115 protein-coding genes, 1 tRNA gene and 1 pseudogene (1 of these 117 only partly in view) are annotated in these 111,848 nt (G+C 74.0%); 43 read left to right on the top strand and 74 right to left on the bottom strand.

Annotated elements, in window-relative coordinates; all coding sequences use genetic code 11:
- The 6 genes in view from glgX to glgB are tightly spaced (at most 42 nt apart) and all read left to right on the top strand, a layout consistent with a single transcriptional unit that may run on beyond the window.
- Nucleotides 1-1,337: the 3' portion of a glycogen debranching protein GlgX gene (gene glgX, locus INN71_RS04700; protein ID WP_277498563.1), read on the top strand. The gene continues 841 nt to the left of window position 1, outside the view; the window shows 1,337 of its 2,178 coding nt (coding positions 842-2,178); its start codon lies beyond the left edge, outside the window; the stop codon is at nucleotides 1,335-1,337.
- 25 nt (nucleotides 1,338-1,362) lie between these two features.
- On the top strand, nucleotides 1,363-2,076 hold the full coding sequence (locus INN71_RS04695) for an ion channel (protein ID WP_277498564.1): 714 nt from the start codon (nucleotides 1,363-1,365) through the stop codon (nucleotides 2,074-2,076).
- Between the two features lie 42 nt (nucleotides 2,077-2,118).
- Entirely contained in the window at nucleotides 2,119-4,107 is a 1,989-nt protein-coding gene (locus INN71_RS04690; RefSeq protein ID WP_277498565.1) for an alpha-1,4-glucan--maltose-1-phosphate maltosyltransferase, read from the top strand.
- Nucleotides 4,104-5,933, top strand: a complete 1,830-nt coding sequence (treS, locus tag INN71_RS04685) for a maltose alpha-D-glucosyltransferase (RefSeq protein WP_277498566.1) — start codon at nucleotides 4,104-4,106, stop codon at nucleotides 5,931-5,933. Before INN71_RS04690 ends, treS begins: the two co-directional genes overlap by 4 nt.
- Nucleotides 5,930-7,414, top strand: coding sequence for a hypothetical protein (locus tag INN71_RS04680; protein WP_301799769.1), 1,485 nt, complete (start codon nucleotides 5,930-5,932; stop codon nucleotides 7,412-7,414). The genes treS and INN71_RS04680 overlap by 4 nt, the downstream gene beginning before the upstream one ends.
- A complete protein-coding gene (gene glgB, locus INN71_RS04675; protein WP_301799768.1) occupies nucleotides 7,411-9,639 on the top strand; it encodes a 1,4-alpha-glucan branching protein GlgB in 2,229 nt (742 codons plus the stop codon). The genes INN71_RS04680 and glgB overlap by 4 nt, the downstream gene beginning before the upstream one ends.
- Before the next feature lie 53 nt (nucleotides 9,640-9,692).
- Here the strand turns inward: glgB and INN71_RS04670 are convergent, their stop codons facing one another.
- Nucleotides 9,693-10,322, bottom strand: coding sequence for a hypothetical protein (locus tag INN71_RS04670; RefSeq protein ID WP_301799767.1), 630 nt, complete (start codon nucleotides 10,320-10,322; stop codon nucleotides 9,693-9,695).
- Between the two features lie 44 nt (nucleotides 10,323-10,366).
- Between INN71_RS04670 and INN71_RS04665 the strand changes: the two genes are divergently transcribed.
- Nucleotides 10,367-11,155: an NUDIX hydrolase gene (locus INN71_RS04665; RefSeq protein ID WP_277498570.1), complete on the top strand. Its 789-nt coding sequence runs from the start codon at nucleotides 10,367-10,369 to the stop codon at nucleotides 11,153-11,155.
- Nucleotides 11,156-11,184: 29 nt separating this feature from the next.
- Here the strand turns inward: INN71_RS04665 and INN71_RS04660 are convergent.
- Nucleotides 11,185-12,006: pseudogene (locus INN71_RS04660) on the bottom strand (EamA family transporter); the annotation flags it as partial.
- Between the two features lie 74 nt (nucleotides 12,007-12,080).
- On the opposite strand from INN71_RS04660, the gene INN71_RS04655 reads away from it, so the two are divergent.
- Entirely contained in the window at nucleotides 12,081-12,983 is a 903-nt protein-coding gene (locus INN71_RS04655) for a LysR family transcriptional regulator (protein WP_301799766.1), read from the top strand.
- A 36-nt stretch (nucleotides 12,984-13,019) separates the two neighbouring features.
- Here INN71_RS04655 and INN71_RS04650 read toward each other — a convergent pair whose 3' ends face one another.
- The gene (locus tag INN71_RS04650; protein ID WP_301799765.1) at nucleotides 13,020-14,021 is read right to left on the bottom strand and encodes a co-chaperone YbbN; all 1,002 of its coding nucleotides are present in this window, start codon (nucleotides 14,019-14,021) and stop codon (nucleotides 13,020-13,022) included.
- Nucleotides 14,022-14,088: 67 nt separating this feature from the next.
- Here INN71_RS04650 and INN71_RS04645 point away from each other — a divergent pair, with 67 nt between their 5' ends.
- Nucleotides 14,089-15,165, top strand: coding sequence for a serine/threonine-protein kinase (locus INN71_RS04645; RefSeq protein ID WP_301799764.1), 1,077 nt, complete (start codon nucleotides 14,089-14,091; stop codon nucleotides 15,163-15,165).
- On the opposite strand, the gene INN71_RS04640 is transcribed toward INN71_RS04645, so the two are convergent.
- From INN71_RS04640 to INN71_RS04615, 6 genes are all read right to left on the bottom strand, one after another.
- Complete coding sequence (locus INN71_RS04640; RefSeq protein WP_301799763.1) at nucleotides 15,144-16,457, bottom strand: hypothetical protein; 1,314 nt, start codon at nucleotides 16,455-16,457, stop codon at nucleotides 15,144-15,146. The genes INN71_RS04645 and INN71_RS04640 overlap by 22 nt on opposite strands.
- Nucleotides 16,457-16,945, bottom strand: a complete 489-nt coding sequence (locus INN71_RS04635) for a MarR family winged helix-turn-helix transcriptional regulator (protein WP_277501463.1) — start codon at nucleotides 16,943-16,945, stop codon at nucleotides 16,457-16,459. Before INN71_RS04635 ends, INN71_RS04640 begins: the two co-directional genes overlap by 1 nt.
- A gap of 1 nt (nucleotide 16,946) precedes the next feature.
- Nucleotides 16,947-17,453, bottom strand: a complete 507-nt coding sequence (locus INN71_RS04630; RefSeq protein ID WP_277501464.1) for a PH domain-containing protein — start codon at nucleotides 17,451-17,453, stop codon at nucleotides 16,947-16,949.
- A 47-nt stretch (nucleotides 17,454-17,500) separates the two neighbouring features.
- Entirely contained in the window at nucleotides 17,501-17,671 is a 171-nt protein-coding gene (locus tag INN71_RS04625; protein WP_277501465.1) for a hypothetical protein, read from the bottom strand.
- A gap of 101 nt (nucleotides 17,672-17,772) precedes the next feature.
- A complete protein-coding gene (meaB, locus tag INN71_RS04620; protein WP_301799762.1) occupies nucleotides 17,773-18,855 on the bottom strand; it encodes a methylmalonyl Co-A mutase-associated GTPase MeaB in 1,083 nt (360 codons plus the stop codon).
- On the bottom strand, nucleotides 18,852-20,039 hold the full coding sequence (locus INN71_RS04615) for an acetyl-CoA C-acetyltransferase (protein WP_301799761.1): 1,188 nt from the start codon (nucleotides 20,037-20,039) through the stop codon (nucleotides 18,852-18,854). Before INN71_RS04615 ends, meaB begins: the two co-directional genes overlap by 4 nt.
- 160 nt (nucleotides 20,040-20,199) lie before the next feature.
- On the opposite strand from INN71_RS04615, the gene mce reads away from it, so the two are divergent.
- Complete coding sequence (gene mce / locus INN71_RS04610) at nucleotides 20,200-20,652, top strand: methylmalonyl-CoA epimerase (protein ID WP_301799760.1); 453 nt, start codon at nucleotides 20,200-20,202, stop codon at nucleotides 20,650-20,652.
- A 9-nt stretch (nucleotides 20,653-20,661) separates the two neighbouring features.
- On the opposite strand, the gene INN71_RS04605 is transcribed toward mce, so the two are convergent.
- Genes INN71_RS04605 through INN71_RS04585 form a run of 5 tightly spaced genes read right to left on the bottom strand, consistent with a single transcriptional unit; the run spans nucleotide 20,662 to nucleotide 25,085 of the window.
- Nucleotides 20,662-21,453, bottom strand: coding sequence for a putative hydro-lyase (locus INN71_RS04605; protein ID WP_301799759.1), 792 nt, complete (start codon nucleotides 21,451-21,453; stop codon nucleotides 20,662-20,664).
- Nucleotides 21,453-22,403, bottom strand: a complete 951-nt coding sequence (locus tag INN71_RS04600) for a biotin-dependent carboxyltransferase family protein (protein ID WP_301799758.1) — start codon at nucleotides 22,401-22,403, stop codon at nucleotides 21,453-21,455. Before INN71_RS04600 ends, INN71_RS04605 begins: the two co-directional genes overlap by 1 nt.
- The gene (gene pxpB / locus INN71_RS04595) at nucleotides 22,400-23,074 is read right to left on the bottom strand and encodes a 5-oxoprolinase subunit PxpB (protein ID WP_301799757.1); all 675 of its coding nucleotides are present in this window, start codon (nucleotides 23,072-23,074) and stop codon (nucleotides 22,400-22,402) included. The genes INN71_RS04600 and pxpB overlap by 4 nt, the downstream gene beginning before the upstream one ends.
- On the bottom strand, nucleotides 23,071-23,856 hold the full coding sequence (locus INN71_RS04590) for a LamB/YcsF family protein (RefSeq protein ID WP_277501474.1): 786 nt from the start codon (nucleotides 23,854-23,856) through the stop codon (nucleotides 23,071-23,073). Before INN71_RS04590 ends, pxpB begins: the two co-directional genes overlap by 4 nt.
- Before the next feature lie 14 nt (nucleotides 23,857-23,870).
- Complete coding sequence (locus INN71_RS04585) at nucleotides 23,871-25,085, bottom strand: NRAMP family divalent metal transporter (RefSeq protein ID WP_277501475.1); 1,215 nt, start codon at nucleotides 25,083-25,085, stop codon at nucleotides 23,871-23,873.
- Nucleotides 25,086-25,222: 137 nt separating this feature from the next.
- Here INN71_RS04585 and INN71_RS04580 point away from each other — a divergent pair, with 137 nt between their 5' ends.
- The 3 genes from INN71_RS04580 (at nucleotide 25,223) to INN71_RS04570 (ending at nucleotide 28,913) form a co-directional block, all read left to right on the top strand.
- Nucleotides 25,223-25,945, top strand: a complete 723-nt coding sequence (locus INN71_RS04580; RefSeq protein WP_277501476.1) for a GntR family transcriptional regulator — start codon at nucleotides 25,223-25,225, stop codon at nucleotides 25,943-25,945.
- A 134-nt stretch (nucleotides 25,946-26,079) separates the two neighbouring features.
- Complete coding sequence (gene ccrA, locus INN71_RS04575; protein WP_301799756.1) at nucleotides 26,080-27,420, top strand: crotonyl-CoA carboxylase/reductase; 1,341 nt, start codon at nucleotides 26,080-26,082, stop codon at nucleotides 27,418-27,420.
- 236 nt (nucleotides 27,421-27,656) lie between these two features.
- A complete protein-coding gene (locus tag INN71_RS04570; protein ID WP_301799755.1) occupies nucleotides 27,657-28,913 on the top strand; it encodes a DivIVA domain-containing protein in 1,257 nt (418 codons plus the stop codon).
- A 226-nt stretch (nucleotides 28,914-29,139) separates the two neighbouring features.
- Here the strand turns inward: INN71_RS04570 and INN71_RS04565 are convergent, their stop codons facing one another.
- On the bottom strand, nucleotides 29,140-30,150 hold the full coding sequence (locus INN71_RS04565; RefSeq protein WP_301799754.1) for a DMT family transporter: 1,011 nt from the start codon (nucleotides 30,148-30,150) through the stop codon (nucleotides 29,140-29,142).
- Between the two features lie 38 nt (nucleotides 30,151-30,188).
- Here INN71_RS04565 and INN71_RS04560 point away from each other — a divergent pair, with 38 nt between their 5' ends.
- Nucleotides 30,189-30,722, top strand: coding sequence for a CGNR zinc finger domain-containing protein (locus tag INN71_RS04560; protein WP_301799753.1), 534 nt, complete (start codon nucleotides 30,189-30,191; stop codon nucleotides 30,720-30,722).
- A gap of 34 nt (nucleotides 30,723-30,756) precedes the next feature.
- Here the strand turns inward: INN71_RS04560 and INN71_RS04555 are convergent, their stop codons facing one another.
- The 3 genes from INN71_RS04555 to INN71_RS04545 form a co-directional block, all read right to left on the bottom strand.
- Complete coding sequence (locus tag INN71_RS04555) at nucleotides 30,757-31,569, bottom strand: alpha/beta hydrolase (protein ID WP_301799752.1); 813 nt, start codon at nucleotides 31,567-31,569, stop codon at nucleotides 30,757-30,759.
- A 10-nt stretch (nucleotides 31,570-31,579) separates the two neighbouring features.
- Nucleotides 31,580-32,446, bottom strand: coding sequence for an endo alpha-1,4 polygalactosaminidase (locus tag INN71_RS04550; RefSeq protein ID WP_301799751.1), 867 nt, complete (start codon nucleotides 32,444-32,446; stop codon nucleotides 31,580-31,582).
- 118 nt (nucleotides 32,447-32,564) lie between these two features.
- A complete protein-coding gene (locus INN71_RS04545; protein ID WP_301799750.1) occupies nucleotides 32,565-33,785 on the bottom strand; it encodes a 3-hydroxyacyl-CoA dehydrogenase NAD-binding domain-containing protein in 1,221 nt (406 codons plus the stop codon).
- Nucleotides 33,786-33,900: 115 nt separating this feature from the next.
- Here INN71_RS04545 and nucS point away from each other — a divergent pair, with 115 nt between their 5' ends.
- From nucS to INN71_RS04530, 3 genes are read left to right on the top strand one after another with little or no spacing between them, the layout of a single operon-like run.
- Nucleotides 33,901-34,575, top strand: a complete 675-nt coding sequence (gene nucS, locus INN71_RS04540; RefSeq protein WP_277498462.1) for an endonuclease NucS — start codon at nucleotides 33,901-33,903, stop codon at nucleotides 34,573-34,575.
- Between the two features lie 10 nt (nucleotides 34,576-34,585).
- Complete coding sequence (locus tag INN71_RS04535; RefSeq protein ID WP_301799749.1) at nucleotides 34,586-35,026, top strand: hypothetical protein; 441 nt, start codon at nucleotides 34,586-34,588, stop codon at nucleotides 35,024-35,026.
- 2 nt (nucleotides 35,027-35,028) lie between these two features.
- Nucleotides 35,029-35,370 carry a DUF952 domain-containing protein gene (locus tag INN71_RS04530; protein ID WP_301799748.1) on the top strand — a complete coding sequence of 114 codons (342 nt, stop codon included), beginning with the start codon at nucleotides 35,029-35,031 and terminating at the stop codon, nucleotides 35,368-35,370.
- Here the strand turns inward: INN71_RS04530 and INN71_RS04525 are convergent.
- The 3 genes from INN71_RS04525 to INN71_RS04515 form a co-directional block, all read right to left on the bottom strand.
- Complete coding sequence (locus INN71_RS04525) at nucleotides 35,339-36,292, bottom strand: FAD-dependent oxidoreductase (RefSeq protein WP_301799747.1); 954 nt, start codon at nucleotides 36,290-36,292, stop codon at nucleotides 35,339-35,341. The two genes, INN71_RS04530 and INN71_RS04525, sit on opposite strands and share 32 nt — an antisense overlap.
- Before the next feature lie 13 nt (nucleotides 36,293-36,305).
- Nucleotides 36,306-36,830 carry a ferritin gene (locus INN71_RS04520; RefSeq protein ID WP_277498456.1) on the bottom strand — a complete coding sequence of 175 codons (525 nt, stop codon included), beginning with the start codon at nucleotides 36,828-36,830 and terminating at the stop codon, nucleotides 36,306-36,308.
- 65 nt (nucleotides 36,831-36,895) lie between these two features.
- Entirely contained in the window at nucleotides 36,896-37,084 is a 189-nt protein-coding gene (locus tag INN71_RS04515; protein WP_277498453.1) for a hypothetical protein, read from the bottom strand.
- A gap of 133 nt (nucleotides 37,085-37,217) precedes the next feature.
- On the opposite strand from INN71_RS04515, the gene INN71_RS04510 reads away from it, so the two are divergent.
- Nucleotides 37,218-37,553, top strand: coding sequence for a hypothetical protein (locus INN71_RS04510; RefSeq protein ID WP_277498452.1), 336 nt, complete (start codon nucleotides 37,218-37,220; stop codon nucleotides 37,551-37,553).
- Nucleotides 37,554-37,569: 16 nt separating this feature from the next.
- Here INN71_RS04510 and INN71_RS04505 read toward each other — a convergent pair whose 3' ends face one another.
- Both INN71_RS04505 and INN71_RS04500 read right to left on the bottom strand, forming a co-directional pair.
- A complete protein-coding gene (locus INN71_RS04505) occupies nucleotides 37,570-39,633 on the bottom strand; it encodes a protein meaA (RefSeq protein WP_277498451.1) in 2,064 nt (687 codons plus the stop codon).
- A 64-nt stretch (nucleotides 39,634-39,697) separates the two neighbouring features.
- Nucleotides 39,698-40,033: an STAS domain-containing protein gene (locus tag INN71_RS04500; RefSeq protein ID WP_277498449.1), complete on the bottom strand. Its 336-nt coding sequence runs from the start codon at nucleotides 40,031-40,033 to the stop codon at nucleotides 39,698-39,700.
- 135 nt (nucleotides 40,034-40,168) lie between these two features.
- Here INN71_RS04500 and INN71_RS04495 point away from each other — a divergent pair, with 135 nt between their 5' ends.
- Nucleotides 40,169-40,744 carry a cob(I)yrinic acid a,c-diamide adenosyltransferase gene (locus tag INN71_RS04495; RefSeq protein ID WP_277498447.1) on the top strand — a complete coding sequence of 192 codons (576 nt, stop codon included), beginning with the start codon at nucleotides 40,169-40,171 and terminating at the stop codon, nucleotides 40,742-40,744.
- Between the two features lie 34 nt (nucleotides 40,745-40,778).
- Here INN71_RS04495 and INN71_RS04490 read toward each other — a convergent pair whose 3' ends face one another.
- The 23 genes from INN71_RS04490 to argS form a co-directional block, all read right to left on the bottom strand.
- Nucleotides 40,779-41,075 (bottom strand): SelT/SelW/SelH family protein, encoded by a 297-nt coding sequence (locus INN71_RS04490; protein ID WP_277498445.1) that lies wholly within the window; start codon nucleotides 41,073-41,075, stop codon nucleotides 40,779-40,781.
- Between the two features lie 7 nt (nucleotides 41,076-41,082).
- Nucleotides 41,083-41,523, bottom strand: coding sequence for a DUF2550 domain-containing protein (locus INN71_RS04485; protein ID WP_277498444.1), 441 nt, complete (start codon nucleotides 41,521-41,523; stop codon nucleotides 41,083-41,085).
- Between the two features lie 139 nt (nucleotides 41,524-41,662).
- Nucleotides 41,663-42,055, bottom strand: a complete 393-nt coding sequence (locus INN71_RS04480) for a F0F1 ATP synthase subunit epsilon (RefSeq protein ID WP_277498443.1) — start codon at nucleotides 42,053-42,055, stop codon at nucleotides 41,663-41,665.
- Nucleotides 42,056-42,057: 2 nt separating this feature from the next.
- Nucleotides 42,058-43,515 carry a F0F1 ATP synthase subunit beta gene (gene atpD, locus INN71_RS04475; protein ID WP_277498478.1) on the bottom strand — a complete coding sequence of 486 codons (1,458 nt, stop codon included), beginning with the start codon at nucleotides 43,513-43,515 and terminating at the stop codon, nucleotides 42,058-42,060.
- 5 nt (nucleotides 43,516-43,520) lie between these two features.
- The gene (locus tag INN71_RS04470) at nucleotides 43,521-44,447 is read right to left on the bottom strand and encodes a F0F1 ATP synthase subunit gamma (RefSeq protein ID WP_277498441.1); all 927 of its coding nucleotides are present in this window, start codon (nucleotides 44,445-44,447) and stop codon (nucleotides 43,521-43,523) included.
- Nucleotides 44,448-44,449: 2 nt separating this feature from the next.
- Nucleotides 44,450-46,090 carry a F0F1 ATP synthase subunit alpha gene (atpA, locus tag INN71_RS04465; protein WP_277498440.1) on the bottom strand — a complete coding sequence of 547 codons (1,641 nt, stop codon included), beginning with the start codon at nucleotides 46,088-46,090 and terminating at the stop codon, nucleotides 44,450-44,452.
- A gap of 69 nt (nucleotides 46,091-46,159) precedes the next feature.
- Entirely contained in the window at nucleotides 46,160-46,966 is an 807-nt protein-coding gene (locus INN71_RS04460; protein ID WP_277498439.1) for a F0F1 ATP synthase subunit delta, read from the bottom strand.
- Nucleotides 46,966-47,505 carry a F0F1 ATP synthase subunit B gene (locus INN71_RS04455; protein ID WP_277498438.1) on the bottom strand — a complete coding sequence of 180 codons (540 nt, stop codon included), beginning with the start codon at nucleotides 47,503-47,505 and terminating at the stop codon, nucleotides 46,966-46,968. Before INN71_RS04455 ends, INN71_RS04460 begins: the two co-directional genes overlap by 1 nt.
- Before the next feature lie 38 nt (nucleotides 47,506-47,543).
- Complete coding sequence (gene atpE, locus INN71_RS04450; RefSeq protein WP_277498437.1) at nucleotides 47,544-47,747, bottom strand: ATP synthase F0 subunit C; 204 nt, start codon at nucleotides 47,745-47,747, stop codon at nucleotides 47,544-47,546.
- A gap of 63 nt (nucleotides 47,748-47,810) precedes the next feature.
- Nucleotides 47,811-48,632, bottom strand: coding sequence for a F0F1 ATP synthase subunit A (gene atpB / locus INN71_RS04445; RefSeq protein WP_277498436.1), 822 nt, complete (start codon nucleotides 48,630-48,632; stop codon nucleotides 47,811-47,813).
- 73 nt (nucleotides 48,633-48,705) lie between these two features.
- Nucleotides 48,706-48,966, bottom strand: coding sequence for a hypothetical protein (locus tag INN71_RS04440; protein ID WP_277498435.1), 261 nt, complete (start codon nucleotides 48,964-48,966; stop codon nucleotides 48,706-48,708).
- A gap of 33 nt (nucleotides 48,967-48,999) precedes the next feature.
- Nucleotides 49,000-49,509, bottom strand: coding sequence for a hypothetical protein (locus INN71_RS04435; protein ID WP_277498433.1), 510 nt, complete (start codon nucleotides 49,507-49,509; stop codon nucleotides 49,000-49,002).
- Nucleotides 49,510-49,624: 115 nt separating this feature from the next.
- Nucleotides 49,625-50,770: an MraY family glycosyltransferase gene (locus tag INN71_RS04430; protein WP_277498432.1), complete on the bottom strand. Its 1,146-nt coding sequence runs from the start codon at nucleotides 50,768-50,770 to the stop codon at nucleotides 49,625-49,627.
- A gap of 12 nt (nucleotides 50,771-50,782) precedes the next feature.
- Entirely contained in the window at nucleotides 50,783-51,535 is a 753-nt protein-coding gene (locus INN71_RS04425; RefSeq protein ID WP_346812801.1) for an L-threonylcarbamoyladenylate synthase, read from the bottom strand.
- 5 nt (nucleotides 51,536-51,540) lie between these two features.
- Complete coding sequence (prmC, locus tag INN71_RS04420) at nucleotides 51,541-52,419, bottom strand: peptide chain release factor N(5)-glutamine methyltransferase (RefSeq protein WP_277498431.1); 879 nt, start codon at nucleotides 52,417-52,419, stop codon at nucleotides 51,541-51,543.
- Nucleotides 52,416-53,492 (bottom strand): peptide chain release factor 1, encoded by a 1,077-nt coding sequence (gene prfA / locus INN71_RS04415; RefSeq protein ID WP_277498430.1) that lies wholly within the window; start codon nucleotides 53,490-53,492, stop codon nucleotides 52,416-52,418. The genes prmC and prfA overlap by 4 nt, the downstream gene beginning before the upstream one ends.
- 125 nt (nucleotides 53,493-53,617) lie before the next feature.
- A complete protein-coding gene (rpmE, locus tag INN71_RS04410) occupies nucleotides 53,618-53,842 on the bottom strand; it encodes a 50S ribosomal protein L31 (protein WP_277498429.1) in 225 nt (74 codons plus the stop codon).
- Between the two features lie 131 nt (nucleotides 53,843-53,973).
- Nucleotides 53,974-56,004 (bottom strand): transcription termination factor Rho, encoded by a 2,031-nt coding sequence (rho, locus tag INN71_RS04405; protein ID WP_277498428.1) that lies wholly within the window; start codon nucleotides 56,002-56,004, stop codon nucleotides 53,974-53,976.
- A 218-nt stretch (nucleotides 56,005-56,222) separates the two neighbouring features.
- Nucleotides 56,223-57,188, bottom strand: a complete 966-nt coding sequence (gene thrB / locus INN71_RS04400) for a homoserine kinase (protein WP_277498427.1) — start codon at nucleotides 57,186-57,188, stop codon at nucleotides 56,223-56,225.
- Nucleotide 57,189: 1 nt separating this feature from the next.
- Nucleotides 57,190-58,326: a threonine synthase gene (gene thrC, locus INN71_RS04395; RefSeq protein WP_277498426.1), complete on the bottom strand. Its 1,137-nt coding sequence runs from the start codon at nucleotides 58,324-58,326 to the stop codon at nucleotides 57,190-57,192.
- Nucleotides 58,323-59,633: a homoserine dehydrogenase gene (locus INN71_RS04390; protein ID WP_277498425.1), complete on the bottom strand. Its 1,311-nt coding sequence runs from the start codon at nucleotides 59,631-59,633 to the stop codon at nucleotides 58,323-58,325. The genes thrC and INN71_RS04390 overlap by 4 nt, the downstream gene beginning before the upstream one ends.
- A gap of 67 nt (nucleotides 59,634-59,700) precedes the next feature.
- Nucleotides 59,701-61,110 carry a diaminopimelate decarboxylase gene (lysA, locus tag INN71_RS04385; RefSeq protein WP_277498424.1) on the bottom strand — a complete coding sequence of 470 codons (1,410 nt, stop codon included), beginning with the start codon at nucleotides 61,108-61,110 and terminating at the stop codon, nucleotides 59,701-59,703.
- Between the two features lies 1 nt (nucleotide 61,111).
- Nucleotides 61,112-62,794, bottom strand: a complete 1,683-nt coding sequence (gene argS, locus INN71_RS04380; protein WP_277498423.1) for an arginine--tRNA ligase — start codon at nucleotides 62,792-62,794, stop codon at nucleotides 61,112-61,114.
- A gap of 148 nt (nucleotides 62,795-62,942) precedes the next feature.
- Between argS and INN71_RS04375 the strand changes: the two genes are divergently transcribed.
- Nucleotides 62,943-63,015 (top strand) — tRNA-Arg (locus tag INN71_RS04375).
- A gap of 82 nt (nucleotides 63,016-63,097) precedes the next feature.
- On the top strand, nucleotides 63,098-63,454 hold the full coding sequence (locus INN71_RS04370; protein ID WP_277498422.1) for a hypothetical protein: 357 nt from the start codon (nucleotides 63,098-63,100) through the stop codon (nucleotides 63,452-63,454).
- A gap of 68 nt (nucleotides 63,455-63,522) precedes the next feature.
- Here the strand turns inward: INN71_RS04370 and INN71_RS04365 are convergent, their stop codons facing one another.
- Complete coding sequence (locus INN71_RS04365) at nucleotides 63,523-64,014, bottom strand: septum formation family protein (protein WP_277498421.1); 492 nt, start codon at nucleotides 64,012-64,014, stop codon at nucleotides 63,523-63,525.
- Nucleotides 64,015-64,160: 146 nt separating this feature from the next.
- On the opposite strand from INN71_RS04365, the gene purT reads away from it, so the two are divergent.
- Both purT and INN71_RS04355 read left to right on the top strand, forming a co-directional pair.
- Complete coding sequence (gene purT, locus INN71_RS04360) at nucleotides 64,161-65,396, top strand: formate-dependent phosphoribosylglycinamide formyltransferase (protein WP_277498420.1); 1,236 nt, start codon at nucleotides 64,161-64,163, stop codon at nucleotides 65,394-65,396.
- A gap of 94 nt (nucleotides 65,397-65,490) precedes the next feature.
- Nucleotides 65,491-66,114 carry an ATP-binding protein gene (locus INN71_RS04355; RefSeq protein WP_277498419.1) on the top strand — a complete coding sequence of 208 codons (624 nt, stop codon included), beginning with the start codon at nucleotides 65,491-65,493 and terminating at the stop codon, nucleotides 66,112-66,114.
- A 3-nt stretch (nucleotides 66,115-66,117) separates the two neighbouring features.
- Here INN71_RS04355 and INN71_RS04350 read toward each other — a convergent pair whose 3' ends face one another.
- A complete protein-coding gene (locus INN71_RS04350; RefSeq protein ID WP_277498418.1) occupies nucleotides 66,118-66,612 on the bottom strand; it encodes a DUF427 domain-containing protein in 495 nt (164 codons plus the stop codon).
- 51 nt (nucleotides 66,613-66,663) lie between these two features.
- Between INN71_RS04350 and INN71_RS04345 the strand changes: the two genes are divergently transcribed.
- From INN71_RS04345 to INN71_RS04330, 4 genes are all read left to right on the top strand, one after another.
- A complete protein-coding gene (locus tag INN71_RS04345) occupies nucleotides 66,664-68,256 on the top strand; it encodes a phosphatidylserine/phosphatidylglycerophosphate/cardiolipin synthase family protein (protein ID WP_277498417.1) in 1,593 nt (530 codons plus the stop codon).
- Nucleotides 68,257-68,440: 184 nt separating this feature from the next.
- Nucleotides 68,441-72,187, top strand: coding sequence for a multifunctional oxoglutarate decarboxylase/oxoglutarate dehydrogenase thiamine pyrophosphate-binding subunit/dihydrolipoyllysine-residue succinyltransferase subunit (locus INN71_RS04340; protein WP_277498416.1), 3,747 nt, complete (start codon nucleotides 68,441-68,443; stop codon nucleotides 72,185-72,187).
- A 92-nt stretch (nucleotides 72,188-72,279) separates the two neighbouring features.
- Nucleotides 72,280-72,456, top strand: coding sequence for a DUF6104 family protein (locus tag INN71_RS04335; RefSeq protein ID WP_277498415.1), 177 nt, complete (start codon nucleotides 72,280-72,282; stop codon nucleotides 72,454-72,456).
- 80 nt (nucleotides 72,457-72,536) lie between these two features.
- Nucleotides 72,537-73,517 (top strand): LLM class flavin-dependent oxidoreductase, encoded by a 981-nt coding sequence (locus tag INN71_RS04330; RefSeq protein WP_277498414.1) that lies wholly within the window; start codon nucleotides 72,537-72,539, stop codon nucleotides 73,515-73,517.
- Nucleotides 73,518-73,535: 18 nt separating this feature from the next.
- Here the strand turns inward: INN71_RS04330 and INN71_RS04325 are convergent, their stop codons facing one another.
- The 4 genes from INN71_RS04325 to INN71_RS04310 form a co-directional block, all read right to left on the bottom strand.
- Entirely contained in the window at nucleotides 73,536-75,809 is a 2,274-nt protein-coding gene (locus INN71_RS04325) for a bifunctional serine/threonine-protein kinase/ABC transporter substrate-binding protein (protein WP_277498413.1), read from the bottom strand.
- 181 nt (nucleotides 75,810-75,990) lie between these two features.
- Nucleotides 75,991-76,221 (bottom strand): hypothetical protein, encoded by a 231-nt coding sequence (locus INN71_RS04320; protein WP_277498412.1) that lies wholly within the window; start codon nucleotides 76,219-76,221, stop codon nucleotides 75,991-75,993.
- 11 nt (nucleotides 76,222-76,232) lie between these two features.
- Nucleotides 76,233-77,435, bottom strand: a complete 1,203-nt coding sequence (locus INN71_RS04315) for an acyl-CoA desaturase (protein ID WP_277498411.1) — start codon at nucleotides 77,433-77,435, stop codon at nucleotides 76,233-76,235.
- 60 nt (nucleotides 77,436-77,495) lie between these two features.
- Nucleotides 77,496-78,590: a ferredoxin reductase gene (locus INN71_RS04310; RefSeq protein ID WP_277498410.1), complete on the bottom strand. Its 1,095-nt coding sequence runs from the start codon at nucleotides 78,588-78,590 to the stop codon at nucleotides 77,496-77,498.
- 146 nt (nucleotides 78,591-78,736) lie between these two features.
- Here INN71_RS04310 and INN71_RS04305 point away from each other — a divergent pair, with 146 nt between their 5' ends.
- A complete protein-coding gene (locus INN71_RS04305; RefSeq protein WP_277498408.1) occupies nucleotides 78,737-79,372 on the top strand; it encodes a TetR family transcriptional regulator in 636 nt (211 codons plus the stop codon).
- Between the two features lie 7 nt (nucleotides 79,373-79,379).
- On the opposite strand, the gene INN71_RS04300 is transcribed toward INN71_RS04305, so the two are convergent.
- The 4 genes from INN71_RS04300 to INN71_RS04285 all read right to left on the bottom strand — a co-directional run bounded on the left by INN71_RS04300 (nucleotide 79,380) and on the right by INN71_RS04285 (nucleotide 82,797).
- On the bottom strand, nucleotides 79,380-80,084 hold the full coding sequence (locus tag INN71_RS04300; protein WP_277498407.1) for an SDR family oxidoreductase: 705 nt from the start codon (nucleotides 80,082-80,084) through the stop codon (nucleotides 79,380-79,382).
- Complete coding sequence (locus INN71_RS04295; RefSeq protein ID WP_277498406.1) at nucleotides 80,081-81,049, bottom strand: zinc-binding dehydrogenase; 969 nt, start codon at nucleotides 81,047-81,049, stop codon at nucleotides 80,081-80,083. The genes INN71_RS04300 and INN71_RS04295 overlap by 4 nt, the downstream gene beginning before the upstream one ends.
- A 68-nt stretch (nucleotides 81,050-81,117) precedes the next feature.
- The gene (locus INN71_RS04290; RefSeq protein WP_277498405.1) at nucleotides 81,118-82,317 is read right to left on the bottom strand and encodes an NADP-dependent malic enzyme; all 1,200 of its coding nucleotides are present in this window, start codon (nucleotides 82,315-82,317) and stop codon (nucleotides 81,118-81,120) included.
- Between the two features lie 93 nt (nucleotides 82,318-82,410).
- A complete protein-coding gene (locus INN71_RS04285) occupies nucleotides 82,411-82,797 on the bottom strand; it encodes a S24/S26 family peptidase (protein WP_277498404.1) in 387 nt (128 codons plus the stop codon).
- 73 nt (nucleotides 82,798-82,870) lie between these two features.
- Between INN71_RS04285 and sodN the strand changes: the two genes are divergently transcribed.
- On the top strand, nucleotides 82,871-83,272 hold the full coding sequence (gene sodN / locus INN71_RS04280; protein ID WP_277498403.1) for a superoxide dismutase, Ni: 402 nt from the start codon (nucleotides 82,871-82,873) through the stop codon (nucleotides 83,270-83,272).
- Nucleotides 83,273-83,352: 80 nt separating this feature from the next.
- Here the strand turns inward: sodN and INN71_RS04275 are convergent, their stop codons facing one another.
- The gene (locus INN71_RS04275) at nucleotides 83,353-83,751 is read right to left on the bottom strand and encodes a hypothetical protein (RefSeq protein WP_277498402.1); all 399 of its coding nucleotides are present in this window, start codon (nucleotides 83,749-83,751) and stop codon (nucleotides 83,353-83,355) included.
- A gap of 109 nt (nucleotides 83,752-83,860) precedes the next feature.
- Here INN71_RS04275 and INN71_RS18105 point away from each other — a divergent pair, with 109 nt between their 5' ends.
- Both INN71_RS18105 and INN71_RS04265 read left to right on the top strand, forming a co-directional pair.
- Nucleotides 83,861-84,268, top strand: coding sequence for an anti-sigma factor (locus INN71_RS18105; RefSeq protein ID WP_277498401.1), 408 nt, complete (start codon nucleotides 83,861-83,863; stop codon nucleotides 84,266-84,268).
- Between the two features lies 1 nt (nucleotide 84,269).
- Complete coding sequence (locus INN71_RS04265) at nucleotides 84,270-85,148, top strand: RNA polymerase sigma factor SigF (RefSeq protein ID WP_277498400.1); 879 nt, start codon at nucleotides 84,270-84,272, stop codon at nucleotides 85,146-85,148.
- Between the two features lie 12 nt (nucleotides 85,149-85,160).
- On the opposite strand, the gene INN71_RS04260 is transcribed toward INN71_RS04265, so the two are convergent.
- Complete coding sequence (locus INN71_RS04260; RefSeq protein WP_277498399.1) at nucleotides 85,161-85,595, bottom strand: hypothetical protein; 435 nt, start codon at nucleotides 85,593-85,595, stop codon at nucleotides 85,161-85,163.
- A 203-nt stretch (nucleotides 85,596-85,798) separates the two neighbouring features.
- On the opposite strand from INN71_RS04260, the gene INN71_RS04255 reads away from it, so the two are divergent.
- Nucleotides 85,799-86,050, top strand: coding sequence for a WhiB family transcriptional regulator (locus tag INN71_RS04255; protein WP_277498398.1), 252 nt, complete (start codon nucleotides 85,799-85,801; stop codon nucleotides 86,048-86,050).
- Nucleotides 86,051-86,161: 111 nt separating this feature from the next.
- Here INN71_RS04255 and INN71_RS04250 read toward each other — a convergent pair whose 3' ends face one another.
- Nucleotides 86,162-87,631 carry a histidine kinase N-terminal domain-containing protein gene (locus INN71_RS04250; RefSeq protein ID WP_346812811.1) on the bottom strand — a complete coding sequence of 490 codons (1,470 nt, stop codon included), beginning with the start codon at nucleotides 87,629-87,631 and terminating at the stop codon, nucleotides 86,162-86,164.
- A 74-nt stretch (nucleotides 87,632-87,705) separates the two neighbouring features.
- On the opposite strand from INN71_RS04250, the gene INN71_RS04245 reads away from it, so the two are divergent.
- From INN71_RS04245 to INN71_RS04235, 3 genes are read left to right on the top strand one after another with little or no spacing between them, the layout of a single operon-like run.
- Nucleotides 87,706-88,545, top strand: a complete 840-nt coding sequence (locus INN71_RS04245; RefSeq protein WP_277498396.1) for a DUF2785 domain-containing protein — start codon at nucleotides 87,706-87,708, stop codon at nucleotides 88,543-88,545.
- A gap of 58 nt (nucleotides 88,546-88,603) precedes the next feature.
- Nucleotides 88,604-90,289, top strand: coding sequence for an acetolactate synthase (locus tag INN71_RS04240; RefSeq protein WP_277498394.1), 1,686 nt, complete (start codon nucleotides 88,604-88,606; stop codon nucleotides 90,287-90,289).
- Nucleotides 90,290-90,296: 7 nt separating this feature from the next.
- A complete protein-coding gene (locus INN71_RS04235; RefSeq protein ID WP_277498393.1) occupies nucleotides 90,297-90,803 on the top strand; it encodes a GNAT family N-acetyltransferase in 507 nt (168 codons plus the stop codon).
- A gap of 107 nt (nucleotides 90,804-90,910) precedes the next feature.
- Here the strand turns inward: INN71_RS04235 and INN71_RS04230 are convergent, their stop codons facing one another.
- The 10 genes from INN71_RS04230 to INN71_RS04185 all read right to left on the bottom strand — a co-directional run bounded on the left by INN71_RS04230 (nucleotide 90,911) and on the right by INN71_RS04185 (nucleotide 99,221).
- Entirely contained in the window at nucleotides 90,911-92,107 is a 1,197-nt protein-coding gene (locus tag INN71_RS04230; protein ID WP_277498392.1) for a hypothetical protein, read from the bottom strand.
- Nucleotides 92,108-92,123: 16 nt separating this feature from the next.
- A complete protein-coding gene (locus INN71_RS04225; RefSeq protein ID WP_277498391.1) occupies nucleotides 92,124-93,275 on the bottom strand; it encodes a PASTA domain-containing protein in 1,152 nt (383 codons plus the stop codon).
- Entirely contained in the window at nucleotides 93,272-94,291 is a 1,020-nt protein-coding gene (locus INN71_RS04220) for a hypothetical protein (protein ID WP_277498390.1), read from the bottom strand. Before INN71_RS04220 ends, INN71_RS04225 begins: the two co-directional genes overlap by 4 nt.
- 122 nt (nucleotides 94,292-94,413) lie before the next feature.
- Nucleotides 94,414-95,277, bottom strand: coding sequence for a PASTA domain-containing protein (locus INN71_RS04215; RefSeq protein WP_277498388.1), 864 nt, complete (start codon nucleotides 95,275-95,277; stop codon nucleotides 94,414-94,416).
- Nucleotides 95,274-95,810 carry a SigE family RNA polymerase sigma factor gene (locus tag INN71_RS04210; protein ID WP_277498387.1) on the bottom strand — a complete coding sequence of 179 codons (537 nt, stop codon included), beginning with the start codon at nucleotides 95,808-95,810 and terminating at the stop codon, nucleotides 95,274-95,276. Before INN71_RS04210 ends, INN71_RS04215 begins: the two co-directional genes overlap by 4 nt.
- A 116-nt stretch (nucleotides 95,811-95,926) precedes the next feature.
- Nucleotides 95,927-96,361, bottom strand: a complete 435-nt coding sequence (locus INN71_RS04205; RefSeq protein WP_277498386.1) for a thioesterase family protein — start codon at nucleotides 96,359-96,361, stop codon at nucleotides 95,927-95,929.
- 251 nt (nucleotides 96,362-96,612) lie between these two features.
- Nucleotides 96,613-96,918 (bottom strand): mycothiol system anti-sigma-R factor, encoded by a 306-nt coding sequence (gene rsrA, locus INN71_RS04200; RefSeq protein WP_277498384.1) that lies wholly within the window; start codon nucleotides 96,916-96,918, stop codon nucleotides 96,613-96,615.
- Entirely contained in the window at nucleotides 96,915-97,580 is a 666-nt protein-coding gene (locus INN71_RS04195) for a sigma-70 family RNA polymerase sigma factor (protein ID WP_277498383.1), read from the bottom strand. The genes rsrA and INN71_RS04195 overlap by 4 nt, the downstream gene beginning before the upstream one ends.
- 167 nt (nucleotides 97,581-97,747) lie before the next feature.
- Nucleotides 97,748-98,455 carry an alpha/beta family hydrolase gene (locus INN71_RS04190; RefSeq protein WP_277498382.1) on the bottom strand — a complete coding sequence of 236 codons (708 nt, stop codon included), beginning with the start codon at nucleotides 98,453-98,455 and terminating at the stop codon, nucleotides 97,748-97,750.
- Nucleotide 98,456: 1 nt separating this feature from the next.
- Entirely contained in the window at nucleotides 98,457-99,221 is a 765-nt protein-coding gene (locus INN71_RS04185; protein WP_277498381.1) for an SOS response-associated peptidase, read from the bottom strand.
- Nucleotides 99,222-99,270: 49 nt separating this feature from the next.
- Here INN71_RS04185 and INN71_RS04180 point away from each other — a divergent pair, with 49 nt between their 5' ends.
- The 6 genes from INN71_RS04180 (at nucleotide 99,271) to INN71_RS04155 (ending at nucleotide 104,075) form a co-directional block, all read left to right on the top strand.
- A complete protein-coding gene (locus INN71_RS04180) occupies nucleotides 99,271-99,795 on the top strand; it encodes a DoxX family protein (protein ID WP_277498380.1) in 525 nt (174 codons plus the stop codon).
- A gap of 81 nt (nucleotides 99,796-99,876) precedes the next feature.
- Nucleotides 99,877-101,199: a 3-phosphoshikimate 1-carboxyvinyltransferase gene (gene aroA / locus INN71_RS04175; RefSeq protein WP_277498379.1), complete on the top strand. Its 1,323-nt coding sequence runs from the start codon at nucleotides 99,877-99,879 to the stop codon at nucleotides 101,197-101,199.
- Nucleotide 101,200: 1 nt separating this feature from the next.
- Nucleotides 101,201-102,217 carry a ribosome small subunit-dependent GTPase A gene (gene rsgA / locus INN71_RS04170; protein WP_277498377.1) on the top strand — a complete coding sequence of 339 codons (1,017 nt, stop codon included), beginning with the start codon at nucleotides 101,201-101,203 and terminating at the stop codon, nucleotides 102,215-102,217.
- A 43-nt stretch (nucleotides 102,218-102,260) separates the two neighbouring features.
- Nucleotides 102,261-103,142, top strand: a complete 882-nt coding sequence (locus INN71_RS04165; RefSeq protein ID WP_277498376.1) for an inositol monophosphatase family protein — start codon at nucleotides 102,261-102,263, stop codon at nucleotides 103,140-103,142.
- Nucleotides 103,143-103,219: 77 nt separating this feature from the next.
- Nucleotides 103,220-103,657 (top strand): CBS domain-containing protein, encoded by a 438-nt coding sequence (locus tag INN71_RS04160; RefSeq protein ID WP_277498375.1) that lies wholly within the window; start codon nucleotides 103,220-103,222, stop codon nucleotides 103,655-103,657.
- Between the two features lie 49 nt (nucleotides 103,658-103,706).
- Entirely contained in the window at nucleotides 103,707-104,075 is a 369-nt protein-coding gene (locus INN71_RS04155; RefSeq protein WP_277498374.1) for an FKBP-type peptidyl-prolyl cis-trans isomerase, read from the top strand.
- Between the two features lie 60 nt (nucleotides 104,076-104,135).
- On the opposite strand, the gene INN71_RS04150 is transcribed toward INN71_RS04155, so the two are convergent.
- A complete protein-coding gene (locus INN71_RS04150; protein ID WP_277498373.1) occupies nucleotides 104,136-104,384 on the bottom strand; it encodes an RNA-binding S4 domain-containing protein in 249 nt (82 codons plus the stop codon).
- Nucleotides 104,385-104,450: 66 nt separating this feature from the next.
- The gene (locus INN71_RS04145; RefSeq protein WP_277498372.1) at nucleotides 104,451-105,716 is read right to left on the bottom strand and encodes a DUF445 domain-containing protein; all 1,266 of its coding nucleotides are present in this window, start codon (nucleotides 105,714-105,716) and stop codon (nucleotides 104,451-104,453) included.
- A 177-nt stretch (nucleotides 105,717-105,893) separates the two neighbouring features.
- On the opposite strand from INN71_RS04145, the gene INN71_RS04140 reads away from it, so the two are divergent.
- The gene (locus tag INN71_RS04140) at nucleotides 105,894-107,534 is read left to right on the top strand and encodes an MXAN_6640 family putative metalloprotease (protein WP_277498371.1); all 1,641 of its coding nucleotides are present in this window, start codon (nucleotides 105,894-105,896) and stop codon (nucleotides 107,532-107,534) included.
- A 116-nt stretch (nucleotides 107,535-107,650) separates the two neighbouring features.
- Here the strand turns inward: INN71_RS04140 and INN71_RS04135 are convergent, their stop codons facing one another.
- Together INN71_RS04135 and INN71_RS04130 are read right to left on the bottom strand one after the other, a co-directional pair.
- Entirely contained in the window at nucleotides 107,651-108,058 is a 408-nt protein-coding gene (locus tag INN71_RS04135) for a DUF5709 domain-containing protein (protein ID WP_277498370.1), read from the bottom strand.
- A 48-nt stretch (nucleotides 108,059-108,106) separates the two neighbouring features.
- Nucleotides 108,107-108,826 (bottom strand): M50 family metallopeptidase, encoded by a 720-nt coding sequence (locus tag INN71_RS04130; protein WP_277498369.1) that lies wholly within the window; start codon nucleotides 108,824-108,826, stop codon nucleotides 108,107-108,109.
- 91 nt (nucleotides 108,827-108,917) lie between these two features.
- Here INN71_RS04130 and INN71_RS04125 point away from each other — a divergent pair, with 91 nt between their 5' ends.
- Nucleotides 108,918-111,038 carry an alpha/beta fold hydrolase gene (locus INN71_RS04125; RefSeq protein WP_277498367.1) on the top strand — a complete coding sequence of 707 codons (2,121 nt, stop codon included), beginning with the start codon at nucleotides 108,918-108,920 and terminating at the stop codon, nucleotides 111,036-111,038.
- Nucleotides 111,039-111,308: 270 nt separating this feature from the next.
- On the opposite strand, the gene INN71_RS04120 is transcribed toward INN71_RS04125, so the two are convergent.
- On the bottom strand, nucleotides 111,309-111,548 hold the full coding sequence (locus INN71_RS04120; protein WP_277498366.1) for a DUF6458 family protein: 240 nt from the start codon (nucleotides 111,546-111,548) through the stop codon (nucleotides 111,309-111,311).
- Nucleotides 111,549-111,848 lie beyond the last annotated feature (300 nt).

Genomic DNA, 111,848 nt, shown 5'->3' with positions numbered 1-111,848 from the left:
ACAACCACACCGCCGAGGCCGGGCCGATGGGCCCGACGCTGTCCTTCCGCGGCCTCGACGACCGCGGCTTCTACCGGCGGGTGGCGCCCTCCGCCCCCACGAGCGACGCGGCGCCCGGCCCCCTCGGTCCCTTCGACGACACCTACTGGGACGTCACCGGCTGCGGCAACACGGTCAACAGCGAGGACCCCCTGGCCCTGCGGATGATCCTGGACTCGCTGCGCTACTGGGTCACCGAGATGCACGTGGACGGGTTCCGCTTCGACCTCATGTCGGCGCTGACCCGCACCGGCCACCGCGTCGACATGACGAGCGACCTGCTCGTCGCCATCGGCCAGGACCCGGTGCTGCGCCACGTGAAGCTGATCGCCGAGCCGTGGGACGCCTCGATGGACGGCTACCTCGTCGGCGCCATGCCGCCGCCGTGGGTGGAGTGGAACGACCAGTACCGCGACACGGTCCGCGACTTCTGGCGCGGCCAGACCCCGGGCCTGCACGCCGTCGCCACCCGCCTGGCCGGCAGCAGCGACCTGTACGCCGACGACGGCCGCTCGGCGTACAACTCGGTCAACTTCGTCACCGCCCACGACGGGTTCACGGTGCGCGACCTCGTCTCCTACGACCGCAAGCACAACGAGGCCAACGGCGAGGACAACCGGGACGGCACCGACGGCAACCGCTCCTGGAACCACGGCGTGGAGGGCGAGACCGACGACGAGCGGATCCTCGCCCGGCGGCGGCGCCAGGCCGCGAACCTGATGGCGACCCTGTGCCTGTCGAACGGGGTCCCGATGATCACCGCGGGCGACGAGCGGGGCCGCACCCAGGGCGGCAACAACAACGCCTACTGCCAGGACAACCCCACCTCGTGGATCGACTGGCGCCCCGACGACGCGTGGCTCGACGTGTACGACGTGGTCAAGACCGCGCTGCGGCTGCGGCGCGAGCACCCGGCGCTGCGGCAGCGGCACTGGTTCGAGGGCCGGCCCACCATCCGCGGCGGTCCGCGCGACCTCGCCTGGCTGCACCCCAGCGGTCGCGAGATGCGGGCCGAGGACTGGCACGACGGGGCGCAGCGTGCGGTCGGCATGTTCGTCTCGGGCGCCCCGCTGCGCTCCCCCGGCCCGCGGGGCGAGCAGCAGGTCGACTCGTCGTTCGTGCTGTGGTTCAACGCCGCGCACGAGTCCGTGAAGGTGCTGCTGCCGGAGAACGACTGGGTGCAGTCCGGCGAGGTGGTGCTGTCCACCAGCGACGAGATCGGGGTCGGGACGCCGCTGAAGGCCGGCGACGGGATCGACGTGCGCAGCCGCTCGGTCGTCGTCATCCGCGCCACCTGACGGCGGGGCGTGGCAGCATCGTCGCGTGTCGACCACGGACGATCCCTCGCTCTCCCGCACCTGGGCCTGGCTGCGGGCGCGGCCCTCCGCGGTCCTCATGCTCGTCCAGCTGGGCGGGATCCTCGCCTACCCGTTCCTCGGCGACTCCCCGACGGGGCGCGGGCTGTTCAGCACCATCGGCCTGCTCGTGCTCGTGCTCGCGGTCTTCGCGGTGCGGGCCACGCAGGCCCTGACGTGGGTGTCCGTGGTGCTGGGCGTGCCGGTGGTGGTGCTGACCGTGCTCGAGGCGGTGCGCCCCGAGGACGGCATCGTCGTGGCGTCCTCGGTGCTGCACGCCGCGTTCTACCTCTACACGGCGTACGCGCTGATCCGCTACATGTTCCACGACGACCACGTGACCACCGACGAGATCTGGGCGACGGGAGCCACCTTCACCGTCGTGGCGTGGGGCTTCGCCTACCTGTACGCCGCGGTCCAGGTCGTGTGGCCCGGCTCGTTCACCGCCGCGGTGGACCCCGAGGCCGACCGCACCTGGGTCGAGCTGCTCTTCCTGTCGGTCACCACGCTGACGAGCACGGGCCTGTCCGACGTCGTGCCCGTGCTGCCCCACGCCCGCTCGGTCGTGATGATCGAGCAGATCGCCGGGATGCTCTACATCGCGCTGGTGATCGCCCGGGTGATGGCGCTGCTCAGCGCCCGGGAGGCCCGCCGCGAGCTCGGCCGGGGCCCCGAGCTCTGAGCCGCTCGCGCGCACTTCCCGCCACCCCCTAGGGTCGGGCCCATGGTCGGACGCATCCCCGTCATGAACGTCGCGCCCGTCGTCGACCTCGGCCGTCAACCGGCCAAGGCGACCGTCGGCGAACCCTTCCCCGTGACCGCCACCGTGTTCCGCGAGGGGCACGACCGCCTCGGCGCCGAGGTGGTCCTCACCGACCCCGCGGGCGTGCGCAGGCCCCCGGTCCCGCTCGAGCCCCACCCCGTCGAGCCCAACGAGTACGCCGCGTGGGTCACCCCCGACACCGAGGGACCCTGGACGTTCACGATCCAGGCGTGGTCGCACCCGATCGCGACGTGGCAGCACGCCGCGGGGGTGAAGATCCCCGCCGAGGTGGACGTCGACCTGATGTTCACCGAGGGGCGGCTGCTCCTCGAGCGGGTGCTGGCCGAGGGCGGGCTCACGGCCGCGGAGACCGAGGTGCTGCAGGGCGCCCTCGCCGTCACCACCGACGACTCCTCCCCCGCCACCCAGCGCCTCTCCCAGCTCGAGGCGCCCGAGGTGCGGGCCGTGCTGGCCGCGCACCCGCTGCGCGAGCTCGTCACCCTCGAGGGGCCGTTCCCGTTCTTCGCCGACCGCACCCGCGCGCTGTTCGGCAGCTGGTACGAGTTCTTCCCGCGCTCCGAGGGCGCGTACGTCGACGACGACGGCAAGGTCGTGAGCGGGACGCTGCGCACCGCCGCGCAGCGGCTCGACGCCGTCGCCGCGGCCGGGTTCGACGTGATCTACCTGCCGCCGATCCACCCGATCGGCGAGGTCAACCGCAAGGGCCCGAACAACACGCTCACCCCCGGTCCGGACGACCCGGGCTCGCCGTGGGCCATCGGCTCGCGCCACGGCGGCCACGACGCGGTGCACCCCGACCTCGGGACGGTCGAGGACCTCGACGCGTTCGTCGCCCGGGCCCGCGAGCTGGGCCTGGAGGTCGCGCTCGACCTCGCCCTGCAGGCGGCGCCCGACCACCCCTGGGTGACGACCAACCCGGAGTTCTTCACCACGCGCGCCGACGGCACGATCGCGTACGCCGAGAACCCGCCGAAGAAGTACCAGGACATCTACCCGATCAACTTCGACAACGACCCGACGGGCATCTGCCGCGAGGTGCTCCGCGTCGTCAAGCACTGGATGCGCCACGGCGTGCGGATCTTCCGCGTCGACAACCCGCACACGAAGCCGGTGGCGTTCTGGGAGTGGCTGCTGGCCGAGGTGCGCCGCACCGATCCCGACGTGCTCTTCCTGGCGGAGGCGTTCACCAAGCCGGCCATGATGCGCGGGCTCGGCGCCGTGGGCTTCCACCAGTCGTACACGTACTTCACGTGGCGCACGGCGAAGTGGGAGATCGAGGACTACCTGCGCGAGCTCTCCACCGAGACCGACCACGTGATGCGGCCCAACTTCTTCGTCAACACCCCCGACATCCTCCACGCCTTCCTGCAGTACGGCGGACCCGCGGCCTTCAAGATCCGCGCGGCGCTGGCGGCGACCAGCTCGCCGACCTGGGGGGTGTACGCCGGCTACGAGCTCTTCGAGCACGTCGCGGTGAAGCCGGGCAGCGAGGAGTACCTGGACTCGGAGAAGTACCAGGTCCGCATCCGCGACTGGGACCGCGCGGAGGCCGAGGGGCGCACGCTCACGCCGTACCTGACGCGGCTCAACGAGCTGCGTCGCGACCACCGCGCGCTGCAGCTGCTGCGCAACATCACGATCCACCACAGCGACGACGAGAACGTCATCGTGTACTCCAAGCGGGCGCCCGGCGCGGGCCCGGACGGCACCGACGACGTCGTCATCGTGGTCATCAACCTGGACCCGCACGCCACCCGCGAGACCACCGTCCACCTCGACATGCCCTCCCTGGGCCTGGACTGGGCCGAGGCCTTCGAGGTCACCGACGCCTTCACCGGCGAGACGTGGACGTGGCGCGAGCACGACTACGTCCGTCTGGACCCCTCGCACGAGCCTGCGCACGTGCTGACCGTCAGGAGCCTGCGATGACCGCCACCGACCCCGTGGCCCACGGACCCCTGGTCGACGGAGGGCCCGGCGTGCCCGAGGTGCCCCCGACGCCCGAGGTCGAGCCGGCCGAGCCGATCGCGAAGATCGAGCCGGAGTGGTTCAAGACCGCGGTGTTCTACGAGGTGCTGGTCCGCTCGTTCCGCGACTCCAACGGGGACGGCACCGGCGACTTCCGCGGCCTGGTCGAGAAGCTCGACTACCTGCAGTGGCTCGGCGTCGACTGCCTGTGGATCCCGCCGTTCTTCCCCTCTCCGCTGCGCGACGGCGGGTACGACGTCGCCGACTACACCGGCGTGCACCCGGAGATCGGCACGATCGACGACTTCCGGCTCTTCCTCGACGAGGCCCACAAGCGCGGCATCCGCGTGATCATCGACTTCGTCATGAACCACACGAGCGACGCGCACCCGTGGTTCCAGGCGAGCCGGTCCGACCCCGAGGGCCCGTACGGCGACTTCTACGTGTGGTCGGACAACGACGACCTCTACGAGGACGCCCGCATCATCTTCGTCGACACCGAGCCGTCCAACTGGACGTGGGACCCGGTGCGCCAGCAGTACTTCTGGCACCGGTTCTTCAGCCACCAGCCGGACCTGAACTTCGACAACCCGAAGGTCCAGGAGGCGATGCTCGAGGCGATGGCGTTCTGGCTCGACATGGGCATGGACGGCTTCCGCCTCGACGCCGTCCCCTACCTCTACGAGCGCCCGGGCACCAACGGCGAGAACCTGCCCGAGACCCACGAGATGCTCAAGCGGGTCCGCAAGTTCGTCGACGACAACTACCCGGGCCGCGTCCTGCTGTGCGAGGCCAACCAGTGGCCCGCCGACGTGGTGGAGTACTTCGGCGACTTCGAGTCGGGCGGCGACGAGTGCCACATGGCGTTCCACTTCCCGGTGATGCCGCGCATCTTCATGGCGGTGCGCCGCGAGTCGCGCTTCCCGATCTCGGAGATCCTCGAGCAGACCCCCGAGATCCCGTCGAACTGCCAGTGGGGCATCTTCCTGCGCAACCACGACGAGCTGACGCTCGAGATGGTGACGGACGAGGACCGCGACTACATGTGGTCGGAGTACGCCCAGGACCCGCGGATGAAGGCCAACATCGGCATCCGCCGCCGGCTGGCGCCCCTGCTCGACAACGACATCAACCGCCTCGAGCTGTTCAACGCGCTGCTGCTCTCCCTGCCGGGCTCGCCGGTGCTCTACTACGGCGACGAGATCGGGATGGGCGACAACATCTGGCTCGGCGACCGCGACGGCGTCCGCACCCCGATGCAGTGGACGCCCGACCGCAACGCCGGGTTCTCGGTGGCCAACCCCGGCAAGCTCTACCTGCCGCTCGTGCAGGACCCGGTCTACGGCTACCAGAGCGTCAACGTGGAGTCGCAGCTGGAGAACTCCTCCTCGCTGCTGCACTGGACCCGGCGCCTGCTGCAGGTGCGCCGCGGCCACCACGCCTTCGGGCTCGGCACGTTCCACGACCTCGGCGGCTCGAACCCGAGCGTGCTGTCCTACGTGCGCGAGCACACGGACGAGAACGGCAAGCGGGACGTGATCCTCTGCGTCAACAACCTCTCGCGCTTCCCGCAGCCGGTCGAGCTGGACCTGCGCCGCTTCGAGGGACACGGGATGGTCGAGCTGCTGGGCGGCGTGCCGTTCCCCGCGATCGGCGAGCTGCCCTACCTACTGACCCTCGGGGGCTACGGCTTCTACTGGTTCCGCATCACCGCCCCCGCCGACGACACGGGCTCCGACACCGCCGTCGAGTCCTCCACGCAGTCCGCCCAGGGAGGTCCGTCGTGACCGACAACAGCGAGCACACCCCGGCCGAGCGCCTCACCGAGCACCTGGCGCACGCCCGGTGGTTCGGCGGCAAGGGCCGTCCCTTCCACGTGAGCGGCGTGCGCCGCGCCGGCGACCTGCGCGGCACCGGGAGCGACGACGACCCCTTCGTCGCGATCGAGTTCGTCGAGGTGAGCTACACCGACGCGGAGGCGGACGCGGCGGCGGGCGCGGAGGGCGCCACCGAGCTCTACCAGGTGCCGGTGGCCTGCTACCGCGACCGCCAGGAGCGCCTCGACCACGCCTTCGTCGGCTGGTGGGAGGTGCCGGGCCTGCCCCCGGCGGCGGACGACCCCGAGGGCACCGAGCACGGCTGGGCGCACGTGTACGACGCGGCGCACGACCGCGTCGCGATGCGTGCCTGGCTGGCCGCCTTCGAGCGCGCCCGGGACAACGCCGTGGACGCCTCGAGCAGCCTGGTCTTCCACCGCCTGCCGGGCCACGAGCTCGACGTGACGGCCAAGGGCAGCCTGTTCAGCGGCGAGCAGTCGAACTCGTCGGTGATGTTCGGCGAGGACGCCCTCATGAAGATCTTCCGCAAGGTGACGCCGGGCGTGAACCCGGACGTGCAGGTGCACGACGTGCTCACCCGCGCGGGCTCCGACCACGTCGCCGCCCTGTACGGCTGGCTCGACGTGGTCGACGAGACCTCCGACGCCGTCATCCAGCTCGCGATGCTGCAGCAGTTCCTCCGCACCGCCAGCGACGGGTGGGACCTCGCCCAGGCGTCGGTGCGCAACCTCTTCGCCGAGGCCGACCTGCACGCGGACGAGGTCGGCGGCGACTTCGCGGGCGAGTCCGCCCGCCTGGGCGTCGCGCTCGCCGAGACCCATGCCGTGCTCGCCGACCACTTCCCGGTCGAGCTGCGCCGCGGCGACGACGTGCGTGCGCTCGCCGACTCCATGCACCGCCGCCTCGACGCCGCCCTCGAGGTCGTGGCCGACCTCGCGCCGTACGCCGACGGGCTGCGCGCCCGCTTCGACCGCGTCGCCGAGCTCGACGAGGTGCCCGTGCAGCGGGTCCACGGCGACCTGCACCTGGGCCAGACCCTCCGCACGACGCGCGGCTGGAAGATCGTCGACTTCGAGGGCGAGCCGGCCAAGCCGCTGCACGAGCGGCTCGTGCCCGACACGGTGTGGCGCGACGTCGCCGGCATGCTGCGCTCCTTCGACTACGCCCCGCGGGTCGTCGCCCGCACGCTCGAGGCGCCCGACGAGGCGATCGCCGAGCAGCGTGGGTACCGGGCCGAGGAATGGGCGGCGCACAACCGGCGGGCCTTCCTGTCGGCGTACGCCGGCCGCGACCTGACCCCCGAGGAGGACGCCCTGCTCACCGCCTACGTGGCCGACAAGGCCGTCTACGAGACCGTCTACGAGACCCGCAACCGGCCCGGCTGGGTGGGCATCCCCCTGGCCGCGATCGCCAGGATCGGAGCCCGATGACCCCCGCCGACACCCCCGCCACGCCCGCTCCCGGCTCCTCCGGCCCGTCCGCCTCGCCGCAGCCGAGGCCGGTCGACACCGCCGAGCTCGACCTCCTCGTCGACGGCCGCCACGGCCAGCCGCACGCGGTGCTCGGCCCCCACCCCCACGACGGCGGGGTCACGGTGCGCGTCCTGCGCCACCTGGCCTCCTCCGTCGAGGTGGTGCACGGCGGCCGCCGCACGCCGCTGACCCACGAGCGCTCCGGCGTGTGGATGGGCGTCCTGCCGGTCGCCGAGGTGCCCGACTACCGGGTCCAGGTGCGCTACGGCGAGGGCGAGCCGGTGCTGCTCGACGACCCGTACCGCTACCTGCCGACCCTCGGCGAGACCGACCTGCACCTGGTCAACGAGGGCCGCCACGAGCAGCTGTGGACCGTGCTCGGCGCCCACGTGCGTCACTACGCCGGCGCCGACAGCCCCGTCAGCGGCACCTCGTTCGCCGTCTGGGCGCCCCGCGCCCGCGGCGTGCGGGTCAAGGGCGACTTCAGCTCGTGGGACGGTCGCGAGCTGCCGATGCGCCAGCTCGGCGTCTCCGGCGTCTGGGAGATCTTCCTGCCCGGCGTCGGTGCGGGCGCGCACTACAAGTTCGACGTGCTCGGCGCCGACGGCACGTGGCGAGAGAAGGCCGACCCGCTGGCGTTCCACACCGAGGTCGCGCCGCTGACCGCGTCCGTCGTCCACGAGTCCGCCCACCAGTGGGGCGACGACGCGTGGATGGCCGAGCGCGCGACGAAGCAGCCGGTCGCCGAGGCCATGAGCATCTACGAGCTGCACCTCGCCTCGTGGCGCCGCGGCCGGTCCTACGACGAGCTGGCCGACGAACTGGTCCCCTACCTCGCCGACCTCGGGTTCACCCACGTCGAGCTGATGCCGGTCATGCAGCACCCGTTCGGCGGCTCGTGGGGCTACCACGTCACGTCGTACTACGCGACGGACTCCCGCTTCGGTGACCCCGACGGCTTCAAGCGGCTCGTCGACCGCCTGCACCAGGCCGGCATCGGCGTCATCCTCGACTGGGTGCCCGGCCACTTCGCGACCGACGAGTGGGCGCTGGTGCGCTTCGACGGCACCGCGCTCTACGAGGACCCCAACCCCCAGCGTGGCTGGCACAAGGAGTGGGGCAGCCACATCTTCGACTTCGGCCGGCGGGAGGTGCGCAACTTCCTGGTCGCCAACGCGCTGTTCTGGCTGGAGGAGTTCCACGCCGACGGGCTGCGCGTCGACGGCGTCGCGTCGATGCTCTACCTCGACTACTCCCGCGAGGAGGGCGAGTGGACGCCGAACGTCCACGGCGGCCGCGAGAACCTCGAGGCGGTCAACTTCCTCCAGGAGATGAACGCGACCGTCTACAAGCGGGTGCCCGGCATCGTCACGATCGCCGAGGAGTCGACGTCGTGGCCCGGCGTCACCCGCCCCACCGACGTCGACGGCCTCGGGTTCGGGTTCAAGTGGAACATGGGCTGGATGCACGACTCGCTGGGCTACGTCGCGCACGACCCGGTGCACCGCGCGTACCACCACGGCGAGCTGACCTTCTCGCTCGTGTATGCGTTCTCGGAGAACTACGTGCTGCCGATCAGCCACGACGAGGTCGTGCACGGCAAGGGCTCCCTGCTGCGCAAGATGCCGGGCGACCGCTGGCGTCAGCTCGCGAACCTGCGCGCCTACCTGGCCTACATGTGGGCGCACCCCGGCAAGCAGCTGCTGTTCATGGGTTGCGAGTTCGGCCAGGAGTCGGAGTGGGCCGAGTCGCGCGAGCTCGACTGGTGGCTGCTGGACCACCCCGAGCACCGCGGGGTCCACGCGCTGGTGCGCGACCTCAACCGGGTGTACGTCGACAGCCCCGCCCTGCACGGCGCCGACGGCGACCCCGCCGGGTTCGCGTGGGTCGACGCCAACGACGCGACCCGCAACACCCTCTCCTTCGTGCGGCGCGCCCCCGGCGCCCCGGACGTGGTCTGCGTCGTCAACTTCGCCGCCACGCCCCACGAGGGCTACCGCCTCGGCCTGCCCGCGGCCGGCCGGTGGGACGAGGTGCTCAACACCGACGCGGAGGCCTACACGGGCTCGGGCGTCGGCAACCTCGGCTCGATCGAGGCCGTCGAGGGCGAGCACCTCGGCCAGCCGGCGCACGCCGACATCGTGGTGCCGCCGCTGGGCGCGGTCTGGTTCCGCCGGGCCTGAGGGCCCGGCGGGACCGGCGCCTCAGGGCGCGTCGGGGGCGCGTCAGGGGCGCGTCAGGCGCCGGCGGAGGAGAGCATCTCCTCGCAGGCCTCGGTGAACGTGCCGACCTGCTCACCCAGGTCGACGCTCGGCGTCGTCGTGCGGTCGAAGCCGGCGTGCAGGCGGCACAGCAGCGACTGCTCCCCGTCGACCGCGAGGACCTCGAGCTTCGCCAGCGGCGGGGCGGTCGCGTCCGCCGGGACGCAGGAGTGGCCGTGGTCGTAGCCCGCGACGCTCAGCTCGGTGCACGTCTCGCCGGGCACCGCCTCGGTGAAGAACGCGGTCGGCGGGTCGGACGGGTAGAGCTCGACGGCGAAGGACGTCAGGCCGCTGGCCTGGTCGGTCCAGCCGCACGCGACGTACTGCGTCTCGTCGGAGTCGGGGTCACCCAGGGTGAGCTGCTCCGGGGGCAGCACCTCGTAGGGGCCCACCAGCTCCTCCAGCACGGCGGGCGGCTCGTCGCAGACCGACGCCTCGAACGCGGCGTTGTCCGTGGCACTCGACAGGGCGTCGGGCCGGCCCTCCCCCGAGCCCCCGGTGTCGCCGGTGTCGTCGGAACCACCCCCGTCCCCGGAGCAGGCGGTCGCGGACAGGGTGAGGACCGCCGCGAGGACGGTCGTGCGGAGCAGGCGCGTCGTGGTCACGGCGCGAGAGCCTACGGTCCGCACCTGTCGGTAGGGTGAACAACGTGAGTGAGGACCGGGGACCCGTGCACGTCGCGACGCTGTCGCCCGGGGTGGCCCACGTGACCTGGGGCACGGAGGCGGTGACCGAGGGCTGGGCCGACGCCGTCGCCACCGTCCGCGCCGGGGTCGAGGAGGCGCTCGCCACCCACGCCCGCGTCGAGGCGCGGGTGCGCGCCGACGACGCGCTGGGCCAGCGGGTCGCCACCTGGTCGGGGATGCGCCGCGAGGGCGTGCTGCGCGGCCTGCCGTCGCCGGAGGGACCGGTGGACCACGTGCTCTACGCCCGCCTCGCCACCGACGCCCCGACCGACCAGCCCGAGGGCTTCCGGGCGCTGCTCAACTCGTTCCTGCCCCGCAAGCGCGCGATCGGCCAGATGCTGGTGCGGGACACGGCCGGGCGGGTGCTGCTGTGCCAGCTGACCTACAAGCGCGACTGGGACCTGCCCGGCGGGGTCGTGGAGGTCAATGAGTCGCCGCAGGTGGCCACGTCGCGCGAGGTGCTCGAGGAGCTGGCGCTCGACATCCCCGCGGGCCGGTTGCTGCTGACCGACTGGCTGCCGCCGTGGAGCGGCTGGGACGACGCCGTGACGCTCGTGTTCGACGGCGGCGTGCACGACGCCGACGCGCTGGTGTCCCGGGTGGTGCGCCAGGAGAAGGAGATCCGCGGCCTGGCCTTCTGCACCCCCGAGGAGGTCGCGGAGCGCTGCGCCGACTTCACGGCCCGCCGCGTGCGGGCCGCGCTGGTCAACGTCGCGGGCGACGGGCCGGCGTACACCGAGTCCGGCCGCTGACGCCGCGGGGCCAGCGCGATCCCGGCCCCGACGAGCAGCACGAGGCCCCCGAGCGCCTCCGCCCCGTTGGGCCGCTCCCCCAGCAAGACCCACGCGGACGCCATCGCGACGACCGGCACCAGCAGGATCCACGGCACGACCTGCGCGGCGGCGTACCGGCCGAGCAGCGAGTTGAAGATGCCGTATCCGACCAGCGAGGCGAGGCCCGCGGTGTAGAGCGTCGAGACGACCGCCTCCCACCCGAGCCCGGCCAGCGCGGAGCCGACGACGCCGGGCCCGTCGAGCACGAGGGCCAGGCCGAGGGCCGGGACGGGTACGACGAGCCCCGACCACACGGTGAGGCCCAGGCCCCCGGTGATGCCCGAGGCACGGGCCGCCACGTTGCCCAGCGCCCAGGACAGGGCGCCGCCGAGGCACAGCAGGAGCGCGAGCAGCGGCGTCGTCGCCTCCCGGCCCACCGCCACCACCCCCAGGCCGGCGCACCCCAGCAGGACGCCCCCGAGCTGCCGCACCCCGGGCCGCTCGCCGAGCACGCCCGCCGCGACGACGATGGTCAGCAGCACCTGCGCCTGCAGCACGAGGGCCGCGAGACCGGGCGGCATCCCCGCGTGCAGCGAGGCGTAGAGGAGGCCGAACTGGCCGAGCGACATGAGCGCCCCGATGAGGGCGACGGTCCGCCACGGCGCCGCCGGGCGCGGCACGAGGAGGACGGCGGGGAACGCGACCACCACGAAGCGCACGGCGAGGAACACCAGGGGCGGCACGCCGGCCATGCCCCACTCGATGACGACGAAGTTGACGCCCCACACCAGGGCGACGACGAGGGCGAGGAGGGTGTCACGGCGGCTCACGGGACCCAGCCTGCCGCCGCACGACCGTGAAGCACCAGCGAACGATCGACAGCTCGACCATGTAGCGTCGCTGCATGATCGATCTCGCCGCCCTGGCGTCGCTGCGCGCCGTGGACCACCACGGCTCGGTCGTCGCGGCCGCCGACGCCCTCGGCTACACCCCCAGCGCCGTGTCCCAGCAGGTCAAGCGGCTCGAGCGGCAGGCGGGCCTCGACCTCCTGGAGCGCGTCGGGCGGGGCGTGGTGCTCACCCGCGCCGGTCGCCAGCTCGTGAGCGACGGGGCGGCCCTGCTGGCCGAGCTGGAGCGCATCGAGGCCGACCTGCACGCCGGGTCGGGTGCGGTGGTCGGACGGCTGCGGGTCACGGCCTTCTCGACCGCGGTGCGGGGCCTCGTGGCGCCGGCGGCCCGGGCGCTGCTCGACGCCCACCCGGGCCTGGTCCTGGCGCTGACCGAGGAGGAGCCGTGGGACACCGTCGACCTCGTGGCCCGGGGCCAGGTGGACGTGGGCGTCGCCCACTCGTGGGGCGACGTGCCGCTCGCGGTGCCCGAGCACGTCGCCACCCACGAGGTGGGGCGCGACGCCGCCGACGTCGTGCTGCCGGTCGACCACCCGCTGGCGGGCCGCGGGTCCGTCACCGCCGCGGCGCTGGTCGGCGAGCCGTGGATCGCGACCCCGCCGGGCACCATCTGCCGCGAGTGGCTGGAGCGCATGCACGACGGCACCGGGGCCCGGCCCCGCATCGCCCACCAGTCGCGGGAGTTCGACTCGCACCTCGCCCTCGTGGCCGCCGGGCTCGGCATCGCGCTCGTCCCCCGGCTCGGCCGGGCGGCGCTCGGCCCGGGGCTCACCACCCTGGAGGTGAGCGATCCGGAGCCGACGCGCAGCGTGCTCGCGCTGCACCGGCGTACCCAGGGGTCGTCGCCGGCCGTGGCCGCCACCCTCGCCGCGCTCGACGCGGCGTGGGCGGCGCGCTGAGGTCGCCCGGGACCGCCGCGTGAGCGGGAGCCGGGGTCAGAACAGCGCGGAGGCCAGCTGCTGGCGGGCGCGGGCGACCCGCGGGTCGGCGTTGCCGACCACGCCGAACAGCTCGACGAGGTGCCGGCGCACCCGCTCCTTGTCGTCACCCGCGCTGCGGCGCACGACCTCGACGAGACGGGCGAAGGCGTCGTCCACGTGCCCGCCGAGCACGTCGAGGTCGGCCACGAGGATCTGCGCGTCCACGTCGTCGGCCCGCTCGGCGGCCGCGGCGCGGGCGGCCTGCAGGTCGGCGCTCGCGGTGCGGCGCAGCAGCTGGGCACGGGCCAGCCCGGTCGCCGCCTCGGCGTCCGCGGGGTTCGCGGCCAGGAGCTTCTCGTACTCGGCGATCGCCCCGTCGTTGTCCCCGGCCTCCAGCGCCTCCTGGGCGGGCAGGTAGCGGGGGTCGAGGGGCGGCTCGCCGCCGTCCTCGTCCCCGGCGCCCTCGCCCGGCGCCGCGGCGAGCGGCTGGTGGCGCTGCGTGATGCCCTGGGCGGCGAGCTGCTGCACGACCTGGGTGAGCGCGGCGCGCAGCTCCTCGAGCGGCAGCACGTCCTGGAACAGCGGCATGGGCCGGCCGTCGAGCACGGCGACCACCAGCGGGATCGACGGGATCTGCATGGCCTGGGCGATCTGCGGCGTCGCGTCGATGTCGACGAGGCCCACGAGGAAGCGGCCCTCGAACTCGGCCGACAGGGCCGCCACGTCGTCGGCGAGCTGTCCGCTCTCCGGCATCCGCGACCGCGAGAAGAAGACGAGGAGAACGGCCGCCGTGCGCGACGCCTCGAGCACCGCCTGGAAGCCCTGCTCGTCGACGAGCGTCGCGTACGGCGAGGGCGCGCCGGCGGGGCCGCCCGCCGTACCACCCTCGGGACCAGCGGATCCGGGGCCTCCGGGGGCGCCCGGCCCGCCCGGCCCGCCCGGGGCGGGAGCGCCGGCGGGCCGCTTCAGCACCGACAGGTCGATGGCACCGGGACGGGAGAACGGTCGCTGCGTCATGCCCGTCATTGTGGCGGATCCGGCGGCACGGCGGGGTCGGGGGTCCGGCACGCCCTAGGGTGGCCGGGTGGGTGAGGTCTTCGCGGGGCGCTACGAGCTGCTCGAGCCGATCGGCATGGGGGGCATGGGGGCCGTGTGGACCGTGCTCGACCGCGCGGACGGCCGGGTGAAGGCCGCCAAGATCCTGCGCCAGTCCGACGCCGCCTCGCTGCTGCGCTTCGTGCGCGAGCAGTCGGTGCGGATCGCGCACGACCACGTGGTGACGCCGCAGTCGTGGGCCGGGATGGACGACCGCGTCCTCTTCACGATGCCCCTGGTGGCCGGGGGCTCCCTGGCCGACCTGCTGCGGGAGCGCGGCGCCCTGCCCCTCCCCTTCGTCGGCACCCTCCTCGACCAGCTGCTGGCCGCGCTGGAGGCCGTGCACGCCGCCGGGGTCGTGCACCGCGACGTGAAGCCCGCCAACCTCCTGCTCGAGGCGACCGGCGCCGGGCGCCCCCACCTGCGCCTGACCGACTTCGGCGTCGCCGTGCCGGTCGACGAGCCCCGCCTCACCCGGGGTCCGATGGCCATCGGGTCGCCCGGCTACATGGCGCCCGAGCAGTGGCAGGGCGCCGACCCCGACCCCCGCCAGGACCTCTACGCGGTGGGCCGCGTGGGCCTCGAGATGCTGACCGGTCGGCGGCCCTCGGGCGAGCAGGGCGTCCTCGCCGGGGCGCCCGAGCCGCCGGGCCCGGCGACGGCGCTGCGCGCGCTCCTGGAGCGGGCGGCGGCGACCGAGCCCCACGAGCGACCCGCCACCGCGACGGCCCTGCGCGCCGACCTGGCGGCGCTGCGGCTCGAGCACCTGCCGGCGGCCGGTCCCCCGGTGGTGGTGCCGCGGCGCCTGACGACGGCTCCGCCGCACGCCGCTCCCCCGCAGCACCGGGGCACGACCGTCGCGGGAGCCACCCGGTGGTCGGGGCACGAGGCCCCGACCCACGTCGGGGTCGGTACGGCGCGGCTGGCCCCGGGCGCGCCCGCCCCGACCCGCGTCGACCGACCGGTGGCCGCGGCGCCGCGGCGTTCCGCCGTACCGGCCGTGGTGCTGCTCGTGCTGGGGCTGCTGGCGACGGTGGCCGGCGCCTACCTGCTCCTGACCGCCTGACGACGGCCCCGGCGGCGCAGCAGCACCACGCCCCCGGCGAGGCTGCCGAGGCCGAGCGCGAGCAGCGCGCCGCCGGTCACGAGGCGCGCCACCGACGCGCCTGCGCCGTCGCCGGAGAGCGTGACCTCGTCGGAGAGCTGGTCCTCGCCGAGCAGGAACGCGGGCTCGGTGGCGTACGGCGGCCCCGCGGCGTCCGCCGGGCCCGCGACCGCCACGCGGAGGGTCACGGGCACCGGGTACGCCGTGGCCTCGCCCTCGTAGCCGGGGTCCGAGGTCACGACCACCACGTGGTCCCCCGGCAGGGAGGGCCCACCGGCCTCGTGGCGCTGCAGGTAGCCGACGGCCGGCAGCTCCGCGTAGGCCGTGGTGACGTCCGAGCCGAGGGTGGAGTCGACCGTCGTGGCGCGCTGGGCCAGCATCGGGTCGAGGATGCGCACCCCGAGCCCCGCGCCCGCCCCGGCCTCGTCGAGCGCGTCCTCGTCCAGCCCGTCCGCCACGGCCTCCACCGCCACGGACTGGCCCCAGCCGAGACGCACCCGGTAGGCGGTCTGGCCCCCGACCCGGACCGTGGCGCGCCAGATGCCGGTCGTCAGCACGGGCGCGGTCGTCACGTCCGTCGAGCCCTCCTGCGCGCGCGCCGCGCCGTCGACGTCCACCGGGCCGGGGTCGGGGTCCTCGGCGGGGGCGGGCAGGTCGTCGGTGTCGCGCACCGGTGCCTCCTCCACCACCCGCAGCCAGACCGACGACGACGTGTCGACCACGGGGGCGGAGCGCTCGACCGTGACGCGGACGGAGGTGGTCTCGGCGCAGGGCGCGGCCGACGGGTCCTCCTCGCGCGGGTCGCCCGGCCCGGCCGCGAGACCCAGCGTCAGCAGGCCGACGCCACCGCCGTCGTAGCGGACGACCGAGTCCGACGCGCAGGAGTCCCCGTCGGGCGCGCTGATCTCGAGGCGGAACCCGTCCGCCGCCCCCGGCGCCGAACCCGGGGTGGTCGCGGCGACGTGCACGGTGCTGCCCTCGACCTGCCGGCGGTAGGACAGGTGGAGCGCCTCGCCCGGCCCGTCGCTCGGCCCGAGCTCGGCACGGCTCCACCCGGCGGGCAGCGCGGCCGGGGCGCCCGGGTCGTCGGCGTCCAGGCGTGGGGCGTCCTCGGGCAGGGACAGCTGGGGCGCGCTCTTCTCGTCGGCTGCTCCCGCGGGTACGGCGGACGCCACTCCCAGCGCCGCGGCGGGCACGAGCAGGGCGACGGACAGTGCACGGGCCGCGCGGGGCCGAGGGCCGGGGCGGGCCATCAGAAGTCGCCCGCGTCGCGCCGCACGGGCGCCAGGAGCGCGGACACCGCGGCGTGCTGCTCCGCGTCGAGCGCCCCGAGCGCGAAGTCGGCGGCGAGGAGGTCGGCGGTCGCCCGCTCCACGAGCTCGCGTCCCTGCGGGGTGATCTCGGCGAGGACGGCGCGGCCGTCGTCGGGGTGCGGGCGGCGCTCGACGAGGCCGGCGGCGGCGAGGCGGTTGACGATCGAGGTGACCGAGGTGGGGTGCACCTGCAGCCGCTCCCCCATCTTGCCCAGCGGGAGCGAGCCGCGGGAGGAGAAGACGAGCAGGACGAGCGCCTCGTAGCGGGCGAACGTCAGCCCGTGCGGCTTGAGCAGGGCGTCGAGGCGGGCGATGACGAGCTGCTGCACCCGCATCAGCGAGGTGACGGCGTGCATGACCGCGCCACCCTCCCAGCGCAGCTCCCACTGGCGGCGGGCCTCGTCGATGGGGTCGAACGGGAGCGCCACGTCAGTTGACCTGGGGCCGGCCGCGGACGCCCGAGCGCTGCACGACGCGTTGGATGGACAGGTCGCGCTGGTCGGGGCGTCCGACGTACCGGATCTCGCGCAGGCCCTGGGCCTGGGCCGCGGACTCGAACACGAAGTGGCCGTAGCCGAGGACGCGCCCGACGAGCGGCTTCTTGACGGTGATGTCGAGGATCCGGGTCAGCGGCACGGTGGCGAGCTGCTGGGAGAACACGCCGTGCACGCGGTAGACGCGCATGTTGGTGACGACGAAGCGGTCCATGTGCACGACGAGGACCTTGTAGACGCCCCACGCCGCGACCACCCCGGCCAGCAGGATCGGGAACCAGCCCCAGTCGAGCGGGAGGAACGGCACGCTCGCCAGCAGCGCGAGGGCGAGCAGGCAGATGAGGACGGGCACCACGAAGGTCACCCAGTGGTGGCGCACCTCGTCGACGATGACCTCGCCCTCGTCGCGCAGCAGGTGCCGGGCGATGTCCGGGTCGGTCACCGCGGCGATCAGGCCCACGACGACCTCACGACGGGCTCACAGCGGGCTCAGGAGAGCTCGCCGACGAAGCGGATGACCGCGCGGAAGAAGGACACGAGCAGGTCCCACGCCTCACCGCCGCCGTCGCGGGCCGTGGCCGCCAGGCCGCTCGGGTCGGTGAACATCCAGAAGCCGAGGAACACGACGACGAGGAGCAGCACCACCTTCTTCGCGCTCACGTCGTTCCTCCAAGCCATGGACGTCGTTCCCGGACACAGACCGGCATGTTTCTACCAAGAGCCCCGCCCGGTTCGGCGCAGGCGCGCCCGGGCGGAGCGACTCACCCGTCGGTGGGCGTGCCGCCGACGCCGTCGGTCGCGGCCAGGAGTGCGTCGGCCGCTCCGTACGGGTCGCGCCTGCCCGCCACGACGTCGTCGGCGAGCACGTCGAGGTCCGGGCCCCCGGACCCCCGGCCGCCGCCGGCGATGCCCGCCCACGTACGGCGCAGGTGGGTCAGCGCGATGGCCTCCACCTCCTCGCGGGCGCGCCGGCGGCGCCGTACGGCGAGGTGCCCCGTCGTCGCGAGCCACGCGCGGTGCTCCTCGAGCCGGTCGACGACTTCGCTCACGCCCTCACCGCTCTGCGCGGTGGTGGCGAGGATGGGGGGACGCCACGCGTCGGCGGGACGGTCGGCGAGGTTCAGCATGCCGCGCAGCTCTCGGCGCACCTGGTCGGCGCCCCCGCGGTCGGCCTTGTTCACGACGTACAGGTCGCCGACCTCGAGGATGCCGGCCTTGGCGGCCTGGATGCCGTCGCCCATCCCCGGCGCCAGCAGCACGACGGTGGTGTCGGCGAGGCCGGCGACCTCGACCTCGCTCTGCCCGACGCCGACGGTCTCGACCAGCACCACGTCGAACCCGGCCGCGTCGAGCACCCGCAGCGCCTGCGGGGTGCTCCACGACAGCCCACCGAGGTGGCCGCGGGACGCCATCGAGCGGATGTAGACGTCCGCGTCGGTCGCGTGGTCGCCCATCCGGATGCGGTCGCCCAGCAGGGCCCCGCCCGAGAACGGCGAGGACGGGTCGACGGCCAGCACGCCGACGCGGCGCCCACGGGCGCGCAGCTCGGTGACGAGCGCGTTGGTGGAGGTCGACTTGCCCACGCCCGGCGAGCCCGTCACGCCGACCACGTGGGCGTGACCGGTGTGCGGGGCCAGCAGGGCCATCGCCTCCCGCAGGCGGGCGGCGCGGGCGTCCTCCCCGTCGGCGCGGGGGGCGCCGCCGGCGTCCTCGACCAGGGAGACGAGCCGCCCGACGGCACGCGGGTCACCCCCGCGCGCCGCCGCGACCAGGTCGGGGACCGACGCCGTGCGGCGCCGCCCCCGGGCCGGGGTCGCGGCGGTGCGCGGGGGTGCCTCGCTCACGCGGGGACGCGGATGATCAGGGCGTCGCCCTGGCCGCCGCCGCCGCACAGCGCGGCGGCGCCGGTGCCACCACCGCGGCGCTTGAGCTCGAGCGCGAGGTGCAGCACGATCCGGGCGCCCGACATGCCGACCGGGTGGCCCAGCGCGATGGCGCCGCCGTTGACGTTGACCTTGTCCTCGGAGACGCCGAGCTTGCGGGCGCTGGCGATGCCGACGGCGGCGAAGGCCTCGTTCATCTCGAACAGGTCGATGTCCTCCACCGAGATGCCCTCCTTCTCCACCGCCTTGAGGATGGCGTTGGCGGGCTGCTCCTGCAGCGTGGAGTCGGGGCCGGCAACCTGGCCGGACGCACCGATCTCGGCGATCCAGCTCAGGCCCAGCTCCTCGGCCTTGGCCTTGCTCATCACCACGACCGCGGCGGCGCCGTCGGAGATCTGCGAGGCCGAGCCGGCCGTGACCGTGCCGTCCTTGCTGAACGCCGGGCGCAGCTTCGCGAGGCTCTCGGGGGTGGTGTCGGCGCGCACGCCCTCGTCGGTGGAGACGACGACCGGGTCGCCCTTCCGCTGCGGGATCTCGACCGGCACGATCTCGTCGTCGAAGACGCCGTTCTTCTGCGCGGCCGCCGCGAGCTGGTGGCTGCGCGCCGCGAACGCGTCCTGCTCCTCGCGGGTCAGCTTCTCGGCCTCGCTGTTGCGGTCCTCGGTCAGCCCGCCCATCGGCTGGTTCGTGAACTGGTCGTAGAGCGCGTCGTACGCCATCGAGTCCACCAGCGCGGTGTCGCCGTACTTGAAGCCCGCGCGCGACTTCGGCAGCAGGTGCGGCGCCTGCGTCATCGACTCCATGCCGCCGGCCACGACGATCTCGTGCTCGCCGGCCCGGATCAGCTGGTCGGCCAGGGCGATGGCGTTGATCCCCGACAAGCACACCTTGTTGATGGTCAGCGCCGGCACGTCCATCGGGATGCCGCCCTTGACGGCCGCCTGGCGGGCCGCGATCTGGCCGGCACCGGCCTGGATCACCTGGCCCATGATCACGTACTCGACCTGGTCGCCGGAGACGCCGGCGCGCTCGAGCGCGCCCTTGATGGCGACGCCGCCCAGGTCGGCGCCGCTCAGCGACGTGAGGCCGCCGAGCAGGCGACCGATCGGGGTGCGGGCACCGGCGACGATGACGGAAGTGGTCATGGGACATGCCTCCAAGTTGGGGTTCGCTGCGTGAGAGAACGTGCCGCGCGGAGCGGTCGGAGGTCAAGGCTACCGACGGGTCACTTCGCGACCGGTCGCGGTGTCGCCGTCGTCACACTCCCCGCCGGGGCCGCGGTGCGGCGTACGTACGATGCGCCCCATGTCCGCACCCCTGGAGATCCCCGCGCACCTGTTCACCGCCATCGACCACGTCGGCATCGCCGTGGCCGACCTCGACGAGGCCATCGCCTTCTACGAGGGCACCTTCGGCATGAGGGTCGCCCACCAGGAGACGAACGAGGAGCAGGGCGTCCGCGAGGCCATGGTCGCCGTCGGCGACTCCGGCTCCTTCATCCAGCTGCTCGCCCCGCTGACCCCCGAGTCGACCATCGCCAAGTTCCTCGACCGCTCCGGGCCCGGCCTGCAGCAGCTCGCCTACCGCGTCGTCGACGTCGAGCAGGTCTCCGCGATCCTGCGGGAGCGCGGCGTGCGCCTGCTGTACGACGCGCCCCGCCGCGGCACGTCGGACTCGCGCATCAACTTCGTGCACCCCAAGGACGCCGGCGGCGTGCTCGTCGAGCTGGTGCAGCCGGCCGCCGGCGCGCACCACTGACGGGTCCGCTCACGCCAGCAGCAGGTCGGTGTCGCGGGCGTCGGTGACGAGCATGTGGCCGGGCGCGTGCGTGAGCGCGAGGCCCGGGCGCGACTCGACCACCGCCGCCTGCGGCGTCACCCCGCACGCCCAGAACACGGGCACCTCGCCCGGGCGGACCGTCACCGCGTCGCCGTAGTCGGGCCGGTCGAGGTCGGTGATCCCGAGCGCGGCGGGGTCACCCACGTGCACCGGCGCGCCGTGCACGCCGGGGTAGCGCCCGGTCACCCGCACCGCGTCCGCGACGCGGTCCGCGGGTACGGGCCGCATCGACACCACGAGGGGGCCCGACAAGGCACCGGCCGGCCGGCAGCGCCGCGTGGTGCGGTACATGGGCACGTTGACCCCCTCGCTCTGGTGCCGCACCTCGATCCCCGCCACCTGCAGCGCGTCCTCGAAGGTGAACGAGCAGCCGATGAGGAAGCTGACGAGGTCGTCGCGCCACCACCCCAGCAGGTCGGTGGGCTCCTCGACGAGCTCGCCGTCGCGGAAGACCCGGTACGCCGGCAGGTCGGTGCGCACGTCCCCGTCGAGCAGCGCGCCCGCCACCGCGCCGGGCTCGAGCACCTCGAGCAGCGGGCACGCGCGCGGGTTGCGCTGCGCGAACACGAGGAAGTCGTAGGCCTCCTCGCGCGGCAGCACCAGCAGGTTGGCCTGCGCCCAGCCGCGGCTCCACCCCGCGGTCGGCGTCACCAGTCCGGCGCGGAACCGCCGGCGGGCCTCGTGGGGGGTCAGCGACCCTCGGGTGGTGGCGTCGTCCATCAGGATCCTCCGGTCTCGTCGGTGCCGGCCCGCACCCAGCGGAACCGGACGGTCTCCCCGGGGCGCACCTGGGCGGCGCGGTCGACGTCGGCGTCGACGACGACACCGACGACGGGGTACCCGCCGGTGACGGGGTGGTCGGCCAGGAACAGCACGGGCTCGCCCGACGGCGGCACCTGCAGCGCGCCGCGGGTCGCGCCCTCGCTGGGCAGCGAGGCGTCGTGGTCGGCCGCGCGCAGCAGCCCCGCCGGGGCCTCGGTGCCCGGCTCGCCGCGCTCGAGGCGCATGCCGACGCGGTCGGTGCGCGACGACGCCCGCCACGCGCCGGTGGTCAGCACGCCTGCGTCGGCGACCCAGTCGTCGCGGGGCCCCCGCACGACGCGCAGCACCACGTCGCCCGGGTCGCTCCCGGGGGCCGGCGGCACGCCGTCGACGACCGGCTGCCCGGCGACCTCGTCGCCCACGGGCAGCACCGTGCCGGGCCGCAGCGGCGCCGGCCCGATCCCGGCGAGCACGTCGTGGCTGCGGGAACCCAGCACGGCCGGCACGTCGATCCCCCCGCGCACGGCGAGGTACGAGCGGAGGCCGCGGGTCGGCGTACCCACCGCGACCCGGTCCCCGGTGCGGGCCGCGACGAGGGCGCCGGGGCCGACCTCGCGGCCGGCGACGACGAGCGGAGCCGGGGCTCCGGTGAGGCAGAGCCACACGACCGCGCCGGGCGCGCCGGTGACCTCGAGCTCGAGACCCCCGAGGGTGACCTCGAGCGCGGCGGCTCCCGGGGCGTTGCCGAGCAGCCGGTTGGCCAGGGCGTGGGCGGCGCGGTCCGCGGCGCCGGAGCGGCCCACCCCGATGCCCGCCTGCCCGGGGCGACCGGTGTCCTCGACGTACGCCGGTCCCCCGACGCGGTGGACGAGCAGCGCGGGCCGTGCGGGGCGCGCGGGCGTGCTCACGTCGCCTCCGTGAAGCGCACCGCGGCCCCCGGGCGGAGCAGGGCGGGCGGCTCGCGATCGAGGTCCCACAGCACGAGGTCGGTGCGGCCCAGCAGCTGCCAGCCGCCGGGCGAGCTGCGGGGGTAGACGCCCGAGAACTCCCCCGCCAGGCCGACCGCGCCGGCGGGCACGCTGGTGCGGGGCTCGGAGCGCCGCGGCACGTGCAGGCGCGGGTCGCCACCGACGAGGTAGGCGAACCCCGGCGCGAACCCGCCGAAGGCCACGCGCCACGGCCGGCCGGTGTGGGCGGCCACCACCTCGCGCTCGCTCAGGCCGGTCAGGGCGGCGACCTCGGCAAGGTCGGGGCCGTCGTACACGACGGGGATCTCGATCGTGCCGGCGTCGAGAGCCGCCTCAGGCGCCCCCGTAGAGGCCCCCGCCTCGTCTCCCGCGCGGTCGCCCTGCTCGGCCGCGGTGCGCTCCGCCGCGGCCCGCACGGCGGCGACCGGCACGCCGGGGCGCGCGACGAGCAGCACGGTGCGCGCGGCCGGGACCACCTCGGCGACCGGACCCTCGGGACCGGTCGCGCCCGCCACGGCGAGCGCGTCGACGAGCCGGACCACCGCCGGGGTGTCCTCCACCTCGACGAGGACCGCGCGGTCGCCGTACGGCAGGAGGCGGGCGGTGCTCACACGAAGGCCCCGAGCCGGACGCCGGCGTCCTCCAGGCCGGTGCGCACCGCACGGGCCATCGCGACGGCCCCGGGCGAGTCGCCGTGCACGCACACCGAGTCCGCGGTCACCGCGACGCTCGAGCCGTCCACCGCGACGAGCGTGCCCTCGGTGACGAGACGGACCATGCGGGCCGCGACCTCCGCGGGGTCGTGGAGGACGGCGCCGGGCTCGCGGCGGGACACGAGCGTGCCCTCGGGGGTGTAGGCGCGGTCCGCGAACGCCTCCCGCACGGTGCGCAGGCCGGCGGCGTCCGCGAGGCGGAGCAGGGCCGAGCTCGGCAGGCCGAGCACCGGCAGCGACGGATCGAGGTCCAGGACCGCGTCGACCACCGCCCGGGCCTGCTCCTCGTGGTGCACGACGGCGTTGTAGAGCGCGCCGTGCGGCTTGACGTAGGCGACGCGGCCGCCCTCCGCGCGGGCCAGCGCGTCGAGCGCCCCGGCCTGGTACAGCACGTCGTCGGCGAGGTGCCGCGGTTCGACGTCGATGAATCGGCGGCCGAAGCCGGCCAGGTCGCGGTAGCCGACCTGGGCGCCGATCGCGACGCCCCCGGCCACCGCCAGCCGGCACGTGGTGCGCAGCGTCGTCGGGTCCCCGGCGTGGAAGCCGCAGGCGACGTTGGCGCTCGTCACCAGGCCCAGGACGGCTTCGTCGTCGCCGAGCTCCCAGCGGCCGAAGGACTCGCCGACGTCGCTGTTGAGGTCGACCGTGGTCCCGTTCCCGATCGGGTCCGTCACTGCCATCCCGTGCTCCCGCCTCAGAGGTCCATCAGGGGCGTGAACGAGCGCCACGCCAGGAACAGGGTCAGCAGCCAGGCCAGCACGCCGATGGCCAGGAGCCAGCGCGGGTAGCGGTAGCCGTGCAGGAGGTCGCGGCGGCGCCAGGCGATCCACAGCAGCAGGCCGAAGCCGATCGGCAGGATCATGCCGTTGAACGCCCCGGCGAAGACCAGCAGCGTCACGGGCGCCTGCTCGATGACGAGGTAGACCACCGTCGTCGCCGCGATGAACCCGACGGTCAGCAGGTTGCGGGTGCGGGCCGGGGTCGCCGAGGTGGTGACGAACGAGATCGAGGTGTACGCCGCGCCGATCACCGACGTGAGGGCCGCCGCCCACAGGATGAGCCCGAAGACGCGCAGCCCGGCCTCGCCGGCGGCCGCCTCGAAGGCGCTGGCCGCCGGGTTCGACTCGTCGAGCGCCGTCCCCCCGGCGATGACGCCGAGGATGGCGAGGAAGAGCACGACGCGCATGAGGCCCGTGACGAGGATGCCGACGACAGAGCTGCGGGAGATGGCCCGCACCGCCTCCGGGCCGGTCGTCCCCGAGTCGAGCAGGCGGTGGGCGCCGGCGTACGTGATGTAGCCGCCGACCGTGCCGCCGATGATCGTGGTCACCGCGAGCACGTCGAACTCCGTCGGCGCCACGACGTTGCGCAGGGCGTCCCCGACCGGGGGGCCGGACGTGACGGCGATCGTGGCCGTCGCGACGATCATGACCATCCCGAGCACGACGACGACCCGGTCGAGGGCGACCCCGGCCCGGGCGCTGAGGAAGATCCCCGCCGCGACGACCGCGGACAGGGCGCCGCCCCAGCGGGGGTCGAGGCCGAGGAGCGCGTCGAGGCCGAGGCCGGCTCCCGCGACGTTGCCGATGTTGAAGACGAACCCGCCCACGACGACGAGGCCGGCGAGCAGCCACCCGGCCCCGGGGGCGACGTCGCCCGCCAGCTCGTGGGCCCGGCGACCGGCGACGCCGATCACCCGCCACACGTTCAGCTGCACGGCGACGTCGACGAGGATCGACAAGACGATGGCGCAGGCGAAGGCCGCGCCGAGCTGGACCGTGAAGGTCGCGGTCTGCGTGATGAAGCCGGGTCCGATGGCGCTCGTGGCCATCAGGAAGATCGCGCCGAGGAGCGCGGAGCGGCGGCTGGCCGAGCTCACGGCCTCCTTGAGCGGCGGGGTGTCACCCATCGCGGGGTCCCTTCGTGGTCCGGACTGGCGGGTGTCGATCACCGTAAGGACTGTTGAACAATCCCGCAATCCCCTCGCGTGGCCCGGGCCACGTGCTCGGCGACCGCCCGGTACCCCCGGCCGCTAGGGTCACGGCCGTGGCCGCCTCCGAGCTCGACCCCCTCCTCGCCTCCTTGGGCGAGGCGCGCCGGGCCCGCCGCACCGTCATGAGCACCTCCGCCGACCGCGCGGCCCGCCTGCTGCGGGAGCAGGTCGTCGAGGGCACGCTGCGCTCGGGCACCCGGTTGCCCGAGGTGCGGCTCGCCGACGCACTGGGCGTCTCGCGCAACACGCTGCGCGAGGCCCTGAGCCAGCTGGTGGCCGAGCGGATCCTCGTGCGCGAGGAGCACCGGGGCGTGCTGGTCGCGACCCCCGACACCACCGCGGTCCGCGACGTGTACGCCGCGCGCCTCGTGATCGAGCCCGCCGCCGTCCTCCACGGCCCGGCGCTCGACCCCGCGCACCTGGCGGCCCTCGACGCCGCCGTGCGCGAGGGCACGACGGCCGGTGACCGCGGCGACTGGCCCGCGGTGGCGAGCGCGAACCAGCACTTCCACCGCGCGGTCGTCGCCCTGTCCGGCAGCGAGCGCCTCGTCGCGCAGATGGAGCTGCTGCTGGCCGAGATGCGCCTGTTCTTCCACCAGATGGGCGACCCCGAGCCGTTCCACGCGCCGTACCTCGAGGAGAACGCGGTGATCGCGGGTCACCTGCGCGCCGGGCGGCGCGACGAGGCGGCGACGCGGCTCGCGGCGTACCTGCGGGCCGCGGAGCGGCAGCTCGTCGCCGCCTACGAGCAGCGCACGGTCGGTGGGGACGGTTGACCCGGCCGCCGGGCGCTGCCACGCTCCCGCACCAGGGTGCCGCGGTGAGACACCGGTCACTATGTGACCCACGCCCGGTTACTCGTGGGTATCTTCCGGCCAGCCCTGCTCTCGACCCCACAGGAGTGCACGACGTGCAGAACATCCTCGACGCCATCCAAGCCGGTGACACCACCAGCGAGGACTTCGCCCACCTCGAGCTGCCCGAGTCCTACCGGGCCGTCACGGTCCACAAGGACGAGGTCGACATGTTCGAGGGCATCGCGACCCGCGACAAGGACCCCCGCAAGTCGCTCCACGTCGAGGACGTCGCGCTGCCCGAGCTCGGCCCCGGCGAGGCGTACGTCGCGGTGATGGCCTCCGCGATCAACTACAACACCGTGTGGACCTCGATCTTCGAGCCCGTCTCGACCTTCGGGTTCCTCGAGCGCTACGGCCGCCTCTCCGAGCTGACCAAGCGCCACGACCTGCCCTACCACGTGGTCGGTTCCGACCTCGCCGGCGTCGTGCTCAAGACCGGTCCCGGCGTCACCAAGTGGCAGCCCGGCGCCGAGGTCGTGGCCCACTGCCTCTCGGTCGAGCTCGAGGACCCCGCCGGCCACGACGACACGATGATGGACCCCCAGCAGCGCATCTGGGGCTTCGAGACCAACTTCGGCGGCCTCGCGCACATCGCCCTGGTCAAGTCCAACCAGCTGCTCGCCAAGCCCGACCACCTCACCTGGGAGGAGGCCGCCTCCCCCGGCCTGGTCAACGCCACCGCGTACCGCCAGCTGGTCTCCAAGAACGCCGGTCAGATGAAGCAGGGCGACAACGTCCTCATCTGGGGCGCCTCCGGCGGCCTCGGTGGCTTCGCCACCCAGTACGCCCTCAACGGCGGCGCCAACCCGATCTGCGTGGTCTCCAACGAGGAGAAGGCGAAGATCGTGCGCTCCATGGGCGCCGAGCACGTCATCAACCGCTCCGAGGAGAACTGGAAGTTCTGGAACGAGGACGGCACCGAGCAGAACCCCCGGGAGTGGCAGCGCCTGGGCAAGCGGATCCGCGAGCTCACCGGCGGCGAGGACATCGACATCGTCTTCGAGCACCCGGGCCGCGAGACCTTCGGCGCCAGCGTCTACGTCACCCGCAAGGGCGGCACCATCACCACCTGCGCCTCGACCACGGGCTACATGCACGAGTACGACAACCGCTACCTGTGGATGAACCTCAAGCGCATCGTGTCCAGCCACTTCGCCAACTACCGCGAGGCGTTCGAGGCCAACCGCCTCATCGCGCAGGGCAAGATCCACCCCACCCTGTCGCGCACCTACAGCCTCGACGAGGTCGGCCAGGCGGCGCTCGACGTGCACCACAACAAGCACCAGGGCAAGGTCGGCGTGCTGTGCCTGGCCCCCGAGGAGGGCCTCGGCGTGCGCGACACCGAGCTGCGCGAGAAGCACCTCGACGCCATCAACCGCTTCCGCGGCGTCTGAGCGACCCGCACCACCGCCGCACGCCCGTCCCCGGTCCGCCGGGGGCGGGCGTGCGCACGTCCGGGCCCGTCCGGCGGCCCCGGCAGCGCCCGCCGCGGGACGCCACGCCGGGGCGGGCGTCGGGCTGTGATCCGTCCCCGCGATCCGCAACACTGGACCCCGCGTGCGTGCCACCCAGCACCCACGCACCCCGACGCGAACCGCGCGTCGAACCGCGCGTAGAGGAGTTCTCCAGCATGAGCGACAAGGGACTGTCGATCTTCGACGAGGAGCCGGAGACCGGCACCGCCAACCCCGACGACCAGTCGACCCAGGCGATCCCCGCCGTCAGCGGGGCCGGCCCCGCCGACACCGTCGCGCAGCCGGCGGTGCGTCCCTCGCGCGAGCCCGGGCGGGCCCCCGTGCCGCCCCGTCCCGGCACCCAGGTCCGGGCCGCCGTCCCCCCGCGGGGCGCCACCGCGGCCCCCGGTCCGGTCCCGACGCGCGGCACGGTGCCGGCCCTGCCGGTGGTGCGGCGCGGCGGCTACGACCAGGAGGCGGTCAACCGGGCGCTGCAGCAGGTCATCGACGAGAAGGCGGGCCTCGCCGCCGGGCTGAGCGGTGCCGAGCACCGCATCGCCGAGCTGGAGGCGGAGATCCACGCCCTCCACCAGCAGGTCGCCGAGTTCAAGAACCCGACGTACGCCGGCCTCGGCGGCCGCGCGAGCGAGATGCTGCGCCTGGCCGAGGAGGAGGCCAGCGACGTGCGCGAGACGGCCGCCCAGGAGGCGTCCGAGATCCTCGAGCAGGCCAACCGCGACGCCCGCGCCATCCGCGCCGACGCCGCGCGCGAGGCCGAGGACATGCGCGCCGTCCAGCTGCGCGACCTCGAGGACCAGCGCACGCGGATCATCGCGGACGCCGAGCAGGAGCGGACCCTGGCCCGTTCGGAGGCCTCCGACGTCGTCGCGTCCGCCAAGCGCGAGGCCGCCCAGCTGCGCCTGGCCGCCGAGCAGGAGGCCAACGACCTGCGCAGCAGCGCGACCCGCGAGGCCGAGAAGCTGCGCGCCGGCGCCGACCGCGAGGTCCAGGAGGCCCGCCGGGCCCTCGCCGTCGAGAAGGAGCGCCTCGCCCGCGAGGCCGCCGACCACCACGCGAGCGCGATGGCGCAGACCAACCAGATCGTGACCGAGGCCGAGGAGCGCGCCGCGGCCGCGGAGGAGCGGGCCCGCGAGGCGATCGCCCAGGGCTCCGCGCAGCGCGAGCAGGCGCAGCGGGAGGCCGAGGCCCTGCTCAGCCGCGCCCGCCGCGAGGCCGAGCAGATCGTCGCCTCGGCCCGCACGCAGAGCGAGTCGATCCAGGCCTCGGGCCACGCCGAGGCGGCGCGCGAGCTCGCCGCGCTCAAGTCGGAGGCCGAGCGCATGGCCCGGCGCCGCGACGCGATCGCCGCCCAGCTGGGCGCGCTGCGCGACGTCGTCGCCGGCTTCGCGGCCGACGAGGACGCCCAGGCCTGAGCCGCGAGTCGTCGCGGAACGTCACGCCCCGAACGCCGAGTCGTGGGGGGCGGGCCCGGGGGCCGCGGACGCCGCGACGGACGCGCGGTGTCGACGGGGGCGGGGGCCCGCCCCCCCCCCCCCCCCCCCCCCCCGCGGGGGCGCGCGCCCCGCGGGGCCCCCCCCCCCCCCCCCCCCGACTCGGCGTTCTCGCGTGTGCGGCTGCCGACGACTCGACGAGAGGCGCTCAGCCCGCCTCGGCGGCCTCGGCGCTCTCGGGCTCGCCGATGCGGACCTCCTGCACCCCGGCCTCGCCCAGCTTGACCACGACGACGCCGGCGAGGATGAGCAGGCCGCCCACCAGCTGCAGCGGGCCGGGCAGCTCGCCGAGCAGCAGCCACGCGAACACCAGGGCCATGACGACCTCGGAGAGCGCGACGAACGACGCCAGCCGCGAGCCGAGGCGACGCGACGCGGCGATGCCGGTCGTGTAGGCGAGCGCCGCGGTCACCAGGCCGAGGCCGAGCACCGGGAGCCACCACGGGACGGCGGTCCCGCCGTACACCACGTCCGCGGTGGTCGCCGCCATCGGCAGCACCCCGACGAGGCCCGCGGTGCCGAGGGTGACCGCACCGACCGTGAGGCCGCCAGCGGCCAGGACCGTGCCGGGCAGGCCGTTGCCGCCATCGGCGGAGATGACGAAGTACGCCGCGCAGCCGATCATCGCGCCCAGCCCCCACAGCACGCCGACCACGTCGAGGTCGACCCCGCTGCCCACGACGCCGAGCACCATCGCGAGACCGGCGGCCGCCACCGCGGCGCCCGCCACGGTCGTGCGCCCCGGGCGCTGGCCGTGGCGCAGCCACATCCACACGATGACCGCGACGGGCGCCGTGTACTCGATGAGCAGCGCGACCCCGACCTGCAGGTACGACACCGCGTAGAAGTAGCAGAGCTGCGCCCCGGCCACGGCGAGCACGCCGTACAGCGCGACGGTGCCGAGCGTGCGCGGCTGGCCGAGCAGCGTGCCCCAGCGGCCCCGCAGGACCAGCACGGCGGGCACGAGCAGCACCAGCGCGGCCAGGGAGACGCGCGCCGTCACGGCGGCGCCGGCGGTCCAGCCCGCGTCGAGCAGGCCGCGCGCCAGCGCGCCCGACATCCCGAACGCCGAGGCGGAGGTCAGCGCGAGCAGCAGCCCCGCGCCGAGTCGCTGGCCGGGCACCACGGCCACGGGGGTGTCAGGAGTCAACGTCGTCATGGGTCATGACGGTAGACCTCGCTTGGTAAGGTGTCAAAATGCTTTTCACGCATGACACCGAGGTCTCGCTCGGGTCGGCCGTCGCGCTGGTCAACAGCGCCGAGCCCCCCGACACGATGACGACCGTCGCGGACCTCGACGAGTTCTTCGCGGGGTTCGAGTACGCCGGCCGCCACGACCGCACCCGGGCGGAGCTCGCCGAGGTGCGCGACCTGCGCCCGCGGCTGCGCACGCTGCTGACGAGCACGCGCGACGACGCCGTCGGCATCGTGAACGCCATGCTCGCCGAGGCCGGCGCGCTCCCCCAGCTCGCCCGGCACGACGGCTGGGACTGGCACCTGCACGCCATCGACCCCGACCGCCCGTTCGCCGAGCGCATCGCCGTCGAGACCGCGATGGCGATGGTCGACGTCATCCGCTCCGACGAGATGTCGCGGCTCAGCCTGTGCGCGGCCGACGACTGCGCGGGCATCGTGCTCGACCTGTCGCGCAACCGCTCCCGCAAGTTCTGCTCCACCACGTGCGGCAACCGCACCGCGGTCGCGGCCTACCGGGCCCGTCAGAACGGCTGAGCCCGACCACTCTCGAGCCCGCCCCCGCCGGGACTCAGTCGTCCGCGGAGCGCTGGGCCGGCCCGGGCACCGGCACGTCGGCGTACGCCGCGAGGTTGTGCGCGTTGTAGGCGCTCGTGTCGGCGCTGGTCATCGGCCCGTCCCACTCCCGCGGCAGCGGCACGGCCACGCCGGGCGCGACGCGCGCGACGACCTCGTCCAGCACGCGCTCGGCGTCGCCCACCCACAGGTGCTTCGCGCCGTCGACCCCGACGACCTCCGCCTGCGGGACGACGGAGAAGCGCTCGCGTGCCTCGTCGGGCCGCAGGTAGTCGTCGTGCTCGGGCACCAGCGCGGTCAGGGGCTTGCCCGACGTCGCCCACGCCTCGAGGTGCTCGGGGAGCGAGTAGCGCAGCGGCGGGCTGAGCAGCACGGCGCCGCGCACGTGGGGGTCCAGGCCGTGCATGAGCGTCACGTCCGTGCCGAAGGACCACCCGACGAGCCACACGTCGGGGAGGTCGGCGAACTCGGCGTACTCGATCGCGGCGGCGACGTCGAAGCGCTCGCCCACCCCGTTGTCGAAGGCGCCCTCGCTCGTGCCCTGCTCGCTCCACGTGCCGCGCGAGTTGTAGCGGAGCACGGCGACGCCGGCCAGCGCCGGCAGGCGGAACGCGGCCTTGCGGAAGACGTGGCTGTCCATCATGCCGCCGTGCGTGGGCAGCGGGTGCAGGCAGATGATCGTCGCGACCGGGTCGCGGTCCACCGGCAGCGCCAGCTCCCCGACGAGCGCGAGGCCGTCGGCGGTGTGCAGCGTCAGCGCCTCGCGGCGTGCCGGGAGGACGGAGTTCGCTCGGATCTTCTGGGCCACGCCGAGAAGGCTAGTCGCACCAGGCGCGCTCGCCGTCGGGGGCGAGGTCGAGGTCGCGCCGCACCACCGACAGCTCCTCGCCCCAGCCGGCGCACGCCGTCGCGAGACCCTCGTCGGTGTACTCCACGACGAGCACGCGGTCGCCGTACGACGCGGTGTAGGCGCCGCACTCGTCGTACGCGCCGCACTCCTCGACCACCGCCAGGTCGAAGCCGACCGCGGTGCCGTCGTACTCCCCCAGGTTCTTCTGCGCCACCGCGAGCCCGACCTCGTGGCCGACGTCGACGAGCAGCTCGGCGTACGCCGCCGCGTCGTCGAGCGTCAGCAGCCCGTCGGAGCGCAGGAACGAGTCCAGGTTGTCGAGCTCGACCGCGTCGAAGCCGTCGTCGGCGCACCCCTCGATCCAGGGCCGCACCACCTCGACGAGTGCCTCGCGCCTCTCGGGCGTGGAGGTGTCGAGCAGCGCCTCGTCCCAGTCCTCGTCGACGACCGGCTCCCCCGCCGCGTCCACGAGGAGCAGGTCCCCCCAGGTGGCCTCGTCGCCGGGCTGGGCCTGGAACGCGTTCACGTAGCAGAGGTTGTAGACACCCTCGAGCGGCTCGGCCTCGCGGTCACGCTCCACGACGGCGACGTCGTCGGGCACGTCGCGCGGGCCGCCGATCTGGTAGTCCCAGCGCGCCCCGGCCGGCGGCAGGGTGACGGTCGCGTCGCCAGCCGCGCTGCTCTCCGTGCCCCCGTCCGGTCCCTGGTCCGATCCCGCGCCCGATCCCTCGTCGCCCGCCTGGTTCGCGCACCCGACCACGGCGAGGGCCAGCGCGGTCACCGTCCCGGCCACCGCGGACCCGCGTCGTACCCGCCCGGTGCCTCGCGTGCCCATCGCGTCCTCCCGCTCGACCGGGTGGGCCCCGGCGCCGCCGGTCAGTGAACCACGTGGGTACGGCGACGGGGTGCCGGCCGCGACCTGCGCGCCCGGCACCCCGCCGTCGTGGAGGACCTCAGGAGTAGTCGTGGAACCCGGCGCCGGTCTTGCGACCGAGGCGACCCTGGGCCACCGCCTCCTCCAGCGTGCGCGCCGGGGCCAGGCCGGGCTCGCCGAACTCGCGGTGCAGCTCCTGCTGGATGGCCAGCGACACGTCGTTGCCGACGACGTCGAGCAGCTCGAAGGGGCCCATCGGCAGGCCCACCTGCTCCTTGATCGCCGCGTCGATCTCGACCAGCGAGTGCGTGCCCTGCTCGGCGAGCAGCGCCGCGTCGTTGAGGTAGGGGAAGAGCAGCGCGTTGACGATGAAGCCGGCACGGTCGCCGCACGACACGGCCACCTTGCCGACCTGGGCGCAGAGCGCCCGCACGGTCTCGTCCACCTCGTCGGCGGTGCGCTCGGTGGTCACCACCTCGACGAGCTTCATGACGGGCGCGGGGTTGAAGAAGTGCATGCCGATGACGGCCTCGGGACGCGAGGTCGCCTCAGCGCACCGGGCGATGGGCAGCGAGGACGTCGTCGTCGCGAGGATCGCGCCCGGCCTGCAGATGCGGTCGAGGTCGCCGAAGAGCTCCGTCTTCACCGCCAGGTCCTCCGCGATGGCCTCGACGACGAGGTCGACGTCGGCCAGCGCCTCCCGCGACGTGGCGCCGTGCAGCCGGCCGAGCACGGCGCTCTTCGTCGCCTCGTCGCCGCGCCCCTTGGCGATGGCGCGGTCCTGGTTCTTCGTGATCGTGGCGACGACGCCCGCGAGCTTGTCGTCGCTGCGGCCGACGTACGTCACCTCGAAGCCGGCCTTGGCGAAGACCTCGACGATGCCGGCGGCCATGGTGCCGGTGCCGACCACGCCGACCGTGCGCACCTCGTGGCGCAGCCGGGGCGCGTCGTCGGAGGACGGGGTCTCCTCGTCGGCGACGACGGCGCCGTCGGCCCACGTGTAGAGCCCGCGGCCGGACGCGCGACCCGTGCGCCCCTCCGCGACGAGCTTCTCGAGGAGCTCGGCGGGCTGGTGCAGGTGGTCGCCGCTCTCGGCGTACCGCGCGGCGAGGGCGTCGCGCACGACGTCCAGACCGATCTCGTCGAGGGCCTGCAGCGGCCCGACGGGGTAGCCGCAGCCGAACCGCATGCCCGCGTCCACGTCGCCGCGCGTGGCGTAGCCGGACTCGTACATCCGCACGGCGTGGTTGAGGTACGGGTAGACCAGGGTGGCGCTGATCTGCTCGCTGTGTGAGGTCATGGCGGCGATGATGACACGAAACCTACTGGCCGGTAAGTCCCTTTGTGGGCGGCGTCACGTCCCTCCCGCCGCCCCCGCCGCCGGCACCGCGGGAGCGCCGGTAGATTGCCCCGACGTGAGACTCGTCGTCGCTCGTTGCCAGGTGGACTACGCCGGGCGCCTGACCGCGCACCTCCCGATGGCCACGCGGGTCATCATGGTGAAGGCCGACGGCTCGGTGCTCGTGCACTCCGACGGCGGCTCCTACAAGCCGCTCAACTGGATGAGCCCGCCGTGCCGCCTCGTGGAGGGCACCACCGAGGACGGCGCCGTCGAGTGGGTCGTCACCAGCAAGGGCGACGACACGCTGCGGATCCTCATCGCCGAGGTGCTCTCCGACTCCAGCCACGACCTGGGCGTCGACCCCGGCCTGCAGAAGGACGGCGTCGAGAAGCACCTGCAGGCCCTGCTCGCCGAGCACCCGGCCACCCTGGCCGACGGCCTCACGCTGGTACGGCGGGAGTACCCCACCGCCATCGGACCGGTCGACCTCATGTGCCGCGACGCCCTGGGCGCCTCGGTGGCGGTCGAGATCAAGCGCCGCGGCGAGATCGACGGCGTCGAGCAGCTGACCCGCTACCTCGAGCTGCTCAACCGCGACCCGGCCCTGCGGCCCGTGCGCGGCATCTTCGCGGCGCAGGAGATCAAGCCGCAGGCCCGCGTGCTCGCGACCGACCGCGGCATCACGTGCGCGGTGGTCGACTACGACGCGCTGCGCGGCATGGACGACGCCGAGGACCGGCTGTTCTGAGGACCCGGCCGTGACCCTGCGCCTCCTCGACCCCGCCGGCCACGGCGTCGAGCTCACCGTGCTCGGCTACGAGTTCCCCGCGGCGGCGAGCACGGCGGAGGCCTACGACCCCGACGCGAACTGGCTCGTGGTCCACGCGGTGGCCCGCACCGGCGACGGCGTGCGCGAGGTGACCGAGCCCTGCCTGACGACGAGCGAGGCCCGTGGGCTCGCCGACTGGCTCCGCGCGGTCGCCGACGGCCGCGGCTGGGCCAGCCTCACCTTCACCGAGCCGACGCTCGCGTTCCGCCTCTCGCGCCAGGCCGGCGGGAGCGCCGCGCTCGAGGTGCGGCTGCGCGCCACCCACTCGCCCGGCGTTCCCACGACGGTGGGGCTCGTCGTACCGTCGCCCGACCTGCGCGCCGCGGCCGACGCGTGGGCGCACCACCTCCTCGACCACCCGGAGCGCTGAGCATGCTGATCCACCACGTCGCCACCGCCGCGGACTGGGAGCGGGCCCGGGCGACCGGCTCGTACACCACGTCGACCCGGGGGCGCAGCCTCGAGCAGGAGGGCTTCCTCCACGCCGCGCGGGCCGAGCAGGTCGCCGGGGTGCTCGAGCGCTGGTACGCCGACGTCACCGAGCCGCTGGTGCTGCTCGTGGTCGACACGGACCGTCTCGACGAGCTCGGCGTGCCGTGGCGCGAGGACCCGGTCGGCGACGACACCTACCCCCACGTGTACGGCGAGCTCCCCGCCACCGCGGTGGGCCGGGTCGAGCCCGTCACGCCCGGCGGGCCTCCACCGGCGGGGTGAGCGCACCGGTCGCGCCGACCAGCCGCGCGACCTCCTCGGCGCACCCCCACGACAGGGTCACCCCGGCGCCCCCGTGGCCGTAGCAGTGGACGACGTCCCCGACCCGCTCGACCCGTACGGCGGGACGCAGCGGCCGCAGGCCGACCTTGTGCCGCAGCACCCGGGCGTCGCGCAGGCCAGGCACGAGGCGCGCGGCGCGGGCCAGGATCGACGCCGCCACCTCCGGTGACGGGGTGCGGCTCCACTCGCCCTCCAGGTCGGTGCCGCCGACCACCACGTCGTGGGTGCGCGGCAGCACGTAGGTGGGGTCGTCGCCCGAGGAGTCGAGCCACCACCGCTCGAGACCGAACTGCTCGACGACCACGACCTGGCCGCGGTTCGGCACCACCGTGCGGTCGGAGGCGAGCAGCCGCGACCCGATGCCCGTGCAGTTGACGACCACGTCCGCGGAGCTCGGCAGCGCGGAGAGGTTCATGCGGGTGAGGGTGCCGCCCAGCGCCTCGACCCGCCCGGCCAGCCACCGCAGGTACACGGGCATCTCGACGAGCGGGGTGCGGAACGTCCACCCGTCGACGTACCCGTCCGGCAGCGCGGTCTCGCGGGCCAGCGCGGGCCCGCCGTCGGCCCACCACGGGTCGGGGGTCGGCGTGCGGAACACCTCGGTGCCCTCGCGCAGGACCACCCCGGCGTCCGGGTCGGTGTCGGCGATCGCGTCGAGCACCGCGTACGTCGTGCGCCCCCAGTCGCCGACCCGCGTCCGGGGGAAGGCGAGGTAGGGGTACCAGATCGCCCCGGCCACCGCCGAGGTCGTCTCGAGGGGCAGGTCGCGTGCGACGACGTCGACCCGGTGACCGTCCTCGAGCAGGCGGACCGCCGCCGAGAGGCCCACGACCCCGGCGCCGACGACGATCACGCGACTCACCGGACGGCCCTGCTCACGCGCCCGCGACCGGCGGCGCGGTCGGGTCGGCGGCCTCCGCGCGCTGCTCGCGCGCGACGTACTCCTCGATGTCGTTGACGTCGTCCCGGCTGCGGGTCACGACCGTCAGCAGGTCGCTCATGGTGGCGACCTCCTCGACCTGCTCCTTGATGAACCACTGCATGAACTGCTCGGAGGCGAAGTCGCTCTCCTCGCGGGCGGTGCGCAGCAGCGCGTTGATCTGCTCGGTCACCTTCTTCTCCTGCGCCAGCGCGAGCGCGACGGGGGCGACGAGGTCGTCGAACGCGGAGATCGGGGCGCCGACGCCGGGGATCGTCACGGCGGCGTCGGTGTCGAGGAGGTACTTGACCATCATCATCGCGTGGTCGCGCTCCTCGACCGCCTGGCCGTAGAAAAACGCGGCCATCTGCGGCATGGTCAGGGCGTCGTAGTAGACCGCGCACGCCAGGTACTGGTTGTGGGCGGCGAGCTCGTTGCCGATCTGGGCGTTGAGCTGCTCGGCGAAGCGGGCGGCGGGCATGGGCACTCCTCGGTCACGGGCGACGGCTGCGGTGATCATGGCAGGCGCCGCGTCGCGGCGGGCGCTCAGGCAGCCTTCTCCAGCTTCTTCTTCGAGACCTTCTTGCCGTCGACGCGCACGAGGTGGCGGTGCTTGACGGTGTAGCCGTCCGGCAGCGTGCCCTCCTTGAGCATGCGCAGGGGGCAGCGGCCGCACTTCGACCTCGACTCGCAGCACTTCAACTTGGGGAGCTTCTTCCCCTTCGACTTGCCCACGGGCTCGATCCTACGGGACCCGGGAAGGCTCGCCTTCCTGTGTGACCGGCACCGCACCCCGGCACACCCCGGGCGCACCCCGGGCCGCGCCCGGCGTTTGCCTGCGACCCCCCGCCGGGAAGGGTGGCCCGCCATGAGCAGCCAGCCTCCCCCGCCGCCGCGGGACCCGGCGTACCCGCCGCCGTCGCCCCGCCCGACCTCCCCCGCCCGACCCGCGGGCGGTCCGGGCACCACCGGGGCCGGCGTCGTGCTGCTCGTCATGGCCCTGACCTCGATGCTGGTCAGCGGCGTGCCGGACGCGCTCACCCACTCCGTCTTCGGGGACGGCGAGGGCGAGGGCGACGTGGGCGTGCTGAAGCTCTACGTCTCCGCGCAGGTGGCCAACGCCCTGGTCGCCCTGGGGCTGGTGCTGCTCGCCGGTGCGCTGACCTGCTTCGCCCTCACCCTGGTACGGCGCGCTCGCCGCTGAACGGTCGGCCCCGCGCTCAGGCGAGGCCGTTGGCCTCGCGGATGACGTCGACGATGCCGCCCATGATCTCGGTCAGGCCGAAGTCCTTGGGCGTGTAGACCGCCGCGACGCCGAGCTCGCGCAGCCGGCGGGCGTCGGAGTCGGGGATGATCCCGCCGACGATGACCGGGATGTCGTCGGCGCCCGCGGCCCGCAGGCCCTCGAGCACGTCGGGCACCAGCTCCATGTGCGAGCCCGACAGGATCGAGAGACCGACGCAGTGCACGTCCTCGGCGACCGCGGCCGACACGATCTGCTCCGGGGTGAGCCGGATGCCCTGGTAGACGACCTCGAAGCCGGCGTCGCGGGCCCGCACGGCGACCTGCTCGGCGCCGTTGGAGTGCCCGTCCAGCCCGGGCTTGCCCACGAGGAGGCGCAGCCGGCCGCCCAGCTCCTCGCCGGTGCCGGCGACCCGCTCGCGCACCGCGGTGAGCTCGGCGCCCGCCTCGGCGACGCCGACCGCGCCGGAGACGCCCGTCGGCGCGCGGAACTCCCCGAAGACCTCGCGCAGCGTGCCGGCCCACTCCCCCGTCGTGGCGCCCGCGCGGGCGGCGGCCAGGGTGGCGTGCATGAGGTTGGTGTCGGACTTCGCGTCCGCGGCCAGGCGGGCCAGCGCCTCGGCCACGGCCTTCTCGTCGCGCTCGGCCTTCCACGCCTCGACCGACGCGATGGCGGCCGCCTCGGCCTCGGGGTCGGCGGTCTGGATCGCACCGTCGAGGTCGGCGGTCAGGGGCGACGGCTCCGTGCTCTGGAACTTGTTGACCCCGACGATGATCTCCTCGCCGCGCTCGATCCGCGCCCGACGGGCCGCGTGCGAGGAGACGAGAGCCTGCTTCATGTAGCCCGACTCGACGGCCGCGATCGCGCCGCCCATCGCCTGGACCCGGTCGATCTCGGCCTTCGCGCTCTCCACGAGCTCGGCGACCTTCGCCTCGACGACGCGGCTGCCGTCGAAGATGTCGCCGTACTCCAGCAGGTCCGACTCGTAGGCCAGCACCTGCTGCAGGCGCAGCGACCACTGCTGGTCCCAGGGACGCGGCAGGCCGAGCGCCTCGTTCCACGCCGGCAGCTGCACGGCGCGGGCCCGGGCGTCCTTGCTCAGCGTGACCGCCAGCATCTCCAGCACGATGCGCTGCACGTTGTTCTCGGGCTGCGACTCCGTCAGCCCCAGGCTGTTGACCTGCACGCCGTAGCGGAAGCGGCGCATCTTCGCGTCGGTGACGCCGTACCGCTCGCGGGTGATCTCGTCCCACAGCTGCACGAACGCGCGCATCTTGCACATCTCCTCGACGAAGCGCACGCCGGCGTTCACGAAGAACGAGATGCGGCCGACGACCTTCTCGAAGTCGGCCTCGTCCACCTGGCCCGACGCCTTCACGGCGTCGAGGACCGCGATCGCGGTGCACAGCGAGTACGCCAGCTCCTGCGTCGGCGTCGCGCCCGCCTCCTGCAGGTGGTAGCTGCAGATGTTGATCGGGTTCCACTTCGGGATCTGGTGGACCGTGTAGGCGATCATGTCGCTGATCAGGCGCAGGGAGTGCTCGGGCGGGAACACGTAGGTCCCGCGCGAGAGGTACTCCTTGATGATGTCGTTCTGGGTGGTGCCGGCCAGCTGGCCCGCCACCTCCTCCGGCGACAGCTCGGGGTTCTGCTCCTCCGCGGCCACCTGGTACATCGCCAGCAGCCACATCGCGGTGGCGTTGATCGTCATCGACGTGTTCATCCCGGTCAGCGGGATGGCGTCGAACAGCTTGCGCATCTCCCCCAGGTGCGGCACCGGCACGCCGACCTTGCCGACCTCGCCGCGCGAGAGCGGGCTGTCGGGGTCGTAGCCCGTCTGCGTCGGCAGGTCGAACGCCACCGACAGACCGGTCTGGCCCTTCTCGAGGTTGCCGCGGTACAGCGCGTTGGACGCCTCCGCGGTCGAGTGCCCCGCGTACGTCCGCATGACCCACGGCCGGTCCTTCGCCGGGCGCTCGGGAACAGCGGCGGGGGTGGGAGCGGCGGCGGCGTCGACAGCGCTCTGCGGGGAGTTGGTCATGGGGGCAGAGTATGACGAAAGTGACTGACAGGTAACCACGATGTGTGGTCCATCCGACACGCCCTCAGGCCGGGCTGGCGACGCTCTCGACCTCCATGAGGCGGGCCAGGTGCGACAGGTGCATGAGGCGCCGGACCCCGGGCTGCGGGGACGCCACCGCCAGGCGGTGCCCCGCACGCGCCGCGCGTCGACCCGCTGCCGCGAGCACCCGCAGCGCGGTCAGGTCCACGTTGTCCACGCCGGCCAGGTCCACGACCACGCGGTCGTGGTGCACCAGCGCCTCGTCGATGGCGCTGCGCACCCGGCCGGTGCTGCGCACGTCGAAGTCGCCCACCAGCTCCAGCCGAGGGCCGGCGCCCACGATCTCCACCGGCCGCGCGCGCTCGGTCCCCCGCGTCATCTCGTCCCCCGTCCCCGGGCCGCTCCCCCGGCGGCCGCGAGCACCACGCTGCCAGCACCGCGCCGCACCGCGCATCCGACTTTCGGTGGACCTCCACGCGCCGCAGGTCGCCCCCGTCAGCCCTAGGGTGGACGGATGGTCAACCTGACGCGCATCTACACCCGCACCGGCGACGCCGGCACGACGCGGCTCGGCGACATGAGCGAGACGACGAAGACCGACCGGCGGCTCGAGGCCTACGCCGACGTCGACGAGGCGAACGCCCACATCGGCGTCGCGGTGGCCGTCGGCGACCTCGAGCCCGACGTCGTCGCCGTCCTCACCCGGGTGCAGAACGACCTCTTCGACGTCGGCGCGGACTTCTCCACCCCGGTCGTCCCCGACCCCGAGTACCCGCCGCTGCGGGTCGAGCCCGACTACGTCGACCGCCTCGAGGCGTGGTGCGACGCCTACAACGAGCACCTGCCGAGGCTGCGCTCCTTCATCCTCAACGGCGGTACGCCGGGAGCAGCGCACCTGCACGTCGCGCGCACCGTCGTACGACGGGCCGAGCGCGCCGCGTGGGCGGCCCACGAGCAGCACGGCGACACGATGAACCTCGAGGCGATCAAGTATCTCAACCGGCTCTCCGACCTGCTCTTCATCCTGGCCCGGCACGCGAACCGCGAGAACGGCGACGTGCTCTGGGTGCCGGGGGGCGAGCGCGACTGAGCTCCACCCCGGCCGTGGGGGTGCGGGCGGCCCGTCAGGCGTCGCGGGCGCGGTCGGCGTGCCCCAGGCCGCGCTCCGGGGCGGCCAGGTCGCGGACCCGGCGCTTCAGCTCGGTGATCTCGGGGAACCCGCCGTCGGCGGCGCGGTCCCACACCTGGTGGCGCACGCCGTCGACCTCGACCTCGACCCGGAACGCGCCCCCGGTGGCCGGGGCGAGCGCGACCTCGTCGAGCTCGTCGGTGAAGGTCTGCAGCAGCTCCCCGGCGTACCAGCTGGCGCGCAGGAGCCAGTTGCAGCGGGTGCAGTAGGTGATGCGGACGCGGGCGGTCACGGCCGGCTCAGATGTGCTCGGCGGTGCCGGGCGGGGCGGCCTCGAGCCAGGCCTGCAGGCCCATGAGGGAGGCCGAGCCGAGGGCCAGCTCGACGGGGCCCTGCGGCGTCGTGCACTCGACGACCACGTGGTCGGCGTAGAGCGACGAGCTCTCCCCCTCCACGGGGGCGCGACGACCGACGTACTGCAGCTCCGAGCGCCCCCAGACGCGCTTGGGACGCGGGGAGAGGGAGAAGATCCGGAACCACTCGAGGCGACCGCCCTGGTAGCGGCCCAGGCCGAGCACCCACCCGTGGCCGGGGTCCTGCGTGCGCAGCCGCACGCTCAGCTCGAAGGTGCCGCCACCGCGGGACAGGAGCCGGCGGCGGACGACGAGACCGATGCCGTAGAGGACCAGCAGCGCGACGAGGACGGCGAGGCCGTCGAGCAGCCACTGCCACCACGGCATGCGCGTCCTCCTCGGGGGTGGGGGAACCGCGACGACCCGACGGGCCGTGCGGTGTCCGCATGCTACTGCCCGGCCCGCACCCTCGAGGGCGCGGGCCGGGCAGCAGCGGTGGTACAGGTGGTGCGGGGTACGACGCGGGTCAGGACGCGTGCTCGACGGCCCGGATCCGCGCCTCGGCGATGAGGAGCGCGTCGCGCGCCTCCGTGTCGTCCTCGCCCGCGTCCTTGACGCGCTCGAGCTCCGCGCGCGCCTTCTCGACGTCGATCTCGTGCGACAGCTCGGCGTACTCCGAGAGCACCGAGACCCGGTTGTCCGCGACCGACAGGAACCCGTCGGACACGGCCGCGATCCAGGTCTCGCCCTCGGCGGACTGGATGTCGACGACTCCGTGGAAGAGCACGGACAGCAGCGGCGCGTGCCCCGGGAGGACACCCACGTCACCCGCGACCGTGCGGGCGATGACGCGGGTGGCCTCGCCGGACCACACCACGCGGTCCGCGCTGACCAGCTCGACGTGCAGCGTGCCGGCCATCGTCAGAGGTTCTTCTGGATGTCGGCCCACTTGGCCTCGACGTCGTCGAGACCACCGCACATGAAGAACGCCTGCTCCGCCACGTGGTCGTACTCGCCCTCGGCGATCTTGTTGAAGGCCTCGATCGTGTCCGCGATGGTCACGGTCGAGCCCTCGATGCCGGTGAACTGCTTGGCCACGTAGGTGTTCTGCGACAGGAAGCGCTGGATGCGGCGCGCGCGGTGGACGACGATCTTGTCCTCCTCGCTGAGCTCGTCGACACCGAGGATCGCGATGATGTCCTGCAGCTCCTTGTTGCGCTGGAGGATCTGCTTGACACGGATCGCGCACTCGTAGTGCTCACGGCCGATGTACTGCGGGTCGAGGATCCGCGACGTCGAGGTGAGCGGGTCCACGGCGGGGTAGATGCCCAGCGACGCGATGTCGCGCGAGAGCTCCGTCGTGGCGTCGAGGTGGGCGAACGTCGTGGCCGGCGCCGGGTCGGTGTAGTCGTCGGCGGGCACGTAGATCGCCTGCATCGAGGTGATCGAGTGACCACGCGTCGAGGTGATCCGCTCCTGCAGCTGACCCATCTCGTCGGCCAGGTTGGGCTGGTAGCCCACGGCGGACGGCATGCGGCCGAGCAGCGTGGAGACCTCCGAGCCGGCCTGCGTGAACCGGAAGATGTTGTCGATGAACAGCAGCACGTCCTGCTTCTGCACGTCGCGGAAGTACTCCGCCATCGTCAGCGCGGAGAGCGCGACGCGCAGGCGCGTGCCCGGCGGCTCGTCCATCTGGCCGAAGACGAGGGCGGTCTGGCCGAAGACACCGGCCTCCTCCATCTCGACCATGAGGTCGTTGCCCTCACGGGTGCGCTCGCCGACACCGGCGAACACCGACACACCACCGTGGTTGCGGGCCACACGCGCGATCATCTCCTGGATGAGCACGGTCTTGCCCACGCCGGCGCCGCCGAACAGGCCGATCTTGCCGCCCGTCACGTACGGGGTCAGCAGGTCGATGACCTTGATGCCGGTCTCGAACATCTGCGTCTTCGACTCGAGCTGGTCGAAGGCGGGCGCCTTGCGGTGGATGCCCCAGCGCTCGTTGACCTCGAGGGTCTCGCCCGGCGCGAGGTTCATGCAGTCGCCGGTCGTGTTGAACACCTTGCCGAGCGTCACGTCGCCCACCGGCACGGTGATGGACTCACCCGTGTCGGTGACCTGCGCGCCGCGGACCAGGCCGTCGGTCGGCTTCATGGAGATGGCGCGGACCATGCCGTCGCCGATGTGCTGCGCGACCTCGAGGATGATCGTGGTCGACTCGCCGCCCAGGTCGAAGGTGACCTGGAGGGCGTTGTAGATCGCGGGCATCGCGTCGGTCGGGAACTCGATGTCCACGACCGGGCCGATGACGCGGGTGATGCGACCGACGGAACCGGTGGCCCCGCCAGCCTGGGTCTCATCAACAGTGATGGTCATTGTGTTCACTCACTCCCGGCTTGGGCGTCGGCAAGCGCGTTGACGCCACCGACGATCTCGCTGATTTCCTGGGTGATGCCGGCCTGGCGGGCCTGGTTGGCGATCCGCTTGTACTTCTTGATGAGCTCGTCCGCGTTGTCCGTGGCCGACTTCATCGCCTTCTGGCGGGCCGCGAGCTCGGACGCCGCCGCCTGCAGGAGCGCGAAGAAGATCCGGCTCTGCACGTACTTCGGCAGCAGCGCGTCCAGCACCTCGGTGCCCGACGGCTCGAACTCGTAGAGCGGGAGGAGGTCGGCCTGCTCCGGCGCCTCCGTGCCCTCGACGACCTCCAGCGGCAGCAGGCGGATGGCCTGCGGCTCCTGGACGAGCATCGACTTGAAGCGCGTGAAGACCACGTGCACCTCGTCGACGCCCTGGACGTCGTCCACGGTCTCGCCGGACTCGGCGAGGAACGCGGTGATGAGCGCCTGGCCGATCGACCGGGCGTCGTCGTACGACGGCTGGTCGCTCGAACCGGTCCACGCCCGGACGATCGGGCGCTGGCGGAACTTGAAGTACGCCTCGCCCTTGCGGCCGCTGATGTACGCGTCGACCTGCTTGCCCTCGCCCCGGAGGCGCTCGATGAGGCGCTCGGCCTCCTTGAGCACGTTGGACGAGTAGGCCCCGGCCAGGCCGCGGTCGCTCGTGACGATGAGGACCGCGGCCCGGGTCGAGTTCTCCGGCTCGGTCGTCAGCGGGTGGTCGACGTTCGAGAACGTCGCCACCGCCGAGACCGCGCGGGTGAGCTCACGGGCGTACGGCGCGGCGGCCTGCGCCCGCTGCTGCGCCTTGATGATGCGAGACGCAGCGATGAGCTCCATGGCGCGCGTGATCTTCTTCATCGACTCGGTCGATCGGATCCGCGCGCGGTACTCACGCAGCGATACGGCCATCGTCAGCCCCGCTTCTGCTTGACGATCTGCTCCTGCTCGAGCGCGTCGTCCTCGAGGGCCTCGTGCTGCTCCTTGCCGGCCTTGAGCGAGCTGCCGTCCGAGGTCGAGAACTGGTCGAGGAACGCGTCGTACGCACCGGAGAGCGCCGTCTCGGTCGAGTCCTCGAACTTCAGGCTCTCGCGGATGCCGGCGAGCACGCCGTCGTGCGAGCGACGCAGGTAGTCCAGGAACTCCTGCTCGAAGCGCAGCACGTCGTCGGTCGGCACGCGGTCGAGGCGGCCCGACGTACCCAGCCAGAGCGAGACGGTCATCTCGTCCACCGGGTACGGCGAGTACTGCCGCTGCTTGAGCAGCGCCATGAGGCGCTGACCGCGGTCGAGCTGCTGGCGCGAGGCGGCGTCGAGGTCGGAGGCGAACATCGCGAACGCCTCCATGGCGCGGAACTGCGCCAGGTCGACCTTGAGCGAGCCGGTGACGGCCTTCATCGCCTTCGTCATCGCCGCGCCGCCGACGCGGGACACCGAGACGCCGACGTCGATCGCCGGGCGCTGGTTGGCCGCGAACAGGTCCGACTGCAGGAAGATCTGGCCGTCGGTGATCGAGATGACGTTGGTCGGGATGAACGCCGAGACGTCGTTGGCCTTGGTCTCGATGATCGGCAGACCCGTCATCGAGCCCGCGCCCAGCTCGTCGCTCAGCTTCGCGCAGCGCTCGAGGAGCCGGCTGTGCAGGTAGAACACGTCACCGGGGTACGCCTCGCGGCCCGGCGGACGACGCAGCAGCAGCGACACGGCGCGGTAGGCCTCGGCCTGCTTGGTCAGGTCGTCGAACACGATGAGGACGTGCTTGCCCTCGTACATCCAGTGCTGGCCGATGGCCGAGCCGGTGTAGGGGGCCAGGTACTTGAAGCCGGCCGAGTCCGACGCCGGGGCGGCGACGATCGTCGTGTACTCCAGCGCGCCGGCCTCCTCGAGGGCACCGCGCACCGAGGCGATGGTGGAGCCCTTCTGGCCGATGGCGACGTAGATGCAGCGGACCTGCTTGCTCGGGTCCCCGGTCTCCCAGTTCTGCTTCTGGTTGATGATCGTGTCGATCGCGATCGTCGTCTTGCCCGTCGCGCGGTCGCCGATGATCAGCTGGCGCTGGCCGCGGCCGATCGGCGTCATGGCGTCGATGGCCTTGATGCCGGTCGCGAGCGGCTCGTGCACCGACTTGCGCTGCACCACGGTGGGAGCCTGCAGCTCCAGCGCGCGGCGGCCGGACGTGGCGAGCTCGCCGAGCCCGTCGATGGGCTTGCCCAGCGGGTCGACGACGCGACCGAGGTAGCCGTCGCCGACGGGGACCGAGAGGACCTCGCCGGTGCGCTTGACCGTCTGCCCCTCCTCGATCTTGTCGAAGTCACCGAGGACGACGACACCGATCTCGCGTGCGTCGAGGTTGAGGGCGAGACCCAGGGTGCCGTCCTCGAACTCGAGCAGCTCGTTCGCCATCGCCGACGGCAGGCCGGAGACACGGGCGATGCCGTCGCCGGCCTCGGCGACGAGGCCCACCTCCTCACGGGCGGTGGTCTCGGGCTGGTAGTCCGACACGAAACGCTGGAGCGCGTCGCGGATCTCGTCCGGACGGATCGAAAGCTCCGTCATCACTCTTCCTTCTGTTCGCGGGCCCGGTGGGTGGAGGGCACGGGTGCGGCTGGGGGTCGGTGCCGGGGGTCAGCCGGCGAGGCGGCGGCGTGCGGTGTCGAGACGGCCCGCCACGGTGCCGTCGATGATGTCGTCGCCGATCTCGACGAGCACACCACCGACCACCGACGGGTCGACCACGACGTTGAGGTGCACCGGACGCGCGTACTGGCGCGCCAGGGTGTCGGCCAGGCGATTGCGGTCGGTGTCCGAGAGCGGCGTCGCGACGGTGACCGTCGCCACCCGCTCGCCGTTCACGTCGGCCGCGACCCGCCCGTACGTCGCCAGGGCGACGCCGACGGTGCGGTAGGTGCCGGCCAGCGCCTGCTTGACCAGGGTGGCCGTCGCGGGCAGGGCACGGCCGCCGAGGAGCTCGTCGAGCAGGCGGGCCTTGTCGTCGGCCGAGCGCGCCGGGTCGGACAGGGCGTCGCGCAGGGCGGGCTCGCCCGACACGACCTGGGCGAACCCGAACAGCTCGTTCTCCAGGCGCACCGAGTCCGGGCCGGCGGAGCGCACGACCGCGATCTCACCGAGACGCTCCAGGGCGTCGGCGAGGTCGCGACCGCCCGTCCAGCGCCGGGACACGGCGGAGGAGACGATCGCCAGGGAGGCGTCGGCGACCTTGCCCGTGAGGATCTGCCGGAGCAGACCCTGCTTGGCGCTCGTGTCCACCGACACGTCCGTGGCGACCCGGCGCAGGCCGGGCTCGCCGCGGAGGATGCCGGCGACCGCGAAGAGGTCGTCGCCCACCCGCGCCTGGTCGGCGTCGGCGACGCCCCGCAGCTCGTCGGCCAGCGCTGCGAGTGCGTCGGCCGAAGCGCCACGGAACTCCGCCATCAGCGGGCTCCGCCCGCGGACTCGAGGTCGGCGAGGAAGCGCTCGACGACGCGGCTCTGGCGGGCCTCGTCCTCCAGGCTCTCCCCCACGATGCGACCGGCCAGGCCGGTCGCCAGGGTGCCGACCTCGGCACGCAGCGACGTGACCGCCTGCTGACGCTCCGCCTCGATCTGGGCCTTGCCGGCCTCGACGATGCGGGAGGACTCGGCCTGGGCCTGCTCCCTCATCTCCGAGACGATGGCCGCGCCCTGCTCGCGCGCCTCCTCACGGATGCGTGCCGCCTCGTGGCGGGCGTCCGCGAGCTGCTGCTCGAGCTCGGCGAGCTTGGCGTCGGCCTCGGCCTGCTTCGACTCGGCTGCCTGGAGACCACCCTCGATGGCCTTCGTGCGGGCCGCGAACGTCTCCTCGAAGTTCGGGACGACGAACTTCTTGACGAGCAGGAAGAGCAGGCCGAACACCACCAGACCGAGAACGATCTCGATCGGGTGCGGGATGAGGGGGTTGAGCTCCTCACCAGCCGCGAGGTTGCTGGACTTCATGGGCAGTTGTCCTTCGTCGAAGATGCCGAGCGGTTACGTCAGAGGACGAACGCGAGCGCGATACCGATGATGGCGAGGGCCTCGGCGAGGGCGAAGCCGAGGATCGCGATGGTCTGGAGACGACCCTGCGCCTCCGGCTGGCGCGCCACACCGTTGATGTAGGCGGCGAAGATCAGACCGATGCCGACACCGGGCCCGATGGCAGCCAGGCCGTAACCGATCATGTTGAGGGAGCCGTCCACGGCGATTTCCTTTCGGTTGGTTTCTCCGCGATGAGTGCGGAGAACGAGGGGTGGGCGGGAAGATCAGTGCTCGTCGGCGAGGGCGCCGGCGATGTACATGGCGGTGAGCAGCGTGAAGACGTAGGCCTGCAGGAACTGGATCAGCAGCTCGAGGAAGAACACGGCCGCGAACAGGACCCACGCGAGGATGCCCACGGGCTTCACGAGACCCGCACCGTGCAGCAGCAGGTACTCGCCGCCCAGCGCGAACAGGATGAGGAGGAGGTGGCCCGCGAACATGTTGCACAGGAGTCGCAGCGCCAGCGTCACCGGGCGGACGATGAGGTTCGAGAAGAACTCCAGCGGCACGATGAGGATGAGGATGGGCCCCGTCACGCCGCTCGGGAGCACCTGCAGCTTGAGGTAGCCGAGGAAGCCGTGCTTCCGGATGCCCACGTAGTTGTAGACGATCCAGCTCACCGCAGCGAGGCCGTAGACCAGGCCGGCGCGGGAGAACGTCGGGAACTGCACGAACGGGATCGACGCAGCCCAGTTGTTGAACAGGACCAGGAAGAACAGCGACACCAGGTACGGCGTGAACCGCTGGAAGTCGTGGCTGCCGATGATGTCGCGGCCCAGGGAGTTCCGGACGAACCCGTAGGCGCTCTCGCCGACGTACTGGAGCTTGCCCGGCACCATGGCCCGCTTGCGCGACGCCAGGTAGAGGAAGGCGAACACCAGACCGGCGAAGATCACGATCTGCAGCATCGGCTTGGTGACGCCGAGCGTCATCTCCTGGCCGAGGAACTCGAACGACGATCCCCCGCCGATGGGCGGGAGGTCGAAGTCGGCGGGGCCCGGCGGGGTGAACTCGTCACCGGAGGCTGCGAGAACGACTGCGCTCAACGCGAGTGCTCCTTCTTCAGGTCGGCCGTCAGGTCTGCGGCGATCGGGGCGGAGCCTGCCGGTCCGCCCGCGATCAGGTCGGGGGTGTGCTGGGGGGCTTGCTGGGGGACGCCCGGTTGTACCGCGCGAAGGTCATGTAGATGCCCAGGCCCGCGCCCACCAGGATGCCGATCGCAACGAGGAAGGTCGTGCCCAACCACCGGTCCGCGAGCCAGCCGAGCAGCCCGTACGCCAGCACGCCCGAGACGATGTAGCTGAACGAGCGCCAGGGATCGGCCGTCGGCCCGTCGGGGGTCGTCTTGCGGTCGTCGGAGGAAGGCTCCTGCGTTGTCATCGCGATCGGGACGATAGCAGGCTGTCGCGCCCATCACGCACCTGGCCTCTCCGCGGGAACGGAGGTGGGAACGGAGGTGGGTGCGGGGGTGGGTACGGCGGAGCGCTCGGGCAGGTCGTAGAGCGGCACGCGCAGGCGCGTGGTCACGACGACCTGGACGACGCTCCACGCCACGGCGCCCAGCACGACCGCTCCCCCGAGCCACCGTGCGCTCAGCGGACCGTCGGTGGCACCCGACGCCGCGAGGGCCGCGAGCGCGACCAGCACGAGGAGGACGTTCAACGTGTAGGTGAGCATCGCGAGGAGCATCAGCGAGCCGCTCACCCAGCTGGAGAGGACGGCGACGATCGCGGTGCTGGTCGTCAGCACGACGAGGAGCAGCGCTCCCCCGACGAGGGCGCCGAGCGCGGCGTCCGCGCCCTGCACGAGCCCGCCCACGACGGCCAGCAGGACCGCGAGGCCGGCCACGGGGCCTGCCGTGCGGAGCACCGCGCGCGTCGCCCAGGGGGTGTCCTGGGCAGAGCTGCGGGACGCGGTCGTCATGGTCGGCGGCCGTTCTGTGGGAGGCGGATCTGCAGTGCTGACGCGGCCGATCGACCGCTCGTGAAAACTATCACGAGTCTCCGACGCTGAGTAGTAGAGGGCGTCGTCGCCGTCCTCAGACGGCGTCCTCGAGCCGCTCCCCCTCTTCCTCGGCGGTCTTGCGCACGAGGAAGGTGAGGCACACGGTGACCACCGCCATGGCCGCCACCACGACGGCGACGATGGGACGGGAGTAGAGGCTCAGCACGACGGTGCCGAAGCCGACGAGCGCCGCCCAGAGCCACATGATGACGACGGCGCGCCCGTGGGAGTGGCCGAAGACGAGCAGGCGGTGGTGGAGGTGCTCCTTGTCCGCCGCGAACGGCGACGTGCCCCGGCTGGTGCGCCGCACGACCGCCAGCGCGAGGTCCGTCAGCGGGACGATGAGGATCGAGACCGGCAGCAGCACCGGCAGCAGCGTCGGCAGCAGGCTGGCCGAGCCGCCGTCGCCCCCCGAGGAGAGCTGGGTGGCCGGGAACTGGCCGGTGAGAGTGATCGCGCTCGCCGCGAGCATGAGCCCGAGCAGCATCGAGCCGCTGTCCCCCATGAACAGCCGCGCCGGGTGGTGGTTGTGGCCCAGGAAGCCGACGCAGGCGCCCGCGAGCATCGCGCTCAGCAGCGCGCCGGTGGTCGCGAGGGTCTCGTCGTTGATGTTGGTGAGCTGGTAGCAGAAGACGAAGAAGGCCAGGGCGCCGATGCCCACGATGCCGGCCGCGAGGCCGTCGAGGCCGTCGACGAAGTTCACCGCGTTGACCGTCACCACCACGACCAGGACGGTCAGGGTCGCGCCCTGCAGCGGGTCGATGGCGACGACGGCGCCGCCGGGCACCTGGAAGAAGAAGAACTGGACGTTCTGCACCACGAGGAAGCCGGCGACGAGCACCTGACCGCCGAACTTCATGAGGGGGTCGATCTCGAAGATGTCGTCGAAGACCCCGAGCAGGCAGATCGCGGCACCCGCGATCACCACCACGCCCGCGTCGCGGAACATCTCGTCGGAGCCGCGGAAGGACAGGAACGGCAGCTGCCGCGCGACGAAGTACGCCGCCACGATGCCGCCCAGCATGGCCACACCGCCGAAGTACGGGATCGGCTCGGCGTGCACGTCGCGGTCGCGCACGCGGGCGACCGCGCCCACCCGCACCGCGACCTCGCGCGCCACGACCGTCAGCAGGTAGCTGACGGTGGCGGCGACGAGGAAGACGAGGAGGTACTCGCGCATGCCGGGCGGTCCTCAGCCCTGGTCGACCAGGGTCGCGCCCTGCGGCTCGAGCACGGTGTTGAGCTGCTCCAGCGAGAGGGCGCCGACGCGGAGGACCCGCCCCTGGTCGCCCGTCGCGTCCACGATCGTGCTCGCCTCGCCGCGCGGGGAGCGTCCGGCGTCGAGCACCACCTCGACCGACGCGCCCAGCATGCCGTCGGCCTCGGCGGCGGTGAGCGCCGCCGGGCGACCGGTCAGGTTCGCGGAGCTGACGGCCAGCGGGCCGGTGCGCTCGAGCAGCTCGCGGGCGACGTCGTGGTCGGGCATGCGCAGGGCGACGGTGCCGCGGGTGTCACCGAGGTCCCACTGCAGCGACGTCTGCGCCGGGAGGACCAGGGTCAGCGGCCCGGGCCAGAAGGCGTCCATGAGGGCGCGGGCCCAGCCGGGGATCGAGCGCGCCAGCGCGTCGGCCGTCACCGCGGCGCTGATGAGCACCGGTGGCGGCATCTCGCGGCCCCGGCCCTTCGCCGCCAGCAGGCGCCCGACCGCGTCGGGGTCGAACGCGTCGGCACCGACGCCGTACACCGTGTCGGTGGGCAGCACGACGAGCGAGCCCTGCCGCACCGCGAGGGTGGCGGCCTCGAGGGCCGCCTCCCGCTCGTCCTCGGTGCCGGTCGCACGCACGCGCGACGAGGTCTTCTCGAGGCTGGGCGGTGCGGGGGGAGCCTGCTCCCCCGACGTGTGCTCGGGCTCCTGGGGCTGGTGCTGCTGCTCCGCGTCGTCCACGGGGGTCATCGTGCCAGCCGTCCCGTCGTGAAGCGCGCACGACCTGCCAGGTCCGGGTGGTCCTGCACCTCGCTCCAGCGTCCCGCCCGGGCGAGCACCTGCGGCGCCGAGGCGCCCTGGACGTCGGCGTGCTCGAAGCCCAACCAGCCGCCGGGCCGCAGGAGCAGCGCGGCGCGGCGCTCCAGCACCCGGATGGCCTCCAGACCGTCGTCGCCGGAGAAGAGCGCCAGGTGCGGGTCGTGGTCGCGCGCCTCGGCAGCCACGGACTCCCACGCCTCGAGCGGGATGTACGGCGGGTTGCACACCACGACGTCCACGGCGCCGGCCAGGTCGTCGAACGCCTCGGCCATGTCCCCGGCGCGCAGGTCCACACCGGTGCCGGCGAGGTTGCGCTCCGCCCAGGCCAGGGCGCCCGGGTCGAGCTCGACGGCGTGGACGGCGGCCTCGGGGACCTCGTCCGCGAGCGCCCGCGCGATCGCGCCGGACCCGGTGCACAGGTCGACGACCACGGGCCGCTCCCCCGTCGCGACCTGCCGGGACCGCTCGCGGACGCGGTCGACGGCCCAGCCCGCGAGCAGCTCGGTCTCGGGGCGCGGCACGAAGACGCCGGGGCCGACGGCGAGCTCGACGTACCGGAACGCGGCCGTGCCCGTGAGGTGCTGCAGCGGCTCACGGGCGGCGCGGCGCGACACCAGCTCCTCGACGCGCTCGCGCTCCGCTGCCGTGACGCTGTCGAGGAGGGGCACGCGGCCCAGCGGGACGCCCACGACGTGGGCGACGAGCTCGTCGGCGTCCCGGGCCGGGCTGGCGACGCCGGCCGCGGCGAGCCGCTCGACGGAGGTACGGCGCAGCGCGCGCACGTCGTGCCCCTCGGGCGTGCTCACCCGGCCTCCACGGCGGCGAGACGGGCCTCGAGGTCGGCCTCGACCGCCGAGGTGACGACCGGGCCCAGGTCGCCGTCGAGCACGGCGTCGAGGTTGTGGGCCTTGTAGCCCGTGCGGTGGTCGGAGATGCGGTTCTCCGGGAAGTTGTAGGTGCGGATGCGCTCGGAGCGGTCGACCGTGCGGACCTGCGAGCGGCGGGCGTCGCTCGCCTCGGCGGCGGCCGTCTCCTGCGCCGCCGCCAGCAGGCGGGCGCGCAGGATGCGCAGCGCCTGCTCCTTGTTCTGCAGCTGCGACTTCTCGTTCTGGCAGCTCACCACGATGCCGCTCGGCAGGTGGGTGATGCGCACCGCGGAGTCGGTCGTGTTGACGCTCTGCCCGCCGGGGCCGGAGCTGCGGAAGACGTCGATGCGCAGGTCGTTCTCGTCGACCGAGACGTCGACCTGCTCGGCCTCGGGCAGCACGAGCACGCCGGCGGCGCTCGTGTGGACGCGGCCCTGCGACTCGGTGACGGGCACGCGTTGCACGCGGTGGACGCCGGCCTCGTACTTCAGCAGCGCGTACGGCGCGGTGCCCGGCTCGGGCGTGCCCTTGGCCTTCACGGCGACCGTCACCGACTTGTAGCCGCCGAGGTCCGACGGGGTGGCGTCGAGCACCTCGGTCGTCCAGCCGCGCTGCTCGGCGAAGCGCGTGTACATCCGCAGGAGGTCGCCGGCGAAGAGCGCGGACTCCTCGCCGCCCTCCCCCGACTTGACCTCCAGCAGGGCGTCCTTGTCGTCGGTCTCCTCGCGCGGGACGAGCAGGCGACGCAGGCGCTCGGCGGTCTCGGCGCGGCGGGTCTCGAGCGCCTCGGCCTCCTCGGCGAAGGCCGGGTCGTCGGCGGCGAGCTCGCGCGCGGCACCGGCGTCGTCGCCGAGGCGCTGCCACTCCCGCCAGGTGCGCACGATGGCGCTGACCACGGCGTACCGCTGGTTGACCTGCTTGGCGGCCCGGGCGTCGGCGTGGAGCGCGGGGTCGGCCAGCCGCTCCTCGAGCGCGGCGTGCTCGGCGGCGAACGCCTCGACGGCTTCGAACACTGCGGACTCCTCGGGTGGCTGGCGCGGGCTCGGCGGCGCGACGGACGGCGCCGAAATGACGCAACGCCGGCCCCGGACCCGCCCGACGTGGAGGTCGGGCGGGCGGGGCCGGCGCTGGGACGGCGTTACTTCTTCTTGGCGGCAGCAGCCTTCGCGTAGCGCGCCTCGAAGCGGGCCACGCGGCCGCCGGTGTCGAGGATCTTCTGCTTGCCGGTGTAGAACGGGTGGCACTGCGAGCAGACGTCGGCGTGCAGCGAGCCGCTCTTCGCCGTGCTGCGGGTCGTGAACTGGGCCCCGCAGGTGCAGGTCACCTCGGTCACGACGTAGTCGGGGTGGATGTCCTTCTGCATGATGTGTCCTCTCCTCGGCCGCCGGGTCGTGCCGACCCCCTGGTGGGGGCACGTGAACCGGGACCAGCGCACGAATTGTGCCACCGGGGGAACGTCGTGACGAATCGCGGCATTCCCCCGGCGGTGGTGGCTCAGTGGCCGTTGTCCTGGCCCGCCCCGGGCATCGTCTTCTGCACCTGCATGAGGAACTCGATGTTGCTCTGGGACTTCTTGAGGCGCTCCAGCAGCAGCTCGAGGGCCTGCTGGCCGTCGAGGCCCGACAGGACACGGCGGAGCTTCCAGATGATGGCCATCTCCTCCTTGCCCATGAGGAGCTCCTCGCGACGCGTGCCCGACTGGACGGCGTCGATGGCCGGGAAGAGCCGCTTGTCCGCGAAGTCGCGGCGCAGGCGGATCTCCATGTTGCCGGTGCCCTTGAACTCCTCGAAGATCACCTCGTCCATCTTCGAGCCGGACTCGATGAGGGCCGTGGCGAGGATCGTGAGCGAGCCGCCGTTCTCGATGTTGCGGGCCGCGCCGAAGAACCGCTTCGGCGGGTAGAGCGCCGCCGAGTCGACACCACCGGACAGGATGCGACCGCTGGCCGGGGCGGCCAGGTTGTACGCACGCCCGAGACGTGTGATGCCGTCGAGCAGGACGACGACGTCGAGACCGAGCTCCACGAGGCGCTTGGCGCGCTCGATGGCGAGCTCCGCGACGATCGTGTGGTCGCTCGCGGGGCGGTCGAAGGTCGAGGAGATGACCTCGCCCTTCACCGAGCGCTCGAAGTCGGTGACCTCCTCCGGGCGCTCGTCGACCAGCACGACCATGAGGTGGCACTCGGGGTTGTTGACCGTGATCGAGTTGGCGATGGACTGCATCACCATCGTCTTGCCGGCCTTCGCCGGGGAGACGATGAGGCCGCGCTGGCCCTTGCCGATCGGCGCCGCGATGTCGATGACGCGACCGATGAGGTTCGACTGCTCGGTCTCGAGGCGCAGGCGCTCGGAGGCGTAGAGCGGGGTCAGCTTCTGGAACTCGGGGCGGTTCTTCGCCTGCTCCGGGTCCGCGCCGTTGACCTGGTCCACCCGGACCATCGGGTTGAACTTCTCCTTGCGCTCGCCCTCGCGGGGCTGGCGCACCTGGCCGACGATCGCGTCACCGCGGCGCAGGCCCATCTTGCGGACCATCGACAGCGACAGGTAGACGTCGTCGGGACCCGGCAGGTAGCCGCTGGTCCGCACGAACGCGTAGCTGTCGAGCACGTCGAGGATGCCCGCGGCGGGCACGAGGACGTCGTCCTCGAGGATCGTGGTGTCGGGCTCGCGGCTGTTGCCGCGACCGCCCTGGCTGCCGCCGCGCTCGGGGCGCTCGTTGCGGTCGCGACCCCGGCGACGACGGCTGCGCCGGCCACCCTCGTCGTCGCGGTTCGAGCTCGGGCCGCCCTGGTTGCCGCCACCCTGGTTCTGGTTGCCGCCGCCCTGGTTGCGGTCCTGGCGGTCCTGGTTGCCGCCCTGGTTGCCGCCCTGGTTGCCGCCCTGGTTCTGGTTGCGGTCCTGGTTGCGCTGCTGCCGGTCCTGGCGGTCCTGGCGGTCCTGACGGTTCTGGTTGCCGCCCTGCTGACCACCCTGCTGACCACCCTGCTGACCACCCTGCTGACCACCCTGGTCGCCGCGGTCCTGCTTGCGGTCCTGCTGACCACCCTGGTCGCCGCGGTCCTGCTTGCGGTCGTCGCGGCGCTCGGCGCGGCCCTCCTGGCCGGACTGCTCGCCGGCGGGTGCCTGCTGGCCGTTCTGCTGGTTGCCCTGCTCGCCGGCGTCCTGGCCGTCGCCCTTGGCCCGCTGGCGGCGGCGGGGCTCGCGCCGCGCCTCGCCCTCGGGGGCCGCGGCAGCGGGGGCGGCGGAAGCGGCGGGGGCGTCCGTCGTACCGGTCGACGCGGCCTCGCCCGAGGGGGCCGCGGACGTCGTACGACGCGAGCGTGCCGGCGCGCCACCCTGGGCGCCGCCGGACGGGCCACCCGACTGGGCGGCCTTGATGGCCTCGACGAGCTGGGCCTTCTTCATCCCGCCCGAGGAGATCCCCAGGCCCGACGCCATCGACTTGAGGTCGGCGAGGAGCAGGGAGTTGAGTCCGCCGCGCTTCTTCGGTGCCTGGTCGGCGGCGGATTCGATGGTTTCCGTCACGTGAGGTCCTTCCCACGTATCACTGCCGGGAGGGCGCGACGCGCCACCAGCACTTGGTCATGGTCCTCCTCGCCGCGCATCAGGCTCACCGAGAGCGCCGGAGGGGCTCGTGGCAGAGGAGATCCGCGTCTGGGACGAGGAAGAGGGTGCACCACCCGTGGTCGTGCCCGGGGGTGCCGCGCCGAGTGGTCGCGGACGACCGATCGTTGACGCAATCGTCACCGTACCATCACGCCGTCCGTGTCGACGGCGAGGTGGTGGGCCTGCCAGCCCGCCGGGCAGCGCTCCAGCAGGGCCGCCGCCCCCAGCGGGGCCGCGGCGGCGGCGTCCGCGACCAGCGCGAGCACGGTCGGCCCGGCGCCGGAGATCACGGCCGGCACGCCGTCGGCGCGCAGCGCGCGGACCAGCGCGGCGCTCCCGGGCATCGCCGCCGCGCGGTAGTCCTGGTGGAGCCAGTCGCGGGTCGCCGCGTGCAGCAGCTCGGGGCGCCCGCCCATCGCGACGACCAGCAGCGCCGCGCGCGCCGCGTTCGCCGCGGCGTCCGCGTGGGGCACGTGCGCGGGCAGCAGCCCCCGCGCCACCTCGGTGGCCACGGGCGTCGGCGGGACGAACGCGACCGCGCTCAACGCGGGGTCGACGGCGGCCGGGACGGCGAAGAACCCGTCGTCCTCGGCGCCGGAGACGATGAAGCCGCCGAACGTGGCCGGCGCGACGTTGTCGGGGTGGCCCTCCATGCGGCCGGCCAGCGCGAACACCGCGGCGTCGTCGAGGCGCGCCGTACCGTCCACCACGAGGGCGCGCGCCAGCGCCAGGCCGCCGACGATGGCGGCCGAGGAGGAGCCGAGCCCGCGGCTGTGCGGGAGCCGGTTGACGCAGTGCAGCCGCAGCGTCGGCTGCGGGACGCCCATCGCGTCGAAGGCCGTGCGCATCGCGCGGACCACGAGGTGGGTCTCGTCGAGCGGCACCGAGCCGGCGCCCTCGCCCTCGACCACGACCTCCACGCCCGGGGCGTCGCCGCCCGCACCGGCGGGCACAGCCTCCCCCGTCAGCTCGTCGCGCAGCGACAGGGCGAGCCCGAGGGTGTCGTAGCCCGGTCCCAGGTTGGCCGAGGTCGCCGGCACCGAGACGGTGACGGTCCCGCGGACCAGCTCGACGGCGGCGCCGTCGTCGTGGGTCGTCCCCACCTCAGAGACCGGCGGCGCGCGCGACGTCGCGCACGTCGGCGTCCACCACCGAGTCGACCACGTCGCCGAGGCCCTCGAGCGCGGTCACGGTGTCCTTGAGCCCGTGGCCCGTGACCGTGACGGCGACGGTGAGGCCGGCGTACGACTCCCCCGCGGCGAGGTCGGACAGCAGGCCGGCGACACCCGTCGCGGACGCCGGCTCGACGAAGACGCCGTCGTGGCGGGCCAGCTCGCGCTGCGCGGCGAGGATCTGCTCGTCGGTGACGGCACGGAAGCGGCCGCCCGACTCCTCGGCCGCGGTCGTCGCGAGCTTCCACGAGGCGGGGTTGCCGATGCGGATCGCGGTGGCCTTCGTCTCCGGGTCCGGCACCGGGGCGCCGTGCACGAGGGGCGCGGCGCCGGCGGCCTGGAAGCCGCGCATGACGGGACGGCGCGTGGCGCGGCCGATCTCGACGTACTGCGAGTAGCCGAGCCAGTACGCCGAGATGTTGCCGGCGTTGCCCACGGGCAGTACGTGCACGTCGGGGGCGTCGCCGAGGAAGTCGACGATCTCGAACGCGCCGGTCTTCTGACCCTCGAGGCGCACCGGGTTGACCGAGTTGACGAGCGCGACCGGGTAGGAGTCGGCGAGCTGCCGCGCCAGCGTCAGGCAGTCGTCGAAGTTGCCGCGCACCATGAGCACCTGCGCGCCGTGCATGATCGCCTGGGCCATCTTGCCCGCGGCGATCTTGCCCTCGGGCACCAGCACGAGCGGGGTGAGGCCCGACTTCGCGGCGTACGCCGCCATCGACGCCGACGTGTTGCCGGTCGAGGCGCAGACCACGGCCTCGGCACCCTCGTGCTTGGCCACGGAGATGGCGGCCGTCATCCCCCGGTCCTTGAAGGAGCCCGTGGGGTTGTCGCCCTCGACCTTGAGCCAGACCTGTCCCCCGGTGAGGCCGGAGAGCCAGTCCGAGTGCACGAGCGGGGTGCCGCCCTCGCGGAGCGTGACCGCCTCGACCCCGGCGGGGATGGCCAGCAGGTCGCGGTACTCCTCGATGACGCCCCGCCACTGGGGACGGCCGCCGGGCGTGGACGTCGCAGCGGCCGCGGCGGCCGTCGCGGCGTCGACGGTCGGGGCGGACTGGGCCTGGGTCATGCGGTCTCTCCCTCCACGCGCATCACCGAGGTGACCTCGCGCACGATGTCCATCTCCTGCAGGTGGGCGACCGTCGCCGCCAGCTGCGCGTCCGTGGCGCGGTGCGACACCACGACCAGCTGCGCGTCGTCGCCGCGGCCCTCCTGGCGCACCGTCTGGATCGACACGCCGTGCTCCGCGAACGCGGTGGCCACGAGGGCGAGCACGCCCGCGCGGTCCTGCACGTCGATCGCCACGTGGTAGCGCGTGAGCGTCTCCCCCATCGGCAGCACGGGTCGGGCGGTGTACGCCGACTCCCCCGCGCCGCGGGTACCCGCGCGCAGGTTGCGGGCCACCGTCACCAGGTCGCCCAGCACGGCGGACGCCGTCGGCGCACCACCGGCGCCGGGGCCGTAGAACATGAGCCGCCCGGCGGCCTCGGACTCGACGAACACCGCGTTGTAGGCCTCGCGCACCGACGCCAGCGGGTGGCTGCGCGGGATCATCGCCGGGTGCACCCGGGCCGAGACGGCCTGGCCCTCGTCGGTGTCGCGGAGCTCGCAGATCGCGAGCAGCTTGACGACCGCCCCCATGTCGGCGGCCGAGCGCACGTCGGCGGCGGTCACGTCGCTGATGCCCTCGCGGTGCACGTCGGCCGCGGTCACCCGGGTGTGGAACGCCAGCGAGGCCAGGATCGCGGCCTTGGCGGCGGCGTCGAAGCCCTCGACGTCGGCGGTGGGGTCGGCCTCGGCGTACCCCAGCTCCTGGGCCTCGCCGAGCGCGTCGGCGAACCCGGCGCCCGAGCTGTCCATCTTGTCGAGGATGTAGTTCGTCGTGCCGTTGACGATGCCGATGACCCGGGTGACCGTGTCGCCGGCCAGCGACTCGCGCAGGGGCCGGATGATCGGGATCGCGCCCGCGACGGCGGCCTCGTAGTAGAGGTCGCGACCGGCCTGCGCGGCCGCCTCGAAGAGGTGCGCCCCGTCCTCGGCCAGCAGCGCCTTGTTGGCCGTCACGACCGACGCGCCGGCGCCGAGCGCGGCGAGGATGAGCGATCGGGCGGGCTCGATGCCGCCGATGACCTCGACGACGAGGTCGACGCCGCTGGTCACGAGCGCCTGCGCGTCCGTGGTGAGCAGGTCGGCGGGCACGTCGACCTCGCGCGGGGCCTCGAGCCGGCGCACGGCCACCCCGGCGAGCTCGAGCGGCGCGCCGACACGGGCCGCGAGGTCGTCGAACTGCTCGAGCAGCAGGCGCACGACCTGGGACCCGACGGACCCACAGCCGAGCACCGCCACGCGCAGGGCGTCAGGGGACTGCATCGTCATCAACCTCTCTGGGACGGGCGCGGGGGCACGGTAGCCCGGAGCGTCCGCGTGGGGGGCATCGTGCGGGTCATCGCGGGTCCCCGACGTCGGTGGCGAGGAGGTCGTCGACGGTCTCGCGGCGCACGACGACGCGGGAGGCCCCGTCCTTGACCGCGACGACCGGCGGGCGCAGCGCGTGGTTGTAGTTCGACGCCATCGAGCGGCAGTAGGCCCCGGTGCCGGGCACCGCGACGAGGTCGCCGGGCCCGACGTCGGCCGGCAGGAACTCGTCCTTCACCACGATGTCGCCCGCCTCGCAGTGGTGGCCGACGACCCGGGCGAGGACGGGCTCCGCCTCGGAGCGGCGCGAGGCCAGGGTGCAGGAGTAGTCCGCGTCGTACAGCGCCGTGCGGATGTTGTCGCTCATGCCCCCGTCGACCGAGACGTAGGTGCGGCGCGCCCCGCCGTCGAGCGCGACCTCCTTGACGGTGCCGACCTCGTAGAGCGTGAACGTCGAGGGCCCGACGATCGCGCGGCCCGGCTCGATCGACAGGTGCGGGACCTCGATGCCGAGCCCGCGGCACTCGTGCTCGACGATGGCGCGCATCTCGCGGGCCAGCACGTCGGGCGTCGAGGGGTCGTCCTGGGTGGTGTAGGCGATGCCGAACCCGCCGCCGAGGTCCATCTCGGGCATCGTCGTGCCCAGCTCGTCCGCCACCCGCGCGTGCAGCGCCAGCACGCGGCGGGCGGCGACCTCGAAGCCGGCCGAGTCGAAGATCTGGCTGCCGATGTGGCTGTGGAGGCCCCGCAGCTCGAGACCCGGGGCGGCGAGCACCCGTCGTACCGCCTCCAGCGCGTCGCCGGAGGTGATGGAGAAGCCGAACTTCTGGTCCTCGTGGGCGGTCGCGATGTACTCGTGCGTGTGGGCCTCGACGCCCGCGGTCACCCGGATCATCACGGGCTGGGTGCGACCGACCTCGGCGGCCACCGCCGCCAGCCGCTCGACCTCCTGGAACGAGTCGACGATGACGCGGCCCACGCCCGCCTCGACCGCGCGGCGCAGGGCACGCACCGACTTGTTGTTGCCGTGGAAGCCCATGCGGGCCGGGTCGACCCCCGCCCGCAGCCCGACGGTGAGCTCGCCCTCGGAGCAGACGTCGAGGTGCAGGCCCTCCTCCGCCACCCACCCGGCGACGGCCGTGCAGAGGAACGCCTTGCCCGCGTAGTAGACGTCCCACCCGGCGAAGCCGTCGCGGAACGCCCGCGCGCGACCGCGGAAGTCGTCCTCGTCCAGCACGTACGCCGGCGTGCCGTGCTCGGCGGCCAGCTGCGTCGCGGGGACGCCGGCGACCGTCAGGACGCCCGCCTCGTCCTTCGTCGTGCCGGTCGACCACAGGTGCGGGACCAGGGCGTTGGTGTCGGCGGGCTCCCGGAGCCACGCGGGGCCCTTGAGGGCTCCCTCGGCGTGGGCCCAGCCGGCCTCGTGCGCGCGGACCACGTCACATCCTCTCGGGGGCGGAGACGCCCAGCAGGTCGAGCCCGTTGGCGAGCACCTGGCGGGTCGCGGCCACGAGCGTGAGGCGCGCGCGGTGCAGGGCACCGGGCTCCTCGTCACCCTGGGGCAGCACGCGGCAGGCGTCGTTGAACTTGTGGTACGTCGAGGCGGTGTCCTCGAGGTAGCGGGCCACGCGGTGCGGCTCGCGCAGCTCGGCCGCCGTCGCGACGACGCCCGGGAAGGCGGCGAGCGCACGCAGCAGCTCGCCCTCCTTCTCGTGCACCAGCAGCCCGGCGTCGAACTCCTCGCCCGTGGCCGGGCCGAGCCCGAGGTCCGCGGCGTTGCGCAGGATCGAGGACACCCGGGCGTGGGCGTACTGCACGTAGAAGACGGGGTTGTCGCTCGTCGCCCGCGTGATCTCCTCGATGTCGAGGGTCAGCGGGGAGTCGGCCGGGTAGCGCGCCAGCGAGTAGCGCAGGGCGTCGACGCCGATCTCGTCGGCCAGCTCGTCGAGGGTGACGATGTCGCCGGCGCGCTTGGACAGGCGCACCTCCTCGCCCCCGCGCAGGATCTTCACCAGCTGGCCGATGAGCACCTCGAGGTTGCGCCCGGGGTCGTCGCCCGCGCAGGCCGACATGGCCTGCAGGCGCTTCACGTAGCCGTGGTGGTCGGCGCCCAGCAGGTAGATGCAGACGTCGAAGCCGCGCTCGCGCTTGTTCACGTAGTACGCCGTGTCGGAGGCGAAGTAGGTCAGCTCGCCGTTGCTGCGCACGAGCACGCGGTCCTTGTCGTCGCCGAAGTCGGTGGTGCGCATCCACAGCGCGCCGTCCGCGTCGTACAGGTGCCCCTTGTCCTTCAGCTTGGCCAGCCCGCTCGCGACCGCGTCCTGCCCGCCCGCGTCCTCGTAGAGGGACCGCTCGGAGAACCAGACGTCGAAGCGGGTGTTGAAGGCCTCCAGCGACGCCTGCTGCTCGGCGAGCTGCAGCACGTACGCCGCCTCGCGGAAAGCGGGCAGGCGCTCGGCGGGCGGCAGGTCGACGATGCCGGGGTGCTCGGCCAGCACCTGGGCCGCGAGGTCCTTGACGTAGGCCCCGCGGTACCCGTCCTCCGGCGGCTCCTGGCCCAGCGCCGCAGCCTCGACCGAGGCGCCGAAGACGTTCATCTGGTTGCCGCGGTCGTTGATGTAGAACTCGCGGACGACGTCGGCGCCCGCGGCCTCGAGCACGCGGGCGATCGCGTCGCCCAGCACCGCCCAGCGCGTGTGGCCCAGGTGGAGCGGGCCCGTGGGGTTGGCGGAGATGAACTCCACGTTGAAGCGGGTGCCGGCCAGCGTCTCGGTGTGCCCGTACGACGCGCCCGCGGCCACGATGCGTGCGGCGACCTCCGCCTGGGCCCCGGCCTCGACGGTGATGTTGAGGAAGCCCGGGCCGGCGATCTCGACCGCCGCGACGCCCGGGTCCTGCTCGAGGCGCTCGGCGAGCAGCGTCGCCAGCGCACGGGGGTTGGTGCCCGCCTTCTTCGCCAGCTGCAGCGCGACGTTCGTCGCGTAGTCCCCGTGGCCCTTCTGCCGGGGTCGCTCCACCGTGACGCTCGTCGGGACGTCGGCGGGGTCCAGGGGGACGACGCCGTCGGCGACGAGCCCGGTCAGGGCGTCGCGGACGGAGGTCGAGAGCTGCTCGGGGGTCACCGCCCCAGGGTATCGGCGGCCGGCCCCGCCGCGCGCGCCGCTACGGGGGGCGGACGCCGGGCGTGGCCCGCGCCACCTGGTTCGCGGCCGACCGCGCGGGGTTGTAAGGTCTCCCCCAGCCCTGTTGCCGGCGCGAGTCGGCGGGCGGGCCTCCGTAGCTCAGGGGATAGAGCACTGGTTTCCGGTACCAGGAGTCGCAGGTTCGAATCCTGCCGGGGGTGCGAGCACCACGAGACGGGCCCGACCTCCACGAGGTCGGGCCCGTTCCGCTTCCCGCGGGCCGACGACACGAGGAGGGCGGGCGTGGACGAGGGAGCCGACCGGGCCGATCCGGGGCGCTACGCCGAGGACGAGCGCTGGCTCGTGGTCGACGGGCGCCGCTGGCGTCGTACGGACCCGTGCCTGCCCGACGACGTGGTCGAGGCCCTGAAGTCCCACCTCGGGCGGGGGCGTTCCGGCACCCGGGTCGCGAAGCAGGCCGGCGACGACGCGGCGGTGGCCGCCGCCCGGCGCCGGACCGCGCTCGCGAAGCACGGCCTCGGCGAGCGGGGGCCGCGGTGGTGGGACGAGCCCGAGGCCGACCGCGTCGCCCGGGCCCGCGCGGCGCTCGCCGAGCTCGACGCGCTGGACGTGCCCGACGCACCCGACGCACCCGGCTGAACCGCCCGCGACGCACCGAGCGCCGGCCCCCGTGCGGGGACCGGCGCTCGTCGTGCGGTGCGGTGGACTCAGAGAGCGGAGCCCTCCAGGGTGCCCTCGACGGGGCCCTCGGGGTCGAAGACCACGCAGAGGATCTCGCGGTCGTCTCCCTGGGTCCAGCTGTCCTCGGTCGGCGTGAGCGCGTCGAGGTAGAGCGCGGAGGTGTCGTAGGGCGTGCCGACGAAGGCCTCGAACGCTCCTCCGCAGCCCTCCTCCACCGCCGCCTGGACGGCGTCGTCGCCCGGCCAGTCGCCCTCGTCCATGTCGAACGCCTCGAAGATCTCGTTGTCGTGCGGCTCGGCGCACGGCACGGCCGGGACCTCGGTGACCTCGGTGCCCTCCGGGTCGTCGAAGCAGTCGCCGACCTGCAGCGAGAACGCGTCCGCGTTCCCGGCCTCGGTGACCTCCTGCGTGCCCTCGTCGCGCGTGGCGTCGTCCTCGGACCCGCAGGCGCTCAGCGCGCCCATGCCGGCCAGCGCGATCCCGACGGCGAGCACGCGGCCCGCGACGGTGTTCCTCATGGTGGTGCCTCTCCTCGAACCCCGCCCCTCCGGCGGGCAAACCGCGCGAACGTATCAACCCGTGCGGGCGCGCGGTGGCGGTTCGGGCGCATCGCCGCCCATGTCACACGGCCCAGGTCACCCGCCGGGCTCCTAGGCTGTCGCCCGTGACGATCCTCGGAACCCCGCTCTCGGACGGCGCCACGCGCGTCCTCCTCCTCGGCGCCGGCGAGCTGGGCAAGGAGGTCGTCATCGAGCTGCAGCGCCTCGGCGTGGAGACGATCGCCGTCGACCGGTACGCCGACGCCCCCGCCATGCAGGTGGCCCACCGCAGCCACGTCGTGGACATGCTCGACCCCGCCGCCGTACGACGGGTGGTGGAGCTGGAGCGCCCGCACTGGGTCGTCCCGGAGATCGAGGCCATCCACACGCCCACCCTCGTGGAGCTCGAGGCCGAGGGCACCACCGTCGTGCCGACCGCCCGGGCCACCCGCCTGACGATGGACCGCGAGGGCATCCGCCGCCTCGCCGCGGAGACCCTCGGCCTGCCCACCTCGCCGTACCGGTTCGCCGACACCCTCGACGAGCTCGTCGCCGCAGTCGCCGACGTCGGGCTGCCCTGCGTGGTGAAGCCCGTGATGTCGTCGTCGGGCAAGGGTCAGTCGGTGGTGCGGGAGACCGCCGACGCGGAGCAGTCGTGGCGCTACGCGCAGGAGGGCGGCCGCGCCGGCGCGGGACGCGTCATCGTCGAGGGCTTCGTGGACTTCGACGTCGAGATCACGCTGCTGACCGTCAAGCACGCCGCGACCGACGGCGGTGAGGACGTGGTCTCGTTCTGCGCGCCGATCGGCCACACCCAGGTCGACGGCGACTACCGCGAGTCGTGGCAGCCGCAGGCCCTCTCCCCCACCGTGCTCGCCCGGGCGCAGGAGGTGGCCGCCGCGGTGGTGCGCGACCTGTGCGGGGCCACCGGCCGCGGTCTCTTCGGGGTCGAGCTGTTCGTCCGAGGCGACGACGTCGTGTTCTCCGAGCTCTCGCCCCGCCCGCACGACACGGGCCTGGTGACCCTCGTCTCCCAGGACCTGTCCGAGTTCGCGCTGCACGCCCGCGCGGTGCTCGGCCTGCCGATCCCGAACATCCGGGACCGGGGCCCCGCCGCGTCGTGCGCGGTGCTGCTCGAGGGCGAGGTCGACGCCCCGTCGTACGCCGGGGTGGACGCCGCCCTGCGCGAGCCGGACACCAGCCTGCGGCTGTTCGGCAAGCCGTCCGTCTCCGGTCGACGCCGCATGGCCGTGACGCTCGCCCTGGGCGAGGACGTCGAGGCGGCCCGCGCGCGGGCCCGGCGCGCCGCCGCGCAGGTCCGGCTGGCGGGCCCCGCCGACCAGGGCGGTCCCGACGCGTGAGCGACCGGACCGACCGGCGTGGAGCCAGGTGACCCTCACCCGCGCCCGTGTCAGACTGGACGAGGGCCGACCGAGCCGACCGGAGGGAGGCACCGTGACGGACCAGCGCACCGAGCGGGGCGCCACCGACGGCCCCACCGCCGACCGCCCCGCCGCCGACCGCCCCGCCACCGTGGGGTCCGACGTGGTCCGGGCGACCGTGGCCACCGAGGGCGAGGCGGCGTTCGACTCCTCGCTCCCGTTCGACCCCACCTCGCCCGCCCGCTCGCGCCGCGCGCTGACGGCCCACCTCACCGAGCACGAGGTGCCCCGCACGGCGATCGAGAACGCCGCGATCGTGCTCTACGAGCTGCTCCAGAACGGCATCGAGCACGGCGAGCCCTGCGCGGACCACACGGTGAAGGTCGCCTGGGCGCTCGAGCCGTGCGGGGTGCGGATGCAGGTGACCGACTGCGGGACGCCGCGGGGCGCCTGCGCCGTCGCCCGCGACACCGACCCGGCCGACCCGACCGACGCGGACGACGCGACGGACGACCCCGCCGAGGCGGCCTGGGAGCTCGAGGAGGCGTGGCGCCGGCGCATGCTGACCCCCGTCGACATGCTCGAGGAGCGCGGCCGCGGCCTCCACCTCGTCGCCGCGCTCAGCAGCTCCTGGAACGTCAGCACCTCCGAGGGGGGCACCACGGTCACGGCCGTCGTGTCGTTCGACGCCCGCTGACGCTCACCAGCCCCAGCTGCCCGGGATCCCCTTGAACGGGCCCGCGACCCGGCTCGTGATCCACCCGCCGTAGAAGCCACCGGGCTGGGCCGCCACGACCTCGCCGTCGACGACGCACCGGTCCACGAGGCCCGGCATCACGGCGACCGCGTCGAGCAGGTCGGCGAACGCTGGCACCGGCGTCGGGTAGGTCCACGCCGCGCGGGCGGCCGTCCTCCCGCCGCCGACGAGGTCGAGGTAGGCCGCCTCGCCCTTCCACTCGCAGTGCGTCGTGCCGGCCACCGGGCGCAGGGCTCCGGCGACGAACGCGGAGCGCGGCAGGTAGTACGTCGGGGGGTGGCTCGTCTCGAGGACCCGCCAGCTCGTCGTGGTGTCCGCGACGCGCTCGCCACCCAGCCACACCTCGACGTGCTCCTCGGACCGGTCGAGGGCCGGCGGGCGCGGGTAGTCCCAGACGGACTCCTGACCGGGGCCGGGCCGTTCCGGGGTGGGTCGCATGCCACCAAGCCTAGGTCGGCGCAGGGCCACCGGGGGTGCATGCTGGGGCCCATGAGCGACCCGGCCGCCTGGCTCCTGGGCAAGACGGAGCGCGCCAACGCCGACACCCGCCTCGACGACCGCCACGAGGGCGACGTCGCGTGGTCCGGGGGCAACCTGGCGCGTCCCCTCGTCGACGGCGCGGCGTACTTCGCCCGCCTGCACGAGGTGCTCCTCGCGACCCGTGCCGGGGACCTCGTGCTCCTCACCGACTGGCAGGGCGACGCCGACGAGCTGCTGACCGGCGAGCCGGGCTCGGAGGTGGTGGAGGTGCTGTCGCAGGCCGACGAGCGCGGCGTCGACGTGCGGGGCCTCGTGTGGCGCTCGCACCTCGACCAGGCCGGCTTCTTCGCCACCTCCAACCGCCACCTGGGCGAGCAGCTGCAGGCCCGTGGGGCGGAGGTGCTGCTCGACATGCGGGTCCGCGCGGGCGGCTCGCACCACCAGAAGTTCGTGGTCGTGCGCCAACGCGACGACCCGACGCGCGACGTCGCCTTCGTCGGCGGCATCGACCTCGCGCACAACCGGCGCGACGACTCCGCGCACCACGGCGACCCGCAGGGCCGCCGGCTGAGCCCGGAGTACGGCGACACCCCGCCGTGGCACGACGCGCAGGTCGAGCTGCGCGGCCCCGTCGTCCACGACGTCGAGACCGTCTTCCGCGAGCGCTGGGAGGACCCGACGCCGCTGTCGTCCGCGCCCTGGCGCCGGGTGGCCGACCGGTTGCGCCGCCTCGACACGACCCCCGACCCGCTGCCGCCGCAGCAACCGCCCCCGCCGCCGGCCGGCGACCACGTCGTGCAGCTCCTGCGCACCTACCCCGACCTGCGCCTCGACCGCGACTACCCGTTCGCCCGCGGCGGCGAGCGCAGCGTCGCCCGGGGCTACTCCAAGGCGGTGGGCCGCGCCGAGCGCATCGTCTACATCGAGGACCAGTACTTCTGGGGTCACGACGTCGCGGGCGTGTTCGAGCAGCGCCTGGCCGACCAGCCCGACCTGCGGCTGCTCGTGGTCATCCCGCTGGCCACCGACGTCACCGGACCGAACCGCACGGCGCAGCTGCTGGGGCGCCGGCGTGCCCTGCGCCGGCTCGCGGAGGTCGCGCCGGGCCGGGTGGCGGCGTACGGGATCGAGAACCACGCCGGCACCCCCGTGTACGTGCACGCCAAGGTCTGCGTCGTCGACGACACCTGGGCCAGCACCGGCTCCGACAACTTCAACCGCCGCTCGTGGACCCACGACTCCGAGCTGACCGCCGTCGTGCTGGACGACGACTACGCGCGCGACCTCCGCCTGCGGCTGGCCGCGGAGCACCTCGACCGGCTCGACCGGCTCGACCCCGCCCGCGACGGGGACGACCTGGTGGAGGTGATGGCCGACTGCCTCGAGCCCGCGGACATGTTCGACCGGTACGCCGAGCACGCCCACCGCCTCGAGGACTGGCACGCCGCGGGTCGGGAGGGCGAGCGCCCCCCGGGCCGCCTGCGCCCCCTCCCCGTCCCCACCGCGCCGAGCCGGGTGCGGCCGCTCGCGCGGGCCCTGCTCGCCCAGGTCCACGACCCCGACGGGCGACCTGTGAGCCTCCGCGGGTCCCAGCACTACTGAGCACGGGGCCCCGTGCGGCGTGATCTCGCCCACCATGAACGTTCCAACGCGGGGGGCGGTCGGGGTACCCGCCGGTAGCCCGGTCGACATGCGACCCCACCCCTGCATTTGTCGCCGCGTGGGACTAGCCTGGATGGCCGAACCCACCCGATGAGCGCACTCCCCGGAAGAGGCGATCCAAGCCGTGCCGCAGTCCCCTGGCAGCCCGTCCACCGAACCTGTCGACTTCGGAGCCAACGAGTGGCTCGTCGACGACATGCGCGAGCAGTTCGACCGTGACCCCGACAGCGTGAGCGCCGAGTGGAAGGCCTACTTCACCCAGGGAGCGGCCGGCGCCCCGGCCGCACGCCCGGCCTCGAACGGCTCGAACGGCTCGAACGGCTCGTCCGCCCCCAAGGCGTCCGGTGGCCCGGCCGTCGCTCCCCCGCGGGCCTCCTCGGCCCCCGCGAAGGCCGTCGACGCCCCCAAGGCCGCGCCCACCCCGCAGGCCAAGCCGCGTCCGGCCGCGGCCGCCTCCGAGCCGGGCCGCAGCGGCACGAAGCCCGTCGCGAAGGAGGCCCCGGCCACGCCGAAGGCGACCGCGTCGGACAAGCCGACCTACACCGTGCTGCGAGGCGCCCCGGCCCGCACCGTGGCCAACATGGACGCCTCGCTCGAGGTGCCGACGGCGACGTCCGTGCGCTCCGTGCCGGTCAAGCTGCTGTGGGACAACCGCACCGTCATCAACAACCACCTGGCCCGCGCGCGCGGCGGCAAGGTCTCCTTCACCCACCTCATCGGGTACGCGCTCGTGCGCGCGCTCAAGTCGATGCCGGAGATGAACGTCGGCTTCGAGGTCGTCGACGGCAAGCCCAACCTGGTGACGCCGGCCCACATCAACCTGGGCCTCGCGATCGACATCCAGAAGGGCGACCAGCGCCAGCTGCTCGTGCCCTCGATCAAGGCCGCCGAGACGATGGACTTCGCCGCCTTCTGGACGGCGTACGAGGAGATCGTGCGCAAGGCGCGCGACTCCAAGCTGACGGTCGAGGACTTCCAGGGCACGTCGATCTCGCTGACGAACCCCGGCGGCATCGGCACGGTCCACTCCGTGCCGCGCCTCATGAAGGGCCAGGGCGCCATCATCGGCGTGGGCGCGATGGAGTACCCGGCGGAGTGGCAGGGCGCGTCGGCCGACGCCATCGCGCGCAACGCCATCAGCAAGGTCATGACGCTCACCTCGACGTACGACCACCGCGTCATCCAGGGCGCGCAGTCCGGCGAGTTCCTCAAGCGGGTGCACCAGCTGCTGCTCGGCGCCGACGACTTCTACGACGACATCTTCCGGTCGCTGCGCATCCCCTACGAGCCCATCCGCTGGGCCGCGGACATCGCGACGAGCCACGACGACGAGATCAGCAAGCAGGCGCGCATCCTCGAGCTGATCCACGCCTACCGGGTGCGCGGCCACCTCATGGCCGACACCGACCCGCTGGAGTACCGCCAGCGCAGCCACCCCGACCTCGAGGTGGAGACCCACGGCCTCACGCTGTGGGACCTCGACCGCGAGTTCGCGACCGGCTCCTTCGGCGGCGAGGGCCGCCGCTTCATGAAGCTGCGCGACATCCTCGGCATCCTGCGCGACAGCTACTGCCGCACCATGGGCATCGAGTACATGCACATCCAGGACCCCGAGCAGCGCCGGTGGATCCAGGAGCGCGTCGAGCAGCCGCACAAGAAGACGCCCCGCGAGGAGCAGCTGCGGATCCTGCTGAAGCTCAACCAGGCCGAGGCGTTCGAGACGTTCCTGCAGACCAAGTTCGTCGGCCAGAAGCGCTTCAGCCTCGAGGGCGGCGAGACCACGATCCCCGTCATCGACGAGATCTGCGAGGCCGCGGCCGAGTCGGGCCTCGACGAGGTCACGATCGGCATGGCCCACCGCGGTCGCCTCAACGTGCTCGCCAACATCGTCGGCAAGAAGTACAGCCAGATCTTCCGCGAGTTCGAGGGCAACATCGACCCGCGCACGGTCCAGGGCTCCGGCGACGTCAAGTACCACCTGGGTGCCGAGGGCGAGTTCCTCGCCGACAGCGGCGAGAAGATCAAGGTCTCGGTCGCGGCCAACCCGTCGCACCTCGAGGCCGTCGACCCCGTGGTCGAGGGCATCGCCCGCGCCAAGCAGGACGTGCTGGACCGCGGCAGCGAGTTCCCCGTGCTCCCCCTCCTCGTGCACGGCGACGCGGCCTTCGCCGGCCAGGGCGTCGTCGCGGAGACCCTGAACCTCTCGCAGCTGCGCGGCTACCGCACCGGCGGGACGATCCACGTGATCGTCAACAACCAGGTCGGCTTCACGACCTCGCCGGGCTCGTCGCGCTCGACGCTCTACGCGACCGACGTCGCCCGCATGGTGCAGGCGCCGATCTTCCACGTGAACGGCGACGACCCCGAGGCGTGCATCCGGGTGGCGCAGCTGGCGTTCGAGTACCGCCAGGCCTTCAACAAGGACGTCGTCATCGACCTCGTCTGCTACCGCCGCCGCGGTCACAACGAGGGCGACGACCCGAGCTTCACCCAGCCGCTGATGTACGACCTCATCGAGCAGAAGCGGTCGGTGCGCAAGCTCTACACCGAGTCCCTCATCGGTCGTGGCGACATCACGGTGGAGGAGGCCGAGCAGGTCCTGCGCAACTACCAGGAGCAGCTCGAGCGCGTCTTCACCGAGGTGCGCGAGGCGACGACGCAGCCGTCCGAGTGGACGACCGTGCCGGACTACCCGGAGAAGCCCGCGGGTGACTTCGACACCTCCGTGCCGTTCGAGGTGCTCAAGCGCGTGGCGGACGCCTACACGACGCCGCCGGACGGCTTCACCGTCCACCCGAAGGTGCTGCCGCAGCTGCAGCGCCGCGCGGCGGCCATCACCGAGGGCCCCATCGACTGGGCCACCGGCGAGATCCTCGCGTTCGGCTCGCTGCTGATCGACCGTCGCCCGGTCCGCCTCGCCGGGCAGGACTCGCGCCGCGGCACGTTCGCGCAGCGCTTCGCGACGATCATCGACCGCACGGACGCCTCCGAGTGGACCCCGCTGTCCAACCTCAGCGAGGACCAGGCGAAGTTCTTCGTCTACGACTCCCTGCTGAGCGAGTACGCCGCGCTCGGCTTCGAGTACGGCTACTCCGTGGCCCGGCCCGAGGCGCTCGTGCTGTGGGAGGCGCAGTTCGGCGACTTCGTCAACGGCGCGCAGACGGTCATCGACGAGTTCATCTCCTCGAGCGAGACCAAGTGGCGCCAGCGCTCCGGCGTCGTGCTGCTGCTGCCGCACGGCTACGAGGGCCAGGGCCCCGACCACAGCTCGGCCCGCATCGAGCGGTTCCTGCAGATGGCCGCCGACGGCGCGTTCGTCGCCGCGCAGCCGTCGACGCCGGCGTCGTACTTCCACCTGCTGCGCCAGCACTCCCTCGGCGAGCGTCACCGCCCCCTCGTGGTGTTCACGCCGAAGTCCATGCTGCGCCGCAAGGAGGCCGCGTCGCGGCCGGAGGACTTCACCACCGGCCAGTACCGACCGTTCATCGGCGACGACCAGGCCGACCCCGCGAAGGTGGAGACGCTGCTGCTCTGCTCGGGCCGGGTCACCTGGGACCTCGTGGTCGAGCGGACGAAGCGGGACAACGGCGACGCGTTCGCCATCGGTCGCGTCGAGCAGCTCTACCCCTCGCCCGACAAGGCCATCACCGAGGAGATCGCGAAGTACCCGAACCTCAAGGCGGTGCGCTGGGTGCAGGACGAGCCCGCGAACATGGGCCCGTGGCCGCACTACCAGCTGAACGTGTGGCCGGGCCTGGAGAAGTTCGTGGTGGAGCCGGTCACCCGGACGGCCTCCTCCTCCCCCTCGGTCGGCACCGCGAAGCGGCACACCGAGGAGCAGAAGGACCTCATGGCGCGCGCCTTCGCGTGAGCCGAGCGCCCTCGGGCGCAGCACGTCGGGCCCGGTCGCCGTCCAGCGACCGGGCCCGACGGCGTCCCGGGGCGTTGGGCACAATCGGGTCCATGTACTTCACGGATCGCGGCATCGAGGAGCTGGAGCGTCGCCGGGGCGACGAGGAGGTCAGCCTCGCCTGGCTGGCCGAGCAGCTCCAGGCCTTCGTCGACACCCACCCCGAGTTCGAGACGGCCGTCGAGCGCCTCGCGACCTGGCTCGCCCGCCTGGACGACCCGGAGGACTGAGCACGGGACGGCCCGACGGGATGGGATCGGGGCGCGCAGGCGTTGGGAGGAGGACCGCCCCCGAAGAAAGGTGCCGCCCCGTGGCTCCCGCGCTCTCCGTGCTCGACCTCGCGACCATCGGCAAGACCGAGACGGTCGCGGACGGGCTGGCCGCCACCGTCGACCTCGCGCAGGCCGCGGAGAAGCACGGCTACACCCGCGTCTGGTACGCCGAGCACCACAACATGGCGAGCATCGCCTCGTCGGCCACCGCCGTGCTCATCGCCCACGTCGCCGCCCACACCTCGACGATCCGGCTCGGGTCCGGCGGCGTCATGCTGCCGAACCACTCCCCGCTCGTGGTCGCCGAGCAGTTCGGCACGCTGGCGACGCTCCACCCGGGCCGGATCGACCTGGGTCTCGGGCGCGCGCCGGGCACCGACCAGAACACGATGCGGGCGCTGCGCCGCGACGCGACGGCGGCCGACACCTTCCCGCAGGAGGTGCGCGAGCTCCAGGGCTACCTCGCCGGTGAGAGCCTCGTGCCGGGCGTGGCGGCGTACCCCGGTGCCGGCACGGCGGTGCCGCTCTACATCCTCGGCTCCTCGCTCTTCGGCGCCTCGCTGGCCGCCGCCTTCGGCCTGCCCTACGCCTTCGCGTCGCACTTCGCGCCGGCCGCGCTCCTCGACGCGGTCGAGCTCTACCGCCGCGAGTTCCAACCCTCCGAGCAGCTCGAGCGCCCGCACGTCATCGCGGGCCTCAACGTCGTCGCCGCCGACGACCAGACCACCGCCGAGCTGCAGGTGCGCGACCTCATGCGCAGCCGCGTCGCCCTCCTGCTGCGGCCCGGCACGACGTTCACCGACGAGCAGGCCGACGCCCTCCTGCGCAGCCCGCAGGCGCGGCACCTGCACGAGATGATGCGGCACAGCGCCGTCGGCACCCCCGACGTGGTGCGGCAGCAGGTGGCGGACTTCGCGGCGTACTCGGGCGCCGACGAGCTGATGGTCGCCCACCAGGGGACGACGTCGGAGGGGCGGGTGCGCTCGCTGGAGCTGCTCGCCGAGGTGTACGCCTCCTGACGCCGGGGCTCGGCCGCGTCAGTCGGTGTGGCCGAGCAGCTGCGTGTCCTCGCGGGTGCCCTCGCCGGTCTCGTCGAAGGTGAACACGCTGAACCACGCGTCCCCGAGGTCGTGGTCCTCCGTGAACGGCCCGGCGACGGCCACGCCCCGGTAGACGACCTCTTCACCGGCCTCGAGCAGGGCCAGGCAGCGCCGGTAGGTGCGGCACTGGGTGCCGCCCTCGCTGCCGGAGACCGCTCGCATGTTCTCGGCGATCGTCGTGCCGTCGGTGGCCCCGCCGCGGGTCGCGGCGAGGGCGGCGAGCACCACCGCGTCGTACGACTCCGCGGCGAGGAACGGCGTCGGCACGGTGCCGCCGGAGTCCTCGGCGTACCACTCCTCGACGCGGGCGCTGAACTCCTCCTCCGGCACGACGGCGGGGAAGACGGAGTACGTCTCGGCGAGCAGCGCGGCCGGTGCCCCGGCGAGCGCGTCGTCGGAGAAGCTGGTGAGGAAGATCGGGCCCGTCCACCCCGCCGCCTCGAGTGCCGTGAAGAGGGCCACCCCGTCCATGTACCCGCTGACGACCGCCGCCTCGGCGCCCGAGGCGACCGCGGCCTGCGCGTACGCCGTCAGGTCGGTCGCGTCCTGCGGGATCTCCTGCGCGGCGTCGGTGCACCCGTAGGCGCAGGTCAGCGCGGCCTCACCGAGCCGCTCCTCCACGAGGTCGCGCGCCCGGACCGCCGCCAGGTCGGCGGCGACGAGGTGGGCGACGGAGCCGGCGTTGCGGGCCCGGTCGTTGATCAACCGGGCCAGCGCGTCGGCCATGGCCCCGAACTCGCCGATCGTCCGGAACGAGTACGGCGAGACGCCCGACAGGTCGCTCGCGTACGCCGCCGGCGTCACGTGGACGACCTCCTCCTCCTCGAAGTAGGGCACGACGGCCTCAGCCAGGGCGGACTCGACCGGCCCGACGACCGCGTCCGCGGCGAGCCCGCCGTCCTCGAGCGTGGCCAGCAGCTCCCCGTCGCCGCTGTCGAGGACGGTGTGGCAGACGTCCTCGCCCAGCACCCCGCCGGCGGCGTTGATGTCGCTGACGGCCAGGCCCAGCCCGCCGGCCGTGCCCGGCGCCTGTCGGGAGAGCACCCCCGTGGCCGGCACGAGCCCTCCGATGCGCAGACCGGTGGCCTCCTCGTCGCACTCCGTCACGCTCAGCGGCGCGTCCACGACTCCGGGGACGGTGTCGTCGGCGTACGGCACCTCACCCCCGCCACCCCCGCCACCCCCGCCGGGCTCGTCGCCGAGCACGACCGCCGCGCCGATGCCGCCGGCCGCGAGCACCGTGGCGGCCACGGCGGCCGCGATCCAGCGCCCGCGGCGCGAGCGGCGCGGGGACCCGCCGTACGACGCGGCCTGGGTGCTCCCCGCGGTGCGGTCACCGGCGGGCGCCGCCACGGGGCCCGCCCCCGAGCCCGCCCCCGGGGTGACGACGGCCGCAGCCCGGTCGACCTCCTCGAGCACGGCCGCGGCCGACGGCGGCCGACCAAACGGGTCCTTGTCGAGCAGGCGGGCGAGCAGGTGGTTGAGCGCGTGCTCGGCGGGACCGGCGACCGGCAGCTGGGGCACGGGCGCCTTGATGTGCGCGATCGCGACCTCGACGTCGGTGCCGCCCGTGTACGGCGCGTGGCCCGTCAGCATGGCCCACAGCAGGCAGCCCAGGGCGTAGACGTCGGTGGCGGGCGAGGCCGGCGCGCCCTGGTGGCGCTCCGGGGCCAGGTAGGCCCACGTGCCCACCACGCCGCCCGGGCGCGTGAGGGAGGAGTCCTGCGTCTGGGCGATGCCGAAGTCGCACAGGTAGGCGCGGGTCGCGCCGTCGGGCAGGCGCCGCAGGAGGACGTTCGAGGCCTTGATGTCGCGGTGGAGCACGCCGGCGGCGTGCGCGGCCGCCAGGCCCGTCGTGACCTGGCGGAGCAGGTCGAGGGCCATCGCGGGCGGCATCGGGCCCCAGGCGCGCAACCAGGTGGCCAGGTCTCCGTCGGTGACGAGCTGCATGGCCAGGAAGAGCGAGCCGTCGCGCTCCCCCGCGTCGTAGATGGCGACGACGTGGTTCGACTCCAGGCGCGCCAGCGTGCGGGCCTCGCTCAGGAAGCGCTGGCGGTACTCCTCGTCGGTCGAGAACTGCGGTGCCAGGACCTTGAGGGCGACCTCGCGGTCGAGGTCGCGGTGCACGGCGCGGTAGACGACGCCCATGCCACCGTGGCCGATGCTGTCCCCGACCAGGTAGCTCCCGAACACCCCTCCCGGCTCCAGCACGGGCACCTCCTCCACGACGTCGACGGCCCGGCGGGCGGCACGGACCCCGCCGCTCGCGCACGACCCGGTGATCGCTACCCCGCCGAGCGGTCCCCGAACCCTCCCACGCCGCGCCCGCCGGGCCGCGGCCGCACGACGGCCCGGACCCCGCGGGGTCCGGGCCGTCGGGTGCGGCGGACGGTCAGTCCTTGCGCGGCTCCAGCTCGGCGGCCGCCCTGCGGGCTGCGTCGCGGAGCTCGAAGACCTCCGTGGCGCCGTCGCCGACCGCGTCCGCGACCTGGCGGACCGCACCGGTCACGATCGTGACCACGCGCCCCACCGTCGTCGCCGCGATGCCGACGGTCGCCTGCGCGACGTCCTTCGCGATCTCGGCCCTGCTGAGCTGGTCGTCGCCGACGCGGTCGTCACCCATGCCGGTCAGTCTCAGGCAGCCTCGGCCACGACGGCAACCGGCGGCTTCCCCTTGCCCAGCAGAGCGCGGACCAGGCCGACGCCCGGGACCTGCGCGACGTCGTCCGGCAGGGCGAAGCGGCAGATCTTCTTCGCCACGCTGAACAGCTGGTGGCCGAGCGGGCCGGTGTTGTACTGCAGGCCGTAGCGCTCGCAGATCTCGCGCACCTCGTCGGCGACCTCGGGGTAGCGGCGCGCCGGGAGGTCGGGGAAGAGGTGGTGCTCGATCTGGTGGGACAGGTTGCCGCTCATCACGTGGAAGAGCTTGCCGCCCGTGATGTTCGCCGAGCCGAGCAGCTGGCGCAGGTACCACTGGCCCCGCGACTCGTCCTCGGTCTCCTCCACGGAGAACGAGGCCACGCCGGCCGGGAAGTGGCCGCAGAAGATGATGTTGAACGCCCAGATGTTGCGGATCAGGTTGGCCGTCGCGTTGCCCGCCAGCGTGAGCGGGAACAGCGGACCGGTGAGCGCCGGGAAGAGCACGTAGTCCTTGAGCGCCTGGCGCTTGACCTTGCGCATGATCCCGCGGTGCAGGGCGGCGTTCTCCGACATCTTCCGCTTGCCCGCGACGATGTTCTCGACCTCGAGGTCGTGCATCGCGACGCCCCACTCGAAGAACAGCATGAGCAGCAGCGCGTAGACCGGGTTGCCCAGGTAGTACGGGTGCCACTCCTGGTCGGCGTCCATCCGCAGGATGCCGTACCCGACGTCGCGGTCCTTACCGACGATGTTGGTGAACGTGTGGTGGATGTAGTTGTGCGAGTACTTCCACTGCTCGCTGGGGCACACGTTGTCCCACTCGAACATGCGCGAGTTCAGGGCGGGGTCGCCCATCCAGTCGTACTGCCCGTGCATGACGTTGTGCCCGATCTCCATGTTGTCGAGGATCTTGGAGATCGAGAGCGCCGCGACGGCCAGCGGCCACGCCGGCGGGAGGTAGAACAGGGCGCGACCGGCGACCTCGAACCCGCGCTGGGCCTTCAGCACCTTGCGGATGTAGTCGGCGTCGGCCTCGCCGAGGTCGGCGATGATGCGCTGGCGGATGGCGTCCATCTCGGCGCCGAACGCCTCGAGCTGGGACGGCGTGAGCGGCAGGTTGGCGCTGATGGGCTGCTCGTCGGGCTGCGGCGCGGGGGCCGGCTCGCGGACGGGCTGCTCCGTGGTCAGGGCGGACATGGGTTCCTCCTTCGTCGGGTACGACGGGTGGTCGCCGGGTGGTCGGGGACGGTCAGGTGGTCAGAGGTCGACGGCGCAGTCGCCGACCGGGGCGGACACGCAGACGCGGATGTCCTCGTCGGGCAGGGACGACTCCTCGCCGGTGAGCACGTTGCGCACGGTGCCCTCGGTCTTGCGGGCCGTGCAGGAGAAGCAGATGCCCATGCGGCAGCCGAACTCGGGCGTGAGACCGGCGGCCTCGGCCTGCTCGAGCAGCGAGGCACCGGTGTTGGCGACCTGCTGGCCCGAGCGGGAGAAGACGACGTCGCCCTCGGCGTTGCCGGCCTTGACGACCGGCGCCTTGAAGCGCTCGGTGCGCAGGCGGGGCGACCCGTCGTACGCGAGCTCGACGCGCTCCATGAGGCCGGCGGGCCCGCAGACCCAGGTGTCGACCTCGCGGAAGTCCGGCACGAGGCGGGCCAGGTCGATGGCGCTGAACAGCGGGTCGCCGGCGGACTCGTGCCGCAGGACGACGCGGACGCCGTTGTCGGCCGCAGCGATCTCGGCCAGCTCCGTGGCGAAGATCTGGTCCTCCGGGCCGCGGGCGTAGTGCAGGAACGTCACCTTGCGGCCGGCGTGCCCGTCGTACCCGTCCCGCAGGAGGGTGCGCACCATCGACATGGCGGGCGTGATGCCGGAGCCGCCCGTGATGAAGAGCAGGTGGTTGTTGGTCGGCGTCGCCGGGCTCTCGTTCAGGGTGAAGTCGCCCTGCGCCTGCGAGAGGTGCACCACGAAGCCCGGGCGGGCCTGCTCGACGAGCCACTTCGACACGAGGCCCTCGGAGTGCGCGCGGACGGTGAGGGTGAAGCGCTCCCCCGGCTGCGACGCCGCGGAGGAGATGGTGAAGCACCGCGTGGTGCGCCGGGCGCCGGGGACCTCCACGCCCACCTGGACGTACTGCCCCGCGCGGTGACCGCGCCAGGTCGACGTGGGCTGCAGCGTGACGGTGGCGACCGGGTGCTCGCCGCTCGTCTCGCGCTCCACGCTCACGACACGGGCCCGCACCTCGCGGGCCGCCCACATCGGGTTCACGAGCTCGAGGTAGCGGTCGACCCCGTGGGGGGAGGTCAGCGCCGCCAGCGTCCGCGACGCGAGGAGGGTGCTGGTGAGACCCATCGCTGCTCCTTCGGGTGGCCGTGCCCACCCGTTCGGTGAACACCTGTGCACTCACAACGATGCACTCGGCCCCGGGACACGGTCAAGGAGCCGTGGGCGAGGCCACACCGTGCCGGCCCCGGACCGGTCGTGGGACGATGGCGGGCGTGACCACCCCAGGTGACCCGGCGCTGACGCGCGTCGAGCGCAAGGAGCTGACGCGCCAGTCGATCCTCGACGCCGCGCTCGGCCTCTCCGCGACGGGGGGCCTGTCCGCGCTGTCGTTGCGGCAGGTCGCGAAGGAGGTCGGCATCGTGCCGACGGCGTTCTACCGCCACTTCTCCTCGATCGAGGAGCTCGGGCTGGCCCTCGTCGACGACGCGTTCGTCTCCCTGCGGGCGATGCTCCGCGACGTGCGCAGCCCGGACCCCACGTTCCGCGACATCATCGACAGCTCGGTGCGGGTGCTGACGGAGCACGTGCGCGCCCAGCACGAGCACTTCTCCTTCATCGCGCGCGAGCGCTTCGCAGGGCCGCCCGCCGTGCGCGCCGCGATCCGGCACGAGATCGAGCTCTGCGAGCGCGAGCTGGCAACCGACCTGGCGCGCCTGCCCGGCACCGACGCGTGGTCCGGCGACGACCTGACGGTGCTCGCCAACCTCATCGTGAACGCCGTCGTGGCGACGGCGGAGGACCTGCTCGTCGCCGCCGGTCGACGCTCGACGGAGGAGGCGGTGGCCCACCGGGCCCGCCTGCAGCTGCGCATGATGATCATCGGCGCCCTCAACTGGCGCTCGGACTGACCGCTGCTCAGCGCGGGCCGGGGCGCAGGACGACCTCGGGGACCGTCGCGTCGCGCGGCAGGTCGACGCACGCCAGCACGGCCTCGGCGACGGTGGCGGGGTCGATGAACCGCTCCGCCTCGTAGGCGGCGCCCTCCTGCGCGTGCACCGCCTCCTGCATCGGGGTGGCCGTGCGCCCGGGATAGACGGTGGACACGCGTACACCGTGCGGTGCCTCCTCCTCGCGCAGCGCGTCGGCGAAGCCGCGCAGGCCGAACTTCGAGGCGGCGTACGACGACCACCCGGCGTGGGCGGTGCGTCCGGCGCCGGAGTTGACGAGGACGACCGTCCCGCGCGCGGCGCGCAGCGCCGGGAGGAGGGTGCGGGTCAGCAGCGCCGGGGCCGTCAGGTTCACGGCCAGCGTCTCCTGCCACGACCCGACGTCGAGCCCGGCGACCGGGCCGAGGTCGACGACGCCGGCGACGTGCAGCAGCGCGTCGACGCGGTCCACGTCGGCCGGCGGCGTCCAGGCCGCCACCGCGGCCGGGTCGGCGAGGTCGAGCAGCTCGACGACCGCGCCGTCGTACGCCGCGCGCAGCGCCGCCGCCCGCTCCTCGCTGCGGGCCAGCAGCACGAGCCGGTCGCCACGCGCGTGCAGCCGCTCGGCGGCCGCGCGCCCGATGCCCGAGCCGGCGCCGGTGACGACGTGGGTCCGGACGCGGTCCGCGCTCACCGGGTCAGCACGACCTTCCCGAAGACGTCGCCCCCGGCCATGGCCGCGAAGCCCTCGCGGGCCTCCGTCATGGGCAGCACGCGGTCGAGCAGCGGGCGGGTGCCGGTGGCGTCGAGCATGGTGACGAGGGAGGCCAGCTCGGCCCGCGTGCCCATCGTCGAGCCGACGACCTGCAGCTGCAGGAAGAAGATGCGGGTCAGCTCCGCGTCGTCGAGCTGCGGACCCGAGGTCGTGCCGGAGATGACGATCTTGCCGCCGGGGCGCAGCGAGCGGATCGAGTGCGACCACGTGGCCCGCCCGACCGTCTCCATGACGGCGTCGACCTTGACCGGCAGCCGGGCGCCGCTCTCGAACACGTCGTGGGCGCCGATCTCGAGCGCACGCGCGCGCTTGGCCTCGTCGCGGCTCGTGGCCAGCACCTTGAGCCCGGCCGCCCGGCCGAGGGTGATGAGCGCGGTGGCGACGCCGCCGCCGGCGCCCTGCACCAGGACGGTGTCACCGGCCTTGAGGCCGCCCTGGGTGAAGAGCATCCGGTACGCCGTGAGCCACGCCGTCGGCAGGCAGGCGGCCTCCTCGAACGACAGCGACGCCGGCTTCGGAACCACGTTGCCGCGCGGCACGACCACCTTGTCGGCGAACGTGCCCTGGTGGCGCTCCGAGAGCAGCGACCGCCGGGGGTCGAGCGTCTCGTCGCCGCGCCACGACGGGTCGGAGATCACCGCGTGCACGACGACCTCGTTGCCGTCCTCGTCGAGGCCCGCGGCGTCGCAGCCGAGGATCATCGGCAGGGACTCCTGCTTCAGCCCCACCCCGCGCAGCGACCACAGGTCGTGGTGGTTGAGCGAGGCGGCGCGCACGGTGACCGTGGTCCAGCCGTCGGGGGCGACGGGGTCGGGGCGCTCCCCGACCACGAGGCCCGACAGCGGGTCGTCGGAGGAGAACTCGGCGGCGTAGACGGCGAACATGGTGGCGACCCTAGCGGCGGCGACCAGGCGTCGCGACGGGTCTCAGAGCCGGGTCTCAGAGCCGGGTCTCAGCGCCGGGCGACGCCGTCGCGGCGCGCGGCCTCGGCGACGGCGGAGGCGACCGCCGGTGCGACGCGCGGGTCGAACGGCGACGGGATGATGTGGTCCTCGGCCAGGTCGTCCCCGACGAGGTCCGCGAGCGCCCCGGCGGCGGCGAGCTTCATGTTCTCGGTGATCGCCGTCGCGTGGGCGTCGAAGGCCCCGCGGAAGATGCCGGGGAACGCCAGCACGTTGTTGATCTGGTTGGGGAAGTCCGAGCGGCCGGTGGCGACGACCCGGGCGTGGCGGTGCGCCACCTCCGGCAGCACCTCCGGGGTGGGGTTCGCCAGCCCGAAGATGATGGCGTCGGCGGCCATGGTGGCCACGACCGCCTCGTCGACCGTGCCGCCCGAGACGCCGATGTAGACGTCGGCGCCGGCCATCGCGTCCGCCAGCGACCCGTTGCGCACCGACCGGGCGGCGGTGAGCCCGGCGAGGGCGCGCTTCACGTCGGTGAGGTCGTCGCGGTCCTCGGACACGATGCCCGTGCGGTCGGTGACGACGAGGTCCTCGATGCCCGCCTCGAGCAGGATCTTGGTGACCGCGACCCCGGCCGCGCCGGCGCCCGAGACGACGACCCGGGTCCCCGCGTGCCGACGGCCCGTGAGTCGCAGCGCGTTCTCCAGGGCCGCGAGCACGACGACGGCGGTGCCGTGCTGGTCGTCGTGGAAGACGGGGATGTCGAGGCGCTCCTTGAGCCGGTCCTCCACCTCGAAGCACCGCGGGGCGGAGATGTCCTCGAGGTTGATGCCGCCGAAGCTGGGGGCGAGGCGCACCACGGTCTCGACGAGCTCGTCCACGTCGGTCGTGTCGAGGCAGATCGGGACGCCGTCGACGCCGCCGAACTGCTTGAACAGCACGGCCTTGCCCTCCATGACCGGCATCGCCGCGGCCGGGCCGATGTCGCCGAGGCCGAGCACCGCCGTGCCGTCCGTGACGACCGCGACCGTGTTGGGCACCCACGTGTAGTGCTGGGTCAGACCGGGCTCGGCCGCGATGGCCTCGCACACCCGGGCGACGCCCGGCGTGTAGGCCAGCGACAGGTCCTCCCGCGTGCCCACGCCCACCGTCGCCGCTACCGCCATCTTGCCGCCGACGTGGAGGTCGAAGACGGGGTCACCCTCGAAGGGGTGCGCGGACGTGGACGGGGACGTGACGAGTGCAGACATGGCCAACTTCCAGGGGGATCCGGGGACCGGGTCAGTGTTCCACAGAGCGGTACTGCGTACCTGTGGCTCACGTCACGACGCGTGACGCTCGCCTCAGGGCGCGGGGCGGGTCGCCCGCCGCGGCGGCCACCAGCGCAACCGCACCACGCCGACCACGTCCCGGTCGGGCACGACGCCGCGGTGGCGCGAGTCCACCCCTCGCCCGGGGTCGTCGCTGAGCAGCCACCACCCCGGTACGCCGGCGCGATCGGCCCGCCGCTCCGCCGCGCGCTTCACCACCAGGGTGCCGTCCGGGAAGCGCGCGAGCACCACGTCCCCGGGGCGGGGGCGTGCGCCGTACCGGACGAGCAGGCGGTCGCCCGGTCGCAGGTGCGGACGCATCGAGTCGCCGCGCACCCGCGCGACGCCCCACGGCAGGAGGGGGCGGGCGGGCCCGGAGGTCACCGCCGCGCGCGGACCGCGCTCCGCCTCGTCACCCATGCGGAGTAGTGTCGCAAGCACGCCGCGGGCCCGGCCCGCGACCGTCATCGCCCAGCACACGAGAGGACCACGGATGTTCGCGCGACTGTTCGCACCGACCGTCGATGTCTCCGCCCACTGCGACCTCCCCTGCGGTGTCTACGACCCCGCCCAGGCCCGCATCGAGGCCGAGTCCATCAAGGCCATCATCGCCAAGGTCGCCGACAACGACGACCCCGACTTCCGCACGCGCGCCATCCTCATCAAGGAGCAGCGCGCGGAGCTGGTCAAGCACCACCTGTGGGTGCTGTGGACCGACTACTTCAAGCCCCCGCACTTCGAGAAGTACCCGCAGCTGCACCAGCTGGTGAACGAGGCGACGAAGCTCGCCGGTGCCGGCGGCGCCAAGGGCACCCTCGACGCCGAGGTCGCCGACCAGCTGCTCGCGAAGATCGACGAGATCGCCGCGATCTTCTGGGAGACCAAGAAGGCCTGACGCACCGCGTCGCAGCACCACCCGGAACGCCCCGACCTCCACGAGGTCGGGGCGTTCCGGCGTCTCGACGGAGTCGCGCGTCAGCGCAGCAGGTCGGCGTACGGCGCGAGCGGCACGACGCCCTCCGCCGCGGCGGCCAGGGCCGGGTCGTCGGTCACGAGCGCGTCGGCCTGCAGGGAGGCGACGGCGAGGTACTCGGCGTCGGCCGTGTCGTCCCACCCGTGCTGGAGGGCCAGCGACCAGGCGACCGCCCGCGAGACCCGGTCGCCCAGCAGCCGCACCTTCAACCCGGCGAGGGCCTCGAGGTCGCGGCGCCCGTCCCGCTCGGTCAGCGCCCCCGCGCGGACCTCGCGGTGCAGGAGCGCCAGTGCGTGGGAGCGCAGCACGGACGGACCGACCAGCTGGTGGCGCCCGGGCACCCACGTGTGGTCCCGCACGAGGCGCACGGCGGTCGCCGCGTCGATGGCGAAGCGCGTCATGGCCCCAGCATGCGCCGGCGCTTGCGGCGGGCACGAGCCCTGTCGCCGTTCGCGACCCCGACGCACTAGGGTCGGCCCGTCAGCGTCGCCACCCCGGAAGGACGTCCTCATGACCGTGCCCGGTGCGGCGCCCGCCCCCCACGGCCGCCCCGACGTGGAGCTGCGACTCCCCGCCGACGGCGCGTACGTGTCCGTCCTCCGCACGACGGCCGCCGGCCTGGCCGCGCGGCTCGACTTCACGATCGAGGCTATCGAGGACCTGCGCATCGCAGTCGGCGAGGCCACCGCGCTGGTGCTGCCCGAGGCCGACCCGGAGTCCGACCTGCACTGCGCGTTCCACTTCGGGCCGCGCTCGCTGACCCTCGAGGTGCGCGTCGAGACCTCCACCCCGACGGAGCCGAACTACGAGAGCTTCGCGTGGCAGGTGCTGACCACGCTCGCCGCCTCGGCGGAGGAGCTGACCGGCGACGGTTCGTTCGGCGTGCGGCTCACGATCGTCGCGGAGACCGAGCTCTGAGATGAGCGCCCAGGACCCCGACGTCGCGGGCGAGGGCCAGCCGGGAGCCGCGGTCGTGGCTGCCGGGCCCGACCTCGACCCCGTGCCCGCCCGCGAGCCCGACGCCCGCACCGTCGGCATCGAGCAGACGCGCCTGCGCAGCGCGGCCCTCTTCGCCGAGCTGCACGACGACCTCGCCTCGGACGCCGCCCGGCAGGGCGCCCGCGACGGGCTCGTCCACCTGCACCTGCCGCTCGTGGAGCACTGCGCCCGGCGCTTCCGCAACCGCGGCGAGCCGTTCGAGGACCTCGTGCAGGTCGGGACGATCGGGCTGCTGAAGTCCATCGACCGGTTCGACACCGACCGCGGCGTGGAGTTCTCGACGTACGCGACCCCGACGATCATCGGCGAGATCAAGCGGTACTTCCGCGACAAGGGCTGGGCGATCCGCGTCCCGCGGCGGCTGCAGGAGCTGCGGATGCAGATCACCGCGACGACCGCCGAGCTCACCCAGAAGCACGGCCGCTCCCCCACCGTCAGCGAGCTCGCCGCAGCGATCGGCTGCACGAGCGAGGAGATCGTGGAGGGGATGGAGTCGAGCAACGCCTACTCGACGCTGTCGCTCGACGCGACCGACAACAGCGACGACAGCACCACGACGATGCTCGACACCATCGGCGTCGACGACGAGGGGCTGCAGCACGTCGAGATCCGCGAGTCGCTCAAGCCGCTGCTCGACCAGCTGCCCGCGCGGGAGAAGAAGATACTGCTGCTGCGCTTCTTCAAGAACATGACGCAGTCGCAGATCGCCGCCGAGATCGGTGTCTCCCAGATGCACGTCTCGCGGCTGCTCGCCCGCACGCTCGACCAGCTGCGCGCCAGCCTCGCCGACGAGGTCTGAGACCGCGGGCGGTCAGGACACCCGGTCGGGCTCCTCGCCCGCGCCGCCGTCCGCGGCCATCAGCACCGCGGTGGTCGACGGCCACATGAGGAGCACGAGGGCGCTCAGGGCGCTCGCGGCCAGCGCGATCGCGACGGGCGTGGTCGGCGCGTCCCGCATGTTCCAGGCGATGCCGAGGTGTAGCAGCTGCGCGAGCACGAGGGGCGACCGCGCGGCGGAGCGGCGGCGCAGCAGGAGCACGGCCCCCGCGACGAGGCCCCCGCCGTACGCTCCCAGGAAGAGCGCGACGCCGACGGCCATGCCCTCGCGCTCCACGACGCCGTACCCCAGCTCGGTCAGCGCGAAGCCGAGCACGGCCAGGGCCGGCAGACCGACCAGGACGGCCCCGAGCCGCATCGCGAGGGGCAGCGGCCCGGAGGCACGGTCGTACGACGGGGAACCGGTCACCCGGCCAAGGCTAGATGACAGCGACGTAACGGCTGTGACACACCAGACGGCCCGAAGGGGTTGTGTCCGACCCCACCACGCGTCAGTGTTGAGGCCGTACGTGTTCAGCGCGCCCCACCGGGTCGACGACCACGGCGTTCAGTCTTCGAGCGGGTCCACCCCACCTGCTCCACCACCCGCGAACGAAAAGGACCCACCCGATCATGGATTGGCGTCACCGCTCTGCCTGTCTCGACGAGGACCCGGAGCTGTTCTTCCCGATCGGCAACACCGGTCCCGCGATCCTGCAGATCGAGGAGGCCAAGCAGGTGTGCCGCCGCTGCGACGTGCGCGAGCAGTGCCTCGCGTGGGCCCTCGAGGCCGGCCAGGACCACGGTGTGTGGGGTGGCCTCAGCGAGGACGAGCGGCGTGCGCTGAAGCGGCGCAACGCCCGCGCCCGCGTGCGCGCCGTCTGAGCGACGCACCCCGGCGCCCGGGTGGCGCCCCCACGACGACGACCCGTCGGCCAGCGGCCGGCGGGTCGAACCGTTCCCGGGCCCCCGCCCGCGTGGACGCCCGCCCGCGGCTCACTCCAGCGGCACGTCGACGACGAACCGCGAGCCCGGCAGGTCGCCGCGACCGCCCAGCTCGAGGGTGCCGCCCAGCTCCGACTCGACGAGCGTGCGCACGATCGTGAGCCCCAGCCCGCTGCCCGACGCGAGGTCGAAGTCGGGCGGCAGGCCGCGCCCGTCGTCCTCGACGACCACCCGCAACGCACCCTCGGTACGACGCGCCTCGGTCGTCACGACCCCGGTCGCGTCCGGGTCGTGCAGCGCGCCGAACCCGTGCTCCACCGCGTTCTGCAGCAGCTCGGTGACCACCATCGCCAGCGGGGTCGCGACCTCGGAGGGGATCACGCCGTGCTCCCCCGACGCCTCGACGCGGATGCGGTCGCCGGCGACGCTGACGTCGGTCACCATGCGCACCAGACGCTCGACGACCTGGTCGAAGTCGACGTTCTCCTCGACGGCCTGGCTCAGCGTCTCGTGAACGATGGCGATCGACCCGACCCGCCGGACGGCCTCGCCGAGGGCGGCCCGGGCCGCGGGCTCGTCGATGCGCCGCGACTGCAGCCGCAGCAGCGCCGCGACCGTCTGCAGGTTGTTCTTCACCCGGTGGTGGATCTCGCGGATCGTCGCGTCCTTGGTGACGAGCTCGCGGTCGCGACGCCGCAGCTCGGAGACGTCGCGCAGCAGGATGAGCGCGCCGACGTGGTCGCCGTGGGGCCGCAGGGGGATCGCGCGCAGGATGACCGCGACCGAGTCGGTGGCCACCTCGGTGTCGCGGTGGGCCCGCCCGCCGAGCACGGCGCTCAGGGTCTCCTCGTCGGGGCGGCGGCGCGGCGGCACCAGGGCGCGGGTGACGTCGGCCAGGTTCACGCCCACCAGGTCGCCGCGGTGGCCGAGCCGTCGGAACACCGACAGGGCGTTCGGGCTGGCGTAGCGCACGGTGCCGTCGGCCTCGACCCGCACGAAGCCGTCGCCGACGCGCGGGGAGTCGGCGTCCGCGCTGCGCTGGCCGACGACGGGGAACTGCCCGCCGGCGATCATCCGGGTCAGGTCGGAGGCCGTCTCCAGGTAGGAGAGCTCGAGCCGCGACGGGGTCCGCACGCCCAGCAGGTTGGTGTTGCGCCCGACGATGGCGATGACGCGGCCGCCGCGCTGCACGGGGATGGTCTCGACCCGCACCGGCACGTCGTCGCGCCACTCCGGGTCGCCCTCGCGCAGCAGCTTGCGGTGGCGCAGGGCCCCGTCGAGCAGCGGGCGGCGCCCGACCTCGACGAACTCCCCCACGACGTCGTCGACCAGGGCCGTCGGCCCGGTGGTGGGACGCATCTGGGCCACCGCCCAGAACCCTTTGCCGTCGCGGTCGGGTAGCCACATCACGAGGTCGGCGAAGGACAGGTCGGCCACGATCTGCCAGTCCGACATCAGCAGCTGCAGCCACGCGAGGTCGTCCTCGTCGAGGTCCGTGTGGTCCCTGACCAGGTCGCTCATCCACGCCACCCGGCCAGCCTAGGACGCCCTCCCCCACCCCGCCGACCGGACGGTCCGGCTGGCAGGATGGACCCGTGGTCGGTTCGTACTGGAAGCAGGTGATCGACAGCGGTCTGGGCGTCCCCAGCGACCGCCCGCTCGCCGACCTGACGGCCGAGCTGACCGCGATGCTGGGGTCGACGGACCCCGCCGAGCGGGACCGCACGGCGTACCCGACGCTGGCGACCTGGATCGACCGCGGGGTGTACGACGACCTCCTCGCCGGTCTCGGCGACGGCATCGCCGCGGGCCTGGCCACCGGCCTCGGCGACGACGGCACCGACACCGTCTTCCGGCGCAGCTTCTCGGCGCTCCTGCTCGGCGAGTGCATCGCGCGCGACAGCCGCCGGGCGCTGGTGCCGGGCGGCAAGGTGCTCGACTGGGGCGACCGCATCGTGTCGTGGTACCTGCGGGAGCGCGACGACCGCGGCTTCGTCGACGGCAAGGGCTGGGCCCACGCCGTCGCGCACGGCGCGGACGCGATCGGCATGCTCGCCGACTCCCCCCACCTGGCGGCCCCCGAGCTGACCGTGCTCCTCGACGTGCTCGCCGACCGGGTGCTGATCCCCGGCCGCCTCCTGGTCTCCGGCGAGCCGGACCGCATCGCCGAGGCGACGCTGCGGGTGCTGCGGCGCAACGCGCTGCCGCTGAGCGTCGTCGAGCCGTGGGTGCGCCGCGTCGCCGCCCGCGCGACGGCGTACCCCAGCGAGACGCAGGACCCCTACCGCGTCACCGGCAACCCGGAGGCGTTCCTGCGGGCGCTCCACCTGCAGCTGGCGCTCGCGCCGGACCCGCCGCAGATGCGCCCCGACCTCCTGCTGGTGCTCGTCGACGCGCTGCGCCAGACGAACCCGGGCCTGCGCACCCGCCGCTGACGCGCCGGTAGGGACGAACGCCCCCACCGCACGGCGACCCGTGAGTAACGTGGCTCACATGACCGCCTCCGAGACCACCCCCTCCGTCGACGGCGCCGAGATCTCCGGGCACGCCGGTGAGCTGGCCGTCGCCGCCGCCCGCGCGCACGGCGTCGAGACGATGTTCACGCTGTCGGGGGCGCACGTGTTCCCCATGTACGACGGAGCGGTCAAGGCGACGCCGCCGATGCGGCTGCTCGACGTGCGGCACGAGCAGACGGCCGCCTTCGCGGCGGAGGCGACGGGCAAGCTGACCCGCACCCCGGGCCTGGCCGTCCTGACCGCCGGTCCGGGCGTCACCAACGGGCTCAGCGCGATCGCGCAGGCCCAGTTCGCCGGGTCGCCCATGGTCGTCGTCGGTGGCCGCGCCCCCGCCAACCGCTGGGGGTCGGGCAGCCTGCAGGAGCTCGACCAGCCGCCGATCATCGTCCCCGTCGCGAAGGACGCGCGCACGCTGCACACCGCCGGCGAGGTGCTCGGCGGGATGTCGACCGCGTTCGCCACGGCCGGGTCGTCGCACCGCGGTCCGGTGTTCGTCGACGTGCCGATGGACGAGTTCTTCGCGTCGGCCTCCGGTCCCGCGCCGACCGGCGCGCGGCCCGAGCCGGTCGAGCCCGACCCCGAGGCGGTCGTGACCCTGGCCCGCCTGCTCGCCGAGGCGGAGCGGCCCGTGCTGGTGCTCGGCACCGACGTGTGGGCCGACGGCGCGGAGGTCGCCGCGCTGCGCCTGGTGGAGGACGCTGGTCTCCCGGCCATCACCAACGGCATGGGCCGCGGTGTCGTGCCCGGCGGCCACCCGCTGCTGGTGACGAAGGCGCGCGGCGCGGCACTGGGTGGCGCGGACCTGGTCGTCGTGGTGGGCACGCCGCTCGACTTCCGTCTCGGGTACGGCGTGTTCGGCGGGAAGGACGGGGCGACCCCCGCCCGGGTCGTGCACGTGGCCGACTCCCCCGGTCAGCTCTCCGGGCACGCCGAGCTGGCGGGCTCGGTCGCCGGCGACCTGACGCGCGTGCTCGACGGCGTCCTCGTTGCGCTGCAGGGTCAGCCCCGCCGTCCCGACTGGGCGACGTGGGTGGCCCGGCTGCAGGAGACGGTCGCGGCGGCCGCCGCCCGGGATCGCGAGCTGCTGGGCGCCGAGGCCGACCCCATCCACCCGGCCCGCATCTACGGGGAGCTCGTGCCGCGGCTCGCCGACGACGCCGTCGTCATCGGCGACGGCGGCGACTTCGTGTCGTTCGCGGGCAAGTACGTCGAGCCGAAGCGCCCCGGCGGCTGGCTCGACCCGGGGCCGTACGGCTGCCTGGGCGCCGGGCTCGGCGCCGCCATCGCCGCGCGGATCGCCCGCCCCTCCGCGCAGGTCGTGCTGCTGCTCGGCGACGGCGCCGCGGGCTTCTCGCTCATGGACGTCGACACCCTGGTCCGCCACGACCTGCCGGTCGTCATGGTGATGGGCAACAACTCCGCGTGGGGGCTGGAGAAGGGCCCGATGCAGATGCTCTACGGGTACGACGTGGCCGCGGACCTCGCGCCCCGCACGGCGTACGACGAGGTCGTCCGCGCCCTCGGTGGCGCGGGCGAGACGGTCACCGACCCCCGCCAGATCGGAGCAGCGCTGGACCGGGCGTTCGCCGCGAACGTGCCCTACCTGGTCAACGTGATCACGGACGTCGACGCCGCCTACCCCCGCGCCACGTTCGGGATCTGAGCGAGCGGTGCGCACGGTCAGGATCCGGCCGGCCAGCCCGGCCGACCACGCCCGCGTCGGGGACCTGACGCTCTCGGCGTACCTCGCGGGCGGGTTCGTCGACGCGGGCGAGCCCTACGCGGCCCACCTGGGCGACACGGCGACCCGTGCGGCGGAGGCCGACGTGTGGGTCGCCGAGCTGCTCGAGGAGCGCACGGGCCCCCTGGTGGCGGGCACCGTGACGTGGTGCCCGACGGGGTCGCCGTGGCGCGAGATCGCCTCGGACGACGAGGGCGAGTTCCGGATGCTCGCCGTGGACCCGCACCTGCATCGGCGCGGCGTCGCACGGGCGCTGGTCGAGCACTGCGTCGACCTCGCCCGGGCGGAGGGCCGTCGCGGCCTGGCCCTGTCGTCGCTGCCGGCGCAGACCGCGGCCCACGGGCTCTACCTGTCCCTGGGGTTCGTGCGCGACCCCGACCGCGACTGGTCCGCCGCGCCGGGCGTCGACCTCATGGCGTTCGCGCTGCGGTTCTGAGGGGGCGGCACACGCCGGCCACGACCGGAGTGCGCAGGTTCAGCCCGGCGAGGGTGCCGTGACTGAACCTGCGCACTCCCGCGGTGCGACGACGGAGGCGCGGCCCGTCAGGGGTCGACCACCTCGACACGGATCTCGCCCACCTCGACCCGCTCGCCGTCTTGGTCGACGGTGAGCCGAAGCGTCGTCCGCCCCTCCCCGCGGACCTCCCACGCGAGCTCCACCCGGTCGCGGTACGTCGTGCGCTCACGCTCCTCGAGGGCGTCGCCGTCCACCTCGCCGGACAGGGTCTCCGCCACCGTCTCGCCGCTCCACGGCTCGGGCGCGGCCGTTACGGAGAGGACGTCGCCCCGCTGTAGGCGGACCGTCGTACCCAGCCGGACGTCGAGGGCGGGGACGGTGCGCGCCCGCGGGACGAAGACGACCGCGGACGAGCCGTCGATCTCGGCCATCGCGGTGGCGGGCTCGGGGTGCTCGTCCGGGTCGGTCGCCGGCAGCACGCGCACGAGGAGGTCGACGCGGTCGGCGGGCGTCCGTGCCGGGGCGTGCTCGAAGAGGATGACCGTGTCGCCGCGCGCCACCACGGACCCCACCCCTGGGCGGGCGACCGGCGGTGTGGAGACCGGCAGCGAGTGGACGTCGACCGCCACCTCCGGGCCACGGGCGCGCAGCCACGCGCCGTATGTCGTGGCACGCCCGCCCTCCGGCGGCTCCACCCAGTCCGCCGGCGGCAGTCCGACGGCGTCCTCGAGGTGGCGCACGGAGGCCACGATGCGCTCGACCTCCGCGGTGGCGGCTGAACGACCGCCGGCCGCGGCGACGGCGAGCCAGTCGGAGGACCCCTCCACCCACGCCGTCGTGCTGCACCGCACGTCGTCGCACTCGACCGGCGCCGCGCGGACCCGCTCGCCGACCGCGGCGGACCCGTCGGCCGCGGGCGGCTCGCCCCGGTGGAACCGCACTGCGGCCTCGTCGCCGTGGTCACCGGTGAAGGCGCAGCTGAGGCGTTGCGGGTCGGGGCCACCGAACACGCCAGGCGTCCGGCCCTCCGGCACGGGCCCCGCGCCGAGGAGCAGCGTGGCGTCGGTGGCGGCGGCGAGGCCCCACGAGTCGACCTCGCAGCCGTGCCCGGCCCGCAGGTCGTCGACGGGGATCTCGACGGCGAGGTCGTCGACGCCGACCAGGCGGGTCGTGGCCGGGGTGGTCGGCTGCCGTGCGTCGTCGCTCGAGCGCACGTCGTACGCCAGCACACCGCCCGCGCCCAGCACGAGCACGGCGGCCGCGGCCCACGCCCGGGTCCTCACTCCGTCACCACCGCGCTCACGGTCCCGAGCTCGTACGTCGCGTCGGCCGCCTCGATGGTGTGAACGTGGACGTGCCGGCGGCGACGGCGGCCCACTCGACCTGGCCGTCACCGTCGATCCCGTCGGGCGCCTGCTGGCGCAGAACCGTGCCCCGACTCGTCCCGGTCAGGGAGGCGACCACCGAGGGTCCGACGGGTTGGTGCGTGCCCGACGCATTGGCGCGCACGGTGTCGCCGACGCGGAGCTCGATCGTGGGGTCGAGGGCGAGGGCGACGCGGTCGAGGTGGGTGGAGCCGAACCCCGGTGGGCCCTCTCCGGGACCCGGGCCGGCCGAGATGGAGACGGAGACGCTGTCGGCGATCGTCACGGGGCGGACCGACCGCACGACCGTGACGGTGTCCCCGGGTCGGAGCACGGTGCCCGGGCTCGGCGACACGTCGAAGACGGCGTCCTCGGCGACGAACCGGGTCGCGTGGGGGACGTCGACCCACGTCACGTCGAGGCCCTCGTGGCGCGCGGCCGCTGCCAGGTCGATCGCACGTCCGGTCTGCTCCTCGATCACGCTCGGTACGACGGCGGCGTCCTCGGGCAGCGGGGCGAGGGTGCCGCCGACGTCCTCGACCCACCGGCGCGCCCCCTCCTCGCCCTCCCCGTCGACGTACGCCCTCACGGTGACGAGCAGGCCCGTCGCGGGCTCGAGCAGCTGCTGGGTGCAGGACGCCGCCTGCATGCCGTCGGCCGGTAGGCACCACAGGGTGGTGCGGTCGAAGGTGGTCCCCTCCATCTGGACATCGTCGACCGTCTCGAACGACTGCACGCCGTCGACCGTGGCGAGCTGCACCTCGCCGGTGGGCCACGGGCCGCCACTGCGACAGGTGAGGTCGGCGGCGTAGATGCCGGGCGAGGGTTCTGGGGCCCCCAGCAGGCTGTGGACGACCTGCGGCGTGCGGGCGCAGTCGACCTCGCCGGGCAGGACGACGGACCACCCGCCGATGCTGACGCGCGTCGCGTCGCCGGGGGTCGCTCCGACGGTGGTGGTGTCCGCCCCCGACCGAGTCTTTCCGGTCGACTCGGCACCGGTGCCCCTCACCGTGCACCCGAGAAGCAGCACCCCGACGAGCACGCCGGCAGCGAGCGAGCGCGGGCGCATCATCCGACGGCCGCTCACCCGACGACCTCGATCGTGATGGTGCCGATGGCCTGCGTCGTACCGCCCCCGCTGGCCGTCAGCGTCACCGTGCTGGATCCGAGCCCGACGGCCTCGAACGCCCCCGCCCAGGTGCCCTCTGTCACGCGTCGGGCCGCGCCGCCGTCCAGGTGCGCCTCGACCACGACACCGTCGCCCTGAGGCGTGCCCCGGGCGTCGCCGTCCACCTGGTCGACGACGAGGAGGTCCCCGACGCGGAGTCGGATCGCGGCGCCCTGTCGCACGGTGGCGTCGACGAGCTCGCCCGTCGGCGAGCCGGCGGGGCGCGTGTAGCGCCCGGTGATCTCGACGGTCTCCGCGGGGCCACGCGGAGCGGCGGCGACCTCGACCTGCACCGAGGATCCCCGGCGCAGCACCGATCCCGGCTCGACCGAGGCCCCCAGCAGCTCGCCGCCGGTCGTCGGTACCACCCGCTCCTCGACCAGCTCGGGGGCGAGCCCGGCGGCGCGGAGGTTCTCGAGGTACGTCCGCGCGCGGTCGCCCTGGTCGGCGCCGTAGACGATCTCCAGGGTCGGCACGACGGCCTCCTCGGCGTGGCGTGGCCGGGCACCGGCGACCAGCTGCTCGACCGCTGCGCGGGAGGCGTCGACGTCCCGCATCGACGACGACACGAGCGCGCTCGATCCGGTCGCGTCGCTGACGGTCGCCGAGCAGAGGGGCAGCGTCTCCAGGGCGCCCGGCCCGCGCCAGACCTCGTACTCCTCGCAGGTGACCGGGGAACGGTGGAGCCCGTCGCGGCCCGGGTCCGGCCCTCCCGCTCCGCCTGCCGTCGGGTCCTGCCCGTAGCGCCCGTCGGACAGCTCCACCGTCGTGATGTCCGCCGGACGTTGCACGAGCATGGCGCACGAGGCGCCCACCGGGTTCACGACCGTGTCCTCGATCGGCTGGGCGCAGTGCGCACCGTCGGTGCTCCACCCCTCCGGCACCGGCACGACGAGGTCGCCCACGCCCACCAGTCGCATGCCCGCGGGCGCCACGCCGGGCTCCGGTGCCGCCCCGGCCTGCGAGGCACTGCCGTCAGCCTCACCTGCGCCCGCCCCGCACCCGGCCGAGGTGAGGGCTGCCGCGAGGACGGCGAGCAGCGCCGTACGACGCCCTCTCACCGCGCGCGCCCGACGACGGTGACCGTTACGGTCGAGCCGAGGTCGACGATCGTCCCGGGCGCAGGACTCACGGCGAGCACGTCACCCGGCTCGCCCCGGCCCACCTCCTCGGCCAGCTCGACGTCGAGGCCGTAGGTCCGCAGCGCGGCGACGTACGGCGCCTCGCCCGCGACCGCGCTGGTGCTGAGGGGGCCCCAGGGGTGCAGCGGCGGGATGCCGGCGTGCGAGCGCAGCGTCCGCGCCTCGACGAGCGAGGTCGAGGTGTTCAACGGCGCGAACACCCCCAGCGCGTCGGCCGAGCCCGGGAGGGGAGCGTCGTACGGCGCGTACCCGCCCCTGGGCGCGATCCCACCCCTGGGGGTCGCAGGGAGCAGGTAGTCGCTCGAGTAGGGCACGGCGTCGCCGGACAGGAGACCGGGGGTCCCAGCGAGGTGGAAGTCCGCCGCCGACTCCGCTTCCTGGACCGTGGCCTGGCCGGCCTCGACACCCACGTCGCGCGGCACGACGACGGCCTGGTTCCCCACCGCCACCAGCTGGCTCCCCGGCGGCACGGCGAGCTCGGCGTCGGCCGCGGACGCCGCGAGCGGCGCCGGCGCCTGCCGGTCGGCCTCGAGCGAGGCGCCGAGCACGGTGACACCCCCGACCACGACGCTGGCGGCCGCGGCGACGAGGCCCGCGGCAGCCCCCGCCGCCCACACCCGGGTACGGCGACGCTCGCGGCCCGCGCGGGCGTGCAGGGCGGCGAGGGGCGGCGTACCGGCGTCGAGGTCGGCGACCGCCCCGTGCAGGAGCGTGACGACGAGCGTGACGTCGGGGTCGGGCCCGTCGGGCGGGGTCGTTCCGGACGGCTTCTCGGTCATCCCGCACCTCGCAGGGCCAGCAGGCTCGGGTCCGCCGCGAGCACCCGCAGGGCGCGCGACAGACGGCTCTTCACGGTGCCCGGGGCGACGCCGAGCGCCTCCGCGGTCTGTCGCTCGGTGAGGTGGGAGTAGTAGCGCAGCACCACCACGGTGCGCTGGTCGGTGCCCAGCTTCTCCAGCGCCCGCAGCACGGCGTCGCGGTCGTCGACCTCGTCGGCGGCATCCGTGTGCGCCACCTCGGGCAGGTGGTCGGTGGGGCGCTCGCCGTGCCAGCGCCGCCGGCGCGACGACACGAACGTGTTGACCAGCGCCTTGTGCACGTAGGCGTCCACGTCGTCCGCCGCCCGCACCCGGTCCCACCGCACGAGGCAGCGCACCAGGCAGCTCTGCACCACGTCCTCCGCCTCCTCACGGCCCGCCCCGAGCAGCACGGCCGCCCGCACCAGCCGCGTCCAGCGCAGCGCCACGTAGGCGTCGAAGTCGACGGGGACGTCCTGCGCCCCCTGCGCCCCCGGCTCCCCCGGCTCGTCCATGCTCCCGATCCTCGTCCCCCGTTGCCCCACGACGCAGGGCTTCGGGGGAGAGACGCGCCAGCCGGGGTCGGGGGTTCCGTCGGGTGTGCCGCGGGGTCGAGGTGGTCTGGACCGACCTAGCCGAGCCGCCCCATGAACCGCTCCTCGTCGACGACGACCCGCGTCACCTCGCCGGTGGCCACCACCTTGCCGAGCGCGTCCCCCCCGTCCGGTCCCGCGACGACCTCGCGGGCGGCCACGCTGAACCGCACCAGGCGCCCGTCGAGGTACGACTCCACGGCGTGCACCTCGACCCGACCCCCGACCACAGTGGCCGAGCGGTGCTCCAGCTCGACGCGCGTGCCCACGCTCGTGGCGCCCTCCGCCATGCCCGGGGCCAGCGCCGCGACCGTCGCCGCCTCGCACCAGGCCAGCAGGCGCGGCGTGCCGAGCACGGGCAGGCTCCCCGAGCCCACCGCCACCGCCGTGTCGTCGTCGGTGACCTCGAAGCGCAGCCGGGCCTCGGCCGGCGTCGCGTCGGCGTCGTCGGTCGCGTCGGTGGAGGGAGTCATGGGTCACATCCTGCCCGGACGCACGGACCCTCCGAAATGCAACGCACCCCCGCACCGAGGTGCGGGGGTGGCGTGGGGTCAACGCTCAGGCGTTGGGGCGCTTGCCGTGGTTCGCGCCCTTCTTCTTGCGAGCGCGACGCTTGCGTCCGGTCTTGCCCATGGGTGCCTCCTCGTGGTCTGCGGCTCACGAGTCGGTCTCCCGCGGGCCAGCGAGCATCATCGCAGACGGCCCGCGGGACGGGCCAATCTGCCTAGTCGGTGATGCGGATCTGGACCTCGCGGATCTGCAGCAGCACCCGCTGGCGCAGCGTGTCGGGCGCCGACTCGCGGCACGACCGGGCGACGACGGCCTTCACGGTGCGCTCGAGGTCGTACTTGCGCAGGCACGGCCCGCACTCGTCGAGGTGCGCCTGCACCAGCGAGCAGTCGTCGGCGTCCAGCTCGTTGTCGAGGAAGTAGATGATCCGCTCGAGGAAGTCGGCACACCCCTCCACGCCCTTGGCACCGTCAGCGCCCGGACCGTCGTCGTGCGCGTGGTCGTGCTGGAGGTCGCTCATCGCGAGGCCCCCTTCTGGAGCGCGGCGCCCACCGTGTCGGCGGCGACGAGGTCGTGGGTGCGGACGTAGTCGGCCAGGAGGTCGCGCAGCTGGCGTCGGCCGCGGTGCAGCCGCGACATCACGGTGCCGATGGGCGTCTCCATGATCTCGGCGATCTCCTTGTACGGGAATCCCTCGACGTCGGCGAGGTAGACCGCGAGGCGGAACTCCTCGGGGAGGCGCTGCAGGGCGTCCTTCACCTCGCTGTCGGGCAGGTGCTCGAGCGCCTCGTGCTCGGCCGACTTCAGCCCCGACGACGTGTGCGACTCGGCGCGCGCGAGCTGCCAGTCCTCCACGTCCTCCGCCATCGACTGCTGCGGCTGGCGCTGCTTCTTGCGGTAGGTGTTGATGAACGTGTTGGTGAGGATCCGGTAGAGCCACGCCTTCAGGTTCGTGCCCGGGCGGAACTGGTGGAACGAGGAGTACGCCTTCGCGAACGTCTCCTGCACCAGGTCCTCCGCGTCGGCGGGGTTGCGCGTCATCCGCAGCGCCGCCGAGTAGAGCTGGTCGATGAAGGGCAGCGCGTCGCGCTCGAACCGCGCGCCCCGCTCCTCGTCGGTCTCGGTCGCGGGGTCGACGGCGGGGCTCGGGTCCAGGTCGCCGGTGGCGGTCTCGTCGGTCATCGCCGGCGAGCCTACTCCCGCGGGCGCGACCAGCCACGGGCTCACGACCGTGGCTCCCGCTCCCGTCACCACGGGACGGTCCTCGCAGACCAGCATCCGCTCCTCCTCGCGTCGGGGTACGACGGGTCCAACGCGACCCCCCACGCCGCTATTCCGGCCGGCGCGGGTCAGCCGACGACGTCACGCACGACCCACTCGAGGACGGCCTCGACGACGAGGGCGAGGGCCTCGTCCTGCCCCAGCGGCGCCCGCTTCGGCACCTTCAGCCCGTGGTCGGCGTGCGGCACGACGGCCAGGTCCGCGCCCACTCCCCCGGCCGGCGCGACCGCCGGGTCGGCCAGCGCCGCCACGAGCTCGTCGGCGGTGCCCATCGTGTCGCGCTCGCCCTGCACGACGAGCGTCGGCGTACCCGTGGCGAGCAGGCCGGCCAGCTCGCCGGCGCGGGAGCGCTCCGGGCGGCCGGGAGGGTGCAGGGGGAAGGAGAGGAGCACGGCCCCGGCGGCGCCCAGGGGCCCGGCGCACCGGGCGGCTGAACGAGCCCCCGCCGAGCGCCCGCCGACGACGAGTGGCACCGCACGGTCCGCGGCGACCCGCGCCTCGACCGCGGCGCGCAGCCCCGCGTCGAGCGTCGGCGGCGGCGTTGCGACCTTCCGCCCGGCCACCCGCCACGGCTGCTCGAGGCGCAGCACGGTGACGCCCTCCGCCGGCAGGGCCGCCGCGAGCGCGACGAGGTCGGGCGACTCGACGCCTCCGCCGGCACCGTGCCCGAGCAGCAGGCAGGCGACGGGGCGCTCGGCGGCGTCGCGGTGCAGGCGCGCCTCGCCGTGGGGGATCGCGACGGAGGTGACCTCCGCGCCGACCTCGGCAGCCGCCACCTCAGCCGTCCTCGGCGGGCGCCGGCTCGACCGGCAGCGGCTCGACCAGCTCGGGCCCGTCGTTGCGCACGTTCGAGACCGCCGCGGAGACCGGGTACGCCGTCAGCCGCCCCGGCAGCGCCGGCTCCAGGAGGTCGAGGAGGTCCGGGCCGGCCTGCGCGGTCGGGTCCAGCCAGTCGTCCCACGCGCCGGGCGCGACCATCATCGGCATCCGGTCGTGGATGCGCCCGAGGTCGTCGGTGGCCTGGGTGGTGATGACGGTGCAGGTCCACCGGAACCGGTCGGGGTCGTCCTCCGCCCGGTCGGGGTCGCGCCAGATCTCGTAGAGGCCCGCCATGACGAGGGTGCCGCCGTCGGCGGGACGGATGAAGTAGGGCTGCTTCACGGGCTTGCCCGCCCGCGTCAGCTGCTCGGTGACGTACCACTCGTAGTAGCCGTCGGCGGGCAGCAGGCAGCGCCGGGAGGCGAAGGCCCGCCGGAAGGACGGCTTCTCGGCGACCGTCTCGCTGCGGGCGTTGATGAGCCGCGCCGCCCCCTTCGCGTCCTTCGCCCACGACGGCACGAGCCCCCAGCGCAGGGCGCGGAGCTGGCGGCGTACCCCGAGGTCCTCCTCGGGCTTCGGGGGCCGCTCGAGCACCGCGTAGACCGGGTCCGTCGGCGCCACGTTCCAGCTCGGCGCGAGGGGCTCGGCGAGCACCGTCTCGGCGACGCCGAACTCGTCGGCGAGGTCGTCGGGCTCACGGGAGGAGGCGTAGCGGCCGCACATGGACCCAGGCTAGGGCGTGTGCTGGGCCGCGTCGTGTAGGAAGGAGCGCATGACCCTCACGCGACTGATCGCCCGTCCGCTGCTCGCCTCGGTGTTCGTCGTCGGCGGCGTGAACGCCTTCCGCAACGCCGACGACCTCGCGGCCAAGGCCTCGAAGGTGACCGACAAGATCGTGCCCAAGGTGCAGCAGGCCGGCGCCCCCGTCCCGAGCGACGCCGCCACCCTGGTCAAGGCCACGGCCGCGGTCAGCGTGCTCGGCGGCTTCACCCTCGCCACCGGCCGCGCGCCGCGCGTGTCCGCCATGGTCCTCGCGGCGACCCTCGTGCCCGCCACGGTCGCCGACCACCCCTTCTGGGCGGAGAGCGACCGCGCGGCGCGCGCCGACCACCAGGCCCACTTCCTCAAGAACCTCTCGATCATCGGCGGCCTCGTGCTCGCCGCCGTCGACACCGAGGGCAAGCCCGGCCTCGCCTGGCGCGCACGTCGCGCCGCCAAGGACGCCCAGCGGCAGTCGCGCACCCTCGCCAAGAGCGCCAAGCGCGAGGCGAAGCTCGCCCGGGCCAAGGTCGCCTGAGCCGCACCCACGCCGCGCCGGCACCACACCGGCGACACGCCGCGGGGGCCGGGGTCATCCAGGGTCGGTAATCTGCCGACCGTGACGACCCCGGCCCCTGCTGCGTCCCCGGCCGACCCCTGGCCCGCCCCGCGCGTGCGCCACGCGGTCGACACCGTGGTGTCGCTGCCCGGCAGCAAGTCGCTGACCAACCGGGCGCTGGTGCTGGCGGCGCTGGCCTCCGGCCCCTCCGTCGTACGTCGTGCCCTCCGCTCGCGCGACACCCTGCTCATGGCCGGCGCGCTGACCGCGCTCGGCGCGCGGGTCGACACCGGCGGCGAGGACTGGACGGTCGAGCCGCTGGCGGCGGGCGGGACCAGCACCGACGCGTCCGTCGACTGCGGCCTCGCGGGCACCGTCATGCGCTTCGTCCCGCCCGTCGCCGGCCTCGTGCACGGCCGGGTCGCCTTCGACGGCGACCCGCACATGCGCACCCGCCCGATCGGCACCGTGCTGACCGCGCTCCGCGACCTCGGCGTGACGATCGAGGACGGCGGCCGGGGCGCGCTCCCCTTCACCGTGGTCGGGTCCGGTGCCGTGCGCGGCGGCGAGGTCGTCGTCGACGCCTCGGCCTCCTCGCAGTTCGTCTCCGCCCTGCTGCTCGCCGGCGCGCGCTTCGACGAGGGCGTGGAGGTGCGGCACCGCGGCGGACCCGTGCCCTCGCTCCCCCACGTCGCGATGACGACGACGGTGCTGCGCGCCCACGGCGTCGAGGTCGACGACACGGTGCCCGACCGCTGGCGCGTCGCGCCGGGGCCCGTGCGGCCCGTCGACCACCTCATCGAGCCCGACCTGTCGAACGCCGGGCCGTTCGTCGCGCTCGCCGCGGCCACCGGCGGCACCGTGGTCGTGCGCGACTGGCCGAGCACCACCACCCAGGCCGGCGACGCCCTGCGCGGCATCCTCACGGAGATGGGCTGCACCGTCGCCCTCGGCCCCGACGGCCTGCGCGTCACCGGCCCCGAGCGCCTCTCCGGGGTCGACCTCGACCTCCACGACGTCGGTGAGCTCACCCCCGTCGTCGCCGCCCTCTGCGCCCTCGCCGACGGGCCGTCGACGCTGCGGGGCGTCGCGCACATCCGCCACCACGAGACCGACCGCATCACCGCGCTGGCCACGGAGCTCGCCGGGCTCGGCGCCGACGTCACCGAGACCCCCGACGGCCTCGTGTTCCGCCCCGCCCCCCTGCGCGGCGGCGTGTTCCGCACCTACGCCGACCACCGCATGGCCCACGCGGGCGTCGTCGTCGGAGCCGTCACCGACGGGGTGCTGGTCGAGGACGTGGCCACCACCGGCAAGACGTTCCCCGACTTCGCGGATGCCTGGACGGCGCTCACCGCGGAGCCCGGGACGGCCGGGGCCTGACGTGGCACGCGGGTACGACCGCTTCGACCAGGAGCACTACGAGCGCCCCCGCCGGCGCACCCGTCCCCGCACGAAGGACCGGCCCGACTACGCCGAGGCCGAGAACGGCACCGTCGTGCGCGTCGACCGCGGGCGCTACACGCTGCTGCTCGACGGGGGCGACCCCGAGCAGCCGGTGACCGCGATGAAGGCGCGCTCGCTGGGGCGCAAGGCGGTCGTCGTGGGCGACCGGGTGCGCCTCGTCGGCGACAGCTCGGGCGAGCCCGGGTCGCTCGCGCGGATCGTGGTGGTCGAGGAGCGTCGTACCGTCCTGCGCCGCACGGCCGACGACGACGACCCCGTCGAGCGCGTCATCGTCGCGAACGCCGACCAGCTCGTCATCGTCACCGCCCTCGCGAACCCCGAGCCCCGCTCGGGCCTCATCGACCGGGCCCTCGTCGCGGCGTACGACGCCCGCATGTCACCGCTGCTCGTGCTCACCAAGGCCGACCTGGCCGACCCGGAGACGCTGCTCTCGACGTACCGCTCGCTGGGCGTGCCGTGGCTCGTCACGCAGAAGGGGGCCGACGTCAGCGAGGTGCGGGAGCGTCTCGCCGGGCGCACCAGCGTGCTCGTCGGCCACAGCGGCGTGGGCAAGTCGACGCTGGTCAACCGGCTCGTCCCGGACGCGCACCGCGACGTCGGCCGGGTCAACGACGTGACGGGCCGGGGCCGGCACACCTCGACCTCCGCGATCATGCTGGCCCTGCCCGCGGCGGAGGGCACGACGCCCGACGGCTGGATCGTCGACACCCCCGGCATCCGCTCGTTCGGCCTCGCCCACGTGCAGCCCGAGCACCTGATCGAGGCGTTCCCCGACCTCGACGAGATGACCGAGGACTGCCCCCGGGGGTGCACGCACGGCACCGAGGAGCCGGAGTGCGGTCTCGACACCGCCGTCGAGCGCGGCGAGGCCGACCCCGACCGCGTGGGGTCCTTCCGGCGGCTGCTGGCCGCCCGCGAGCGCACCGACTACTGACGGGCGCCCCCGGCCGGGGACGACGGCCGATAGCCTCGGGCCCATGGCTCCTGCTGCCGGCGCGGTCGACCACACCGACGACCTCCGCCTCGCCCACCTGCTGGCCGACGACGCCGACTCCATCAGCCTCGACCGGTTCAAGGCCATGGACCTCCACGTCATGAGCAAGCCCGACCTCACGCCCGTCACCGACGCGGACCGGGCGGTGGAGTCGGCGATCCGCGCGAAGCTCGGCCGCGTGCGCTCCCGCGACGCCGTGCTCGGCGAGGAGGAGGGCTCCACCCCCGGCCAGGGCGGGCGACGCTGGATCGTCGACCCGATCGACGGCACGAAGAACTTCGTGCGCGGCGTGCCGGTCTGGGCGACGCTCATCGGCCTCGAGGTCGACGGCGTCGTGGTCGCCGGCGTGGTGTCGGCGCCGGCGCTGCAGCGCCGCTGGTGGGCGGCGGCCGGCCAGGGCGCGTGGACCGGGAAGTCGCTGCTCAAGGCCACCCGTTGCGAGGTCTCGGCGGTGCGCGACCTGGGCGACGCGTCGCTGTCCTACAGCTCGCTGACCGGCTGGGACGAGCGCGGCCGGCTGGAGGACTTCCTCGCCCTGTCGCGCAGCGTGTGGCGCACCCGGGCCTACGGCGACTTCTGGTCCTACATGCTCGTCGCCGAGGGCGCGGTCGACGTCGCCGCCGAGCCCGAGCTCGAGGTCTACGACATGGCCGCCCTCGACGTCATCGTGCGCGAGGCCGGCGGCGCGTTCACCAGCCTCGCGGGCGACGACGGCCCCTGGGGCGGCAACGCGCTCGCGTCGAACGGGCACCTGCACGAGCCGGTCCTCGGGTTCCTCGGCACCGCCGGGGGCGAGGACCCCGACGACCCGGGGCACCGCCCGGCCGGCTCCGGCGGCACCGTCCGCCAGCTGCGACCCCGCTGAGGCCCTTCCCCGTGACGCAGGTCACACCTAGGGTGGGCCGACGGGCCCCGGGCCTCCGGGGCGGGACGGAGGTCGTCGTGCGCATCCAGGACGTGGTCCGACGCGGCCGGGTCGTCACCACCCGGCCCGACGCCGGCGTGGCCGACCTCGTGGCCCTCCTCACCGAGCACGGCATCGGCGCCGTCGTGGTGCTGGACGGGGGCGGCGGGCTCGCCGGCATCGCCAGCGAGCGCGACGTCGTGCGCCGCCTGGCCGCCGGGTCCGCGGCCGACGAGGTCCCCCTGCTGGAGCGCCCGGTCGAGGCGATCATGACCGCGGTCGTCCACACGTGCGCGCTCCAGGACACGACGGCCGACGTCATGCGGGTCATGACCGAGCACCGCGTGCGCCACGTGCCGGTGCTGGAGGACGGCGCGCTGGTCGGCATCGTCAGCATCGGCGACGTCGTGAAGGCGCGCCTCGACGAGCTGGCCTTCGAGCGCGACCAGCTCGACGCCTACGTGCACCAGGGGTGAGCGCCGGGCCGGTCGAACGGCTCGGCGGGCCGTGGCTAGGCTGGCGGGCATGGACAAGCCCGAGATCGAGTTCCCCGACTTCGACCCGCCGACCGACCTGGTCATCACCGACGTCACCGTCGGCGAGGGCGAGGAGGCCAAGGCCGGCCAGACCGTCTCCGTGCACTACGTGGGCGTCGCCCACTCCACCGGCGAGGAGTTCGACGCGTCGTACGACCGCGGCACCCCGCTGCAGTTCCGCCTCGGCATCGGCCAGGTCATCTCCGGCTGGGACACCGGCGTGCAGGGCATGAAGGTCGGAGGTCGCCGCCAGCTCGTCATCCCGCCGCACCTCGGGTACGGCGACCGCGGCGCCGGCGGCGTCATCAAGCCGGGCGAGACGCTGATCTTCGTCGTCGACCTGCTCGGCGTCTCCTGACCGCACCCCGCACCGGCCGGCCCGGCCGGCACCCGGCTCAGCCCCGACGGCGGCCTGTCCTCACCAGGGCAGGCCGTCGTCGTACGTCGCGGCGTCGACGGCCCGTGCACTCTGGCCCTCCAGGCTCACGACGTCGCCCGTGGTCAGCTGCCGCCCGCGGCGCAGCTCGACCTCCCCGTTGACCCGCACCTTGCCCTCGGCGATGACGGGCTTGGCCTGGGCGCCCGACTCGACCAGGTTGGCCAGCTTGAGGAACTGGCCGAGACGGATCGATCCGTCGCGGACGGGGACGTCGAAGGGCTCGCTCACCCCACCATCCAACACCGCGGCGCGTCGTACGACGAAGCGCGGCGCCCCGCTCGGGGGAGCCGCCCCCTAGGGCAGCAGCACCGCGACGGTGTGGATGAGCACGCCGACGAGCCCGCCCACGACCGTGCCGTTGATGCGGATGAACTGCAGGTCGCGCCCGACGTGCAGCTCGATCTTGCGGGCGGCCTCGTCGCCGTCCCAGCGCTGGATCGTCGTCGTGATGACGTCGGTCAGCTCGGCGCCGTAGCGGCCGACGGCGAAGACCACGGCGTCGGCGAGCCGGCGCTCGATGCGCTCGCGCAGGACGTCGTCGGTGCGCATGCGGCGACCCAGGGCGACGATCTCGTGCTCCAGGCGCACCCGGAGCATGCTGGCCTCCTCGCGCAGGCCCGCCTCCAGCGCCCGCTGGAAGGCCTTCCACAGCGACACCCCGGTCGCGAGCACCTGCGGGTGGTCGAGCACGCGGAGCTTCAGCCGCTCGGCCCGCTCGGCGGTCGCCCGGTCGTGCGCCAGGTCGTGGGCGAGGTCGGTGAGCATGGAGTCGAGGGCCTGCCGCGCCCGGTGCCCGGGGTCGGCCTGGATGTCCTGCACCCAGCGGATCGCCTCCTGGTGCACGCGCTGCGTGACCGCGTCGTTGAGCTTCGGCGGGCTCCACCAGGGGGCACGCTCGCCCAGCACCTCGGTGAAGGTCTCCTCGTTCTTCTCCAGCCAGCGCACCAGCTCGGTGAGCGCCAGGTCGACGAGGCCGTGGTGGAGGTCGTCCTCGACCATCTCGCCGAGCAGCGCCGAGGCGATGGGCGCGATGGGCTCCTCGCGGAACCGCGGCAGCAGGACGGTGTCGGCGATCTCGGCGACGTGGCGGTCCTGCACCTTGCCGAGCGCGATGACGGCCAGGTCGGACACCTCGCGCACCACGCGCCGGGCGTGCTCGGGGTCCTCGACCCACTCCCCCACGCGTCGCGCGACCTGGGCGGCGGCGAGCCGGTCCCGCACGACGCCCTCGGCCAGGAAGTTCTCCTTGACGAAGTCCTGCAGGCCGCGGCCCAGCTCGTCCTTGCGCCGCGGGATGAGCGCCGTGTGCGGGATGGGCAGCCCCAGCGGGTGGCGGAACAGGGCGGTGACGGCGAACCAGTCGGCCATCGCGCCCACCATCGACGCCTCGGCGCCCGCGTTCACGAACCCCCACACGCCGTCGCGGCCGTGGGTGGCGACGTAGACGATCGCGGCCACGACGAGCAGCCCGGTCGCGACCGCGCGCATGCGGTTGAGGTCGCGGCGTCGGACGACGTCGGCCTCGGCGGAGCCGGGCACCGTGAACAGGTCGGTGGACACTCTCGGCTCCTCTCGGGGGGGACGGGCCGGGCCCACGATAGAGGGGCACCCGAACGCGTACGCCGGCCCGCTCCGGGTCCGCTGTGCACGAACGGCGGCGGCGGGGGCCCGGGGGCTCTAGGGTGAGCCGCGCCCCCGCGCCCGCGGGCGGCCCCCTCACGACGCCCCGGAGAACGCATGATCAAGCGCGCGCGGCCCCTCGCCGCGGCCGCCGTCCTGTCCACGCTCGGTGCCGCCCTGGCGCTGGTCCCGACGCCCGCCCAGGCGGCCACCGCCGTCCCCGCGGCCGCCGTCACGACGGCGGACCCCACCGACCCCGTGCCGCTGCCGGTCGACCCGGCCGACATCACGCCCGAGGTCGCCACGCGGACGCTCGAGCGCGCCCAGGCGGCCGTGGAGGGCGACCTCGTCGACCCCGCCACCGGCGAGGTGGAGTCCCCCACCCTCGCGCTGCGCGACCTCTTCCGCGCCAAGCCCCGCCTCGGCGGCGCAGAGCTCGCCGAGGCTGAGCGCCTGCTTGCGCGCCCGACCGACGGGGCCGCAGACCCAGGCCAGGACGGCTATCCCACGAATGCACCCGTGACGAAGGGCTGTCAGACGAACGTCTGTGTGCATTACCGGGCGGTGGAGCGCGACGCCACCCCGGCGGAGCAGGCAGAGCAAACTGCGGCGGGACATGCGACCGACGTCTGGGCCGCACAGACCCTGCGCACCCTGCAGGACGTCTGGAACTACGAGACCCGCACGCAGTCCTACCGCGGCCCCGCGCCCGACGGCACCCGCGGCGGCAACGCCAAGTTCGACGTCTACCTCACCGACCTCGCGTCGCAGGGCGTCTACGGCTACTGCATGCCGGAGGCGTACGCCGACGAGTCGGGGATGCGCGCCACGAGCTACTGCGTGCTCGACAACGACTACGCCGAGTTCCCCGACACCCCGCTCAACAGCCTGCGGGTCACCGCGGCTCACGAGTTCTTCCACGCCATCCAGTTCAACTACGACGTGAACGAGGACGGCTGGCTCTACGAGGCCACCGCGACCTGGATGGAGGAGCAGTACGCGCCGGAGGTCGACGACAACCAGCAGTACCTGCCGGACGGCCAGCTCGGTGACCCGTCCGTGCCGATGGACGTCTTCGGCGACAGCTCCTACGGCAACTGGCTGTTCTTCGAGTACCTGACGCAGCGCTTCGGGCCGCGCATCGTGCGCACCACGTGGGAGGCGGCGGCCGGCGCCACGGGCACCGACTACCACTCGCTCGTCGCGCTCAAGTTCGCGCTGTACTACAGCCGCGACGTCAACGGGGCCCGCGGGGAGTACGGGCAGGAGTACGCCGGCTTCGGCGCGGCCAACCAGCTGCCGGGCTTCTTCTACCGCGACGGGCGCGACTACGGCGCGGCGCCGAACGACGGCTACGTGACGATGCCCCCGGGCCGCTCCTTCGGGTCCACGCTCGCGATGCGCCAGCAGACGACGCGGTCCGTGCGCCTCGACGTCTCCCCGGCGGCGACGGGCCAGCGCACCCGACTGCGCTTCCAGTTCACGACCCCGCCCTCGGCCACGACGCCGGGCGCGTACGTCGCCGTCTACGACGCCGCCGGCCGGGTGCAGCGCATCCCGCTGCGCCTGACGGCGGGCTCGACCACGGTCGTGCTGCCGTTCACGACGGGTCAGGTGCGACGCGTCTACGTCACCTTCGCCAACGCGTCGTCGCGCATGGCCTGCGGTGAGGGCGACGAGGTCGAGCGCGCCTGCTACGGCTACCCCCTCGACAACGGCGTCCAGGTGCGCTGGACCGCCCGCGCCGAGCGCTACTGAGGCTCCCCACGGCTCCGGCCAGACACGACGGCCAGACACGGCGACGCCCCTGCACCCACCCGGATGCAGGGGCGTCGCCCGTCTCGGTGCCGGCCCTGCGGGCGGCCGGCGGGACGTCAGTAGACCGGGTCGTCGTCGGGGTCGATGGTGTGCATGGCGGCCTCCTCGGCGCTGGCCCCGGCGCCGTCGATGCCCTCGTCCTCGGCGTACGTGAGGTGGTCCTCGTCGGCGCGGGTGCCGTCGGCCTCCGCGACCAGGCGGCCCGTGCGGGCACCCCCGACCTCGCCGCCCACGGGACCGTCGACGACGTCGGCGTCCAGCTCCTCCTGGAGGCCCGCCCACTCCTCGGGCTCCTCCTGGCGCAGGCGCTCGTCGATCGTCTCGCCCTCGAGCTCGCCGGCCGCCGTCACGTCCTTCAGGTTCGAGCCCCGCAGGTGCTCCGGCGGGGAGAACCCCTCGTCCAGGACGTCGTCCACCCCGCGGTCGTCCAGCGTGTCCTGCGGCTGCAGCTGCTCCTCACTCATGTCCACGAACCTAGGCGGGCGCTGGTGACGCCCGCCGCCGCGTCGTCGTCAGCCGCGGGCAGCCCCGGCCAGCAACCAGCCGCCGAGCGCGGCCGCGGCGACCGTGGCGGCACCCAGCAGGACGACCCAGGCGCCGCCGGGCAGCGGCGTCAGCCGGCCCAGCACGTCGGCGTCGGAGTGCGGGGCGCGCCCCCGGCGCCGCTGCCCCTGCAGCTCGACGACCGGCCGTGGGGCGGCCAGGAGCAGGAACCAGGTCAGCAGGTACGCCGCCCCCACCCGCAGCTGCTCGCTGCCCCACCACGACACGGCGAAGACGGCGAGCCCGGCCAGCAGCACGGCGTACAGGCCGAAGAAGTTGCGGATCTGCAGCAGCAGGAGCGCGAGGAGCCCGAGGGCCACCCACAGGGCCGCGAGGGCGTAGCCCCGCGAGAGCACGACCGCGGCCACGAGGCCGAGGACGCTGGGCGCGACGTACCCCGAGGCGGCGGTCACCACCATCCCCGGACCGCTCGGACGACCGCGGGAGACGGTGAGACCGGAGGTGTCGGAGTGCAGCCGGATGCCCTCGAGCCGGCGCCCGCTCGCGAGGGCGGCCACGCCGTGACCGCCCTCGTGCACGATCGTCACCACGTGCCGGGCCCGCCGCCACGCCGGGCGCCACACCACCAGCACCGCGGCCAGGACGGCGGTGAGCGCGACCAGTCGCGGGTCGAGCGCCGGCTGGCGGGCGACCACGTCGCCCAGGACGCGGTCGAGGACCTCCTGCATCCCTCCAGCATGCCGGGGCGGCCGCGAGCCGTGTCCACATCGTGACGTCGCCGCCGCTGCGGCGGGCCCGCCGGGTCGATAGCGTGCGGCGGTGACCCTCTCGGATGCTGCACCCTTCTCCTCCCTGGACGACTACCTCGCCCTCCCCCGCGTCGAGGGCCTCGCCCTCTCCCCCGACGGCACCCGGGTGGTGCTGACCGTGGCGACGCTGACCGACGACCGCACCCGCTACGAGCGGGCGCTGTGGGAGGTCGCCGCCGACGGGACCGGCACGCCCCGGCGCCTCACGCGCAGCGCCGCCGGCGAGGGCGGCGCCACCTTCACCGGCTCGGGCGACCTGCTGTTCACCTCGGGACGCACCGGGGGCGGCGGGCCGGAGCAGGACGGGAAGCCCGTGGGCCAGCTGTGGCTGCTGCCCGCCGGTGGCGGCGAGGCCCGGCCCGTGACCGCGCTCGCGGGCGGGGTCGACGCGGTCGCCGCCACCGCCCTCGCGAGCGGCACCGTCGTGCTCGACGCCCCGCTGCTGCCGGGTGCGTCCACCCTGGAGGAGGACGCGGCGCTGCGCGCCGAGCGGGCCCGGCGCAAGGTGACGGCGATCCTCCACGAGCGGTACCCGGTGCGCCACTGGGACCACGACCTCGGACCGGCCGAGCCCCACCTGCTGGCCCTCGACCTGGACGCGGCCGGTCCGGAGACCGTGGTCCCGCCCGCCCGCGAGGACGGCGACGGCGCCGGCGACGGCGCGGACGACGACGCGGGGGCGGGCACGCCGTACCCCGCCCACCTCCTGCGCCCCACCGACCTCACTCCCCGGCCGGGCCGCTCGGCGGCGACCGCGGGGGTCGCCCTGACACCCGACGGGCGCACCCTGGTGGCGGCGGTACGACGCCCGCAGGGCCGCGCGGAGCGGTTCGCGCTGGTGACCGTCGACGTCGCCACCGGCGCCCGCACGACCCTGGTCGACGAGCCGTCGACCTACGTCGAGTCACCCACCGTCAGCCGTGACGGCCGGCTCGTCGCCTACGTGCGCTCGGCGTTCTCGACGCCCGCCGGCCCGGCCGACCAGGAGCTGTGGGTCAGCGGGATCGACGGGAGCGACCCGCGGCGCCTCGCCGACGGCTGGGACCGCTGGCCGGCCAGCCTCGTGTTCGACCACGACGACGCCGCCCTCGTCGTCGTCGCCGACCAGGACGGGCGGGCGCCCGTCTTCCGCGTCCCGCTCGACGGCGGCCCGGTGGTGCAGGTGACGACCGACGACCACGCCTACTCCCACGTGCGGGTCGACCCCCGCGACGGCACGCTCGTCGCCCTGCGCTCCAGCTGGCAGGTGCCGTCGCACCCGGTGCGCATCGCACCCGACGGCACGGTGACGCCCCTGACCACCCCGGCACCGCCGCCCGCCCCGGTGGCCCGCATGGACGAGGTCGAGACCACCGCGGAGGACGGCTCCCGCGTGCGCGGCTGGCTGCTCGTGCCGCCGTCCGCGTCGGCGCAGGCGCCGGCCCCGCTGCTGCTGTGGATCCACGGCGGCCCGCTGAACTCCTGGAACGCCTGGAGCTGGCGCTGGTGCGCCCAGCTCGCCGTGGCCCAGGGGTACGCCGTGCTGCTGCCCGACCCGGCGCTGTCGACGGGCTACGGCCTCGACTTCATCGCGCGCGGGTGGAACGCGTGGGGCGGCGCGCCCTTCACCGACCTCATGGCGATCACCGACGCGACCGTCGTGCGCGAGGAGGTCGACGCCACCCGCACCGCCGCGATGGGCGGCTCGTTCGGCGGCTACATGGCGAACTGGGTGGCCGGCCACACCGACCGCTTCGACGCGATCGTCACCCACGCCAGCCTGTGGGCGCTCGACCAGTTCCGCGGCACGACCGACGGCGCGCCGTACTGGGACGAGATCTTCGACGACGAGGGCCTGGCCGCGAACTCGCCCCACACGCACGTGGAACGGATCACGACGCCGATGCTCGTGATCCACGGCGACAAGGACTACCGGGTGCCGATCGGCGAGGGGAACCGGCTGTGGGCGGACCTGGCGGAGCACCACGCCGCCGAGGACGGCACGATGCCGCACCGGTACCTGTACTTCCCCGACGAGAACCACTGGATCCTCAAGCCGCAGCACGCGAAGGTCTGGTACCAGACGGTCTTCGCGTTCCTCGCCGAGCACGTGCTGGGCGAGGAGTGGGAGCGCCCGCGCCTGCTGGGCTGAGCGCCGCCGGCCACCGCCGGCCAACGCTGGCGACCGCCGACCACCACCCGGACGCACCGGAGGGGGGCCCCCCCCCCCCCCCCCCCCCCCCCCCCACCCCCCCCCACCACAGAGGCGGGAAGGAGAGGAGAGCGGGCAAAATGGAGGCCGGCCTCCACCGGGGGCCCCCCCCCCCCCCCCCCCCGTCTCCTCGGGGGGGCCCCCCCCCGGGGGGGCCCCCCTCCGCGCTTCGTCCCCCCGTCGAGTGCTGCGTGCCGTCGTGCCGTCCGGTCAGATGTCTGTGCGGCTGTCGCGCACGCTCTGCGTGCCGTCGGCGTGGGTGACGGTCGTGCGCGAGCGCGCCCCGCCGCCACGGTTGAGCGTCAGCGCGGTCAGGAGGATGACGAGGAGCCCGACACCGGCCATGATCCAGCCGACCATGGTCAGGTCGACGGCCTCGACCCGGTCCTGCACCGCGAGGGCGAGGACGAGACCCACCACCAGCAAGAAACCACCGAACCCGTAACCCATTGCCGCACCTGCTTCCTTGAGAGGGACTCCCGCGAGGGATTCGTGTCAGCATGCCCACGCCCGGGCCCGTTCACAAGGACCGGCCCCGGCTGGTCGCCCGATGTTTGGCGCCCGCCCCGGCGGACCACCCTGGGCTCCGTGCCTGAGCGCGACACCCACTGGACGGACGACTTCCCCCTCCACGCGACCGCGGCCGGGAGGCTGCTCGGCCTCCTGCCCGGCGAGGTGGCGACCCACAGCCACGCCGACGTCGCGGCGGGCCTCTTCCACGTGTGGACCCCCGGGCGGGGCGGCCTGCAG

This window comes from Nocardioides sp. ChNu-153, from assembly GCF_030466625.1.
Lineage (GTDB): Bacteria > Actinomycetota > Actinomycetes > Propionibacteriales > Nocardioidaceae > Nocardioides.
The sequence above is the reverse complement of the archived record's forward strand: the minus strand, read 5'-3'. Positions and strand labels throughout refer to the sequence as shown.

Coding starts and splice junctions, on each gene's coding strand:
- glgB (WP_301799768.1), top strand. CDS start 7,411: ATGACCCCCGCCGACACCCCCGCCACGCCCGCTCCCGGCTCCTCCGGC.
- atpA (WP_277498440.1), bottom strand. CDS start 46,090: ATGACGGAGCTTTCGATCCGTCCGGACGAGATCCGCGACGCGCTCCAG.
- INN71_RS04615 (WP_301799761.1), bottom strand. CDS start 20,039: ATGACCACTTCCGTCATCGTCGCCGGTGCCCGCACCCCGATCGGTCGC.
- INN71_RS04650 (WP_301799765.1), bottom strand. CDS start 14,021: ATGACGCAGCGACCGTTCTCCCGTCCCGGTGCCATCGACCTGTCGGTG.
- INN71_RS04165 (WP_277498376.1), top strand. CDS start 102,261: ATGGCTCCTGCTGCCGGCGCGGTCGACCACACCGACGACCTCCGCCTC.
- INN71_RS04690 (WP_277498565.1), top strand. CDS start 2,119: ATGGTCGGACGCATCCCCGTCATGAACGTCGCGCCCGTCGTCGACCTC.
- INN71_RS04120 (WP_277498366.1), bottom strand. CDS start 111,548: ATGGGTTACGGGTTCGGTGGTTTCTTGCTGGTGGTGGGTCTCGTCCTC.
- INN71_RS18105 (WP_277498401.1), top strand. CDS start 83,861: ATGACCGTGCCCGGTGCGGCGCCCGCCCCCCACGGCCGCCCCGACGTG.
- INN71_RS04605 (WP_301799759.1), bottom strand. CDS start 21,453: ATGGACGACGCCACCACCCGAGGGTCGCTGACCCCCCACGAGGCCCGC.
- INN71_RS04560 (WP_301799753.1), top strand. CDS start 30,189: ATGCTTTTCACGCATGACACCGAGGTCTCGCTCGGGTCGGCCGTCGCG.
- INN71_RS04485 (WP_277498444.1), bottom strand. CDS start 41,523: ATGCCGTGGTGGCAGTGGCTGCTCGACGGCCTCGCCGTCCTCGTCGCG.
- INN71_RS04350 (WP_277498418.1), bottom strand. CDS start 66,612: ATGCGACCCACCCCGGAACGGCCCGGCCCCGGTCAGGAGTCCGTCTGG.
- INN71_RS04440 (WP_277498435.1), bottom strand. CDS start 48,966: ATGACAACGCAGGAGCCTTCCTCCGACGACCGCAAGACGACCCCCGAC.
- INN71_RS04335 (WP_277498415.1), top strand. CDS start 72,280: ATGTACTTCACGGATCGCGGCATCGAGGAGCTGGAGCGTCGCCGGGGC.
- INN71_RS04435 (WP_277498433.1), bottom strand. CDS start 49,509: ATGACGACCGCGTCCCGCAGCTCTGCCCAGGACACCCCCTGGGCGACG.
- INN71_RS04285 (WP_277498404.1), bottom strand. CDS start 82,797: ATGGGTGACGAGGCGGAGCGCGGTCCGCGCGCGGCGGTGACCTCCGGG.
- rsrA (WP_277498384.1), bottom strand. CDS start 96,918: ATGAGCGACCTCCAGCACGACCACGCGCACGACGACGGTCCGGGCGCT.
- INN71_RS04265 (WP_277498400.1), top strand. CDS start 84,270: ATGAGCGCCCAGGACCCCGACGTCGCGGGCGAGGGCCAGCCGGGAGCC.
- INN71_RS04480 (WP_277498443.1), bottom strand. CDS start 42,055: ATGGCCGGCACGCTGCACGTCGAGCTGGTCAGCGCGGACCGCGTGGTG.
- INN71_RS04155 (WP_277498374.1), top strand. CDS start 103,707: ATGGACAAGCCCGAGATCGAGTTCCCCGACTTCGACCCGCCGACCGAC.
- INN71_RS04510 (WP_277498452.1), top strand. CDS start 37,218: ATGAGCAGCCAGCCTCCCCCGCCGCCGCGGGACCCGGCGTACCCGCCG.
- INN71_RS04290 (WP_277498405.1), bottom strand. CDS start 82,317: ATGTCTGCACTCGTCACGTCCCCGTCCACGTCCGCGCACCCCTTCGAG.
- INN71_RS04320 (WP_277498412.1), bottom strand. CDS start 76,221: ATGGGTGACGACCGCGTCGGCGACGACCAGCTCAGCAGGGCCGAGATC.
- INN71_RS04590 (WP_277501474.1), bottom strand. CDS start 23,856: ATGGCAGTGACGGACCCGATCGGGAACGGGACCACGGTCGACCTCAAC.
- INN71_RS04545 (WP_301799750.1), bottom strand. CDS start 33,785: ATGACCTCACACAGCGAGCAGATCAGCGCCACCCTGGTCTACCCGTAC.
- atpD (WP_277498478.1), bottom strand. CDS start 43,515: ATGACCATCACTGTTGATGAGACCCAGGCTGGCGGGGCCACCGGTTCC.
- INN71_RS04130 (WP_277498369.1), bottom strand. CDS start 108,826: ATGCAGGAGGTCCTCGACCGCGTCCTGGGCGACGTGGTCGCCCGCCAG.
- INN71_RS04570 (WP_301799755.1), top strand. CDS start 27,657: ATGAGCGACAAGGGACTGTCGATCTTCGACGAGGAGCCGGAGACCGGC.
- INN71_RS04210 (WP_277498387.1), bottom strand. CDS start 95,810: ATGGACGAGCCGGGGGAGCCGGGGGCGCAGGGGGCGCAGGACGTCCCC.
- treS (WP_277498566.1), top strand. CDS start 4,104: ATGACCGCCACCGACCCCGTGGCCCACGGACCCCTGGTCGACGGAGGG.
- thrC (WP_277498426.1), bottom strand. CDS start 58,326: ATGACCCAGGCCCAGTCCGCCCCGACCGTCGACGCCGCGACGGCCGCC.
- INN71_RS04390 (WP_277498425.1), bottom strand. CDS start 59,633: ATGACGATGCAGTCCCCTGACGCCCTGCGCGTGGCGGTGCTCGGCTGT.
- INN71_RS04550 (WP_301799751.1), bottom strand. CDS start 32,446: ATGGGCACGCGAGGCACCGGGCGGGTACGACGCGGGTCCGCGGTGGCC.
- INN71_RS04345 (WP_277498417.1), top strand. CDS start 66,664: ATGAGCGACCCGGCCGCCTGGCTCCTGGGCAAGACGGAGCGCGCCAAC.
- INN71_RS04310 (WP_277498410.1), bottom strand. CDS start 78,590: ATGGGTCTCACCAGCACCCTCCTCGCGTCGCGGACGCTGGCGGCGCTG.
- INN71_RS04240 (WP_277498394.1), top strand. CDS start 88,604: ATGACCGCCTCCGAGACCACCCCCTCCGTCGACGGCGCCGAGATCTCC.
- INN71_RS04655 (WP_301799766.1), top strand. CDS start 12,081: ATGATCGATCTCGCCGCCCTGGCGTCGCTGCGCGCCGTGGACCACCAC.
- INN71_RS04565 (WP_301799754.1), bottom strand. CDS start 30,150: ATGACGACGTTGACTCCTGACACCCCCGTGGCCGTGGTGCCCGGCCAG.
- INN71_RS04140 (WP_277498371.1), top strand. CDS start 105,894: ATGATCAAGCGCGCGCGGCCCCTCGCCGCGGCCGCCGTCCTGTCCACG.
- INN71_RS04520 (WP_277498456.1), bottom strand. CDS start 36,830: ATGCCCGCCGCCCGCTTCGCCGAGCAGCTCAACGCCCAGATCGGCAAC.
- INN71_RS04495 (WP_277498447.1), top strand. CDS start 40,169: ATGGTCAACCTGACGCGCATCTACACCCGCACCGGCGACGCCGGCACG.
- INN71_RS04460 (WP_277498439.1), bottom strand. CDS start 46,966: ATGGCGGAGTTCCGTGGCGCTTCGGCCGACGCACTCGCAGCGCTGGCC.
- INN71_RS04455 (WP_277498438.1), bottom strand. CDS start 47,505: ATGAAGTCCAGCAACCTCGCGGCTGGTGAGGAGCTCAACCCCCTCATC.
- sodN (WP_277498403.1), top strand. CDS start 82,871: ATGTTCGCGCGACTGTTCGCACCGACCGTCGATGTCTCCGCCCACTGC.
- INN71_RS04315 (WP_277498411.1), bottom strand. CDS start 77,435: ATGTCCGCCCTGACCACGGAGCAGCCCGTCCGCGAGCCGGCCCCCGCG.
- INN71_RS04530 (WP_301799748.1), top strand. CDS start 35,029: ATGCTGATCCACCACGTCGCCACCGCCGCGGACTGGGAGCGGGCCCGG.
- mce (WP_301799760.1), top strand. CDS start 20,200: ATGTCCGCACCCCTGGAGATCCCCGCGCACCTGTTCACCGCCATCGAC.
- INN71_RS04250 (WP_346812811.1), bottom strand. CDS start 87,631: ATGAGCGACCTGGTCAGGGACCACACGGACCTCGACGAGGACGACCTC.
- INN71_RS04640 (WP_301799763.1), bottom strand. CDS start 16,457: ATGGCCCGCCCCGGCCCTCGGCCCCGCGCGGCCCGTGCACTGTCCGTC.
- INN71_RS04585 (WP_277501475.1), bottom strand. CDS start 25,085: ATGGGTGACACCCCGCCGCTCAAGGAGGCCGTGAGCTCGGCCAGCCGC.
- INN71_RS04500 (WP_277498449.1), bottom strand. CDS start 40,033: ATGACGCGGGGGACCGAGCGCGCGCGGCCGGTGGAGATCGTGGGCGCC.
- INN71_RS04195 (WP_277498383.1), bottom strand. CDS start 97,580: ATGACCGACGAGACCGCCACCGGCGACCTGGACCCGAGCCCCGCCGTC.
- INN71_RS04180 (WP_277498380.1), top strand. CDS start 99,271: ATGACCCTCACGCGACTGATCGCCCGTCCGCTGCTCGCCTCGGTGTTC.
- INN71_RS04505 (WP_277498451.1), bottom strand. CDS start 39,633: ATGACCAACTCCCCGCAGAGCGCTGTCGACGCCGCCGCCGCTCCCACC.
- INN71_RS04430 (WP_277498432.1), bottom strand. CDS start 50,770: ATGCGCGAGTACCTCCTCGTCTTCCTCGTCGCCGCCACCGTCAGCTAC.
- INN71_RS04470 (WP_277498441.1), bottom strand. CDS start 44,447: ATGGCCGTATCGCTGCGTGAGTACCGCGCGCGGATCCGATCGACCGAG.
- INN71_RS04205 (WP_277498386.1), bottom strand. CDS start 96,361: ATGACTCCCTCCACCGACGCGACCGACGACGCCGACGCGACGCCGGCC.
- INN71_RS04275 (WP_277498402.1), bottom strand. CDS start 83,751: ATGACGCGCTTCGCCATCGACGCGGCGACCGCCGTGCGCCTCGTGCGG.
- INN71_RS04185 (WP_277498381.1), bottom strand. CDS start 99,221: ATGTGCGGCCGCTACGCCTCCTCCCGTGAGCCCGACGACCTCGCCGAC.
- INN71_RS04215 (WP_277498388.1), bottom strand. CDS start 95,277: ATGACCGAGAAGCCGTCCGGAACGACCCCGCCCGACGGGCCCGACCCC.
- INN71_RS04365 (WP_277498421.1), bottom strand. CDS start 64,014: ATGAGGAACACCGTCGCGGGCCGCGTGCTCGCCGTCGGGATCGCGCTG.
- INN71_RS04135 (WP_277498370.1), bottom strand. CDS start 108,058: ATGAGTGAGGAGCAGCTGCAGCCGCAGGACACGCTGGACGACCGCGGG.
- INN71_RS04295 (WP_277498406.1), bottom strand. CDS start 81,049: ATGTTCGCCGTCTACGCCGCCGAGTTCTCCTCCGACGACCCGCTGTCG.
- INN71_RS04255 (WP_277498398.1), top strand. CDS start 85,799: ATGGATTGGCGTCACCGCTCTGCCTGTCTCGACGAGGACCCGGAGCTG.
- rpmE (WP_277498429.1), bottom strand. CDS start 53,842: ATGCAGAAGGACATCCACCCCGACTACGTCGTGACCGAGGTGACCTGC.